The organism is Streptomyces bikiniensis, assembly GCF_000716625.1.
GTDB classification, from domain to species: domain Bacteria; phylum Actinomycetota; class Actinomycetes; order Streptomycetales; family Streptomycetaceae; genus Streptomyces; species Streptomyces bikiniensis.
Window position 1 is genome coordinate 114575 of record NZ_JNXJ01000003.1, and the last position, 115343, is coordinate 229917.

Here is a 115343-nt window from a genome sequence, read left to right on the forward strand (position 1 = left end):
CGGTGGGGATCCGGTCCTTGAAGCGCTTGCACCGCTTCTGTCAGCGTCCATGGAGCAGTTCCAATTCGGCATGGCGTTCGTGATCACGGACTCGACGGCTGGGCCGACGCCGGATTATGCGTCGGTGCCGCAGGCTTCCTTGAGGATGTCGAGGCTCGCTTGGTCCTTTGGCTCGGAACGCCGGAACTGGGGGTGGCCAAGGTCCATCTGCAGTGCGGCGTGAAGTGGCGCGGGGTAGCGGGTCCGGTCGGACCACGAGAGTGCCTGGTGGCTGAGCCGGGCTGCGGCGACGGCGAGGGCCTCGCGCTCGTACCCGTTGCGTGTGTGCATCGGAGTGATTTCGCGCGTGGTCATGCTGTACCAGGGGGAGTTGAGCTCGTTCTCCTTGCGCTCGTCAGCGTTCTTTGACGCCTTGCCCGGGTCCGCGCGCCAGCGGGTCTTCCACTGTCCGTGGCGCTTCTTACCGTAGTTGCGGGGCTCGGTGAACAGGAACCACGGATGCCCCTCAGGCCGCTCTTCAGGGTAGTAGAGGTCGCTGGAGGTCTTAAGCGGCTTGGTGGTGCCGTTCTTCAGCTTCTCGGTGACGGATACGAGTCGCGGCATCTCGGCCTGCGCGCAATTCATGCGGATGATGCTGACGGGGTTCCAGGAAGCGGGCAGGCCGCTCCCCGGAAGCCACAGGCGCGGGTCGTTCGGGTCCGGGGGGAGGCCCTGCTTGTTGTTATGCAGGCCCGGCCACACGCGGCGGCTGGCATGGCCGTCGATCATCAGGGCGTACGGGAGCCCATCGAGCTCGTCGCTGAGCTCTTGGAGGGCGGTACGGACGTCCTCGCCGGCCTGTGCCCAACGCTGCATTTCGCCTTGGCCGTCCTGCGTGTGCAGAGGGTAGTTGGAGGCGTGGAAATTGCTCTGCGCCCGCGCATAGTGCTCCCACTGCGGGTGGATGTTGCTCCAACCGAGCATGCGCCAGGTCTCGCCGGCCTTGCGGGACGGGATCACCGCGGTGGCGGTGATGATTCTCTTGGGCTGTCCCTTGTACTTGCGATCGGTGGCCTGCTTGCGGATATGGATGCCCACGAAGGCCATGCGAGGCAACGGATAGGGGTCGTCTTCAGGGTAGAGAGCACGTTCGAACCGATCGTCGATCACGCCGCACGATCGGTACAAGTCCAGCTGGCCCATGTAGACGCGGTGGTCTTCGAACGCCGCAGCGGGCCTCTTGACGGTACTGAACGACTTGGTGAATGGGTCGTAGGTGCGGCCGACCAAGAACTGAGACGGCACTCCGGCCTTTGCGAGCTCCCGTACTACCTGGTGTTTGGCGTCATTCTCGGCGAGGGCGGACTTCACCTCGGCGGGCTTCATTCCTTCATGCTCCTCCCCGCGGACGGGGAGCTCCGTCTCGCACCAGGCCGCGAGGAGCACGCCCGGTTCCGCGAACTGGCTGATGAGGGCCTCGGCGTCCGAGGCCCTCTCCTTTCCAGGACCGTGCTTCAGCAGAGCCTCGGCGTTGCAGAAGACTGCCTCGATGCCCTCCGCGAGAGGCGTGGTGTCCCTTCCGTTGGGGTTCGGGTCGATGTGTTTCGGATCGAGGCTATAGGGGTGGGCGAGGCCATGGATCATGCGCGTAAGGGTCTCGTCTCGGTACCAGAGGCACAGGATCCGGAGCTTGGTGTAGCCGGCTGCTTCGATGGACCGCCGGATGCTATCGGGCGAGGGATTACCGATGAGGTCGATGTAATCCCCGTCGCTCTTTCGCTTCTTCTTTTCCTTCCCCTGCGCCGAGGTGGCGGGTTCGTGGAGCCGTTTGCCGAACACGTTCCCCTTCGACTTCAGCTCGAGCAGAGAGACGGTGTCGCCGAAGGCGCGCCGGATCTGGTCCTGGAGAAGAGAGAGCTGGTAGATGCCGGCGCCGGTACCGACAGCGAAGGAGTCCGTTTTGGGCATGGTCGGCCGGATGGTGCCCGGCGCGGGCGTGAGGATGTCTACCCTCTTACCGTCTTCGTCCCTCAGGTTCAGGCGGTGGCGTTCGTCGGCAACGCGCTCTTCCAAGGCTGTGAGCGCTGTCCGGTCGGCGTCGAGTTTCGCCAGGATCTCCAGCGCGTGTTTGTTCACCTGGCGCAGGCCCCACCCGTCCAGAGAGAGGGAAAGCAGTGGGCGCTGCGTCCCTTGATCAAGCAAGGCAGTGCGCGCGTGGACCACGGTGTTGTTGACACGGCGGATGTGTGCGTCCAGGTTCAGGACGGGGTTGGGCTCGGCAGTGTAGGTGGCCATTTTCACCGACACGCGGGACATGGCGTACTGGACTTGCGTCCGCGTGGGGTCCTTGGGACGGGCGGTGGCAGCCTCACTGAGGTTGACAGGATGGGCCAGGGAGGCGAACAGCGGGCCGATGGGGTGGTCCCATGCGATCAGGTCGCCGTCGCTGTCGGGTCGGTAATACACGGCCGCGGTGTTGGTGGACGGCTGCCAGTCGACGATGCGTTCCTTCGTCTCGCCGTCCTTCGTCTCGTACGGCTCGCGGACCGGTTCCACTTCCGTGTCCAAGAGCGGTTTAGCGGCCAGCTTCTTCGCGATATGCCACTTCACCGCCTGATAGGCCCAGCTGTCAGGGCTGGCCGGCCTGTCGTCCTTTTTGGCGAGGATGTTCTCGGCGAGGCTGAGAGACTGCGGGGTGACGTCGGCCACGAGTTTCGCCAAGGCGGGCTCGTCCATGAACGGGATCTCGTCGAGAGGGATCTTGCGGACGATCCCTTCCAGGTAGGTGAAGACGTTCTTGAGGACGGCGGGTTCGACGGGGCTGAGCGTCACCATGAACGCCAGGTCTCTGTCCAGGTACACATACCCGTCAGTGATCTGCTGGAGGACGGTGACCGCGATGGAGTACGGAATCAGGAAGGGGTCGGAGTCCTGTACGCCTGCGATCCGCTTGCTGTTGCGGTTGGCCATGCTGCCCAGGTCACGCCAGGCTCTGCGCGTCGGCGAGTGGTAGTCACCGAAGCCCCAGACCAGGGCGGTCATGCCGTCCAGGAGCTGTGGGGTGCACTTGATCGATGTGGTGTGTGCGGTGAGATCCCGCTGCGTGCTGCGACGCCCCATGGACGGTCTTACCTCTTCTCTCGGCTTTTCTCCCTGACAGGGAGACCAGCCCCCGCCTGCACCAAGGGAGGGCGGGGGCAGATGTAGCTCGTTCAGAGCATCTCGCGATCGAGTCCTGCGTAGGTGAGGAATGCCTGAAGCGCTTGACCGTAGAGCTCGTTCATGATCGCGCGCTGCTCGGGGTTCCAGTCGGCATAGATCTGCTTGATGATCGTGGCCAGGTCGGAGCTGAACTTCTGGTCGTGGATGGCGTGGTCCACGATGTGCAGGGTCATGTCGGTTTCGCCGCGGCGGGCTCGGCCGGCGAGCTGGATGAGCAGGACGAGCATTCCTGCGACGAGTTCTTTGCGCAGGTCGTGGTCCATGTTGGAGAACCGGGCCGGGGAGCGGAGGATCTTGGAGAGTTGCTTCCAGGAGGCTTCCCCGGCTCTGCGCAAGTCGGCCAGCGGGGTGTCGCTGCCGCCGACGGGGAGGGTGTTGACGCCGGCGGCGTTGACGCTCGCGTGCAGCCAGTCGGTGTCCTCGATGCTGAGGACGGGCCGGACACAGAGGTAGATGTCGCGGACAGCGGAGCGTGTGCCCACGACGATGTTCAGACCTCGTCCGATGACAGCGAGGGGGGCGATCAGGATTTCCCCGCGTTCGGGGAAGTCCTTCAGCTCCTCGCGGACCATCCTGTCCACATGAGGAGGCAGGTGCTCCTCGTAGTTCTGCTTCTCTGCCTTCTTCACGAGCAGGCAGACTCGGTGGTTAAGACCGTCGGCCTGTGCCACTCCGGAAGCGAGGTGGGCGGCCTGCTCGTAAGAGTTGACCGTGAGAATGACACGGGCTCGCTCCGGCTCCCGTTTCTCCAGGTGGGCCAGGCGTCGGGCGAGCTGCTGCTCGTAAAGACCCCGCCCGAGATCTCGCAGGGCGTTGGGTTTCAGTTCCGGTGGCAGACCACCGATACGCATCGCGTCGCCGGCGCCACTGCGTACAGGGGTTGCGAGAGTGACGATGGATTCGGGGCGCGTATCGGGCAGCCACCATCGCACCGGGGCGTGGATGTGCTCTTGCACGGCCTGCGGCAGGTAGGCGGTGGCCGACAGCCCCATGACGGGACGCTGCACGCCGGCGGTCAAAAGCGCTGTGAGGCCGCCGAGTTCGGAAACGAACGTATGCGGATCGCCTCCGAACGACCGGGACAGGAGCTCGGCTTCCTTCTCCTTGTTGTCCATGCCTTTGACCTGGTAGCCGTGGATGGAGCGGCCCAGCATCGCCAAGGGGTACAGGGTGGCCACCGTGCTGCTGCGCATGGTCTCAAGGATCTTGCGGACCGACCCCAGGTCCAGGTAACGCAGGGTCTGTGCCTGCGCGCGCAGTTCGTCGAGTGCGCCATCGAGTTCGCGCAGCACCGTCCGGGTGACCAGCAGGTTGATCACAGCAGCCTGCCGGTGCGCGTCGGGCACGAGCCCGAGGAGAAGCTTGCGCATCTCGTCGCGGGTGTCCGTGAGATGGTCCTGGCCGCGCTGCGCTGTGAGCGTCATCAGGGCGGTCTGAACGGCGTTCCAATCCGCGCCTTCGGGGAGGTCGAACTCCTCCTCATCCGGCTCGGAGCCGTACCAGCGGGCGGGCATGATTTCGTTGAGGAAGGCGAACAGCTCGGGCGGGATGTCCTCGGCCGCAGTCGCTTCGGGGAAGAGGACCTGGAGGATCTCGCGGTCCCGTGAGTGGGCCAGACGCCAGCCGGTGTTGTCGCGGCCGGCGCCGTCGGGGCCGTCCATTTCGTTGCCGGGATTCAGCTTCAGCCCACGTCCGGAGCAGAGCCACAGCAGCAGCATCTCGGCCATGAGGCGGGCATGGCTGACCGGTGAGACGAGCCCCATCTCGTGGACAACAGGAAGGTTCTTCGCGTCGGAGTCGATCTCCCGCAGTGCGGTCGTCCTCTTCCGGGAGGCGAGGGTGATTTCCGAAGTGCAGCGGCTGATCGCTGCTGTCTGGAAGGCGTCGATCTCGTCGATCACCAGGGCATCGCAGGCGCGCAGGGTCATCTCCAGGACGCTCATGCCCCGGGTGCCGCGCGCCTGACCGCGGAACTCCTGCCCGTCCAGCACGACACCGATTCGAGTGCGTCCTTCGAGCAGGTTTGCGTGGTTGGTGACGATGACGGCCGCGTTGGTGGCCCGGTAGAACTGCTGAAACTTGCCGCACGTCGGTGCGAACGGACAGGCCAGCCGGTTGGAGCCAGTGGCCTCAGAGGTCAGCGAGGTGCAGTTCTCTTCCCCGTAGGGGTACAGGGTGGGCGGGTCCATCAGCGCCCGCTGCGCGCATCCGGTCGACAGAAGGCCGATGTCCGTCCTGGCGCGACGGTCCCACTCGTCGATCTGGGTGGAGGTGCCCAGGGCTGCATAGTCCATGGCGCGCCGGTGCATGCTTGACGGGGACATCAACGGCGTGCAGTGAGTGGGCTCGATGAGCCGCTTGATCTTGTGGAGATAGGCCAGGTCGTTATTGATGTCCCAGGCCATCTCCAAGGTGGCCCGGACGTCTGTGACGGCGAGAGCGATGCGCCGGTCGTTCAGAGCAGCCCATGAGGCCAGAACCCTCACCAGGACGGTTTTGCCGCTTCCCGTGGGAGCGTTGAGCAGCTGCAGATCGCCGGCAGTCAGGTCGAGTTCGGTCAGCGCGCCCGTCGTCGTCTTCATGCTCTTGAAGAACCGCTTGAGCACCTTGTGCAGGTAACGGACGCTCTTGTCCTGCCCGCTGAGGGTCTTGGCGACCTCCAACAGCTGCTCCACGGTCGGTGCGACCCGGTCACGCGGCGGCCGAGTGTGCACCTGAGGCAGGAACTCATGCCCGGGTGCTTCCCGAAAGTCGGGCGTGGCCGGGATGACGATCTCCCTGCTGGTCGTGCCGTGCTCCGGGCCCAGGTAGGCAGTCCTCGTCTTCAGCTTTCCCGGGCCGGCGAATGCCTGGGCCTTGGGGCGCTTGCCGAAGGTGAAGAAGGGGCCGGTGACGCGTTGCACGTAGCCGAGAAAGTCACCTCCCATACGCGGGATCGCTGCGTCCGCAAGGTGTGGATCTCCAGGTGGCAAACGCAGCGAACCTCCGGAGCGATCGGCGATGTCCGGCTCTGATGACAGGACTCCGAGCATGGCGAGCACCGAGGTCCGGAGCTTCTTCGGATCCGTCCACTCCTGAGCCATCAAGGTCATGACCTGACGGATGAGGTTTCGCTCAGTAGTGGGCAGGTTCGCCCACTCGGACCAGGCTTGCGGCTTTCGGTGCGCGAAGAACGTGGCTTCCTCGAAGCCGGCCAGAACGTGCCCCTCGTCGTCCTTGCGTGGGAAGTAGTGGGCGGCCAGCGCAAGTGCTCCGGCGAGGCCGGCCTCCGTGCCCGTCATGTCGCCGCTCATGCCTGGCCCCCCTTGGCGTGGTTGATGACCATCTCCAGGTATTCCGTCGCGGTCATCGCCGCTTTCATCCCGTGTCTGCGGCACACCGCATTGAGCTGGTCCACTTGCTCCCTGCGATGGTCAGGCACCACCAAATACTCGGCGCCGCCTCGGTCGCCGCCGTCCAGGTTGAGTTTGCTGACCAGATGGTTGGACCAGGTGTAGTCCTTGAAGTCGGCCATGAACCGGGGTTCATCGTTGCCGGCATGGGTCATCCACAGGTCGCACTGATCCCCGTTGGGCCACAGGTGCGACGTCCAGGGTGTGCCCTCGAGACTGGCCGAGACTGCCCGATGCAGGGCCAGCTCGGGAAGTCCGGGTACCACGGTGTATCGCCACACGGGCCGCACCAGCACGACCGTTTCCTCCACCGCTCGGGCCTCCGGCACTAGCGGAACGGCACCGGTCCACAGCGGGGCGAAGCGACCCGACGGCACTCGGCACTCGAACGTCGGGTGCAGCTCGGGGGCCGTTTTCCGGCGAGTGGTCACGACGAACTCGTATGACGCGCCCGTCTCATCGTGCCAGGGGTACAGGCAGCGTACTTGGCCGCGGATACGCCCGGTGGATCGGTCTGTCGTCACCTTCATCGGCCACTGACAGGCCGGACAGGGCCACCACCAGCCGCTGTACTGCGCGTATTGAGCGATGGGGCGGTAGAAGTCGTTCGCCCGGGAAGGCAGGTTGAGGGTAGCCAGATCCTTCCTCTGGACGGTCGGGTTCTCGACCAGCGTCCTGCGGTGCCTCTCATAGAAGGGGCCCTTGATCGCGCTGAAGACGGCTTCTTGGCTGTACTCGTCATCCAGCTTGGGCTTGGTGACCTGGCCGCTGAACTTCCCGACCTTCTCCGCGACGCGCATGACACGCTGCGCCTCGTGCCGGAAGTCGAAGCCGTCCTCGGTTGCGACGCCGTCGCTCTCCAAGAGCCGTACGCCGGCGAGCTCATCAGCGTTGATCCACTCGGGCAGCAACCTCTCGAGGGACCCCGCCCGTTCACCGGTGAGTCTGTCCATCAATTCGTCGAAGGGGATGTGGTGTCCGGGGCCACATGCCGCCATCAGAATCCCGTGCGCTTCCATGAGGCGGTCTAGGCGCCGGGGACCGGTCAGCTCTCCGGCAGCCACCGCGTGTTCACACACCGCGAATGCCTTGACGATTTCCAGCAGGACATGGGTCTGCTGGACCGTGGTCGTGTCTCCGTGTCGAGTCATCGGTGGGGAGGCTACGACACCCCACTGACAATGGGCCTCGGTGTCACTCCATCGAGTGATCAGGTGAACGTATTCTCGATCGAATCAACGTCGACGGTTGGATACAAAGACCGGTAGGTATCGATGTGGTCCTTGATATGGCATCGGCCGGAATCGGTGAGGAACCAGCGGTAGGGTCCGTGGTCCGCTCCGTCAGGGAGACGCAGAACGATGAAGCCGCGGCTGGGCGTGCGCCCGTCGGGGCTCTGACCCACGGCAAGGTAGTGCGGTCCTCGCCCAGCGAGGCTGCCGTCCACGCCTTGCGTCCCTGCCCGCGCGACACGAACCACGATCTTCCACAACCACGGCGAGAGTAGCGCTGCAGGCGGTGCTGGAGCGGGAGTAACCCCGAGCGCTGCGCGCGCGACCGCTCTGCCGTGCCGAGTCATCTCTACGCGCGTACGCGGAACATCCCCCAGTCCATCGACGTACAGGCGATCCCGGTAAACGATGATCAGGCCCCGCCTGTCCAGTGCGCTCACGGAGGACCCCGTCCCCGGATCGTGAATGCCGGCCTCCCGGAGCCGCTCCTGGATGCGGGTGAAGCCGACAAGGTCGGCTGGCGCACTGAGTGCCAAGGTCAGTCGTCGCCACGCTGCAGCGGGCGGTTGGGCCTCCCCTGCATAGCGGCTCTGGCGCTGTTCCTCTTCTGCTTCCTGATCCTGATGGAAGATGCACGCCAGGTAGCTGCGCTGCCGCTCGTTGAGCTCACGCCAGGTTGTCAATGCGCTCTCGGACGCGTTGCGAGGTCGACGAGCTGGAAGCGCGGGGGCCGCGTCGTTCGGGCGCGTGCGGCGCCAGGCATCAATGACTACGCGGTCAGGAATTCCGTAGACCTGGGCCAGCATCCGTGCCACTCGGCCTTGGGTTTCGGGCGACAGCCAAGTCCGCCCGTGCACCGGGCGGCCACGCTCAAGGTCACGTATCTTCTCAGCGCTGATGTGCAGACCTTGCGATGCTCGTTTACGGCGAAGCAGCGAAGCGACCTCGGCGGCACTCATACCCGCCCGACGACGCAGATCCTGCAGCGTCTCGGTCCCCCGTTCGCGCGCAGTCAAGTCTTGCGCATCGCAGCGCAGCACCTTCAGTAGGCGCCCGAAGGCTCGGTCGCTTACCGCTTGTGTTCCGGCCTCCCAGCGGCGTACGGACGCAGGTGAGACGCCAGTGGCTTCGGCCAGCTCCTTCACGCTCATACCTCGGAACTCACGCTGCTGTTTCAGAGCCTGAGGAGTGAGGGACTGTGCCATGCCTCCCAGCAAAACGCAGTCGACGGGCCGGAGCAACCACCATCCAGTGGAACGACGCCGCCTCACTGGTGTCACTCGGTGCGGTAAACGGCTTGGGGCAGGGGGACCGCCGACGTCGGAGCGGTGGAAGGAGACGTACGAGTAGGGGGAACGGCCGTGGCCAGCCTCGACCGGGACGCGTGGACGTTGAGTGCCTGCCAGTAAGGCTCAACGCGTCACTCGACTGCAGATGGCACAGGTATTGGGCCCCTGATCGACCCTGAAGGAACCTCCCTGGCGCTCAGTTCTATCTGCTGGTTTCTGCAATCGCCGGACAGCTGGATCAACAGACCTGGCTCAATGGACCCATGGAGATGGGTGAGCATTGGGCCTACCGAGCGAGGCCGAAAGAGCTGGGCGGCCCGGTTCGTCGGGTCGAGGTCGTACGGGTAGGCGGTCGTGGCCGGGCTGACTGGCTCCACGTGCGGTTCCTCGACGATGACGACGCCGGACTGCAAGAGTGGGTCGACGCGACGTCTCTCGTGGCGCGCTGGGAGGACGTCGAGGCGTTCCGCGCGGACGACGCGAGCGAGCTCGCTTTGGCCGAGGCGTCGCGGCACGTGCGGGGGAGCGCCGACTTCGAGGCCGCACGGTTGATCATCGGGTTCGTCCGACCGAAGAGCAAGCTGCGGCTGCGGCGCGGTGTCGCGGACGCAGGGATCCTGGAGATGGGCAGTCTCGACGGCAGCGCTCCCCTTGTCGACATGGATCCCACGGAGCTGCGAGGCGATCCGATGGTCTATGAGAACCGCCACGGCATGTGTCTGGCAGGGTGGCCGGTCACCGAGCGCATCGCGCGCCTCGTGGCCAGCCGTCTCGCCGAGAACATCCTTCCGGAGGTGGACCGCAGGCAGCAGGCCATCGATCAGGAGCGCACGCAGTCCTCCTGGTACTCCTACAGCCGCCGGGACGACCGCAGACTGGACACGGAAGCGGCCGTCCTGCGGACCGTCCGTGAGTGGTGTGGTCAGGACAAGGCCGAGCGTTACGACGAGCTGGTCGCCCTGCGCGAGGAGGTCGTCCGGCTCGGGAAGCTTGTGGAGAAGTCGGTGAAGGCCCTACGTGACCGCGGGCACGGCGTCATCGCCTCCACCATTGAGCGCGACCTTGGGGTCCATATCTCCAGCCTTGGTCCAGACGTTCGTCGGTGAACCCGCGCCACCGCTCCGGCTCCGGCTTGGGCGGTTCGGCTTCCGCCTTAGGTTCTTTTTTGTTCGGTGCCTTTTCCTTCTCCGGCCGCTGCGGATGCCATCCTTCGAGGAAGGGCCGTAGCTGGTCGCCTGTGGGATCCGCGTGGAGGCTGTGGGCGGTCAGGCTCCTGCCGGCCACGGCCGGGTCGAGCCGGTCAGCCTCTGCCTTCCCCCACGTAGACCACTCGCGAAGCCACACGGCTTCGTGGGCATCGTCCGAGGCGGAGGCAGCCTCATCGAGCGCTGCGCAGAAAGCCCGCATCTCCCCCGCGGCCCGCCATTGCGCCAGGGCGGTGCCGAACCGGTCGACCCGTACCGCGTCCACCGCCTTGATCGTCGCGACGCTGACCGCCGCTTCCCACTCCTGCCGCGTACGCTTCTTCTTCTCAGCTTCCCGCCGGCGGTGCTCCTCTTCTTCCTGGGCCTCTCGGAGGCGGCGTTCCTCCTCCTGCCGTTCCCGCTCCTCCCGCTGACGCCGCTGTTCCGCCTCCCACGCCAGCCGGGCCCGTTCCACTTGCTCCGCGTGGGCCTTCAGGGCTCGGAGGACGGCGTCGATCTGGTCCTCCAACGGCTTCTTTGCGCTGTCGGCCCATTCCTTCTTCCAGCCGTACCCCGAGCCTTGGCTCACGTGCAGCTCCAGCTCGCCGGATGGCTCGAACCGGTGCGCGGGGGTGACCCGCTGCCAGTCATACGTCCGCCGGCCCGGCTGCGCGGGCACGTACCGGACCTGCTTCTGCCGCTCCTTGAAGCTGATCTCGTACGTCCTGCCGTGGACCTTGAGCAGCGGCCTCGGCTGCCTGCGCTTCTTCGACACCGCGATGTCGCCGTGTATTGCCCGTGCCTGCTCGGCGAGGAGCCGAACGAGGGAGAGCACTCGTGGGAGTACTTCGTCCGAGATCTCGAAGGCGCTGTGGTCTGCGGTGACCGCCGTGATCACGTCCTCGATGTCGGTGATCACTCGGCTGCGAGCCAGGCGGATCCGGTTCCACTCGGTGTCGTCCTCGCCTGTCACCCGCAGCAGGCCGAGGAAGAAGTCCCCCTTCGCCCGCCCGCTGTACTTCAGGTGGAAGCCGTCCGGGGCACACTGCCGTGCCGCGTCGAACGCCCGGCGGTAGCGGGCCCGCTCTTCCTCGCTCGGGTCCGGGATCCGAAGGAACCGGCCGGCCTTCTGCACCTCCGCGATCAAGGCCGCGCCGATTTCCGCCGGCGACTGACGTGGCGGCTTCACAGGGCGCGCTGGCGCCGGTTTCGCCTCAGGCGAGGGCGTCGCCCGCTGACGGGGCGGTGCCGCAGCTTCCGGCTTCTGCTCGGCGGCTGCCGGTCGTTGCCTGCGCGGGGTTGGTTCAGGCCGGTCCGGGTGGTGGCCGTGTTCCAGGTAGAAGCGACCGTCACCGGTGATCTCCGCCTGCCACTTCCCACCATGCTTGGGCATGGTGATGAGGCCGCGGCTCTTGAGGGCACGGGCGGTTATGGCGAGTTCCGGGTTCGCGGAGGTGACAGGATCCTTTCCCTCTCCGATGCGAGTGAGCAAGGCCAGCTGTCGATCGTTGAGCGGCGACCATCGGTACATGGTGACCGTGGTACCGGTCCCGCCGAGCGCCTACAACCAGAATGGTGATGTTCCCGCATTCTCCTGTCCGAGCGTCTCCAGGGCCGGACGGGCCGGCCCGGCGCTCCGGTGCTCGCGGCCACGATGCCGGGGCGTGCCCGTGCCTCCCGCGTCAGCTCAGTCGGCAGAGCACATCGAAGTGTGCTGAGAAGCTCGATCGCAGGCTTTCCAGGACGGCCTTCCCCTTCTCCGCGGTGGCGAGCGAGGGGAAGCCGATCACCCCGGACCGCGTGTACTGGGCCATTCCCTGGACCAGGAGGAAGGGCCGCTGCCGGCTGTCGTGGTCCGACTCGTCGTAACCCTCGCGGACGAGTTCGGGAGCGGCGTGGAGCAGGATCGACGTCTCGATCTCGCCGGCGTGCATGTCCGCGTGCCTGTCGGATTCGAGGCCGCCGTACTCGCGGGCACGGTCCCAGTCGGGGCCGAGAGGGAAGAGGGAGACCGCAGGGCCGTCGACGTTGGCTTCCTGGACCACGTTCGACAGGACGTAGTTCCCACCGTGGCCATTGACGATCACCAGCTTGTGGATGCCCGACCGGGCGAGTGAGGCGCGGATGTCGTCGATCACGGCGTACAGGGTCCTGGCGCTGATGCTGACGGTACCGGGGAACGCCGAGTGCTCGTGGCTGCACGAGACGGTGATGGGCGGGAGGAGGTGGACAGGATAGGCGGCGGCGATCTCCTGGGCGATGATGCACGCGATCGCCGTGTCGGTGATCAATGGGAGGTACGTGCCGTGCTGCTCGAAGGAGCCGACTGGGAGCACGGCGACGCGGGGCTGGAGCTCCTGGACATCAGTGCTCGTGGCGGTCGGCAGCAGGCTCATGGTCCTCCCCCTTGGCGGCCCGGTACGCGTACGACCTGATTGTGTCCTGCCCCTGCCGGTCGGGAGCCCAGATAACGAGACCAGCCATTGGCCGAACTGCGCCCTTCTCGGACGCCTCACCCTTCCCGAGACTGCTGCACTGGACAAAGGAGGGGCTCCATGGCAGCGGCACGGAAGCGGCGAGGAACAGCGGCTCGGAAGCGTCGAGAGAAGCGACTCCGGGGCGGCGCCATCGTTGGGGTCGTGGGCGTCGTCGTGCTGGTGGCCTTCTGGAGCGTGATCTGGCCCTATCTCGTGGGTGCGGTTGTTCTGGGAGGTGTTGTCGGCGGTGGGTGGTGGTTGTGGCGCACCGATCGGTTCATCAGGGGCGGTGATCGGCAGTGGCGGCATGACGAGGCCGTGAGAGCTGGGCAGCGGACGCTTGCCGAAGTCGACGTGATGACGGGGACGGAGTTCGAGGACTTTGTCGTGGACCTGTGCCGGCGCGACGGGTGCACCGACGTGCGGAGGGTTGGTGGCTCGCACGACAACGGAGCCGACGTTCTGGGGATCCTTCCCGACGGGCGGAGCATGGTGATCCAGTGCAAGCGGTACACGCCCAAGAGCAAGATCCCCAGCAGGGAGATCCGGGACCTGCTTGGCGCGAAGGTTCACTTCAAGGTCGACGTGGCGATCTTCGTGGCCACGACGTACTTCAGCGGACCGGCTGAGAGGTTCGCCACGGAGAACGACATTCTCGCCGTCCATCGTGATCACCTCGGGCTGTGGAACAACGGGGCCTCGCTGCTGTCGCTCGGCGCGGTGAACGGGCTGGGGCAAGGGGACCGGCGGCACCGGGAGCGGTGGAAGGAGACGTACGGGTAGAAGGCGAGGACGGCCGGAAAACGATGGTGCGAGGGTAGGCGGAGTGGTCCGGGGCTGGTGTCCAGCGTCGGTACTCTGGGGCGCATGTCTACTGCCCCGGTTCGCGTTCGTTTCGCCCCGTCCCCGACCGGCATGTTCCATGTCGGTGGTGCACGGTCCGCTCTCTACAACTGGGCCGTGGCACGACAGTCCGGCGGCACGTTCGTCCTGCGGATCGAGGACACCGACGCGGCCCGGAACAAGCCGGAGTGGATCGACGGGATCATCAACGCGCTCGCGGCGATCGGCATCCACGGCGAGGACGCGGCCTTCGAAGGACCGTACTTCCAGTCGCACAACGCCGACCGGCACCGCGAGGCGGCCCAGCAGCTCTTCAGGGCCGGCCGGGCGTACTACTGCGACTGCACCCGGGAGCAGCTCAAGGAGCGCACCGGGTCGGATCACCTCGGGTACGACGGGTTCTGCCGGGAGCGGGGGCTGGCCTTCGAGGAGGGCCGGGCGTTGCGCTTCCGGACGCCGGACGAGGGCGAGACCGTCGTGGTCGACCTGATCCGTGGGGAGCCGGCGTTCCCGAACAGCGCGATCGAGGACTTCGTGATCGCCCGTGGTGACGGGTCCCCGGTCTTCCTGATCGCCAACGTGGTCGACGACCTGGACGAGGGCATCACACAGGTCATCCGTGGCGAGGAGCACCTGTCGAACACGCCGAAGCAGCAGCTGCTGTGGGAGGCGCTCGGTGCCAAGCCGCCGGTGTGGGCGCACCTGCCGGTGATCGTGAACGAGAAGCGGCAGAAGCTGTCCAAGCGCCGTGACAAGGTCGCGCTGGAGGACTACCTGGCCGAGGGCTTCCTGCCCGAGGCGATGGTGAACTACCTCATGCTCCTGGGCTGGGGTCCTGGTGACGACCGGGAGATCATGCCGTACGAGGAGCTGGAGCAGCTCTTCCGGATCGAGGACGTCAACACCGCGCCGGCGTTCTTCGACGTGAAGAAGCTGACGGCGTTCAACGGCGACTACATCCGCGCGCTCTCGCCGGAGCAGTTCGCCAACGCCTGCGCGCCGTGGCTCGTCGCTCCGTACGTACCGTGGGCGTCGGAGGCGTTCGACAAGGACCTCTTCGAGGTGGCGGCCCCGTTGGCCCAGACCCGACTGGCCCTGCTGTCGGAGATCACCAGCTACGTGGACTTCCTGTTCCTCGACGAGCCGGTCGAGGACGAGGCGTCGTGGAACAAGGCGATGAAGGCCGGCGCCGGCGACATCCTGTCCGACGCCCGTGCCGAGCTGGCCACTGTCGCGGATTGGAAGGCGGACGACCTGAAGGCCGTGCTTCTCGCCGTCGGCGAGAAGCACGGCCTCAAGCTGGGCAAGGCCCAGGCGCCCATCCGGGTCGCGGTCACCGGCCGCACGATCGGACTCCCGCTGTTCGAGTCCATGGAGATGCTCGGCCGGGACCGCGTGCTGGCCCGTCTGGACGCGGCGACCAAGAAGCTGGCCGCCGCGCAGGCGTAGCCGCCGGTCAGGCGACCTTCGCGAGAAGGTCGCCCCAGGCGTTGCCGAAGTAGTTCAGATCGAACCGGGCCAGGGCCTCGTACGCGGCCTTGGCCTCCGTCTGGCGCGCCGCAGCGCGTTCCTGGACCTGCGCCGGCAGGCGGCCGAGGTCCGGGGCGGGCTGCCCGGTCAGCGCGGCGAGGTCGCCCAGGCCGGCCACCGGGCGGATCAGGCAGGGCAGGCCCAGCAGCAGGGCCTCGGCCGCGCAGCGGCTCCAGCCCTCCCTCATCTGCGGGAGGAAGACGCCGACGTCGCACGCGCACAGCAGCCGCAGGTACCGCTCGCGCTCCACGTCGTAGTGGGCACCGTCGAAGCCGATGGTGTTGCTGCCACTGGTGATGACCCGCAGCCCAGGGGCGCCAGCCAGGGCCGCCGCGACCTCCTCGGTCCCCTTCCAGTGCACGGCCTTGCCCGCGTACACGCCGATCACGTTCGGCGGCAGACCAAATTCGGCGCGGCACTCGGTCCGGTCGAAGCCGCGGGCCCGCTCGACCTCCGTCATGTCGAAGGCGTTGTAAATCACCCGGACGTTGCGGACGCCTCGGGCCCGGAGAAACTCGGCCCAGTATGGGGCGACGCAGACCACGGCGGCGCACTGGGGCAGTATGCGGAACAGGTGCTCCCAGAGCATGGCCTCGACGGGAGCGGAGTCGTGCTGCAGCGGCTCGTAGTGGTGCAGGAGGAACACCGTGCGGGCCCGCATCTCCGGGGTGAAGAGCAGCAGGCTCAGGTCGTCCCACACGAAGGTGCCGCTGGCGCCGTCCAGCGCCCGGACCGTCGGGGCCAGGCGGGCGAGGTGGCGGAGCTTGCGCCAGCGGCGGACGCGGTAGGTGCGTTTGTGATCCGGGACCGTGCGCCACTCCACGTCGTCGGCCGTCGCCTCGTGGAGCATCCGCAGGTAGACCCGGCCGCCCGTCCGGCCGACCGGCTCCATCGAGTAGACGACCTGCTTCACGGACGTACCTCCTGTTGGTGTCGGACGTACTCGGTGTGGAGCAGCGCGTGTATGGCCTCCAGGTGGGAGCTGAGGCCACGGGCGGCGTCTGCGAGCGGGAGATAGAAGTCCTCCATGCTCCGGAGGAACCGCCGACGCCTGTCGACGTTGGGCGAGGCGGCGAGATCGCGCAGGTTGTGGAGGCGGTCGGCCAGCCGGACGAGGAGGTCCTCGGGCGGGAGCGCGGCCTGCTTGAAGCGCCAGCGGGTTTCGTCGCCAGCGGCCTTGGGACGCTGTTCGAGGCGGTGGTCGGCCGTCATCGCCCGCAGACGGGCGGTGAATCGGCCGCCCAGGTGCTGGACGAGCAGCGCCTCCGATTCGGGGGCCACCTCCAAGGCGTCGTGGAGGAGGGCAAGGAGAAGGGTCTCGACCTGGCTGACCCTGATCTCGGTGGCGAGCAGAGTGATGATGGCGAGCGGGTGTTCCAGGTAGGGCGTGCCCTGGTCGCGGGTGTGGCCGTCGTACACCGTGAGCGCGAGGGCGCCGGCCACGCGGGCGCGGGACTGCTCGTCCGTGTTCCACGCGGCGGCGCCGAGCACGGTGAGGACGTGGTCCAGGTCGATGGGGTTCATCCGCCTCACCTCGTACGGAGGGTCGTGGCACGGGGGTTGGGCACATGGTCGGCGAGGAGCAGGGTGTCGCCGACTGCCAGGGCGTCGAGGCCGAGGTCTGCTGCCGCTGCCGCGGCCTGCTCGGCGGTCCGCAGGATCGGAGTGCCCTTGCGGTTGAAGGAGGTGTTCAGCAGCAGCGGCAGTCCGGTGCGCTGGTGGAACTGCTCCAGGAGTTTGTGCAGGCCCTGGTGCTCGGGGGCGACGGACTGCACGCGGGCGGTGCCGTCGTAGTGGGTGACCGCGGCGATGCGTTCCACTCGGCATCGGCGGACGCGGGCGACACGGTTCATGAACGGGTCGCCCGCCGACATGAACCACTCCGTGGCGTGCTCGGCGAGGACCGCCGGGGCGAAGGGGCGGTATGTAGCTCGCTTCTTGATCGCGTTGAGCCGGTCGCGCGTGGCGGCGTGGCCGGGGTGGGCGAGGATCGAGCGATGGCCGAGGGCTCGTGGCCCGAATTCGAGCTGTCCCTGTACCCAGCCGACGACGTGGTGTTCCGCGAGGAGTGCGGTCACTGTGGGCGTCAGCGCCGGGCCCAGGTCGGTCAGCGCGCGGTACCCAGTCGGCACCGCAGTGGCTGGCAGGGCGCCCGAGTCCGGGCCCCATGCGGCGTCGGTCGGCACCGGGAGGCGCTCTTGGCCGAGCTGGTAGTGCCAGCCGTAGAGCGCGGCGCCGACGGCGGTGCCCGCGTCGTGTGGGGCCGGTGCCACGAAGAGGGTGTCGAAGCCGCTGTCGGCGGCCAGCTGGCCGTTAAGGTGGGAGTTCAGGGCGCACCCGCCCGAGAACACCAACGTCGATGCCCTGGTGAGTCGTCGCAGGTGACGGACGACATGGACGACGGACTCAGCGAAGACCTCCTGGACGGCGGCGGCCAGGTCTGCCCGCTCGTGGTCCTGGTGCTCCGTGACGTTGTCGGCGGTCCAGGCCCGGCCGCCGAGCAGCAGCGGTGTGCTGCTGTCCGCTGAGCCCCAGGGGTGGTCGATGCGGACCTCGCCGTCGTCGCCAAGCTGGATCAGCTCGCGGATCTGTGCTCCGTAGCGCTGGGGATCGCCGAAGGCCGCGAGAGCCATCATGCTGCCTTCGGGCTCGTCGCCGGGCGGGATCACCCGCCGCGCGAGGTTCCGGTAGAAGTGGCCGAGGGAGGAGTGCACGCGCCGGGGGCCGGCCGGGCTAGGCACGAGGGTCGGCATGCCCTGGTGGAGGCGGTCGATGCGATCGGGTCGCAGGTCGTACCCGGTGATGCGCTCGCGGCCCGGGCCGAAGTCGGAGCCGAGGGAGGAGCCGCCGGCGTCGATGACGAGGCCGGCCGCGTGGTCGTGGCCGGAGAGCAGGTAGCCGGAGAGCACGTGGGCCGTGTGGTGGGAGAGCAGGCGGAGGTGTTCGCCGAGCGGGGCGGGCAGGAGGGCGGCGAGTTCGTCTCGCTCCTCGGCCAGCCACCAGCCGGCGGCGGGGTTGGGGCGCATGGAGGCGGCCCAGACGGCGTCGATGTCCTGCGGGTCGAGGCCGGCGGCCTCCAGGCACCACTGGAGCGCGCGGGTCGGGGCGGTGAGCGTGCCCTTGCGGGTGGGGTGGTTGTGCTTGACGCCGCTCCAGCGTTCCTCCTCGGCCGCGTAGAGGCGGCCGTCGACGATTAAGGCGGCGCTGGTGTCGTGGTGGAAGTTCAGTCCGAGGACTGCGGGCATGGTCGTGTACCTCCGGTCTGGGTCAGACGGTGAGGGCCGAGGTGGGGAGCATGGCGGCGCCGGAGTCGGTGTACTCGTGGCAGCGCAGGCAGAACCGGAAGTGGTGGCCTCGGGGCGCGAACACCTTGGCCGCGAAGTCCTCGTCCCAGATGCTGAATTCGCTGTCGTCCTTCGCCATGGCGTTGAAGCAGCGGTAGCAGGACCCGTCCATCTCGATCATCAGGTGCTGGTCGAGGTAGCGGTCGCAGATGCCGCGCAGCTCGTTGGCCGGCTGGCCGACGTCGACGTGGTGCACGTGGTTGGTGACGTGGATGGCGCCGTACGTGTCGCACAGCCTCGCGAGCTGTGTGAGGCGGGTGGAACTGATCCCTTCCAGGACGCTGTTGATGACCACGGTCTTGCCGGCCTCACGGAGACGGGGAACGACGGCGTGGACCTCGTCGTAGTTTTCGTGCTCGTCGTCGCAGCCGATGAGGACCTGGTCGTACGAGCGGAGGGTGGCCTCCATGATCCGCTTGTTGCGGGCCAGGGTGATGGCGTTCGTGCCCAGGACCATGACCTTGTCCGGCAGGCGGGTGCGGGCCGCGTCGCTGAGGGCGGGGAAGTCGCGGTGCACGGTGGGTTCGCCGCCGTTGATGTGAAGCTGCTGGAAGGGGATGGTCTCCAGTCTGGCCAGGATGGTGGAGAACAGTTCCAGGGACATGTTCTCGCCCTGGGCGCCGTCGGCGAAGATGCAGAAGTCGCAGGACCGGTTGCACTTCGTCGTGATCTTGATCTTGGCCGTCTTCAGGATGCGGGGCAGGGGCGCACGCGCGGGCATGGCGGGGACTCCTTGGGTTAGGGGTGGACGTCACCGGGGGTGAGACTGAGGAAGTCCTGCGCAGTGGACTTCTGCCGGTGCCAGAGCGCGAGGGTCGCGCGCAGGGTGCTGGCGGTGGTCGGCTCGGTGGGGATCAACGCCGCCATCCGGGCGGCCAGCCGCTGGGTGGGAGTGGCCTCGTCGGCCGCGAGCGCGTTCAGGGTGTGCGCGGCGGCTCGGAGTTCACTCGCCTCGCGCCGGATCAGGTAGTCGGTCGCCACGCTGGGCGGCGGGTCGAGGTAGTACAGCCAGCGGGCGACACGGACGCGGAGCATCCCGGCGGCCATCACCCAGTCGGTACGGGTGTGCTCCTCGCCCTGGCCGGCGGGCCCCGCGGCGGGAACGCGGCGCATCGCAGCCTCGAGGGCGACGTGGGCCGTGCGGAGCAGGTGACGCGGACTCCGCGGACGGGCATCGGGTCGATCCTCGGCGTGCCCGAGGAACAGCTCGGCGTACCCGTCCAGCCCGTCCGGCTGCCACTGTGTGAGGGCGGCCGTCTTGCCGGGGCAGCGCGTCCGTGTCGCGAGCGCGGCGGCGGCGAACCAGCAGGGGGCCAGGTAGTGCCATGCCACGCAGTGGCGCCGGTACGCGACGATGTCCTCCACCACGTTGTCGGTGCTGTCCGCCGCCAGCTGGTACCGGCCGCCCAGTCGCCCGTGGAGGATGCCCCGATAGAACCGCTCGTCGACCTCGCACCACGGCGCCATCTGCGCTCGGGACTTCCAGCGCTGGAAGTCCCGCGAGCTCCCGCTGATCAGCGACCAGGTCGCGAGTTCAGGTGCGGAGACGAGCCGCCCGTCTGCCTCGGCCACGGTGAACGCGAAGCCGGGCGGATGCTCCAAGAGACGCCGGTGGGAGTTCTCCCTGCCGACCGCGGCGGTGTGCGCGGCGGCCAGGCGGTGGTTCCACTCCTCCCAGTCCGTCGGGGCCTGGGAAAGGAGAACCCGTACGTCGATGTCGGAGTGGGGAGCCAGCAGGTCGGCCGGCTGCCACTTGTGGGTGAGCATCACTGCGCCGATGCCGTGGGCGTCCAGCTCGCGTTCGTACAGGGCTCCGAGTCCCATGTAGAGGGACGGCGCTTCGATCGCCGCCATCACCGTTCCCCCGTGGAGGCGCGGGCGCAGGCGGACCGGGCCGCGTCCGTGGTGAGGAGAGGCAGCACGGGCAGGACGGGGGTGCCTTCGGGGCGCTCCATCCGGTCCCAGCGCAGGTCGTAGTCGACGTAGTGGAAGCCCTGCCAGGCGTCGTTGGTGTTGCGGTCGAGCATGGACTGGAAGAGGTGGGCGAAGGCGTCGTCGAGGGTGCCCTCGACGAGGTGGGACTTCAGAGGGATGTCGCGGTTGTGGAGGATGCAGGGGCGGGCCACACCGGTGGGTGTGATCTTGATGCGGTTGGCGTCGGAGCAGGTGGCGCAGCTGGAGTTGGAGATGAAGCCGATCGAGCCCGCCCAGCCGTCCGGGCGGAGGTACTGCCCGGGGCTGCGGACCCCGAGCTCGTCCCTGCGGACCTCTCCTGCGTCCGCGAACCACTCGTGGAGTCGGTCTCGGACCTCGGCCTCGTTGATGAACTCGGTGTCGAAGAGTGCCTGGGCGGGGCCGATGTTCTGGAGTTCGATCAGCCGGACGGCGATGGGCAGGTCGCGGGCGAGTTCGGCGACGGCGAAGGCGTCGTCCAGGTAGGTGCGCTGGAGAACGCAGTTGATCTTCACACGCAGGCCGAGGGAGAGGGCGGTGTCGAGGGTGCGCCGGGTGGCGCGCGGGTCGCCGCCGCCCATGATCTCGGCGGACCGGGTGGGGTCGAGGCTGTGGAGGCTGAGGTTGAGGTACGTCAGCCCGGCACCGTGAAGCTTCTCGACGCTCAGGCCGCGGCGCAGGTTGCCGTGGCTGGTCATGCCGATCGCTGCGTCGGCCCCGAGGCCGGTGGCGAGGCCCGCGATCACGTCGAGGATGTCCGCCCGGAGGGTCGGCTCACCGCCGGAGCAGTGCGCCTTCTTGATCTTCCAGGCGCCGGCCTCGGCAGCGATGGCCGCGTAGTCGGAGGCGGTCAGAGGACGGTCCTTGTGCCCGTAGTCCGGCATGCAGCGGGGCTTGCAGAACACGCAATCCAGGTTGCAGAGCGAGTTCAGGGTGAAGGCCAGGTAGGGGTGGTTGCGGCCGGTCGCGGCGAAGGCGGCGGCCAAATCGCGGTGTCGTGTGGCGGGCATTGGTCAGCCTCCTACGAGGGGAAAGCGGGCAGCGGGCACCTCGGCCAGGCCGTTGAGCGGCTGGTCCGTGAGGTAGCGGCGCAGGTTGTCGGCGAAGAACGCGACCGCCTCGTTCATGTACGTGCGGCTGAGCGTGGAGCTCTTCGGCGTGAGGACGACCCGGGGGTGCAGCCGCAGCGGATGGCGGGCGGGCAGCGGTTTCGGGTCGAAGACGTCCAGGGCGGCGCCGCGAAGGCGGCCGGCGTTGAGGGCGGCCAGGAGAGCCGCCTGGTCGACCGTCGCCGCGCGGCCGAGGTTGAGGAAGACGGACTTCGACTTGAACGCCGTGAAGAGGTCGTGGTCGAAGAACCGGTCCGTGGCCCGGGCGGCGGGCAGCAGATCGACCACCACGTCGGCGACGGCGACAGCCTGGTGCACCGCTGACGTGTGCATCCACGTGACCCCGCCCCCGGCGGCCACCGGCGGCGTCCGCCGTACGCCGATGACGCCCATCCCGAAGGAGCGGGCCGCACGCGCGAGGTGCCCGCCGATACTGCCGCAGCCGACGATGGTCATCGTCGCCCCCGCCAGGTCGAAGAACTCCTCGGCCAAGTCGTCCTTCCACCAGGTTCGGTTCCGCTGGGCGAGCTGGCTCATGAACAGCCCGCGTGAGAAGCCCAGGACCATTCCCATGGCGTGCTCGGCCATGGGCCGGCCGTGGAACCCGTACGAGCGCGTCAGAGCCACCCCGACGGAGTGGGCCTCGGCGACGGGCAGATGGTCGGTGCCGGCGGCCGGGGAGGCGATCCACCTCAGATGAGGCGCGCCGAACAGCCACGACGGCTCGAACCTCCAGCCGAAGTAGACGTGCGCCTCGGCCAGCTGGTGCGGCACGGCCTCCTTGGTCGCCGTACGGAACTCGACACCGGGGAAGGCGGCCGACAGCGCCCGCTCGTGCTCGGCGGACATCCGCCAGAAGGAGTGCGGGGAGTCAAGACTGATCAACACCACCGGCCGGTTCATCGCGCTCGGCCCACCGCACTCGACGCCGGCACCAGAGCCCAAGGGGCGATGCGCTCGATGACGGAACCGATGCTGGCCTCGTAGTCGTGGCGCGAGCGCACCAGGGCCGCCCCGGCGCTCCGGAGCCGGTCACGTTCGCGGGGCAGGGCGGTCAGGGCGCGGTGGAGCGCGGAGGCCAGGGACCGGGCGTCACGTGGTGCGGCGGTGAAGCCGGTCTCGCCCTCGACGACGGTCTGGGCCAGCCCGCCGGCCGTGGTTGCAACCACCGGGCCCGCTCCGGCTGCGAACGCCTCCAGAGGGATGCGACCGAAGGGCTCCTCCCGAGAGGGAACGACGACCGCGCGTAGGGCCGGGTTGTGCAGCCAGGCGCGGATCGCGGGGGTGAAGCGCGTGATCAGAGTCGCGTCCAGGCCGTACACGCGGATGCGCGCCGCCAGGTCCTCCTGGTATGAGGTCGGGCGCCCGTGTTCGTCCGAGGTCACCGCCGCCAGGATCAGGTGCGGGGCGCGGAAACCGCGCTCCTTGAGGATGCGCAGCGCTTCCAGGAGGTCGTCGAAGCCCTTCGTCGGCACGGCACGGCCCATGGCGAGAAGGAACCCGGCGCGGGCCTTGAAGGGCAAGGGCGGCGCGCTCGTAGGCGGGGCCATCTCCTCCCGGATCAGCCCGTTCGGGACGCTCACGATGCTTCCCCGAGGGACGGCGTAACTGACGACGAGGTGGCCGCGCATGTGGGAGGAGATGGCGCCGATCCGCCCGCCTCGGACGGTCGCCGCCCGCAGGGCGTCCCGCTCCCAGCGGACGCGGGACATGTCCCTGGGCCTTGTCAGCGCGGTCGTGGAGCGGGGCACGAGCAGCAGATCCGTGGTCGGCGATGTGTAGGAGGCCAGACCGAGGAATGGGATGTCGAGGCCGATGAGGAGGCACCGGCTCGCCCGATCAGCGATGCGTACGGCTGCTTCGCCTGCCAGGTCGCACAGCTGCATGGAGCCGTGGATCGAGTCCGGCGGTGCCTGCACCTCCGGGATCGTGATGACTTCGGCCTTGGCCTGTCGCAGCATCTGCTGGACCTCGCTGGTCCACCGCCTGTCATGCGCTCCCACTTTGTCCGACACATGCGGCGTGATCACGGCAAGGCGGCCAGGTGGCAGCAGGCGGGCGAGGGCCGTGAGGAAGGCGCGGTTGCTGAAGCCGGTGCCCGACGCCGCGCCGTAGAAGCCCTCGTGGAGGGCGACGATGACGCGGGGCTGGCGGATCAGCTCCGGTACAGCCGTGGGTGGGGGTGGCGGAGTCGCATGGTCGATGCGCACCGTGTGGTGCCTCCTTCGAAGACGGGGGATCGCGGGCGGGAGCGTCAGGCGCTGGCAGTCGAAGGGCAGACCCCGCGGGTGAGTCGGCACCAGGCGCGGGTGCCATGGGCGGCGGTCGTCAGCGACCAGGCGTCGGCCAGGGCCTCGACGATGACCAGTCCTCGTCCCGATTCGGCCTCCTCCTCGGGAATCGGAGGGGAGGACGGCACGGAGTGAGAGCAACCTCCGTCGGTGACGGTGATCTCGACTTCCAGGCCGCCGGTGGTCGGGTTTGTGCGGTCGACGCACAGGACCAGGGGCGGGCTGCCCGAGGCGAACGCGTTCGTTGCGAGCTCCGACGTGATCAGCCGGACGTCATCGAGGAGGTCCGCCTCGGCGCCGTGGAGCGCGACCGCCACTGCCTCCCGGGCGACCTCGGCCGCCTTCGGCCCGTACGGCAGATCCGTGATCAGCGTGGTCGCGCGGGCGGCGCCGGCGTCGGCCTGCCCGGAGATGGGGGCCGGTCGTCCGACGCTGCGCTCCAGCACGCTGCTCGTACGGGCGCGGGAGGTGCTCGTGCGTTGTTTCAAGGCCCACCCCTTTTCTCCGTCGGCGCCGAACGCGGCGCCTTCCGCCGGGATCCAAGAACACCGGAGGAGGCCGGTCGCGCAGGACCTGATCAACGGGTCAACTCGGTCAACTTCCTTGAGAAGGAGGTGAGTCAGCCGTCCGAGCGCGTCACCATGAGGGAGCGCGAGAAGTGATGGACGAACCACTGGGGCAAGAGGTGGTCACACGTGGCACCGCAGGCAAGGGAACCCAACGCCGTACTGGCGGGGTGCCTCGACGAACTCGGGTGGAGCCCGAAGGCGCTCGCTCGCAAGCTCAACAGGGTGTTCGGAGCGGGGACGGTGGCCGAGTCGGCGCCGTACCACTGGCGGGACGCTGGCTCGCTGCCGCGCTCGCCGTTACCGATGATGGCCGCCTACGTGCTCTCCCAGGAACTGGGTAGACCTGTCTCGGTGGCCGAACTCTGGCAGGACCGCGTGGGCGACTCCTCGGCGCTCGTGCCGGCCGACACGGATCTCGCACGGCCCTGGACCGTGCAGGGCATGGAGGCGATCGTGGAGGACTGGGTGATGGGAGGGCTCGTCGACCGACGCCGGTTCCTCGCGATCTCGGGCGCGGGGCTCCTCGCGATCGTCGCCCAGTACCTCGACGGCACCGCGGGGCGCGGCCAGTACGCGCCCCGGATCACGCCGTCCGCAGGTGCCGATCCGCTCGTTGACCAAGTCGAACAGCACCTGCCCATGCTCTCCGCGCTCGACGACGAACATGGTGGAGCACGTCATCTCCCTTACGTGGGTGCCCAGTTCCGTGCGATCGGGCTGCTGATCCGCGAAGGCGGTCATGCTCCCGCCGTCGCCAGCCGCCTCATCCGCGCGCTCGCGGAGATCGGCCAGCTGGCAGGCTGGATGGCCTTCGACGCCGCCGACCACGGCCTGGCACAGCGCTACTTCGCCACCGCTTTGCGGGCAGCACACCAGGTCAACGACCTGCCCCTCTGCGCCCACATCCTCGGCGACCTCTCCTTCCAGGCCGCGAGCCGAGGCCACCCAGCGGACGCCATCGCCCTCGGCGAGGCCGCTCGCCGGGCCAGCGACGCCGCTCCACCAGCCGTACGGGCATCCGTCCTGTCCCGGCTCGCGTACGCGTACGCCGCCGCCGGCCGCGACAACGACTTCGCGCACACCTGCGGGGCCGCTCGCGAACTGATCGCCAGCCGGGACGGCAGCCAAGAGGAACCCCGCTGGATGTACTTCCTCACCGACAACCACCTGGAGTGCCAGGCCGGTTATGGCCTCATCCAGATGGGCCGCGCCCAGCAGAAAGCGGACGGCGGCCCGAAGGCACGGCGCTTTATCGCCCAGGGGGCAGAGATGCTCCGGTCCGGGGCGTACGACGTTCCACGCGGAGACCCCAGCCAGCGCAGGGCCATGTTCGAAGGAGCCTGGCTGGCCCTGGGCCACAGCGCCCATGGTGACCTGGAGGCCGCCTGCGAGGTCGGCCAGATCGTCGCCGACCGCCTCGACGTCGTGCGCTCGCCTCGCAGCGCGGCCCTGCTCCACCAGCTCGCCGCAGACCTGCGCCGCCGACAGCGCAACGCCCACGTGCGCAGCTTCCTGCCAACCCTGGAGCACGCCCTCGCCGAACACGCCCCGTCGACGCCACCTGGCCGTTAGGGTCAGGATCATGACCGCAGGGGAGCGCGTTGTCGTTGTCGGGGCAGGGGTGGCGGGACTCACCACCGCCGTCGTTCTCGCCGAGGCCGGAACTTCGGTGCACGTGATCGCTGAGCAGGTGCCGGGCGTCACCTCCCTGGCGGCCGGGGCTATGTGGGGGCCGTACCTGGTAGAGCCAAAGGACAAGGTCGACCACTGGGGACAACGGTCCCTAAAGGTCTTCCGCGAGCTGGCCGAGGACCCGTCGACGGGCGTCCGGCTCACCAGCGGCATTGAGGCGTCTCGCACAGCCGAGGCGCCGCCAGACTGGGCCACCACCCTGCCCGGCTTCCGGCCGTGCGAGCCGACTGAACTGCCGGCCGGGTTCTCGGTTGGCTACCGGTTCACGGCGCCACTGATCGATATGCCCACCTACCTCGACTACCTCCTGCGTCGGCTTGATGCCGCTGGGGGAACGGTCGAGCGGCGACGCCTGGCCTCGCTCGCGGACGCCGGTCCTGCTCCAGTGATCGTCAACTGCACGGGCTTGGGTGCTCAGGAACTGGTCCCGGACCATGCCCTTCGGCCTATCCGCGGCCAGCACGTGGTCGTCACCAACCCGGGGCTGACCGAGTTCTTTTCCGAGGACACCGGCCTCTCGCCGGACCTGCTGTGCTTCTACCCTCACGGCGACACCGTCGTCCTCGGCGGCACCGCCATCGACGGCGAAAGTGACCTCGGCCCCGACGACAAGGCGGCGGCCGGCATCCTGGCCCGCTGCGCCGAGGTCGAACCCCGTCTGGCCGAGGCCCGCGTCCTGGAGCACCGGATCGGCGCCCGGCCGACCCGGGACACGGTCCGCGTAGAGGCGGAGCGGGCGGAGGACGGCACCCTGATCCTGCATAACTACGGCCACGGAGGCGCTGGCGTCACGCTGTCCTGGGGCTGTGCTGATGAGGCACAACGCCTGGTGGGAGAACGGTGAGAACGGCCGACAGCGGGAGGCGCCCGCGAGGCGTTGCGGCACTCGCTGGTGCCTCCGAGCGAGCGCGGCTGAGGCAGGCGGTCGCGCGGTCTGACTTGAGCGGGGCCGTCTGACCGGACGACGGAGCCCGGCCGGTGGTCAGGGAGGGCTCCCCGACCACCGGCCGACGGTTCCCGTATGAGGCTGTGCCTGTGTCCTCAGTCCTTGCGCGGGCGGAACTGGTTGGCGCCCGCAGCGACGATGGTCTCCAGCCGGCCGTACTCGAGCATGTCCTCGTGGGTCATGAAGGGGATGAGGGCTTCGCGGTGCGGGATGACGTACTTAAACAGGAGCTCGGCCATGTCGTGCGCGGCTGATTGGGCCTCGGCTCCGGCCTCGGGGTTGTGGACGTGGACGCCAGCGGCCTGGAGCTCTTCGAGGGTGGCGTCATCGGCGAGGGCCTGTTCCTCGTCGGTGAAGGGGCGTCCGTCGAGATGGCGGAAGATGCGGGTACCCGGGGGGCGGTTGAAGTTCGTGTCGAACAGCAGAGCCATCACGTGGGGGCGGGGGGTGGGTGCGGACAAAGGGGTTCTCCGTAGCGGGGCGGGGGTGTTGATGTACCCATGGTCTGGAGAATCCCCGGTTAGCCTAACCGGGGATCGTCGGCTATGTTGTGCGCTCTTTTCGCGGTTCAGGGTCGCCGCGCGGAACTTTTTATGGTCCTGGTTTCGGTTTGCGCTGTCCGTTCCGGCGAGGCGACCACGTGTTTGCCGGTGGCTCGCCGGCCCTGGGCGTTTTGAGGATCCGCGGGGAGCCCGGCCATCAGTCGCAGCCGCCACACGAGTACGTCGCTCACGTGTTCCGCCGTGTCCAGTTCCCTGCGGGCCGCTGCCTGGGTGAGCAGGGTGGTGGGGTTGCGACCGGCGGTCTGGGCCTCGGCGAGGGTGGCTGCGAGGGCGGGCCAGCCGGGCTCGGCCAGGATTCGGTCGGCCAGCTCGGGCAGTGCCTGGCGCACAGCGGTGGCGTGGTGGCGCTGCCAGGCTGGGGCCAGGCGAGCACCCCGCTGGTGGAGCAGCGCCATGGGGTGTTCGGCGGCGGCCTGGTAGGCGGCGCGGAGGTGTTCGGCGGCCCGGTGGGCGGCTTCGGCCTGCTGGGCGTGCTGCTTCTTGGCGTGCCAGGTCGCGGCGGCGATGGCGAGGAAGATCAGCATGTCGATCGCCATAGCCGCGGTGGCGCCGTCCTCTCCGCGGCCGAGGGCCGGGCCGCTGTGGACGAGGTTGCGGGCGGCCTGGCGAAGGGCGCGGTCGTGGCCGCGTGCGGCGCGGACGTGGGAGCGGGAGGCGCGTTCGAACGCGGCGGCGGCGGCCCGGAGTTCTTGGCGGGTGTGGGCGGCGGATGTCTGGGCGAGGGCGTCGAGAACTTCGCCGGTGGCGGCGATCTGCGCGGCGATCATGCCATCGTTGGCGTGGTCGATGACGAGCAGTGCCTGCCAGGCGGCGGCGGTGGCGCGCCGGCGTGCGGACGCGGGTTCGGTCACCGGCGGCAGGGCCGGCTGCTGGGTGACGTCGTCGGAGGTCTGGGCCCAGCGTTCGCGGATGCGGGGCAGGGACAGGTCCGGGGCGAGCTTGGAGCCGGAGTAGAAGACGGGTTCGCCCTTGGCGTTGCGGTCGCCGGGGAGGGCGACGGTGTAGCCGAGGGTGTCGCCTGACGGTGCGATGCCGCGCCGGATGAGCAGGCCGGCTGAGGCGAGGCGTTCGAAGAACTCCTCTTCGCTCGCCGCGCCGGCCACCGAGCGGCGGACCGTCTCGCGCAGCTCCTCGCGCGAGGTGCGCTGCTGGCCCCGGCGTTCGGCTTTGTGACGTTCGGCGCTGGTGGGGCGTTTTGCAGCGGTGCCATCGCCCGGCGTGACCCGGCGCAACCCGTAGTCCGCTTCGATGAGGCGGGCCTCCGCCTGGGCGCGGCGAGCCTCGTTGTGCAGGCGGGGCCTTCGGCCGTCGTCGCGGACCAGGGTGGCGATGATGTGGATGTGGTCGTCGGCATGCCGGACGGCCGCCCACCGGCATGCCTGGTCGTCGCCGTCGAGGGCGATGCCGGTGGCGGAGACCATGCGGCGGGCGATGGCCGCCCAGTCGTCGTCGGACAGGATCGGGTCTTCTGGGCTGGCGCGCACAGACAGGTGCCACACGTGCTTCTTGGGGCGCCGGCCGGCGGGCAGGGCGTTGACGGGCTGGTCGAGCAGGCGCTCCAGCTGCTTGTAGGTGGCGCTGGGGTTGCGGCCGGGGTCAGGGGTGAGCGGGTCGAAGGCGGCCACCAGGTGCGGGTCGACGTGTTCTTCGTGGGTGCCGGGGCCGTAGAGATATCGGATCAGGCCGATCGTCTCGCTGCCTCGCTTGTGGATGCGGGGGATCACGCCGGGGCACCACCGTCGCGGTGGGCGAGCAGGGCGTCGGCGGCGTCCTCCATACGACGGGCCGCGCCCAGGACGGCCTGAGCGGTGGCGTCGAGATGGGGTGCGTCGGCGCCGGAGTTGAGGGCCTTGGCGATCTGGTTGAAGAGGCCGTGGATGCGGCCCAGATGCCGGCGGGCGGCGAAGATCTCGTCGAGGACTTCGCGTTCGGTGGCGATCTCGGCGGCGGTGCGAGTCAGGTCGCGGGCCGCCTTGTCCACGGCGTAGGCGAGGAAGGCGGCGTTGCTCATCTGGCATTGAGCGGCTGCGTCGGTGAAGCGTTTGTACTCGGCGTCGTTCATGCGGCAGCTGGGCTGACGCAGGCGCTTGCGGGGCTTCGGCTGACGGGCGCGCTGGCGCCGCCGTGAAAGGGACTCGGCCTGCCGTCCCCCTCCAGGCTGCGGTCCGCCCTCGGCCGCTGCCTGCCGTCCCGGTGCCCCCTGGCGCCGGGACTCTCCCGCCACCTCCGGGGCGGGAACTCCGGGAGCATTGCTCCCGGGACAACTTGCTCCGCCGTGGTCTGGGGTTGTGGACGGCTGCTGCTGGGACATGGCGAGTTCGTGGTGCGGGTCGTGCATGGGTCTCCGTGTCGGGTTGTGAGGTGAGTGGCTGGGCGAGGTGGCCGTCAGCCGTGGCGTGAGGCATTCAGTTCGGCCTTGACCTCGCGAACGATGACGCCGGCGTCATCGCTGGCGACGGTGTATCCGTCGCCGCGTACGACCTCTTCCAGGTAGTCGCGGGACAGGCGGCCGTGCTCGTCGTGGAGACGGTGGGCGTAGTCGCGAAGGACTTCGTCCGTGGCTCGGGGCTTGCGGCCCGGCCGCTTCGGCTTTGGAGTAGCGCGCTTGCCCGGCGGGGTTCGCGAGCCGCTGCCCGTGGGAGGCAGAGCCGCCTCTTGCGGGCGGGCCGTCGATTCCGGGCCGGAGTGGGCGGTGGGATTCGGGCGGGCGGATCGCAGGCGGGCGCCCGGGTGGGATTCCTCATCGCCCGGGTCTGATGGGTGCGGGCGGGCGCGATCATTTGCCCGCCCGTCGCCGTCCGCCCGGCAGTGGTCGGGCTGTCCTGCGGGCGGGCTGGCGGGCTGCCCGGCGGGCGGATCCCAGCGCCCGGGCAGGTCGATGGTGGCCAGGGCGGCTGCCTGGCGGCGGGTGGCGAGCTGGCGCAGCAGCTGCTCGTTGCGGCGCGGGTCGGCGTCGATACCGGAGCGGGCGAGGGCCTTGGACAGGCGGCGAACGGTGCGCCGACCCGCCCATCCGGCCCGCTGCTCAGGTGTCATCTCGGCGAGGCGGGCGGCCAGAGCGACGGCTCGGTGTGTGGCCCGGTCGCGGACGATCTGCGCGGCGCCCTGGTCCTGCTCGACGATCCCCAGGCGGGCGAGCAGCCGCTCGCGGGCCTGTCGCGTGAGAACGGCGGCGAGCCCGCGGGATGCGGCGTCGGGGGTCCGCTGGCGGAGCTCGATGCCCATGGCCAAGTGCCACAGCACAGCAGCCATCACCGGGCCGGTGAAGGCGCGCACGGTGCCGCCGACCGGGCCGGCCTCGGCGAAGGCGGGGATGGTCTGCATGGCGGTGATCACCCAGACCAGAACTCCGGGCAGGCCGGCCGCCTGCTTCGGCCCGTGCAGGTTCTGGCGGGCCATCAGCGCCATCGAAAACAGGGCGAGCTCGGCGGCGGCGAACATCGCGGTGCGCTCGGCGGTGTTGCGCATGTCGAGGTAGTGGGCGGCGAACCGCCAGCTCGTGTCCGCGCTGTAGGCGGTGCACACGAGTGCCGCCACGGTCGCTGTGACGACGGCGGCCGAGGGGCGCCGCTTCCGATCGCGGGTGTGATGTTGGCTGCGTCGCGTCTTCAGGCCCCCGAGCAGTGCGCCGGCGGCGACGGCCAGGACGGCCACGGGCACGAGCGGATCATCGGTGAACGGGAGCGAAGCGGTGGCGAGCGTGTCGGTTATGGCAGGGGGCATGTACGGGGCTACTCCGGGGAGATTGAGGAGGCGATCACGGCGTTCACGGAGGGGGCGTACACGCGGGGCCCCCTTCTAAAGGGGGCCCGCGCGTGATCGCTTGGGTGCGTGTACGGCGTGGACGGTCGCGTGATCGCTCTACCTGCGGTTTTGCGGTGAGCGTGTGCGCTGTGAGGGGTTCACGGCGGTCTGCGGGCGCGAGGGCCGCGTGTACGGTCGCGTGAACGCTTTCGGGTGTCGGTGCGGGGTTCAGCCGACGGCGGTGAGGTGGCGGGCGGAGGCGTAATAGCGGGCCTGCTGGCCGCCTCCGGCCCCTCCGGCGGTGCCGTCGGCCTTGGTGGCCAGGCCGCTGTCGACGAGGCGGCTGAGGTGGCGTCGCGCCTTCTCGATGTCGGCTCGTTCGGGGTCACCGCCGCCGATGAGGATGATCGCCAGGTCGCGTGCGGTCAGCCCGTTGGGGGCGTTGCGCAGCAGGGCGGCGGGGTCCTTGGTGGGGTCGACGGTGGTGGTGCCGCGCACGTGGTCGTGGGTGACGTCCAGGGGGCCGACTTCACCGGTGGAGGTCTTGAGGTGGTGGAGGGTGACCGCGGGGTCGCCTGCTCGGCCGGTGACGAACAGGACGCTGCCCGCGCCGGAGGTGTACCAGGTGGAGCCGTAGACCTGGTCCAGGCTGGGGCGCTGGCCGCGCGGCGCGTCGGCGGTGGCCTTGCGCTGGTGGTGCAGCTCCATGATCTCCACGCCGTTGCGAATGGCGCGCATACGGGCGTTGTGGAAGGCGACCGCGAGGCTGTCGTCGACCATCGTGCTGACCGCGTCCTTGAGGCTGTCGATCACGATGGTGTCGGCCTGGTGGGCGGCGGCGAGGTCGGCGAGGAGGTCGGGCTCCTTGTCGAGGGTGGCGGGCAGCGGACCTTCCCAGACCACGAGCCGTTCGCGCAGGATCTTCTCGTCGGTGGGGAAGACGCGGCGCGCCATGGCCTTGGCGATCTGCTTGGGGCGGTCCATCGCCAGGTAGAGCACGCGCCTGCTGGGGGCGACGGGCATCTCCAGGACGGTCTCCTGCAGGCCGATGCGAGCGAAGATCACCTGATGGGCCAGGGTGGTCTTGCCGACGCCTGGAGCTCCGACGATCATCAAGCTCTCGCCGGATGCCCAGACGGTCTTCTCTCGGGTGCCCCACAGGGGCTCGGTGTCCGCGCCGCTCTCCTTGACGAACGACCACCCGTCGGTGATGAACCGCGAGAGTCGTCCCTGCCCCGAGGCCAGGGCGCGCTCGCGCTCGGCCCGGACCTCGGTCTCGACCTCGCTGCGGATGACGTCGGGGTCCGCTCCGGGCTCCATGGCCCGCTGCACCGTGCGCAGGCCCGAGGCGCGCAGGCGCCGCAGGTCGGACATCCGGCGCACGATCCCCGCATAGTGGGTGGCGCCGCTGACCGAGGGGGCGGCGGAAGCGAGCCGGTGCACGTATGCGGCGCCGCCGACACGCTCCAGCTCGTCCTGCTCGCGCAGCCGGTCGCAGAGCATGATCGGGTCAGTGGGCTTGTCCTCGCCGCGCAGGGAGAGGACCGTCCGCCAGACCGTCTCGTGCGCCGGCCGGTAGAAGTCCGGCCCGTCGAGCAGGTTCCGTACGGCGTCGACCACTGCGGAGTCGTGCATGCACGCGCCCAGCACGGCGGCTTCGGCGTCCGCGTCGTGCGGTGGCACGGCGGTGAAGTCGTCGAAGGAGCGGGAGGGCCCGTGGGTGTCGTGGTGTGGCGCGGCAGGACGCGATTCGTCCATACTGGGCACTGAGCTCCTCACTTGCGAGCCGTATGGGACGGCGAATCCCAGGTCACGCAGGTCAATCGTTCAGGGATGGGCGGTTTCGAGGGTTCGAGCTTGGCCCCCGGTGTTCGTAGCACCGGGGGCTTTTTGCGTTCACCCCCGTGCGGGGGCGGACGACCCACACTACCTGACGTTTTCGGCAACGCAATGGTTGCGTTCGGCTCCGCAATGGTGTTTCCTTGGATCATCGCCCCGGGTGTCCCCTGGGCCTGACCGAGGAGGTGGAGACATGAGCGGCGATGAAGGGGCGGCCCGCGCCGGCCCGGACCGGCCCTTGCCCGAGGACTACGTCGCCCAGCGGATCAAGCTCGAACGCGAAGCGCGCGGGTGGAGTACGGTCACGCTGTCCGAGCGGATGGCCGAGGCCGGCCACCCCGTCAACCAGGCCGCCATCTGGCGCATCGAGAGCGGCAAACCAAGACGCCGTGTCAACCTCGACGAGGCCATCGGCTTCTGCAAGGTCTTCGACCTGGACATGGACGAGCTGACCAGCCCGCCCGGTCAGATCGCCAACGCTCACGTCCGCAGGCTCATCGCCGAGTACGTGGGCAACTACAAGCAGCACCTCGCGGCCCGCAAGGAGATGCGCCGGATCCAAGGGCAGCTGCAGGAGTACACCGACGCCAACCCGAACCAGGAAGACCTGGTCAAGGGATTCCTGGCGCACGAACTCGCGGTTGCCTCCAACGGCGAGTTCCACCGTCACTTCCCGCCGTCGAAGCTGATCAGCTACCTCGGCGAACACGTCAAGGACATCACCCCGAAGGACTGACCGGCCCGCCGTCCCCCGCTGCTACGAACAGCAGGGGCTGGCCCTCGCCGCGTACGTCCCACCGCACACCGCCCATCCCTGAACAATCGCGGCCAGCACGGGATTCGCCGTCCCACGCTCGGCCAGAGAAGGACTTCCCCTTGCCCGAAAACGGTCTTCCGCTTGCCCAGATAGCCCGCCTCCTGGACGTCCCCGAGGACGCCCTGCGCACCCTCGTGGCCCAGCGTCGACCCGCCAGCGGTGACGCCACACTCGTCGCGCTCACGGTCGAGGAGGCCGCCCGCCGCCTGGGCATCGGCCGCACCAAGCTGTACGAATACGTCTCCGCCGGAGAGATCGCCTCGGTCAAGATCGGCAGTCTCCGGCGCATCCCAGCAGAGGCGGTGAACGACTTCCTCACCCGCCAGCTCGGCGCGTCGGACTTCGGGACAGCCGCGTGACCGACTCCCGTACCGCCAAGTCTCGTCAGCCCAACGGCGCTTCGACCATCTACCTCGGCAAGGATGCCCGTTGGCACGGCCGCGTCACCGTCGGCGTCAAGGACGACGGCACCCCGGACCGGCGCCACGTCAGCCGCAAGACCCGCGCCGAGGTCACCAAGGTCGTCCGCGACCTGGAGCGCCAGCGCGACAAGGGCGCCGTCCGCAAGGCCGGACAGTCGTGGACCGTGAAGACGTGGCTCATCCACTGGGTCGAGAGCATCGCCGCAGCGCACGTCTCGGAGAACACGATCGATGGCTACCGGGTGGCCGTCTACCACCACCTCATCCCCGGCCTCGGCGCCCACCGCCTGGAGAGGCTCGACCCCGAGCACCTGGAGCGCTTCTACAAGAAGATGCAGGACAACGGCAGTGCCGCCGGCACAGCCCACCAGGCCCACCGGACGGTCCGCGCGGCCCTCAACGAGGCCGTGCGCCGCCAGCACCTCACCTCGAACCCGGCCTCCATCGCCAAGCCCCCCAAGGTCGAAGAGGAAGAGGTCGAGCCGTACACGGTCGAGGAGGTCCAGCGCCTCCTCGCCGAAGCGGGCAAGCACCGCAACACCGCCCGCTGGGTTATCGCGCTCGCCCTCGGCCTGCGCCAGGGCGAGGTCCTCGGCATGCAGTGGGACGACGTCGACTTCGAGCTCGGCGTCATCCGCGTACGCCGTGGCCGCCTGCGGCCCCGCTACAAGCACGGCTGCGGCGACCGCTGCGGACGCAAGCCCGGCTTCTGCCCCCAGAAGATCAACACCCGCCGCGAGACGAAGAACGCCAAGTCCCGCGCCGGCCAGCGCCCCATCGGTGCCCCCGACGAACTCCTCCAGCTCCTCCGGCAGCACCGCGAGGAGCAGGCCCGCGAGCGATCCCGAGCCCGCGACCTGTGGACGGAGAAGGGGTACGTATTCACCTCGCCCACTGGCGAGCCCCTGAACCCGAACACCGACTACCACAAGTGGAAGGAGCTACTGCGGGCCGCCGGCGTTCGCGACGCCCGCCTCCACGACGCGCGCCACACCGCGGCGACGGTCCTGCTCATCCTCGGCGTCTCCGATGCGGTCGTCGACGCCATCATGGGTTGGGAGCCCGGCAAGTCCGCCCGGATGCGCCGCCGGTATCAGCACCTGACCAGCCGCGTCCTCAAGGACACCGCGGCCAAGGTCGGCGGCCTCCTGTGGGGCACGGACCAGACTGCGGGTAGCGCTGAGCCGGAGGCCGGTCAGAGCCCCGTTCCCGCCGAGCTGGTGGTCCACGTCGCCCGCCTCGGCGAGCGGCGCGTGCCCTTCCTCCACCGCGAGCACGCCGACGAGGTCGTCGCCCGATGGGGCGAGGACTGGCCCGACCACACCGCCGAGGTCGAGGAATGGGACCGCTGGCGCTGGGAACACGAGGGCCCTGGCGGCGCGAGTGCCATCCGCGACCGTGTACCGGAGCGGGCCGTGGTCTTCCACGCCCGAGCCCTGTTCCTCCCCGGTGGGGAACGCGCGGCGACCGGGGTCCCGGAGCAGTGGTCGGTGTCGGCCTGGGACTTCGAGACCGACCGCTACACCGACCGCTCCTCGGCCTGGCGCACATCTCGCCGCCCTGGCACAGGCCAGGAGGTCGAGGTCCAGGTGCGAGGCACGGACAAGGCCGCCGTAGAGGCTGCCTTCGCCGAAGCGTCTGCACAGGCTGTGGACCGTGCCCGAAACCCGGGGAAGTACGGCGACACCGACGAGTGGTAGCGAGAAAGCGATCAGACGAGCCCTGACCCGTTTTGGACAGGGCTCGTCTCTGCGGCCGTCACGCCGGCGGCGACAGATCCACGTCCAAGTCTGCCGCGAGCTGCTCAAGTTCGAGCAACGCACCGCGTAGGTCAGCGGACAGCGCGAGGGTCAGCTCCGTCAGGGACTTCGCCTCCGTCGCGTCCTTATCGTCCGGCTCGATCAGGCCGATGTCGAGATTGACGTCCTTCGTGGCTGCGAGCTCGGCACCGTCGAACACCTGCAGGCGGCCCGATGGCTTCCGGCGGGCGATCGCCTCGGCGGTCTCCTCGCACTCGCCGACTCCGAAGACCCGCTTTTCGAAGTCCTCCAGATGCCCGGGGAGCAGCGGGTTTTGCTTCAGTGTGAAGCGGTTGCCCGTCCTCAGGTCGTACACCCAGAGCTGCTGCGTGTGCGGGGGCTCATCATCGCTGCGACGCGGCGGGGCGGCGTCGAAGAAGAGGACGTTGGCCTTGACGCCACCCGCGTAGAAGATCCCGGCGGGCAGACGCAGCATGGTGTGCAGGTTGAACCGCTTGAGCAGCTCACGGCGGATAGTCGCTCCTCGGCCGCCCTCGAAGAGGACGTTGTCGGGGAGGATCACCGCAGCGCTGCCGTTGTCGGTGAGCAGGCTCGCGATGTGCTGGACGAAGTTGAACTGCTTGTTGGTCGTGGTCTCCCAGAAGTCCTGGCGGTGGTACGACATGTCCTCGCGGCTCACCGTGCCGTCGACATGGGTGATCACGATCGAGGACTTCTTACCGAAGGGCGGATTGGCCAGCACCTTCGAAGCCTTCTTGGCTGGTGGTTTGGCCAGCGCGTCCTCGACATGGATCAGGGGCTTGCCATCGGGCCTGCCGATGCCGTGGAGGAGCAGGTTCATCGCGGCGAGGCGTGCGGTCGCCGGCACCAGCTCGGTGCCCCAGATCGCGCCCTCGTCGAATCGGGCGGACTCCTTGACGGACATCTCGTCGCCATACGTGTTCACGATGTAGTCGTGCGCGGCGAGCAGGAAGCCACCGGTTCCGCAGGCCGGGTCGGTGATGGTGTCCTCCGGGGTAGGCCGCATGCACCGCACGATGGACTCGATGAGCACCCGTGGGGTGAAGTACTGCCCCGCACCAGCCTTGGTATCTTCCGCACTACGGGCGATCAACGCCTCGTAGGCGTCGCCCTTGATGTCCTTGCTGGACCCCAGCCAGGGTTCCTTGTCGATCAGGTCGACGATGAGGCGGCGGAGGTTGGTCGCGTTCTGGATTCGGTTACGGGCGCGGTGGAAGATCAGGCCAAGAGCGCTATTCCGCCCCTCGTCCTGCTTGCCGAGGTCTGTGAGGAGCTGGGTGTACGTCTCCTCCAGCTGCTCGCCGGAGAGATCGAGCAGTTGCGTCCAGCCGCGCCCCTCCCACTCTTCGGAGTCGGGGAGTACATGGCGGCGCTGAGATGCAGGGAGATCCTTGTTGGCCTCCTCCTTCTCGGCGGCCATCTTGAGGAACACCAGGAAGCTGAGCTGCTCCAGGTATTCGAGGCTCGATACGCCGTCGTCGCGCAGGACATTGCAGTAGTTCCAGAGACGATCGACGAGACGACGTGCTTCCGGCTTCACTCGGTGAACTCCAGGGGGAGGGTGGTCTGTTCGCCCTCGGAGAGGGGGGTACGGGATGTGGGGGCCGGCGGGGGCGAGGCTTTGGAAGCAGGCTGCTCGGCTGCGCTCTGGCTTTTCCGCCTGGCCTGGGCAGCGGCCCGCCGAGCCGCTTTCCGCTCGGCTTCGGCGGTCTCGCGCTCGACCCGGATGCGCTTGAGAAGGTGCTCGGCGGGCTCGTCGTGAGGATCCTGGGGGACGAGCCGGCCAGCGAAGGCTTCGGCGAGGAGGGTGCGGCGGAGGGCGTTGGCGTGGGCTTCCATCTTGTCCAGGAGCAGGTCCAACGCGTCGACACGGGCCAGCCGCCCCTTGGTCTCAGCGATGAGCCGCCGTTGCTCGTCGAGCGTGGGTACCGGGAATTCCACAGCTTTCAGCCGAGACGCGCTCAGGTGTGCAATGTTGGTCGTGATGCGCACCTCACGCATGAACCGGCCTGCATGCAGGTGACGGCGGAAGACGAGAAGCGCCCAGCCGGGGAGCACCTCGTCCCCAGCCCGGAACCGCAACAGGCTGTTCGTGAAGGCCACGCCCTCGGGGATGCCCTTGTACATCGCCGGCCGCCCGACGAGATGAGGGCTCTGCCCTTCGTTGAGGAGGATGTCTCCAGGCAGGAGACGGTATTTGCCGAACCCTTCGGAGAAGTCCATCTCCATGAGGCTCGTGGTGTCGATGCGGTCCTCGAAGACGTTGGCAACGCGCAGGTACGGGCGCATCTTGGGGCCGTCGTGCCAGTCAGGGTGGCGCGCTCTGCCGAGGTCGACGATCCCGGCTTGGCCTGCTGTCATCGCCTGCCAGCCCTCGGGCCAGGCGGCCGACTCCGGGATGGCGTCGAGAAGAACCTTCTTGCGGAGGGTGGTGACGTAGGACCGGGCATGGGCGATGAGCTGGGTGATCTCGCCCAGCCGTGCGAGCCGCTCGTCCAGGGCGTCGGCGATCCGCCGCTGTTCGGCAGCTGGCGGGACGGGGACGGGCAGCGACCGGATGCCGTTCAGCCCCAGGCGGGCCCGCCCGATGCCTCTCAGACTGGCAGCCGCATGCTGCTTGGTCGCCGGGGCGATCAATGCCTGAAGCAGCCACTCGGTGGAGACCTCCGGATGCGCTCGGAACCGGATGCAGTCGGCCTTGACGATGGCCGGCCCCACGTACTCCGGGACAATGCAAGCTCGTGGCAGGTCGTCGCCGAGCGACGCGATGACAAGGTCGCCTTCCCGCGCCTCATGCGCGGCCAGACGCTCGAAGTGACTCTTCGAGATGTGCGTCCGAACATCACGGAACTCTCCGTCGCCAATGTTTTGCAGGCGGAGTACGCGCGGCCCTGAGTCGGTGTAGTGCCGTGTCGCAAGATTCGACCCGAAAGGACCGTCCGTGACAGGACGCTCGTCCGCGGATCGAAGGTCGTCGAGTTCGGCCCAGCACCAGCTGGCCGGAAGCTCTACCGCTGCTATCTCCGGCGCCCCCACTGCCCCGTCATCGCTCTCCACGCTCACGCACCCAGTTCCCGATCCAGTTCATTGATCAGCTCGTCCGGTGTTCGCGTTCCTTCCGCGAACACCGCTCTGAACCTGCTCCAGCCGCCTGCAGCCCGGCACAGCGCATGCTGCTCCAGGGCGTCCACGGAGACGGTCGCTGAGGTGGCGACCACGTTCGCGATGCGCTTCAGCCAGGCGAGCTGCTCTTCCGTGAATGTCGCTCCCGCCGTCTCCTGACGCGCGAGCCATTCTTGGAAGCGAAGGTCCACGGTATCCCGGTATGGCCGGAAGTCGCCTCCGTCGAGTCTCAGCTCGTACCGGAGAACCGAGAGCAACTCGGGCAGCCCGGCGTTTCGCCGCCGCTTGCCCCGTGCGATGCCGAGGTCGACGTATGCCTTCCAAAGCTGTTGCCCGGTCCATCGCTGGTGGGGAGGACTGACCCTGCTGAGAAGCCCGTCGATCCGTGCCTCGACCTCGCTCAGCGACCGCCGTTCCTTGAAGGCGATGCGCAGGGCGGCGAACCGGTCCTGCTGGTCTGCCATGTACTGGCGCCAGTCCTTCACGGTGCGTTCGGCTCGCATGAGGTCCGTCACACCTTCGGCGATCACACCGCCGTCTTGGCTGAGGTGGTCGATCTTGATCCAGCGGCGTCGTGCCGCTTTGATGAGCGCCTCACGCAGCGCCTCACGCTCGACGAACGGCCGTAGAGCCTGGGCCAGCACAGCGTTCAAGACCGCCTCGTCGGTGGCCGTGGGGGCGATCCCCTCCGCTGACGGCGCCTCGTTCCCCACCGTCTCCTTCTCACCAGCAGCCCTCGCCCGCTCCTTCGCCAGCCGGTCCGGATCGGTGGCATGGACCAGGTCGGTCACCAGCTCGGTCAGCTTGCGGCCGCCCGCACAGCCCTCGATCCGGGCCAGCTGCTGCTCGTCGAGCCGCTGCCCGAGCCGACTCAGGCGGCCGGCCAGGGTGGAGGCATCGTCGACGGTCAGCGGAACCCCTTGCGCACACGCCCGGAGCAGACGCTCCAGGCTGGGCAGCTCCTGCAGGTCGTCCCGTACGAGTGGTCGTGCGTCTACCATGGCGTGCTCGGTCACGCCCACAGCGTCGACGATCACGAACCGGTCCTTGCACAGCGCATCCTCTGTGACCCTGCGCAGGTCCTCCGGCTTGATGATCCGGGCACCGCGACCCTTCATCTGCTCGAAGTACGACCACGTCCGTACGTCCCGCATGAAGACCAGGCACTCCAGGGCGGGGATGTCGGTGCCCGTGGCGATCATGTCAACGGTGACGGCGATTCGGGTCTCCGGTGCGTTGCGGAACTCTTTGATCGCCTTGGAGGGCTGTGCGGTCTCACTGTTGATCTTCAGGCAGAACTTGTCACCTGCGTTCCACGCCTTGCGGATCTCTGCAACGATAGCGTCTGCGTGCCGGTTCGTCTCCGCGAAGACCAGGGTCTTCGGGACGATGCTCCGCTGGTGCACGATCTCACCAGTCTCGGCATCGATGTCGGGCGGGAAGATCTCCGTGAACAGCCGGTCCCTGAAGGTCTCGATGACGGTCCGGATCTGGCTCGTGGACTCGACCCGGGTGTTGAGCTCGGCAGCCGTGTACTCGTCGTCCTCGTCCTGCTGGTGCCAGTGCTGCTCACGCGTGACACGGTCCACATGGGCCAGGACGGTGTTGATCTTCTCGACGGTGCCGTCAGGGGCCTGGGCCTCGGTCACGGCCGGGATCTTCGATCCGTCCCGGGTGATCCGGGTCGAGATCCGGTAGACGTCGTAGTCGACGTTGACCTCGTCGGCGACCGCTTCCTCGTAGGTGTACTGGCTGACCAGGTTGTTCTCGAAGAAGGCGAACGTCGGTCCGATCGGGGTCGCGGTCAGGCCCACGATGTGTGCGTCGAAGTACTCGAGCACGGGCCGCCAGGAGCCGTAGATCGAGCGGTGGCACTCGTCGATGACGATGAAGTCGAAGTAGTCGGGCGGAAGCGCAGCTGAGTAGCGCACCTTAGGCGGTCGCTTGCCGAGCCCCGCCGTCCCACCGCCCTCGAAGCTGCGTGCCTCATCGCTGTCGGGTGCGGGTGGCGTCTGCCCGGTCAGCATGCACCACAGTCGCTGGACCGTAGTGATCACGATCTTGTCGGAGTCCGTTAGGCCCGATGCCCCGCCCGACAGGTGCTTGAGGGGGAAGTCCTCGTGTAGCGGCTTCTTCGATTCCGCCGGCTGGAAGCCGCGGTACTCCAGGAACGCCTGCTCACCCAGGTTGTAGCGATCCACGAGGAACAGCACGCGATGCGCGCCCGCGTGCTTGAGCAGCCGATGGCTCGCTTGGACGACGGTGTACGTCTTGCCGGCTCCGGTGGCCATCTGGATGAGGGCCCGTGGACGGTCGTCGGCGAGAGAGTTCTCCAGGCCCTCGATGGCCCGGCGCTGAGCGTCGTACAGCTGCCGCTGCGGATCCAGGTGGACGCCGGGCAGCCTGCGCAGCCGGGCTCTCAGAGAGGGCGTCTCAGGGTGGTGCACGGCATTGCGCTTCCAGCGGGCGAGGGTGGCCGGCTGGGCCGGGGCGAAGACGTAACGGCTGCGGGCCCCGCCCTGGGGAGCGTCGGCGGCGGGTGTGCCGTCGAGGTGTTCGGCGTCGAGGGCGTTGAGGAAGACCCAGGCATGGCCGTTGGTTCCGTAGCGGAACGGGAGGGGGCGCTCCCGCCAGGTGCGCCGCTGGTGCTGCGCGGCGATCGGAGCGGCGAGCCGGTCGGCCTCCGCGAGCATTTGGTGGGGGTCGTCCGAGTCGATCCCCGCTACGACGAGGCCGCTGAGGTCCCGGTCGACATGCAGGAGGTAGACCCGCAGACCTTCGAGCTCCGGGTGCGCCGTCCGGACCGCCGCCGGATCAGGGGTCAGGTCGCGCTCGTGCGGGGCGCACACCCTCCATCCGGCGTCACGCAGAGCCTGCTCGACCTTGTCACTGTTTCCCTGCGCGCCAGAAGCGCTCACGGTCCCTCCCCGTACCCTCGCGGCCTTCAGTGCTCTGTGCCTGCCCCGCGCCCTGAAACAGCCCGCCAGCCCCACCCATTACACCAGTTGACGTACACACGTCCTCGGCTTCCGCCAGCGCGTGGACGATGACCGTCCGGATCTGGCCATGGGCTCCGGCGCGTCACGGTCAGTGCGCGTCCGTACAGTGGGCGGTAAGTTGCGTCGGGCCAAGTAGGCCCGGTCCGTAGGGGAAGGGCCAGGGAAGACCAGGAAGGACGCTCGGGTGTATGTGACGAGGCTCCGGCTCGACGGCGTGCGTGGTTTCCACGGCGCTCGGGCCTGCGACCTCGATTTCACGCGCCCGGATGGAAGTTATGCCGGCTGGACCGTCCTCGCCGGGCGAAACGGCGCGGGAAAGACGACCTTGCTGAGGTCGATCGCCCTAGCCCTGGCTGGCCCGGAACGGGCCAGCAGGCTGGATGGCGAGGTCGAGGACTACCGCACCTACGGGCAGTTCCGGGGAAGGCTGGAGCTGTCCCTGCGCGCGGACCGGGATGCCGACCTCGGGGCCCCCTCTCCGTCCGATTCGCGTACGGTCTCCATGGTGTGGGAGCCGGGCCGCGAGCCGCTCAGCGCGGAGGACGCACCCCCGACCCGTGTCCGGTTCCTCACCGACCCAGGCGCCAAGATCGCCAACCATTTGTGGGACTTTTCCCCGCCACCGGGCTGGTTCCACGCCGCCTACGGCCCCTTCCGCCGCCTCAGCGGCACCGGCCTCTTCGAGCGCGACCGGCAGAATCCGGACCGTGCTGAGGCCCTGCGCACTCTTTTCGAGGAGCAGTCGGCCCTCACTGAGTCGGTGGTGTGGCTCGTCTCCGTCCACACGCGCCGACTGGAAGGCGAAGCCGGCGCAGAGGAGCTGCTGGAATCGGTGCTCGCGCTTCTCAACGACGATCTGCTGCCGGGCGACTTCCGCGTCGAGGAGGTCACCTCGCGCGGTCTGTGGCTGCGGCGGGCCGACGGCGTGGGGCCACTCATCGCCCAGTGGCGGATGAGTGATGGCCTGCGCACCGTCACGGCGCTGGTCCTGGACGTTGTACGCCAGATGCACGCCGCCTACGGAGGGCTGGCACTGCATTGGGATGACGGCGGCCGACCGTACCTGCCGTACCCGGGCGTCGTCCTCATCGACGAGGTGGACGCGCACCTCCACGTCTCCTGGCAGCAGCGCATCGGCGAGTGGTTCAAGGCCCACTTCCCCGCCGTCCAGTTCATCGTCACCACCCACAGCCCCTACATCTGCCAGGCTGCGGACCCTGGCGGTCTCATCCGACTGCCGGGGCCGGACGAGCAGACCCCGCCAGAGGTCGTGGACCAGAAGGAATACGGCACGATCGTCTACGGCACCGGTGACGACGCGGTGCTCTCGGACTTCTTCGGCCTCCGGTCCCCGTTCTCCCGTCGCGCCGAGAAGCTGCGCGAAGAGCTCGCCGATCTGGAGTATGAGGTCGCGTCGGGCGACGCCGATTCAGAGACGGTGCGACGGTTCCGTACTCTACGCCGGACCTTGGCCAGCTCCCAGGCGACCTACGTTGAGGACTCCAGCCTGCGAGCCAGGAGGCGGGAGACCGGCGGCTCGTGATCAGGATTGTACGACCGCGGCTCCCTTTCGGACTGGAATCCTCCCTGCTGGCCCTGACCCAGGAGCTGGCTGGCACGCCGGTGCCCGAGCGTGGTGAGCACGCCGAGCGGATGTGGGAGCGCAAGACCGTGCGCCGGGACGTGTACCGGCCGGTGCGCGAGGCTTTGGAAGACATGGCGCCCGGTGTGGACTGCTGCATGTACTGCGGCAATCACCTGGCCGACACGGTGGATCACTTCGTCCCCAAATCCCGATGCGCTCTGCGGACCTTCTACTGGCCGAACCTCCTGCTGGCCTGCTCCACCTGCAACACACGCTTCAAGGGCAACAAGCACCGCGGCGACGGCTTCGTCGGTTCCCTTCTCATCGACCCGACCTGCGAGGACCCCTTCGAGCATCTGGACCTTGGGCTCGCCAGCGGCCTCTACCGGCCGGTCGAGGGTTCGCCGAAGGGCGAGTGGACTATCAAGGTCTGCGGCCTGAACGAGGGGAAGCGTCCACGGGTCCGTGCCGAAGCCTGGCTGAACCTGGCCGACGACCTGCGGGGCTGGGCCCAGGCCCGGGCCGTGGGCGATGTCAGGAACATGCGCCGCAAGATCTACCGCATGCGGACCCAGCCGTTTGCCGATGTCTGTTACGCGGCGCTGCACAAGGCCGTGTCCGAGGAGGCGCCCCGGGTCTTCGCGGCCGAGGAGCCGGGCGTCTTGGACCTCCTGCGGGACGACGAGCTGCGGGCCGCTTTCCAGACGTGAGCGGCCCAGCTGAGCCGCCGCCGCGATAGGCACTCGTGCCGACTGAGACTAAAACTGAGACCACGCAACAACGAAGGGTCCGACCGCTCGGCGGTCGGACCCTTCGTTTGCCCAGGTGGGCGGCGGCGGAGGATACGAGATTCGAACTCGTGAGGGGTTGCCCCCAACACGCTTTCCAAGCGTGCGCCCTAGGCCTCTAGGCGAATCCTCCGCCGGGAACATTACATGACCGAGGGGGGTGCTCGCGAACTCGATCCCGGGTGGGGTCGGAGGGGGTTTCCAGGTGGGAGGTGCGGGCTCCCGGTGCCCTCGGCATCGGGTAGTCTGGGCGGAGCCCCTCACGCGGCGCTATCTGACTGAACTCCCCCAGGGCCGGAAGGCAGCAAGGGTAGGTCGGCTCTGGCGGGTGCGTGGGGGGCGCTTGCGTTCCCGGGGGCGGGTGGCACGGCACAGGCGGTCGGCCGGGTGTGGCCCTCGCCGAAAGCCGGGGCCGGGGCCGGGGCCTGGACCTGGGTCGGGTCAGGGCCGGGCGTGGCCGGTCCCCGTCGGGCAGGAGCCGTCGGTGCCGAGAGGGGCGGTCGGGCGAGAGGTCCCGGTCCCGGTGGTTTTCCCGGGTTGTCGGTGCGCGCCTATAACCTCGTACACGTGTCGTCTCTCGCGCTCTACCGCCGCTATCGCCCCGAGTCCTTCGCCGAGGTCATCGGGCAGGAGCATGTCACCGACCCGCTGCAGCAGGCCCTGCGGAACAACCGGGTCAATCACGCGTACCTGTTCAGCGGACCCCGCGGCTGCGGCAAGACGACCAGTGCGCGGATCCTCGCCCGCTGCCTGAACTGCGAGCAGGGCCCGACGCCCACGCCCTGCGGGGAGTGCCAGTCCTGCCGGGACCTCGCGCGGAACGGGCCCGGGTCGATCGACGTCATCGAGATCGACGCCGCCTCCCACGGTGGCGTGGACGACGCCCGTGACCTGCGGGAGAAGGCCTTCTTCGGGCCCGCCTCCAGCCGGTACAAGATCTACATCATCGACGAGGCCCACATGGTCACCTCGGCGGGTTTCAACGCCCTCCTGAAGGTGGTCGAGGAGCCCCCTGAGCACCTGAAGTTCATCTTCGCCACCACCGAGCCCGAGAAGGTCATCGGGACCATCCGGTCGCGGACCCACCACTACCCCTTCCGGCTCGTGCCCCCCGGCACCCTCCGGGACTACCTCGGCGAGGTCTGCGGGCGCGAGGGCATCCCCGTCGAGGACGGCGTGCTGCCCCTCGTCGTGCGCTCCGGCGCCGGGTCCGTGCGTGACTCGATGTCCGTCATGGACCAGCTCCTGGCCGGCGCCGCCGAGGACGGTGTGACCTATGCCATGGCGACCTCCCTGCTCGGCTACACGGACGGTTCGCTGCTCGACTCCGTCGTGGACGCCTTCGCCGCCGGTGACGGCGCCGCCGCCTTCGAGGTCGTCGACCGGGTCATCGAGGGCGGCAACGACCCCCGCCGCTTCGTCGCCGACCTCCTGGAGCGGCTGCGCGACCTGGTGATCCTGGCCGCCGTGCCGGACGCCGCCGAGAAGGGGCTCATCGACGCCCCGGCCGACGTGGTCGAGCGCATGCAGGCGCAGGCCTCCGTCTTCGGGGCCGCCGAGCTCAGCCGGGCGGCCGACCTCGTGAACGCCGGCCTCACCGAGATGCGTGGCGCCACCTCTCCCCGCCTCCAGCTGGAGCTGATCTGCGCGCGCGTCCTGCTGCCCGCCGCGTACGACGACGAGCGCTCCGTCCAGGCCCGCCTGGACCGGCTGGAGCGCGGTGTCACGACCGCCGCGCCTGCCCCCGCGCCCGTCTTCACCCCGGGCCCCCCCGCCCCCTCCGCGCCCCCCATGGGGTACGTCCCCGGGCCCGACGCCCACACCCCCGTGGCACCGCCCCCGCCCCCACCCGTACAAGCGCCGTCGCAGCCGCAGGCCCACGCGCCGTCGCAGCCGCAGGCCTCCGCGCCCGCCGGGTCCCGGCCCGGCGCCTGGCCCGGGGCGGCCGCCCCGGGCGGCGGCAGCGCCCCCGGCGCCTGGCCCGGTGCCTCCGCGCCCGCCCCCGCTCCCGTACAAGCTCCGCAGGCCCCCGCGCACACCCCCGCTCCCGCCCCCTCCGCGTCCCTCGGCGGTGACACCACCCAGGTGCGGAACCTCTGGCCCCAGATCCTCGAAGCCGTCAAGAACCGGCGCCGTTTCACGTGGATCCTGCTCAGTCAGAACGCGCAGGTCGCCGGGTTCGACGGCACCACCCTCCAGCTCGGCTTCCTCAACGCCGGCGCCCGGGACAACTTCGCGAGCAGCGGCAGCGAGGACGTCCTGAAGCAGGCCCTCGCCGAGCAGTTCAACGTCCACTGGAAGATCGAGGCGATCGTCGACCCCTCGGGCGGTGCCGCGCCGCCGCCCGCCTCCGCCGCCCCCTTCGGCGGCCGCCCGGCGGCCCCGGCCTCGGCCCCCGCCCCCGCCCCGGCGCCCTCCTTCCAGCAGGCCCCGACGCCCCCGCCCCCCGCGCAGGCGGCCCCCGCCTCCGTACAGCCACAGTCCACGCCCCCGGCGCAGGCGTCGCCCGCGCCCGCGCCCGCGTACACCCCGCCCGCACCGCAGCCCGTGGCGCCGGAGGACGACGTTCCGGAGGAGGACGACCCCGACCTGGTCGACTCGGCCCTCTCCGGACACGACCTGATCGTGCGCGAACTCGGCGCCACGGTCGTGGAGGAGTACACGAACGAGTAGGGCCGTGGAGGAAGGCGCGAACGGGCAGGGCCGTGGAGGAACGTACGAACGAGTAAGGGGGTCTCGCTCGGTGGCCCGTACGAAGGGCACCCCCTCCCGCGGGCTACCCTGGCTGGCGTGAAGGTCCTCGTCATCGGCGGCGGCGCCCGCGAACACGCCCTGTGCCGCTCTCTCTCCCTCGATCCCGACGTCACCGCTCTGCACTGCGCGCCCGGCAACGCCGGAATCGCGGAGGTCGCCGAGCTGCACGCCGTCGACCAGCTGGACGGCGACGCCGTCGCGCGCCTCGCCACCGAGCTCGGCGCCGGCCTCGTCGTCGTCGGCCCGGAGGCCCCGCTCGTCGCGGGCGTCGCCGACGCCGTCCGCGCGGCCGGCATCCCCGTCTTCGGCCCCTCGCGGGAGGCGGCGGAGCTGGAGGGCTCCAAGGCCTTCGCCAAGGACGTCATGGCCGGCGCCGGCGTGCCCACCGCCCGCAGCTACGTCTGCACCACCCCCGAGGAGATCGACGAGGCCCTCGACGCCTTCGGCGCCCCGTACGTGGTGAAGGACGACGGCCTCGCCGCGGGCAAGGGCGTCGTCGTCACCGACGACCTCGACAAGGCCCGCGCCCACGCGCTCGCGTGCGACCGCGTCGTCATCGAGGAGTACCTGGACGGCCCCGAGGTCTCCCTCTTCGCCATCACCGACGGCACCACCGTCCTCCCGCTCCAGCCCGCGCAGGACTTCAAGCGCGCTCTCGACGGCGACGAGGGCCCCAACACCGGCGGCATGGGCGCCTACTCCCCGCTGCCCTGGGCCGACCCGAAGCTCGTCGACGAGGTCCTGGAGACCGTCCTCCAGCCGACCGTGGACGAGCTGCGCCGCCGTGGCACCCCCTTCTCCGGCCTCCTTTACGCCGGTCTGGCGATCACGAGCCGCGGCGTCCGGGTCATCGAGTTCAACGCCCGCTTCGGCGACCCCGAGACCCAGGTCGTCCTGGCCCGGCTCGCGACCCCGCTCGCCGGCGTCCTGCTGAACGCCGCCAACGGCACCCTCGCCGACCAGGCCCCGCTCCGCTGGCGGGACGACGCCGCCGTCACCGTGGTCGTCGCCTCCCACAACTACCCGGACACCCCGCGCACCGGCGACCGGATCACGGGCCTGGAGGAGGTCGCGGAGCTGGACGCCCCGCACGCGTACGTGCTGCACGCCGGTACGAAGCGGGACGGCGACGCCGTGGTGAGCGCGGGCGGCCGCGTCCTCTCGGTCACCGCCACCGGAACGGACCTGGCGCGGGCCCGTGAGCGCGCCTACGCGGCGGTCGGCCGCATCTGGCTCGACGGCTCCCAGCACCGCACGGACATCGCACGGAAGGCCGCCGAGGCCTGAGCCCGCTTTTTCCGCGTCTTCTCCGTTTCCTTCCTGACCGTTTCGTGCGGCCGTGCGACACACCGCACGGCCGCACGAGCGCCATCACCTTTACCCAAAGCCATTCCATCGAGTGACGGATGGGCCATCCGGATGACGCCCGCCACCACCCCAACTAGGGTGCGGCGCAGGCGTTCCGGCACTTGGCCCACCGGCATTGCGATGTCAGTGGCGGGTGCCACAGTGGGGGAGTGACCAACACCGCCACAGGCAGTCCCGACCAGGGCAGGAGGGGATGATGAGCGGCGTGTCCGGCACCGGTTCCGCCGTCGGCGAGGAGTGGGGTGCGCGCGCCGCGCGCTCCCGGGCCCTCGCCGTCCTCCGCGTCCGCGGCAGGGCACTGGGCCTCGCGGTGCTCCCCGCCGCGGTGGCCGTCGTGCTGTACGCGGGCGAGGTCACCGGCCACTTCTCGGGTACGGGATGGGGCACGGCCCGCTGGGTCGTGACCGTCCTCGCGGTCGTCGTCCTCCTCGCCGCCACGGCCGTCGCCCTCGTCGTCGCCCGGGCCCGCCCGGCCGCCACGCCGACGGTGGCGCTGGCCGAGACCGCGGCCCCCGACCTGTACCGGCTGGTGCGGGACCTGGCCGACCGGCTCGGCGTCCCGGCGCCCGCCGCGATAGCCCTGACCCCGGACTGCGACAGCTGGCTGGAGGACCGTACGCACCGCGCCCACCGCGGGGCCGGTGACGAGGGCGGCGGCGCGCCCGTCCTGGTCATAGGCTCGCCGTTCCTCTGGTGGATGCGCGTCGGCGAACTGCGGGCGGTCCTCGCCCCCGTCGTCGCCGGTACGGGACCGGCCGCCCACCCCGACATAGCCGCCGCCCGGCGCTTCGTCCGCGGCCTGGACGCCGCGATCGCCGTGCCCCGGACGCCCGGCCTCGACCCGGTCCGCCGCCTCGGCGCCCACGGCGTCGGGCAGGTCGCCCGCGTCCTGCTGCGCGCCTGTCGCGGGCACGCCGCCGAGATGGAGCGCGGGGTCGCCGCCGCGGGCTCGGAGCGCGCCCAGGAGGTCGACTACGGCGTACGGATCGTGGCGCAGGAGCAGGTCGGCCTGGCCTACGCGGGCTGGGACCGCCTCCTGACCCGGGTCGCGCTGCCCGCCCGGCGCATGGGCCGCTGGCCCGCCAAGCTCGACGCGGGCGTGGTCTCCGCCCTGACCGAGCTGTCCCGCCGAGACCGGCTCGCGGACGGCTTCTCCTCGCGGCTCGGCGAGCGCCCGGCCTGCGACCTCCTGGAGGAGCCCGGCGCGGTGGACGAGGCCGCCTCGCTGCTCGCCGCCCGCCTCTTCCACGGCGGTCCGGCCGCGCCCGGCCCCGACTGGTCGCCGGTGGAGTGGAGCCAGTACCCGGAAGAGGTCGTGGACCGTAAGTGGCGTACGGACGCGGCCCGGCTCCACCAGGTCCTCGACGGCATCGACGCGGCCGCCGCCGGTCCCGGCGCCCCGCCCCCGACGGACGGCCCGACCCTGACCCGCGTGATCGACCGCTTGACGGCGACGGGTCCGGTCGTCGGGGCCCCCGCCGAGGCCGCCGTCGACCAGGACGGCTATGCCGACCAGGACGGCCATGCCGACCAGAACGGCCACACCGGTCTCACCGACTCCGCCGCTCCCCCGGACTCCGCCGGCCTCACCGACTCCGCCGTCCCCCCGGACTCCACGCATTCCACCGGCCTCCCCGATCCCACCGCCCCCGCCGACTTCGACCCTCTGGACGGCCTCGGCGACCTCGGCGACCTCGACGACGACCCCCCGGTCAACCCCGCCGCCGACGCGCTCGCCGGTGCCCTCAGTGCCCTGCTCGCCCGGGAGGAGGCCGCGCGGGAGGCCCGGGTCGCCGCCGAGAGCGCCCGGGGCCGGACGGCGGCCACCGACGCCCCGGCGGCGGACCGGACCACCGCGTACGAGGGCGTCGGCGCGTACGAGGGCGTCAGCGGCCCCGACGGCCCCCTGCCGCTCTTCCCGCTCCAGCCGCCCCGCAGCGGCCGCGACCTGCTCGCGGACCACGTCACCGCGATGGTCTGCTGCGCGGCCGTGGACACCGCCGAGGCGGTCCCGGGGCTCGACTGGCTCGACGGCCCCGCCCTGCTCCTCGGCGGCGAGCGGGCGACGGACCTCGGCCCCCGGGTCCTCTCCCTCGTGGAGGACGGCGACCCCGAGCCCCTGCGGGACTGGCTCGCGCGCACCGGCGTACGCCCCGAGAAGCCCGTACGGCTCGTCTGACCCGCTCGCACCACCGGAACACGCCCCCGGGCGTACACCCCTGGCATAGACCACCGGCACATTCGGAATCTCGTCTTCCACTCTCGTCAATTCACGACGAACGGTGACGGAGTGCGTGCGTTATGTGATGTGCTGGAGGTCATCACTGACAGAAGCACGAATCCACGGGCACTGACCGGCCGACCGGGGGAGTCGAGGGAGGGGCGCAACATGGGGGCGGATCAGATCAGGCGGTGGGAGTCGGGCGCGCTCGCGCACGCCGTCTCCGATCCCTTCGGCCAGGGCCCGCTGCCCTGGCTGCGCGGCTCGGACAACTACTTCGACGACACCGGCCAGATGGTTCCCTGGTACGCGGACGAGGTCCTGGCCCGGGGCGGCAGCGGCGGCCCCCGCACGGCCGACGACGTCCGGCGCCAGATCAAGGGCTTCGCGTCCGGCGGCGCCGTCGCACCCGGCGACTCGATCGACTTCCACATCACCGTGGACCCGCCGCAGCAGTTCTCGGTCGACATCTATCGGATCGGCCACTACGGCGGTCACGGCGCCGCGAAGATCACCACCAGCCCGCGCCTCTCCGGGATCGTCCAGCCCGCCCCGCTCATCGTCGACCGCACGGTCTCCTGCCACCACTGGTGGCAGTCCTGGCGCCTCCAGGTCCCCAGTTACTGGGCGATCGGCGCGTACGTCGCCGTCCTCACCACCGTCGACGGGCACCGCTCCCACATCCCCTTCACGGTCCGCGACGACCACCCGGCGGACCTGCTCCTCGTCCTCCCGGACGTGACCTGGCAGGCGTACAACCTCTACCCGGAGGACGGACGGACCGGCGCCAGCCTCTACCACGCCTGGGACGAGGACGGCCGACTGCTCGGCGAGGAGGACGCGGCCGTCACCGTCTCCTTCGACCGCCCCTACGCGGGCGCGGGGCTGCCGCTGCACGTCGGGCACGCCTACGACTTCATCCGCTGGGCCGAGCGCTACGGCTACGACCTGGCGTACGCCGAGACCCGCGACCTGCACGCGGGCCGCGTCGACCCGGGCCGCTACCGGGGCCTGGTCTTCCCCGGCCACGACGAGTACTGGTCGGCGCCGATGCGCCGGGCCGCCGAACGCGCCCGCGACCAGGGCACCTCGCTCGTCTTCCTCTCCGCCAACACCATGTACTGGCAGGTGGAGCTCGGCCCCTCGGCCTCCGGCGTGTCCGACCGCCTCCTCACCTGCCGCAAGCGCCAGGGCCCCGGCCGGCCCGCGCTCTGGCGCGAGGTCGACCGGCCCGAGCAGCAGCTCCTCGGCATCCAGTACGCGGGCCGGGTGCCCGAGCCGCACCCGATGGTCGTGCGGAACGCCGAGCACTGGCTCTGGGAGGCCACCGGCGCCGGTGACGGCGACGAGATCCCGGGCCTGGTCGCGGGCGAGGCCGACCGGTACTTCCCGCGCACCGCGCTCCCCGAGCACGAGAGCCGCATCCTGCTCGCCCACTCGCCCTACCGGGACGGCGACGGGGTGCTGCGCCACCAGGAGACCTCGCTCTACCGGGCCCCGTCCGGCGCCTGGGTCTTCGCCTCCGGCACCTTCGCCTGGTCGCCCGCCCTCGACCGGCCCGGCCACGTCGACTCCCGCATCCAGCGCGCCACCGCGAACCTCCTCGACCGCATCTGCAAGAGGGACTGACCGGGTACGGGGAAGAGTGCGGGGGCGGTACGGAGAGGCCGCCCGCCGGTGATCCGCGCAGGTGCGAGAGAATCGAAGCGCTCCTGGATCAACCTACGCGGAGGAACCGTGTCCGGATTCGTAGAAAAGCCCGAGCCCGTCCAGGTCCCGGGCCTCACCCATCTCCACACGGGCAAGGTGCGCGACCTGTACCGGAACGAGGCCGGTGACCTCGTGATGGTGGCGAGCGACCGCATGTCCGCGTACGACTGGGTCCTGCCCACCGAGATCCCCGACAAGGGCCGGGTCCTCACCCGGCTCTCCCTGTGGTGGTTCGACCGCCTCTCCGACCTGGTTCCGCACCACGTCCTCTCCACCGAGCTGCCGGCCGGCGCCCCCGCCGACTGGGCGGGCCGCACGCTGGTCTGCACGTCGCTGAACATGGTCCCGGTCGAGTGCGTCGCCCGCGGCTACCTCACCGGCTCCGGCCTCGTCGAGTACGACGCGTCCCGCACGGTCTGCGGCCTCGCGCTCCCCGAGGGCCTGAGCGACGGCTCCGAGCTGCCCGCCCCGATCTTCACCCCGGCCACCAAGGCCGCCGTGGGCGACCACGACGAGAACGTGTCGTACGAGGAGGTCGCCCGCCAGGTCGGCGCCGAGACGGCCGCGCTGCTGCGCCAGACGACCCTCGCCGTGTACTCCCGCGCCCGGGACATCGCCCGCGAGCGCGGGATCATCCTGGCCGACACCAAGTTCGAGTTCGGCTTCGAGAGCACCCCGGGCGGCGACCGGCTCGTCATCGCCGACGAGGTCCTCACCCCGGACTCCTCGCGCTTCTGGCCGGCCGACCAGTGGCAGCCGGGCCGCGCGCAGCCCTCGTACGACAAGCAGTTCGTGCGCGACTGGCTGACCTCCCCGGCCTCCGGCTGGGACCGCAAGGGCGAGCAGCCCCCGCCGGCGCTCCCGCAGGAGGTCGTGGACGCGACCCGCGCCAAGTACATCGAGGCGTACGAGCTCCTCACCGGCAACACCTGGAGCTAGGACGGCAACGAGAAAGCCCCCGGTCGATCCGACCGGGGGCTTCTTCGTGGAGCGGACGACGAGATTCGAACTCGCGACCCTCACCTTGGCAAGGTGATGCTCTACCAACTGAGCTACGTCCGCATGCGCCGTAGCGCGGAGACCACTATACCCAACCTTTCTCCCGCGCGAGGCGCACCGCCGCGTGACGGTTCTCCGCACCGACCTTCGCGGCGGCCGAGGAGAGGTAGTTCCGGACGGTCCCGGGGGAGAGCGAGGCGCGCCGGGCGATCTCCGCGACGGGGGCTCCGTCGGCGGCGAGTTCGAGCACCTCGGCCTCCCGCACGGTCAGCGGCGAGTCCCCGGACGCTATGGCGTCGGCAGCCAACTCCGGGTCCACATAACGGTTTCCCGCGTACACGGTACGGATGAGCTCGGCGAGCCGCTGGGCGCTGACGGTCTTCGGCGCGAAACCGCGGACGCCCGCTGCGAGGGCCCGCTTCAGGTGCCCGGGACGCCCGTGACTCGTCACGATCATGGCCCGGCAGTCGGGGAGTTCGTCCCGCAGGGCAGTGGCGACCGTCACACCGTCCATGCCCGGCATCTGCAGATCCAGCACGGCGACGTCGGGGCGGTGGGCGCGGGCCATGGCGAGCGCCTCGGGTCCGGTCGCGGCCTCGGCGACGACCACGAGATCGTCCTCCAGGGCGAGCAGGGCGGCGAGCGCTCCCCGGATCAGGTGCTCGTCGTCGGCCAGCAGTACGCGTACGGTCACGCGACCGTCTCCTCCTTCTCGTACGACCCCCGTCTTTCTCGTCTTCCGGACCCTCCGAGACCCTCGTGCTTTCCAGGTACGGGGCGTGCCGGGGGCGCCGGCTTCCGCGGGGCCCCGACCCGGCCCGAGCGGGGCAGCGGGACGCGGGCGGTCACGCGGAACGAGTGCGGTGCCGACGGCCCCGCGTCCAGGGTGCCGTCCACCGCGCCGAGCCGCTCCCGCAGCCCGGCGAGTCCGGACCCGGCCCCGCGCCCGCCCGTGACGCCGGCCGCCCCCGTCCCGTCCCGCTCACCGGCCGCGCCCACCGCCCCGTCGTTCTCGACGGTGAGCAGCACCGCCCCCGGCTCGCTCCGGAGCACGATCGCGCACCGGCGCGCGTCCCCGTGGCGCAGGACGTTCGTCGTGGTCTCCCGGACCACCCAGCCCAGGGCCGACTGCACCTCGGGCGGCAGGTCCAGCGCCGGGGCGTCCACGGCGCAGGCGATCCCGGCGGCCCCGAGCACCCCGCGTGCGCCCTCCAGCTCCACCCGCAGGTCGGCCTCGCGGTAGCCGCGTACGACCTCGCGCACCTCCCGCTGCGACTCCTGCGCGATCCGCTGCACCTCGACCATCTGGTCCACCGCCTCCGGGCGTCCACGCCGGGAGAGCTGCACCGCGAGCTCGCTCTTGAGCGCGATCACCGACAGGTTCCGCCCCATGACGTCGTGCAGGTCCCGTCCGAAGCGGAGCCGCTCCTCGGCGACGGCCAGCCGGGCCTTGAGGTCCCGGGACCGCTCCAGCTCCTGCACGATCCGGAGCAGCCAGGAGGAGAGGCCGCTGGTGAAGGAGATGAAGACGCCGCCGATGAGTATGCCGACCACCGAACCGGCCGCCATGTCCAGCCCGTTGCCGACCGCCGCCATCGGGGCGCCGGTGGCGAGAGCGGTGGCGAGCACCGCGTACGCCATGTGCCGTACCGGGCCGAGGCAGAGGACGAGCGCGCAGAGCGTGAAGATCGAGGTCCCCGTGAGGATGCCCACGTTCACCCCCGGCTCGGGCAGCACTCCGCCCGCCCACAGGAGGTTCAGGAGCAGGTCGACGCAGAAGGTGGTGCCGACCACCGCGACCGCGAGCCGCACCGGCCGCTCCCGCTTCCCGGTCGTGTGGTCCAGGGCGCGGGAGGCGAGGACCGCGCAGAGCACGGCGTGGACACCGATCCAGAGGAGGAGGCCGACCGAGGCCTCCGTGGAGGGGGGACCGTGCTCGCCGCGGCTGAAGGGGATGCCGCCGAGCACGAACAGCTCGATCGGCACGAAGCTGTGGAAGGTCCACCGTGTGTACAGCTCGACCTTGCCGGCGCTGCTGCGCCCGGACCACCATCCCGTCAGCCTGGACATCAGACCTCCCCCTCCCGAGCTCTAGCGCCGTGGTTCCCAGCGGAACCACTGGCGGACCGCCCACCCCGTCAGGACGCCCCAGGCCACTGTATTGAGCCCGGCGCCCAGCAGGCTCTCCGCGTGCGCGGTGCCGAGCCAGCCCGCCCGTACGAACTCCATCACCCCGCTGAGCGGCAGCAGCCCGCAGAGGTCGGCGGCGAGCGGGGGCAGGGCGTCGCGGGGCACGAAGAGGCCCGAGCCGAAGCAGGAGACGAGGAAGAGCGGCAGGGTCGTCAGGCCGGCGCTCTCGACGGTGCGGGTGATCACGGTGGTGAGTGCGGCGAGTCCGGCGAGCAGGACGATCGCGGCGGCGATGCCGAGCAGCAGCAGGTCGGGACGGGCGGGGACGGGCACGTCGAGGACGGCGATTCCGCCGGCCGTCAGCACGGCGCACTGCGCGAGCGTGATGGCGGTCGCGGGCAGGGCGCAGCCGGTGAGTATCTCCGCGTCGCTCGCCTCGCCGGTCCGCAGCCGCTTGAGGACGAGCTCCTCGCGGCGGGCGACGAGCGCGGAGACGAGGCCCATGTAGGTGACGAGGAGCAGGACCATGCCGGTGCCGCCGATGAGGGTGGCCGCCCCGGCACCGATCGGCAGGGTCTCCGCGTCGAGCTGGCTGAGCGAGGAGCGCAGCAGGAAGACCATCAGCACCGGCATGAGCAGGGCGACGAAGAGGTTGTTTCGGTTGCGCGTGAGGAGGGTCAGCTCGGCCCGGCCGAGAGCGGTGAGCCGGCCGCGGACGGTGGAGGCGGGCCCGGAGGCCGGGGGCGTGGTCGTGGCGGTGCTCATCGGGTGTCGGCCTCCTGCCGGTCGGTGCGGGCCTCGGTACGGGCTGTGGTGTCGCGGGACGAGTCGTCGCGCGAGGCGATGTCGAGGAACGCCTCTTCGAGGGAGGCGGAGCGGGCGTCGAGTCCGCCGAGCCGTATGCCGTCCTCCCCGGCCCAGGCGAGGAGGACGGAGAGGTCCTCCTGGAGGTCGTGGGTGCGGATCTCCACGCGGCCGCCGGTCTCGGCGGCCCGCAGGCGCAGCGGGAGCCGCGCGGCCGGAACGCCCTCGGGCAGGGTGAAGCTGATCCGGGCGGGGCGGGCGGCGGTGACCTCGGCGGGCGTGCCGGAGAGCACGATCTCGCCCCGGTGCATGATCGCGAGGCGGTCGGCGAGGGCTTCGACCTCCTCCAGGTAGTGCGTGGTGAGGAGCACGGTGGTGCCGCCGTCCCGCAGCTGCCGGACGAGGTCCCAGGTGTCGCGGCGGCCCTCGGCGTCGAGACCGGTGGTGGGCTCGTCCAGGAAGAGCACCTCGGGGCGGCCGAGCAGCGCGAGCGCCAGGTCGAGCCTGCGCCGCTCGCCGCCGGAGAGCTGCTTGATCCGGACGCGCTCGCGCCCGGCGAGGCCGGTGGCGGCGAGCGCCTCCCCGACGGGACGGGCACCGCTGGTGCAGCCTGCCCACATCCGTATGGTCTCGGCCACGGTGAGGTCGGAGGGGAAGCCGCCCTCCTGGAGCATGATGCCGATCCGGGGGCGGACGGCGGACCGCTCGCGGTAAGGGTCGTGGCCGAGGACGCGGGCGGTGCCGGCGCTGGGGGCGGCGAGGCCCTCCAGGAGTTCGACGGTGGAGGTCTTGCCGGCTCCGTTGGTCCCGAGGAGGGCGAAGATCTCGCCCCGGGGAACGGCGAAGGAGATCCCGCGCACGGCCTCGAAGCCGCGGGACCCCCGGCCGGTTCCCCGGCCGGATCCCTCGACGTACGTACGGCGCAGGTCGGTCGCCTCGATCGCAGGTGTCATGCGTCCAGACTCCCGTCGGCCACCGATCCCCGGCAGTGCGCGGTGTCATGATCCCTACTGACAAATGTCATGGGGACGGCGGCGGGGGAGAGGGAAGCACGACGAAGGCCCCGGTTCTTGAGAACCGGGGCCTTCATACCCTGAGCGGACGACGAGATTCGAACTCGCGACCCTCACCTTGGCAAGGTGATGCTCTACCAACTGAGCCACGTCCGCATTGCTCCCGACCGGCTTTCACCGGGCGGTGCGAGCACCACTGTACCTGATCCACAAGAGTGGTCGGTAATGCGATGCAGAGCGGGTGACAGGAATTGCACACTGCGCCTTCCCCCTGGAAGGGGGCTGTTCTGCTACTGAACTACACCCGCACGCTGCTTGGAGTGGGGCCTTTCGGCCTCGCCCCTCGGCGTGATCCAGACTCTAGCCGATCACCCGGGGTGCAATGCAAATCGGTTCGGCCTGCGGCGGCGGCGGCGGACGGGCCGGGCCGGTCCGGCCCGGGGCGGACCCGGACGCCCCACGCCTTCGCACCCCGCTCGGCTCGCTCAACCCAGCTCGCCCGGCTCGGCTCGGCTCGTTCCGCTCGGCTCGTCCCGCTCAGCTCAGCTCGGCTCGTTCCGCTCAGCCCAGCTCGCCCCCGCCGCTCAGCTCGCCTCGCGGAAGGCCTCGTAGACCCGCTTGGGGATCCGGCCCCGGGCGGGCACGTCCATCTTGTTGGACTGGGCCCAGGCGCGGACCGCCGCCGGATCGGGGGCGAGGTCGGTGTGCGTGTACGCCGCGGCCGGGCCCCGGCCCCGACCACCGCCGGCACCGCTGCCGCCGCCGGAACCGGCGCCCGCTCCCGCGCCGATCCGCACGGGGATCTTGCGGGCTGCCGCGAGGTAGGGCGCGAGGGCCTTGCGGAGTTTCTCTGCATTGGCAGCATTCAGGTCGATCTCGTACGTCTTCCCGTCGAGGCCGAACGCGACCGTTTCAGCTGCTGCTCCGCCCTCGATGTCATCGGAGAGGGTGACCACTACGCGCTGAGCCACGGATATCGGTCCTTTCCTGCGGCCGCCGAGGTCGTAGGAGGCGCTTGTGGCACCCCTGACGTGCGGCGATGCCGACCGTTCGGCTGTGCCGGAACAATGCTGCTTTCTTCTGGAAACCTTTCTACAGCGGCAGGTGTCGCATTGTGAAGCCCTGCCAATTGTTTCAGCGTGTCCCGGTGCAATGCGGTCCGCAATATTTCACGTGAATTTTGCCGTGGAGGTCGGTCGCGGTGCGGTGGGGCCGACCGTCGAGAACCTGCCTTTTGTAGGATCCTTCAGATCTCTACCCGCGTAGAATTTGGAGGCAGGTACGCTGAAGGAACCGCCCACGCAACACACCACCGGGAGTGCCAGTGGCACGCGTCGTAGTCGACGTCATGCTCAAGCCGGAGATCCTCGACCCCCAGGGGCAGGCGGTGCAGCGTGCACTGCCCCGCCTGGGATTCGCCGGAATCGCCGACGTCCGTCAGGGGAAGCGCTTCGAGCTGGAGGTGGAGGGGCCGGTCGACGACGCCGCCCTCGCCCGCATCCATGAGATGGCCGAAACCTTCCTCGCCAACACCGTGATCGAGGACTTCACCGTGAAGGTGGAGTCCACGGAGACCGCCGGGGCCTCGTCGTGACCGCACGCATCGGCGTCGTCACGTTCCCCGGAACGCTCGACGACCAGGACGCGCTGCGCGCCGCCCGCCTGGCGGGCGCCGAGCCCGTCTCGCTCTGGCACCGCGACAAGGACCTCAAGCAGGTCGACGCCGTGGTCCTGGCCGGCGGCTTCTCCTACGGCGACTACCTGCGGGCCGGAGCCATCTCCCGCTTCTCGCCGGTGATGGAGACGATCATCGAGCAGGCGAAGGCGGGCATGCCCGTCCTCGGCATCTGCAACGGCTTCCAGATCCTCACCGAGGCCCATCTGCTGCCGGGCGCGATGCTGCGCAACAACCACCTCCACTTCATCTGCCGCGACCAGAAGCTGCGGGTGGAGAACGCGGAGACCGCCTGGACCTCGGACTACACCGCGGGCCAGGAGATCGAGGTCCCGCTCAAGAACATGGACGGCCGGTACGTCGCCGACGAGCGCGTGCTCGACGAGCTGGAGGCCGAGGGCCGGGTGGCCTTCCGCTACCTGGACGTCAACCCCAACGGCTCGCTCCGCGACATCGCGGGCATCACCAACGCCGCCGGCAACGTGGTCGGCCTCATGCCGCACCCCGAGCACGCCGTCGAGCCGCTGATCGGCACCGGCAAGACGGACGGTCTCGGTTTCTTCACCTCGATCCTCAAGAAGCTGGTCAACGCCTGATGCTGCCTTCTTCCGGGGGGCGACCCCCGTACCCCCGAGCTTTCGACACCGTCAAGCACGCGAGCGAGACGCCGGACAGCGAGCAGCCCTGGAAGGAGCTCGGCCTCAAGGAGGACGAGTACGCGCGCATCCGCGAGATCCTCGGCCGCCGTCCCACCGGCGCCGAGCTCGCCATGTACTCCGTCATGTGGTCGGAGCACTGCTCGTACAAGAGCAGCAAGGTCCACCTGAAGCAGTTCGGCGAGAAGGTCCCCGCCAACGACGCCATGCTCGTCGGCATCGGCGAGAACGCGGGCGTCGTGGACGTAGGCCAGGGGTACGCGGTCACCTTCAAGGTCGAGTCGCACAACCACCCCTCGTACATCGAGCCCTACCAGGGCGCGGCCACCGGCGTCGGCGGCATCGTCCGCGACATCCTCGCCATGGGCGCCCGTCCGGTCGCGGTCGTCGACCCGCTGCGGTTCGGCGCGGCCGACCACCCCGACACCAAGCGCGTGCTGCCCGGTGTCGTCGCCGGCATCGGCGGCTACGGCAACTGCCTGGGCCTGCCCAACATCGGCGGCGAGGTCGTCTTCGACTCCTGCTACCAGGGCAACCCGCTGGTCAACGCCGGCTGCATCGGCGTGATGAAGCACGAGGACATCCACCTCGCCAAGGCCTCCGGCGCCGGCAACAAGGTGATCCTGTACGGCGCCCGCACGGGCGGCGACGGCATCGGCGGCGTCTCGGTCCTCGCGTCCGAGACCTTCGACGCTGAAGGCAACAGCGCCTCCGGCACGGGCAAGCCGGCCAAGCGCCCGGCCGTCCAGGTCGGCGACCCGTTCCAGGAGAAGCTCCTCATCGAGTGCACCCTGGAGATCTTCGCGGAGAAGCTGGTCGCGGGCATCCAGGACCTCGGCGGCGCCGGGCTCTCCTGCGCCACCTCCGAGCTGGCCTCCGCCGGTTCCGGCGGCATGCGGGTCGACCTCGACCTGGTGCACCTGCGCGACGCGACGCTCTCGCCCGAGGAGATCCTCATGAGCGAGTCGCAGGAGCGCATGTGCGCGATCGTTGAGCCCGACAAGGTCGACCGCTTCCTGGAGATCTGCGAGAAGTGGGACGTCATCGCCACCGTCATCGGTGAGGTGACCGAGGGCGAGCGCCTGGAGATCTTCTGGCACGGCGAGCAGATCGTGGACGTGCCGCCGCGCACGGTCGCCCACGAGGGCCCGGTCTACCAGCGTCCGTTCGCCCGTCCGGAGTGGCAGGACGCGCTCCAGGCCGACGACGCCGGCAAGCTGCCCCGGCCGCAGAACGGCGAGGAGCTGAAGGACCAGGTCCTCAAGCTCGTCTCCTCCCCGAACCAGGCCTCGAAGTCCTGGATCACGGACCAGTACGACCGGTTCGTGCAGGGCAACACGGTCCTGGCGCAGCCCGAGGACGCGGGCATGGTCCGCATCGACGAGGAGACCAACCTCGGCGTGGCCATGGCGACCGACGGCAACGGCCGGTACGCGAAGCTCGACCCGTACGCGGGCGCGCAGCTCGCGCTCGCGGAGTCGTACCGCAACGTCGCCGCCTCCGGTGCCAAGCCGCTGGCGATCTCCAACTGCCTGAACTTCGGCTCCCCCGAGGACCCGGACGTGATGTGGCAGTTCGCCGAGGCGACCCGCGGCCTCGCGGACGGCTGCTTCCAGCTCGGCACCCCGGTGACCGGCGGCAACGTCTCGCTCTACAACCAGACCGGTGACGTGGCGATCCACCCGACGCCCGTCGTGGCCGTCCTCGGCGTGATCGACGACGTCAACCGCCGCACCCCGATCGCCTTCGCGGAAGAGGGCCAGCTCCTCTACCTGCTCGGCGACACCAAGGAGGAGTTCGGCGGTTCGGCCTGGTCCGAGGTGATCCACCAGCACCTCGGCGGTCTGCCGCCGGCCGTGGACCTCGACCGGGAGAAGCTGCTCGGCGAGATCCTGATCTCGGCCTCCCGCGACGGCATGATCGACGCGGCGCACGACCTGTCCGACGGCGGTCTCGTGCAGGCGGTCGTCGAGTCCTGCCTGCGCGGCGGCAAGGGCGCGCGCCTGGTCGTCCCGGAGGGCCTGGACGCCTTCACCTTCCTCTTCAGCGAGTCGGCGGGCCGCGCGGTCGTCGCCGTCCCGCGCAGCGAGGAGCTCCGCTTCACCGACATGTGCGGCGCGCGGGGCCTGCCGGCGACCCGGATCGGTGTCGTCGACGGGGACGCGGTCGACGTGCAGGGCGAGTTCGCGCTCTCCCTGGAGGAGCTGCGCACGGCCCACGAGGCGACGATCCCGGGCCTGCTGGCCTGATCGCCCCCTCGGAGCAGGGGTAGGAGCAGTACGCACGGGAGCCCCCGTCCGGACCTTCGGGTCCGGGCGGGGGCTCCTTCGGTTCCCTCCCGATGCACTCTTGCACGGAGTTACGTAGTTCCATAATTTGTACGCATGGAGCTGGAAGAGCGGTTCACCGAGCTGGAACGGCGCATCGCGGCGCTGGAGGGGTTCAAGACCGAACTGTCCGAGGCGGGTCCGCGGGGCGCCGACGGCGGGGTGCTGTTCACGGGCACGACCGGCCAGATCTACCACCATCTGCGCCAACTGACCGGCGCGGGCCGGCTCCACACGTCCGGACGCGGCCGCTACGAGGTTCCGGCGGCCCGGGTCGTTCCGCTCCTGATGGCCCTCACGGCGGCCCGCCCATAGCCTTTCGGCCACGGCTCTTGACCACAGCCCTCGATCACAGCCCTCGACCGAAGCCGTCGACCACGATCGTTCAGGGGGAACGCTCATGTTCACGCGCAAGACCGCGGTGGTGCTCCACCGCACGCTCTGGCTGCTGTTCTTCGTCCAGCTCGTCGTCTCGTTCACCGTCGGACTGCCCTATCCGTACGCCGTGAGCTGGCTGCCGCTGATCGCCGCCATGGCGGTCGGGATCGGGCTCGCCCGGCACACCGGCAAGCAGGTCGAGGCGGCGGCGCGGCCCCCGGTCGAAGTGGACCCGCCGGTCATCGGCCGCTGGACGGCGCTCAACAGTCCGGCCGACCGGACGCCCAGCCACGGCACCCACCAGTACGGCCAGACGTACGCCATCGACATCCTGGCGGAGGCGGAGGACGGGGAGCGGTCCCGGCCCTCCTTCGCGTGGCTGTGGCCGGTGGCCCGCCGGAGCGAGGACTTCCCGGCCTTCGGCGCCCCGCTGTTCGCGGTCGCCGACGCGACCGTCGTGCACGCCGAGGACGCCCAGCGCGACCACCTCAGCCGCAACTCGCTGCCCGCCGCCCTCTATCTGCTGCTTTTCGAGGGCATCGCCCGCGTCCTCGCGGGAGCCCGGCGGATCGTCGGGAACCACCTGATACTCGACCTCGGAGACGGCACCTACGCGGTGTACGCCCACCTCCGGCGGGGTTCGCTCACCGTCCGGGCGGGTGACCGGGTCACGGCCGGCCAGGAGCTCGCCCGGTGCGGAAACTCCGGCAACTCCACCGAACCGCACCTGCACTTCCACCTCATGAACGGACCCGACCTGGACACGGCCAGGGGTGTGCCCTTCACCTGGCGCGGTGTGGGCGTGCCCAAGAACAAGGAGACGTTCGAGGCGACACCGGGCGCGCCCCGTCCGGCCTGAGCCTCGTATCCGTCCGTGACGCCGTCACCGCCGACTACCCTCGCCCCATGCCACCGGCCAAGAAGCGCACCCGCAGCTACGACCCGGCCAAGACCCGGGCCGCCGTCCTCGCCCAGTTCCGGCACGTACGGGAGGCCGTCGAGGCGTTCACGCCCGTACAGCTCGACGGGCCGACCCGGCTCGGGGAGTGGACCGTACGGGACCTGGCCGCGCACGTCGCGTGGATGCTCGACTCCGTGCCGCGGCTGCTCGCCGCGTCCGCGCCGGCCGCGCGGGAACTGGCCCTGCTCGACTGGCCGTCCAGGACCGCGTCGGCGGCCGAGCGGATCGACGCGCACACGCGTGGGATCGACGCCTCCGACCTGCCCGGGCTCTACGCGCGCGTACAGGACGACTACGAGGAGGCGGTGGCGGGCACGGCCGACGACCGGCTCCTGCCGGTGAGCCTCGGCGCCATGACCCTCGGGGACTTCCTGGTCACCCGGACCGTCGAACTCGTCGTCCACACCGACGACCTGAACGAGGCGACCGGTGCCGGCATCCCGTACGACCGGCAGGCCCTCGCCGCCTGCACCCGCCTCCTCGCGGACGTGCTCGCGGTGAAGGCGCCGGGCGGAGCGGTCGAGGTGCGGGTCCCGTCGTACGCCGTCGTCCAGTGCGTGGAGGGTCCCCGGCACACCCGGGGCACCCCGCCCAACGTGGTCGAGACGGACCCCCTGACCTGGATCCGGCTCGCGACCGGGCGCAGGGGGTGGGCGGCGGAGCTGGACGCGGCCCGGGTGAGCGCGAGCGGCGAGCGCGCCGACCTGACGGACCTGCTGCCCCTGATGGCCTGACGGCCGATCACCGCGGACCGTGCAGGCAGGTCCGTGCAGGCAGGTCCGTACAGGCACGCCCGTGCAGGCAGGTCCATACAGGCGGGTCCGTACGCGCAGGTCCGTACACGCAGGTCCGTGCAGGTGGGCAGGTCCGTGGAACCGACTCGTCCGGTCGTCCGTCCCATTTCCATGTCGAAGCCACGAGCACTCGTCGTCCTGGTCCCGCTCCTCCCGGCCCTCCTGCTCACCGCCTGCGGTACGGAGGGAGGCCAAGGCTCCGGATCCGGGGCCGGCACCGTCTCTCCGGACCTCCCGCTCACCGGCACGCACTGGACCGTCGACGAGGTCACCGTCGACGGGAGCGCGTCCGACGCCCCGGGCGACGCCCGCGTCGCGTTCGGGAAGGACGGCCGCGTCACGGGGAGCGGCGGCTGCAACACCTTCAACGCCACCGTCACCGTGAAGGGCGACACCGTCACGGCCTCCCCGGGGCAGATGACCGAGATCGCCTGTTCCGACGACCGGATGCGGTTCGAGAAGCAGCTGGTCGAGGCCTTCTCCGGGGAGCTCAAGGGCACGCTGAAGAACGACACCCTCACCCTGACCTCGCCCGACGGGCGGAACGTCCTCGCGCTCACCGCCGAGCGGCCCGCCCCGCTGCGCGGCACCGCGTGGAAGGTCGACGGCCTGCGCTCCGGGCAGACGGCATCCTCCCTGCCCGCCGGCAGCGAGGGCAAGGCGCGGATCGTCCTGGGCGAGGACGGCAGGGTCACCGGAAACCTGGGCTGCAACAACTTCTCCGCGACGGCCAGGACCGACGGCACGACCCTCACCGTCGAGGGCCCGGCGGCCACCACCCGGATGATGTGCACGGGCCCGCAGATGCAGCTGGAGACCAAGCTGTACGCGCTCCTCGACGGGCCGCTCACCTACCGGGTCGACCACCGGACCCTGACGCTCACCGACGCCTCGGGCGAGGGCCTCACCGCCACCGCCGAGCCGGCCGGACGCGCGTAGCGTCCGGGGCCGCGGTCCCCGCCGATTGCGAACTCCGTCACATCGCGAACCGGCTCCGGAGCCGGTATGAGCGTCCGCTTTTCGCGGCTCCGGAGCCGGAATCCCTTCCCCTGCCTGGTTTGTAGCCCCCTCCAAGCACGGGATGATCATTTCGTGCGATCGTACGAGAGCGGCCGACCCCGGATTTCCTCAATTCGGACCAGTGGTCGAGCCCGTCTACACTCGGAAACGTGCCACGTGGTGACGGTCGACTCAATCACGATCTGCTTCCCGGCGAGAAGGGCCCCCAGGACGCTTGCGGCGTCTTCGGTGTCTGGGCTCCGGGTGAAGAGGTCGCAAAGCTCACGTACTTCGGGCTCTACGCCCTCCAGCATCGGGGCCAGGAATCCGCGGGAATCGCGGTCAGCAACGGCTCCCAGATCCTCGTCTTCAAGGACATGGGCCTCGTGTCCCAGGTCTTCGACGAGACCTCTCTCGGTTCCCTCCAAGGTCACATCGCGGTCGGTCACGCCCGCTACTCGACCACCGGGGCCTCCGTGTGGGAGAACGCGCAGCCGACGTTCCGGGCGACCGCCCGCGGCTCGATCGCGCTCGGCCACAACGGCAACCTGGTGAACACGGCGCAGCTCGCCGAGATGGTCGCGGACCTGCCCAAGAAGGAAGGGCGCGCGACCCGGGTCGCCGCCACCAACGACACCGACCTGGTCACCGCGCTCCTCGCGGGCCAGGTGGACGAGGACGGCAACCCGCTCACCGTCGAGCAGGCCGCCGCGAAGGTCCTCCCCGAGGTCCGGGGCGCCTTCTCCCTCGTCTTCATGGACGAGCACACGCTCTACGCGGCCCGTGACCCGCAGGGCATCCGCCCGCTGGTCCTCGGCCGCCTGGAGCGCGGCTGGGTGGTCGCCTCCGAGTCCGCCGCCCTCGACATCTGCGGCGCCAGCTACGTCCGCGAGGTCGAGCCGGGCGAGCTGATCGCGATCGACGAGAACGGCATCCGTACCTCTCGATTCGCGGAAGCGAAGCCCAAGGGCTGTGTCTTCGAGTACGTGTACCTGGCCCGCCCGGACACCGACATCGCCGGCCGGAACGTGTACCTCTCCCGCGTGGAGATGGGCCGCCGCCTCGCGAAGGAGGCGCCCGTCGAGGCCGACCTGGTGATAGCGACCCCGGAGTCCGGCACCCCGGCCGCCATCGGCTACGCCGAGGCCTCGGGCATCCCCTTCGGTGCCGGCCTGGTGAAGAACGCCTACGTCGGGCGCACCTTCATCCAGCCCTCCCAGACCATCCGCCAGCTGGGCATCCGGCTGAAGCTGAACCCCCTCAGGGAAGTCATCAAGGGGAAGAAGCTCGTGGTCGTCGACGACTCGATCGTCCGCGGCAACACCCAGCGGGCCCTGGTCCGGATGCTCCGCGAGGCCGGTGCGGCCGAGGTCCACATCCGGATCTCCTCCCCGCCGGTCAAGTGGCCCTGCTTCTTCGGCATCGACTTCGCGACCCGCGCGGAGCTGATCGCCAACGGCATGTCGGTCGAGGAGATCGGCAAGTCCCTGGGCGCGGACTCGCTCTCGTACATCTCCCTGGAGGGGATGGTCGAGGCGACCACGATCCAGAAGCCGAACCTCTGCCGCGCCTGCTTCGACGGCGAGTACCCGATGGAGCTGCCGGACCCCGAGCTGCTCGGCAAGCAGCTCCTGGAGACCGAGCTGGCCGCCGGCCCGGCCGCCACCGCGGCCTCCGACGCGCTCCGTCGTCCGTAGAACCGCCCGTAGAACCGTCTGCAAGACCCCGTAAGACCCCGTCGCAACCGCTGCAACCGCAGTACGACACGAAAGTTCCCAGCATGTCTGAGTCCCTCAGTGCCGAAGGCGGCGCCAGCTACGCGTCCGCGGGCGTCGACATCGAGGCGGGCGACCGCGCGGTCGAGCTGATGAAGGAGTGGGTGAAGAAGACGAAGCGCCCCGAGGTCCTCGGCGGCCTCGGCGGCTTCGCCGGCCTCTTCGACGCCTCCGCCCTCAAGCGCTACGAGCGCCCGCTGCTCGCCTCCGCCACCGACGGCGTCGGCACGAAGGTCGACATCGCCCGCCAGATGGGTGTCTACGACACGATCGGCCACGACCTGGTCGCAATGGTCATGGACGACATCGTCGTCTGCGGCGCCGAGCCGCTCTTCATGACCGACTACATCTGCGTGGGCAAGGTCCACCCGGAGCGGGTCGCGGCGATCGTCAAGGGCATCGCCGAGGGCTGCGTCCTGGCCGGCTGCGCCCTGGTCGGCGGCGAGACCGCGGAGCACCCGGGCCTCCTCGGCCCGGACGACTTCGACGTCGCCGGCGCGGGCACGGGCGTGGTGGAGTACGACCGGCTGCTCGGCGCGGACCGCATCCGTACGGGTGACGCGGTCATCGCCATGGCCTCGTCCGGCCTTCACTCCAACGGGTACTCGCTCGTGCGGCACGTGGTCTTCGACCGTGCCGGCATGTCCCTCGACCAGCGGGTCGAGGAGCTCGGCCGGACGCTGGGCGAGGAGCTTCTGGAGCCCACGAAGATCTACTCGCTCGACTGCCTGGCCCTCACCCGGACCACGGACGTCCACGCCTTCAGCCACATCACGGGCGGCGGCCTGGCGGCCAACCTGGCCCGGGTGATCCCGGACGGCCTGCACGCCACCGTCGACCGGTCGACCTGGGCTCCGGGCGCGATCTTCGACCTGGTCGGCAAGGCCGGGCAGGTGGAGCGCCTGGAGCTGGAGAAGACCCTGAACATGGGCGTCGGCATGATGGCCGTCGTGCCGGCCGACTCCGTGGACGTGGCCCTGGCCACCCTGGCGGACCGCGGGGTCGAGTCCTGGGTCGCGGGCGAGATCACCGAGCGCGGCGACCACGCCACCGGCGCCGAGCTGGTCGGGGACTACGCGAGCTGACCGGCCGGAGGGCGTACGTCATCGGGGGTGCCTCCAGGGGCGCCCCCGATCGCCGTCTCCGCCCGCCGCCCCCTGACCGTACGCGAACAGGCATGCGATTCAGCCACGCGGACAGCACAGAAACCCGGCCGGGTGTACCGGACCGGGTTTCAGTGGTTCAGAAGGTCAAGCGCGACGCGGGGAGGACGAAGAGGGACCGGACTGGTCGTCCTCGTCCTCGTCGTCCGTGTTGTAGAGATCCGCGTACTGGGCGTACGGGTCGTCTTCCTCGTCGTCGTCCTCGAACGGCTCGCCATTCGGCGGCTGACTCGAAGTCGAAGCGCCCAGCTCATTGGCCAGACGCGTCAGGTCCGTCCCGCCGCTGCTGTACTTCAGCTGGCGGGCGACCTTGGTCTGCTTGGCCTTTGCCCGGCCGCGCCCCATGGCTCGACCCCCTCGGTGACGGGGCTCGATGGCCCCAGAGTCTTGACACGCGTTCATGATTCGGAGCGGGCTCTCGAAGGAGAGACCGGCCCGTAGGGCTTCAACGGTACCTGTTTCCGTGGGTCTACGGTACGCCGTGCGCATCACATACCCCGGTACAGAACCTTCGAGGTGCCCTTTCCTCGCTGGTCAGTCGCGATTTTAACCTCTTCTGGGGGTACGACCCGCCGACAAGGGTGAGGGAAGTCTCTCCGGCACCCTCACGGAGGCGGGCCGCCCCCGGGCCCGGCTCAGCCGCGCCGCGCCTCCGCCATGCGCTGCTCGGCGATCCGGTCGGCCGCGGCGGCCGGCGGAATCCCGTCTTCCTTCGCACGTGCGAAGATCGCGAGCGTGGTGTCGAAGATCTTCGTGGCCTTCGCCTTGCACCGGTCGAAGTCGAAGCCGTGCAGCTCGTCCGCGACCTGGATCACGCCGCCGGCGTTGACCACGTAGTCGGGCGCGTAGAGGATCCCGCGCTCCTCCAGGTCCTTCTCGACGCCGAGGTGGGCGAGCTGGTTGTTGGCCGCGCCGCAGACGATCTTGGCGGTGAGGACCGGGACGGTGTCGTCGTTCAGGGCGCCGCCGAGCGCGCAGGGCGCGTAGACGTCCAGGCCCTCGACGCGGATCAGCGCGTCGGTGTCCGCGACCACCTTCACCTGGGGGTGCCTGTCGGTGATCCGGCGCACCGACTCCTCGCGCACGTCGGTGACGTACACCTCGGCGCCGTCCTCCAGGAGGTGCTCGACGAGGTAGTGGCCGACCTTGCCGACACCCGCGACGCCGACCTTGCGGCCGCGCAGCGTGGGGTCGCCCCACAGGGTCTGCGCGGAGGCGCGCATGCCCTGGAAGACGCCGAAGGCGGTGAGGACGGAGGAGTCGCCGGCGCCGCCGTTCTCGGGGGAGCGGCCGGTGGTCCACTCGTTCGCGCGGGCGACGACGTCCATGTCCGCGACGTAGGTGCCGACGTCGCAGGCCGTGACGTACCGGCCGCCGAGGGAGGCGACGAAGCGCCCGTAGGCGAGGAGGAGTTCCTCCGTCTTGATCTGCTCGGGGTCCCCGATGATGACGGCCTTGCCGCCGCCGTGGTCGAGGCCGGCCAGGGCGTTCTTGTACGACATGCCGCGCGCCAGGTTGAGCGCGTCGGCGATCGCCTCGGCCTCGGTGGCGTACGGGTAGAAGCGGGTGCCGCCGAGGGCGGGGCCCAGGGCGGTGGAGTGGAGGGCGATGACGGCCTTGAGGCCGGTCGCGCGGTCCTGGCAGAGCACGACTTGCTCGTGGCCACCCTGTTCCGAACGGAAGAGGGTGTGCAGCACGTCTGCGGGATCGACAGGAACGCCGGTCACATCGGTCACGGTGGTGACTCCCAAGTACGAAGCGGCGGTTTCGGCCCTCCCTGCGGGTGGGGGAGGGACCAGTTCGGCAAGAGGGTAAGCGCTACCTGGGCGTAGATCAGCCGCAGTGCGCAGGATCACCCCCTCGGGGAGTACCTCCGTGGAAGGATCGCGACATGTCGGTCGCCTCCTCGGTCCTCGTCCCCTACGCGTCCTACCTGCGGGTGTACGAGCCGCTGGCCGCGTTCCCCGAGCCGGAGCGGTCCCACTGGGCCCGGTACGCGCGGCGGCCCCGCACCCCGGGGGCGCAGGAGGAGCTGCGCCGGTCGCTCGCGGACCTGCTGCCGACGCCCCCGGTCCCGGTGCCGGTCCACGAGAGCGGCGAGGCCTTCGTCGCGCACCTGGACGGGGCGGTGGTGATCTGCCCGTGGCGGACCCGGCTGCGCGGCTGGCTGGCCCTGGAGGAGCTGGTGGCGGAGGGGTATCCGGGGCCGGTGCTCGACGCGATGCTGCCGCCGGTGGTGCGCGCCCAGGTGGCGGCGGACCACGAGCGCTGGCTGGCGCGGAACCCGGACGCGCGCCCGTGGATCCGTACGGCGGTCTGGCAGGTGCCGGTGCGCTGGTTCGCCCTCTTCGGTGACGAGGACCGGCAGTACGAGCCGGGCGCCCCGGAGGAGGGGGCCGGGGCGGGCCGGGCGCCGGTGCTGCGGTACCGGACGACGATGGCCCAGGCGCGGCGCCGGCTCGCGCGGACCCTGCGGGCGCTGCGGGAGTCGATCGACGACGGTCCCATGACGGAGGGTCTGGTCGAGGTGGGGCGCTGGCTGGAGGAGTTCCATCCGCGGGCCCTGGTGGAGCTGGACTTCGGCGGTCTGGTGCACGTGGTGCCGGAGGAGTGGCTGGCGGAGGAGCGGTCGGCGGCCCAGCTCGCGGAGGGGATCGCGGCGCTGCGGGCGGGGGACGGCGAGGCGGCGAACGACGCGTACGGGCGCCTGGCCGAGCGCTGGCGGGCGATCAGGGACCTGCGGTTCGCGAACTGACGACGGCTCGGAGGAGCACGGCCTCTTGAAGCGGAGGGACACGGCTCCTGGAATCGGAGGGGTACGGCCCTCTGGAAGGGGTACGGGCGTCGGGAACCGGCGCTCGTGGCCGGAAGCCGCTGTGCGCGAACTGACACCAGTCGGGCATCTTCGTCAGGTCGGTATCGACAAGACATGTCCGACCGGTGTAAATGATCTTCGAGGTCTCCGGAGCCGCCGGCCCCGGGGACTCCTCCGCGTCCCCTTCCTCCGGTCCACGGGTCCTTCGGCTCCCGTCCGGCGGGGACGTTGGTCCCGATCCGGGCCTTTGGCTCAAGCGTGACGGACAGCACTTAACGCACCCTTGCGCCGATCACCCATCCTCGTGCCAAAATAGGACAAGGAGTCCGGGGAGGGTTCCTTCCGCCCAACTTTGGGCGGAACGCTCAGCATTGCACTCTATGGGGGGTCTGAGGACTCCTGATCGCCCTGTGACTGATCGTCACAGACGCGTGACTGTCCGTTATGGCATGGTCCATCGACTTCCGCCGCTGATGAACACCTGCGAGGGCAATTCCATCGGTTTGGCCGACGTGGCTGGACGGATGGTGTAGTTGTAGTGCCGAGGACAAGCCGTTCGTCCTATAACCGACTCGGCCCGCTTCTGCCATTTCGGGCAACGCGGGTCAAGGTGCAGAATTTAGAGGAAAGAACCGAGATTGGTTCGGTTCTCCCGAGGAGGCCGCTCATGACCGCTCGCACCCCTGATGCCGAGCCGCTGCTGACCCCTGCCGAGGTCGCCACGATGTTCCGTGTGGACCCGAAGACGGTGACCCGTTGGGCCAAGGCGGGCAAGCTCACGTCCATCCGCACCCTGGGTGGGCACCGCCGGTACCGCGAGGCCGAGGTCCGCGCGCTGCTGGCGGGCATTCCGCAGCAGCGCAGCGAGGCCTGAGGTCGCGTGACACCTCGCAGTACCCCGTAACACCGGGCCCTTCCGGATCCCCCAATCCGGTGGCCCACCCCTAGCTCTGCCGGCGATCGCCTGCCCCAACAGGCCTTCGTCAGACGATCGCGCTGGACTCCGCCGGGTCCAGCGCGATCTTTTTGTGCCCGGTGCCACGCGGTGGACAGCGGTGCAATTGCACCGATTAAATCGGACCGGTGTAGGGAGGGTGTAAGTGAAGGTGTTTCTGAAAGACTTTCAGTGACACCCGTCACACGGACGAGCCCTTGCCAGGGTCAAGGCTGTCACTTCGGGGCGGGGGAGCGGCCCGCCGTTGGTCACGGGTCGGCGGGACCTTCGTCCTCAGCGGCCGGCGCCCGCTCCTCGGCGGCGCACGCCTCCGGTGGCTCCGCCGCTTCCGGTACTTCCATGGCGAGTCTCAGCAGGCGGTGGCAGACCACGCAGTGGCGCGTCAGGTGCCCGTACCGCGACGCGGCCGCCAGATGGGCGCGCAGCAGTGCTCGTGTGTCGTGCCGTGCTGCGGACGCCGCGGCCATGCGCGACCACCTCCAGTCGGGGCCCCCGATTCCCTGAAGTCCGGAGTACCGGCGGGCGCGGGCCCCCGTCAAGACACGGGAACGCAACGAAGGCCCGCATCTCACGATGCGGGCCTTCGTCTTCGAGGCGATCCTGACGGGACTTGAACCCGCGACCTCCACCTTGACAGGGTGGCGAGCTAACCAACTGCTCCACAGGACCTTGCTCGCAGCCTTCTTTCAAGCGGCTGCGAGAGAGACTGTACAGCAGGTCAGCGGGTCCGGTCGAACTCACCGACCGCGAGGACCCGGCTACCGGTCCGCGCGGGTCCGGGGCCCGGCGCCGCACCGCTCCCGGGCTACGGGACGGCCGCGTCGATCGCCTTCACGATCCGCTTGTCCGAGACCGGGTACGCCGTCCCCAGGGCGTGCGCGAAGTAGCTCACCCGCAGCTCCTCGATCATCCAGCGGATGTCGGTGACCTCGGCCGGCACCGGCCGCCCCTTCGGGAGCTGTTCGAGCAGCCAGGCGTACTCGTCCTGCATCTCCTGGACCTTCTCCATCCGGGTGGTGTCCCGCTGGACCCCGGTCGGCATCTGCTGGAGCCGCCGGTCCACCGCCACCAGGTAGCGCATCAGGTCCGGGAGCCGCTTCAGCCCCGTACGGGTGACGAAGCCGGCGGGAACCAGCCAGTTCAGCTGCGCCCGCACGTCCTGGAGGTTCGGGAGGAGCGCCGGGCTGCTCGTGGCCTTCAGGCGCCGCTCGCAGGCCTGCCAGGCCGCCAGGACCTGCTGGACCTGGCCCACCGTCCGCACCGTCGTGTCCACCAGGTCCGCGCGGACCTTGTCGTACAGCTTCCGGAAGGACTCCTCGTCCCAGGCCGGGCCGCCGTGGTCCGCGATCAGCTTGTCGGCGGCGGCGGTCGCGCAGTCGTCGAAGAGGGCCTGGATCGAGCCGTGCGGGTTCGAGGACAGGGCCAGCTTCTGCTGGTTGGTCAGCTTGTCCGAGGCGAACTTCGCCGGGTTCACCGGGATGTTCAGCATGATCAGCTTCCGGGTGCCCCGCCACATCGCGAGCGCCTGCTCGGCCTCCGTGTCGAAGAGCCGCACGGCCACGGTGTCGCCCTCGTCCACGAGCGCCGGGTACGCCTTGACCGGCTGGCCCGCCCGCCGGGTCTCGAAGACCTTCGTCAGCGTGCCGATCGTCCAGTCCTTCAGACCCGAGCGCTCCAGGGAGGGCCCGGAGCCGTCCGGGCCGCCCGTGGCCGCCGCGGCGGCCTTGGAGAGGGCCTGGCGGGCCTTCGGACGCAGTTTGAGCCGCAGCGTCTCCAGGTCCTTGGCCTCGGCCAGCTTCCGGCGCCGCTCGTCCACGATCCGGAACGTCACCTTGAGGTGCTCGGGCACCTTCGACCAGTCGAAGTCCTCGGCCGTCAGCGGCACTCCGACCATCCGCTGGAGCTCGCGCGCCAGCGCCGTCGTCAGCGGCTCCTGCACGGGCACGACCGCGTCGAGGAAGCGGCCCGCGAAGTTGGGCGCCGGGACGTAGTGGCGGCGGATCGGCTTCGGCAGGGAGCGGATCAGCTCCGTGACGACCTCCGCCCGCAGACCCGGGATCTGCCACTCGAAGCCCTCGTCCGTCACCTGGTTGAGCACCTGGAGCGGTATGTGGACGGTCACGCCGTCCGCGTCCGCGCCCGGCTCGAACTGGTACGTCACCCGGAACTTGAGCGGGCCCTGCCGCCACGAGTCCGGGTAGTCGTCCTTGGTGACCGCCCCGGCCTTCTCGTTGATGAGCATCTCGCGCTCGAAGTCGAGGAACTCCGGCTCCTCGCGGCGCTTGTGCTTCCACCAGGAGTCGAAGTAGGCGCCGGAGACGACGTGCTCGGGGACCCGCTTGTCGTAGAAGTCGAAGAGCGTCTCGTCGTCCACGAGGATGTCCCGGCGCCGGGCCCGGTGCTCCAGCTCCTCGACCTCGGTGAGCAGCTTGCGGTTGTCGGCGAAGAACTTGTGGTGGGTGCGCCAGTCGCCCTCGACCAGCGCGTTCCGGATGAACAGGTCCCGGGAGACCTCCGGGTCGATCCGCCCGTAGTTCACCTTCCGGTCGGCGACGATCGGGACGCCGTACAGCGTCACCTTCTCGAACGCCATCACGGCCGCCCGGTCCTTCTCCCAGTGCGGCTCGCTGTACGTCTTCTTCACCAGGTGCTGGGCGAGCGGCTCGATCCACTCGGGCTCGATCCGGGCGTTCACCCGGGCCCAGAGGCGCGAGGTCTCTACCAGTTCGGCGGACATGACGAAGCGCGGGGGCTTCTTGAAGAGCGCGGAGCCGGGGAAGATCGCGAACTTGGCGCTGCGGGCGCCGAGGTAGTCGTTCTTCGCCCCGTCCTTCACGTCCTTGAGGCCGATGTGGGAGAGGAGCCCCGCGAGCAGGGACACGTGCACGGACTGCTCCGGAGCGTCCTCCTCGTTCAGGTGGATGCCCATCTGCTTCGCGACCGTCCGCAGCTGGGCGTAGATGTCCTGCCACTCGCGGATCCGCAGGAAGTTCAGGTACTCCTGCTTGCACATGCGGCGGAAGGAGCTGGAGCCCCGCTCCTTCTGCTGCTCGCGGACGTACCGCCACAGGTTCAGGTACGCGAGGAAGTCGCTCGTCTCGTCCTTGAACCGGGCGTGCTGCTGGTCGGCCTGCGCCTGCTTCTCCGCCGGCCGCTCGCGCGGGTCCTGGATGGAGAGCGCCGCCGCGATCACCATGACCTCCCGGACGCAGCCGTTCCGGTCCGCCTCCAGGACCATCCGGGCGAGCCGGGGGTCCACGGGCAGCTGGGACAGCTTCCGGCCCTGCGGGGTGAGCCGCTTCTTCGGGTCCTTCTCGGCCGGGTCGATCGCGCCCAGCTCCTGGAGGAGCTGCACGCCGTCCCGGATGTTGCGGTGGTCCGGCGGGTCGATGAAGGGGAACTTCTCGATGTCCCCGAGCCCGGCGGCGGTCATCTGGAGGATGACGGAGGCCAGGTTCGTGCGGAGGATCTCGGCGTCCGTGAACTCGGGACGGGACAGGAAGTCGTCCTCCGAGTACAGCCGGATGCAGATGCCGTCGGACGTGCGGCCGCAGCGGCCCTTGCGCTGGTTGGCGCTGGCCTGGCTGACGGGCTCGATCGGCAGCCGCTGCACCTTCGTCCGGTGCGAGTAGCGCGAGATGCGGGCGGTGCCCGGGTCGATCACGTACTTGATGCCGGGGACGGTCAGGGACGTCTCGGCGACGTTCGTGGCGAGGACGATCCGGCGGCCGGGGTGGGCCTGGAAGACGCGGTGCTGCTCGGCGTGCGACAGGCGCGCGTAGAGGGGGAGGACCTCGGTGTTGCGCAGCTTCCGCTTGAGCAGGGCGTCCGCCGTGTCGCGGATCTCGCGCTCGCCGGAGAGGAAGACCAGGATGTCGCCCGGCCCCTCGCCCTGGAGCTCGTCGACGGCGTCGCAGATCGCGGTGATCTGGTCCCGGTCGGACTCCTCCGAGTCCTCTTCGAGGAGCGGCCGGTAGCGCACCTCCACGGGGTACGTGCGGCCGCTGACCTCCACGATCGGGGCGTCCCCGAAGTGGCGGGAGAAGCGCTCCGGGTCGATGGTCGCGGAGGTGATCACGACCTTGAGGTCGGGGCGCCTGGGGAGCAGCTGGGCCAGGTAGCCGAGCAGGAAGTCGATGTTGAGGGACCGCTCGTGGGCCTCGTCGATGATGATCGTGTCGTACGCGCGCAGCTCGCGGTCCGTCTGGATCTCGGCGAGCAGGATGCCGTCCGTCATCAGCTTCACGAAGGTCGCCTCGGGGTTCACCTGGTCGGTGAACCGGACCTTCCAGCCGACGGCCTCCCCGAGGGGGGTCCTCAGTTCCTCGGCGACCCGCTCGGCGACCGTACGGGCGGCGATCCGGCGGGGCTGGGTGTGCCCGATCATGCCCCGGACGCCCCGGCCCAGCTCCAGACAGATCTTCGGGATCTGGGTGGTCTTCCCGGAGCCCGTCTCACCGGCGACGATCACGACCTGGTGGTCGCGTATCGCCTCCAGGATCTCGTCCTTCTTCTGCGAGACGGGGAGCTGTTCGGGGTACGTGACGGCGGGCACGCGCGCGGCGCGCGCGTCGACGCGTTCCTTGGCCTCGGCCGCCTCTGCGGCGATCTCGTCCAGGACGGCCGCGCGGGCCTCGGGCTTGCGGATGCGGCGGACGCCTTCGAGACGGCGGCCGAGCCGGTGGGAGTCCCGCAGCGAGACCCCGGCCAGGACGGACTGGAGGGCGGCGAAGGAAGTAGACATACGGAATCCAGGATCGCACCTGCGGACGAGAAGCGGCGAACCGATTTACGAGCGGTGTCCCCGGGGCGGTCGCGCGGGAGCGGTGTCCCCGGGGCGGTCGCGCGGGGTGCGTACTATTTCGGGCACGCCGACCGGACCGGAGAGGTTTCGCATGTTCCGCACCACCCGCGCGCCGGCGGCGTTCGCCGCGCTCCTGGGGGTGGTCCTTGGACTGCTGGTGTGGGGGGTGCCGGGGGAGCGGACCGCCGCTTCCGCCGTTCCCACGGCTTCCGTGGTCTCCGCGACCCCCGTGACCCCTGCGGTCTCCGTGACCCCTGCGGTCTCCGCGACCCCTGTGACCTCCGCGGTCTCCGTGACCCCTGTGACCTCTGTGGTCTCCGCTCCCGGGGCCGTCGTGCCCGGCTGCGATCCGGGGCGCCCCGCCGAGGCGGGGGACGGCGCCCCCGTCGTACCGCCGCGTGCGCACGGCTTCGCCGAGCTGCTGCCCGTCCTCGCCGCCGACCGGACGCCGGGCGGGGTCCGGGCCGTGGTCGCGGCCGGTGCCCGGTCGGCGGCGCCGGGACGGGAGCCGCCCGACCTCGTACCGCCGTCGCCGGTGGAGCTGTCGGTCCTGAGGGTGTAGACGGACGGTCTCCTTCCGCCGCCCTCTTCTTTCCCTCTGTTCCAGGAGTGCTTCCGCATGTCCACCTCCACCTCCCCCAAGGGCTCCGCCAAGGCCAAGCCGGTCGCGATCGTCGCCGGAGTGGCGGCCGCCGCCGTGCTGCTCGGCGTCGTCTCGTACACCGCCACCAAGCCCGCGTCCCCCGGCGCCGCCGGCTCGTCCTCCGTCGCGGAGGTCTCCGCCGACCCGGCCGCCGGCGTCCACCCCGAGCTGGAGGCGTACGCCCGCCGCGACGCCTCCGACGGGCTCGCCCTGGGCCGGGCCGACGCGCCGGTGGTGCTCATCGAGTACGCCGACTTCAAGTGCGGCTACTGCGGGAAGTTCGCCCGGGACACCGAGCCGGTCCTGGTGGAGAAGTACGTGAAGAACGGGACCCTGCGCATCGAGTGGCGGAACTTCCCGATCTTCGGCGAGGAGTCCGAGGCCGTCGCCCGCGCCTCCTGGGCGGCCGGACAGCAGGGCCGGTTCTGGGAGTTCCACCGGGCCGCCTACGCGGAGGGCGCCAAGGAGAAGGGCTTCGGGAAGGACCGGCTCGCCGCCCTCGCGAAGGAGGCGGGCGTGCCCGACGCGGCCCGGTTCGCGAAGGACTCCGAGGGGGCGGCGGCCCGCGCGGCCGTCGGCAGGGACCAGGAGCAGGGGTACGCGCTCGGCGCCACCTCGACCCCGTCCTTCCTCGTCAACGGGCGCCCGATCGCGGGCGCGCAGCCCCTGGAGACCTTCACGGAGGCGATCGAGGCGGCGGCGAAGACGGCGAAGAGCGCGAAGAAGCAGCATCCCGCGAAGCCCTCCGCGTCCACGACCCCGTCCACGACCCCGTCCCCGTCCCCGTCCGGGGCCGGGCGGTGACCTCCGGCATCGGCTACTTCGCCGCCTTCCTCGGCGGACTGCTCGCCCTGCTCAGCCCGTGCAGCGCCCTGCTCCTGCCGGCCTTCTTCGCGTACTCCATCGACACGCGCGCGAAGCTGGTCGCCAGGACCGGCATCCTCTACGCGGGCCTGGCGACCACCCTCGTCCCGCTCGGCGCGGCCGGCTCCTTCGCGGGCCGGTTCTTCTACGGCCACCGGGACCTGCTCGTCGCGGTCGGCGGCTGGCTGATCGTCGGGCTCGGCGTCCTCCAGATCCTCGGCCTGGGCTTCACCTCCCGCCGGATCGCGGAGGCGAGCGGCCGCATCCGGCCCACGTCGGCGCTCTCCGTCTACGCGCTCGGCCTGGTCTACGGCCTCGCGGGCTTCTGCGCGGGTCCGATCCTCGGCAGCGTCCTGACGGTGGCGGCGCTGAGCGGCAGCCCGGCGTACGGGGGCCTGCTCCTCGCGGTGTACGCGCTCGGGATGGCGGTGCCGCTGTTCGTCCTGGCGCTGCTCTGGGAGCGGTACGACCTGGGGCGGCGGCGCTGGCTGCGCGGGCGGCCCCTGCGGGTCGGCCGGCTCGCGCTCCACTCGACCTCGGTCCTGTCGGGCCTCTTCTTCGTGGCCCTGGGCACGCTGTTCCTGGTCTTCGACGGGACGACCGCGCTGCCGGGCCTGCTGTCGGTGGACGACTCGTTCGCCGTGGAGGAGCGGGTGGCCTCCCTCGGCCGGGCGGTGCCGGACTGGGCGCTGCTCGCCGCGGTCGTGGCCGCGGTGGCGGCGGCGCTCGCGGTGCGGGGCCGGCGGGGGAGCCGTACGGGCGGTACGGACCGTACGGAGGAGCGCGAGGAGGCGTGACGCGTACGGGGGAGGGGCGCGGGCTCCTTCCCCGTACCACCGCCGCTCTCGTTTGCAAAAGGCTTCCCGGACACGACGAAGGCCCCGCTCTTTCGAACGGGGCCTTCTGCCTGTGGCTGGGGCCGGGGTCGAACCGGCGACCTATCGCTTTTCAGGCGATCGCTCGTACCAACTGAGCTACCCAGCCACGAGACCGTTTCCGGTCTCGGCGATCCTGACGGGACTTGAACCCGCGACCTCCACCTTGACAGGGTGGCGAGCTAACCAACTGCTCCACAGGACCTTGCTTCGTGACGAGAACAAGTCTCGCACACGTTTGAAACGTGCCCCCAACGGGATTCGAACCCGTGCTACCGCCTTGAAAGGGCGGCGTCCTGGGCCACTAGACGATGAGGGCTAGGGGCTCACCTGGGCGCTTCGTCAGCGCGTCGGGGACGTGAGAAGCATATGGGATGCCGGCCGCTATCGCCAAAACGGTTTCCGCCCGAGGGAGAATGGGCGCGTGCTGGAGATGACGCGCGAGGAGTTCGAGGAGCTTGTCGCCGAAGCCCTGGACCGGATCCCGCCGGAGCTGACGCGGCTGATGGACAACGTCGCCGTGTTCGTGGAGGACGAGCCGCCCGCCGACGATCCCGAGCTGCTCGGGCTCTACGAGGGGACGCCGCTGACCGAGCGGGGCGAGTGGTACGCCGGGGTCCTCCCGGACCGGATCACGATCTACAGGGGGCCGACGCTCCGGATGTGCGAGTCGCGCGAGGACGTGGTCGCGGAGACCGAGATCACGGTGGTGCACGAGATCGCCCACCACTTCGGCATCGACGACGAACGACTGCACGCGCTGGGCTACGGCTGACGGGTTGCGCGTGCGGGGGCGCGGGTTCCGTTTCCCTTGCGCGGGGGCCCGTGTCCCTTGCGGGGCCGGGGGAGTTGGGCAGTGCGACGCGTTCCGTTCCTGCCTGTTGTGTCCTGGAGGTGCCCCCGTGCGCCATTTGCCCACCCCGGTGAGATGGGTCGCCACCGCGCTGACCGTCGCGGCCTGCGCCGGCCTGAGCGGCTGTATGAGTGTGAGCGACGACGGGGCGAAGCCGGGGCCCGGCGCGTCCGGGGGGAAGCGGGGCGTGGCGGCCGAGTCCGACGGCGGCGCGGGCCTCCCGGACGGGGGCGGCGGCTCCTGGAACGGCCGGCCGGACGGGGGAGGGCCGGACGTGGCGGGGGCCGGCAAGGGGTCCCCGGTGCCGAGCGGCTCGCCGTCCGGCAGCGCGCGGCCCACGGAGGGCGCGGCCCCGTCGGGCGTCACCCCTTCCGGCGGTACGGCGAAGCCGCAGCAGCCGTCCGGCGGCGGCCACGAGGAGCCGGGCGGCGGCGCGGGCGGCAGCGGCGGGGACGGCGGAGGCGGGAACGGGGGCGGGAGCGCGGGCGGCGGGACCGGCGGCACCGACGGGGGAACGGGAGGACCGGGCGGCGGGGACACGCCCACCCAGGAGCCGACGCAGCCGCCCGTCGAGCCCACGCCGGAGCCGCCGGTCCCGACCCCGGAACCGACGCCCGAGCCGACCTCGGCCCCCACCGATCCGCCGGCGCCGGGCCCCGAGGCCCAGATGGGCGCCGTGTGGGCCGCCGAGGAGGAGGGCGCGGGCGCGTCCTCGGAACCGGTGGCGTCTCCGCAGGTGGGGCCGGTGTGAGGGAGTCCGATTTGCCATAGGTGGGGGAGGGTGCGTATGGTGGTAGATCGTTTGATCCCATTGCCCGGCGCCGACACAGAAGAGCGCCGTGTGGCGCGTACTCTCCCTAGCCGTGGCTGGACCGCATTGAGGCGGTCGATTTGCGAAAACACGGAGTTGACGGGCGCGTGCCGAGACTCCGGAAGGTTTCGCATTTCGCATGTCCATTTTCAGTTCTGACCACGCCGTCATGCCCGAGAACGACGAGATCGTCGAGGCCGCAGAGGCCACCGAGACCGTCGCGATCGAGGCCGAGGCCCAGGCCCTGATCGAGGCCGACACCCTCGCCGAGGCCGAGACCGAGTTCCAGGCCGACGACTCCGCCGAGGAGCCCGACTCCGCCGAGCCCACGATCACCTTCGCGGACCTCGGTCTGCCGGAGGGCGTCGTGCGCAAGCTCGCGCAGAACGGCGTGACCACCCCCTTCCCGATCCAGGCGGCGACCATCCCGGACGCCCTGGCCGGCAAGGACATCCTCGGCCGCGGTCGCACCGGCTCCGGCAAGACCCTCTCGTTCGGTCTGCCGCTCCTCGCCACCCTGGCGGGCGGCCACACCGAGAAGAAGAAGCCCCGCGGCGTCATCCTCACCCCGACCCGTGAGCTCGCGATGCAGGTCGCGGACGCCCTCCAGCCCTACGGCGACGTGCTCGGCCTGAAGATGAAGGTCGTCTGCGGCGGCACGTCCATGGGCAACCAGATCTACGCCCTGGAGCGCGGCGTCGACATCCTCGTCGCCACCCCGGGCCGTCTCCGCGACATCATCAACCGCGGCGCCTGCTCCCTCGAGGCCGTCCAGATCGCCGTCCTCGACGAGGCCGACCAGATGGCCGACCTGGGCTTCCTGCCCGAGGTCACCGAACTGCTCGACCAGGTTCCGACCGGCGGCCAGCGCCTCCTCTTCTCCGCCACCCTGGAGAACGAGATCGACAGCCTGGTCAAGCGCTACCTGGTGGACCCCGTCACGCACGAGGTCGACCCGTCCGCCGGCGCCGTCACGACCATGACCCACCACGTCCTCGTCGTGAAGCCGAAGGACAAGGCCCCGGTCACCGCCGCGATCGCCGCCCGCAAGGGCCGCACGATCATCTTCGTCCGCACCCAGCTCGGTGCCGACCGCATCGCCGAGCAGCTCCGCGAGTCCGGCGTGAAGGCCGACGCGCTGCACGGCGGCATGACGCAGGGCGCCCGTACGCGGACCCTGGCCGACTTCAAGGACGGTTACGTCAACGCGCTCGTCGCGACCGACGTCGCCGCCCGCGGCATCCACGTCGACGGCATCGACCTGGTCCTGAACGTGGACCCGGCCGGCGACCACAAGGACTACCTGCACCGCTCGGGCCGCACCGCCCGTGCCGGCCGCTCCGGCGTCGTGGTCTCCCTGGCCCTGCCGCACCAGCGCCGCCAGATCTTCCGCCTGATGGAGGACGCGGGCGTCGACGCCTCGCGCCACATCGTCGGCGGGGCCGGCGCCTTCGACCCGGAGGTCGCCGAGATCACCGGCGCCCGTTCGCTGACCGAGGTCCAGGCCGACTCCGCGAACAACTCCGCCAAGCAGGCCGAGCGCGAGGTCGTCGACCTCACCAAGCAGCTGGAGCGCCTCCAGCGCCGGGCCGTCGAACTCCGCGAGGAGGCCGACCGCCTGGTGGCCCGCGCCGCCCGCGAGCGCGGCGAGGACCCGGAGGCGGCCGTGGCCGAGGTGACCGAGGCCGCCGAGGCCGAGGTCGCGGCGGCGGCCGTCGAGGCCGAGCGCGCCGCGAAGGCCGAGGAGCAGCAGCGCCGCGAGGAGCGCCCGTCCTTCCGCGACGAGCGGGGCAACTTCGAGCGCCGCGACCGTGGCGGTGACCGGGGTGGCTTCCGCGGCGGTGACCGTGGCGGCCGTTCCTTCGAGCGTCGTGACAACGACCGTCCGTCCGGTGGCTTCCGTCGCGACGACCGTCCCTCGGGTGGCTTCAACCGTGACGACCGTGGCGGCCGTTCCTTCGAGCGTCGTGACAACGACCGTCCGTCCGGCGGTTTCCGTCGCGACGACCGTCCCTCGGGCGGTTTCAACCGTGACGACCGCGGCGGTGACCGTGGCGGCTTCCGCCGTGACGACCGTCCGTCCGGTGGCTTCCGTCGTGACGAGCGTCCGTCGGGCGGTTTCAACCGTGACGACCGTGGCGGCCGTTCCTTCGAGCGTCGTGACAACGACCGTCCGTCCGGTGGCTTCCGTCGTGACGACCGTCCGTCGGGCGGTTTCAACCGTGACGACCGCGGCGGCCGTTCCTTCGACCGCCGTGACGACCGCCCCTCCGGCGGCCACCGCGGCAGCGACCGCCCGTTCAACCGCGACCGTCGCGACGACCGCCCCTCCGGCGGCTTCCGCTCGGGCGGCGACCGCCCGTACGGCCGCCGTGACGACCACCGCGGCTCCGGCCCGGCCGGCGGCTCCTTCCGCCGCGACGACAAGCCGCGCTGGAAGCGCAACGGCTGACACCACGACGGCCACTGGCCGCTAGCACCCTGAACCAGGGCCCGTACGAGCACTCCGGTGCCGCACGGGCCCTGCTTCGTACAGACGGCCCCGGCACCCGCCACCCCGTCCCCTTCGACCGCCTCCAGCGCGCCCGGTGTGGGATACCCGATCGGTTCCTGGGATCTCTCGGGCTATGCTGCACGGGTGTGTCCGTCCACGGGCCGTTAGCTCAATTGGTCAGAGCAGCGGACTTTTAATCCGTTGGTTGTGGGTTCGAGTCCCACACGGCCTACCGAAGGCGGGGAGGGTTCTCTCCGGTCCGCCGAGAAGCGCCCCGTCGGTTCCGACCGGCGGGGCGCTTCGGCGTTTCCGGGGGAGGGCTTTTTGGTCAGCGGGTCTCCGGGCGGTGGCAGACGCAGACGTTCACGTCGTGGGGCTGGTGGTGGAGGCCGGTTCGAGGGTGCGGAGGGCGCCGTCCGCGGGGAAGAGCGGCCTTCCGCCGCCGAGGAGCAACGGCACGACGACCGGGCGGAGTTCGTCGGCCAGGTCCTCGGCCAGGAGCGTGCGGACGAGGGCGGGGCTGTCCAGGACGAGGAGGTCGCGGCCGGGGCCCGTGGAGTTCGCGGAGGCCGTCCACAGCTTGTCGCCGTGGACGAGCCGGGTGTTGTGCCGGCCGGGGTCGGCCTCGTCGAGGGCGTGGGAGACGATGTACTTCGGGAGCGCGTCCATCCGGTCGGCGAAGGGGCCGCCGGCCCGCTCCGGCCAGGCGTTCGCCCTCGCCCGCCAGGTGCGGCGGCCGAGGAGCAGGCCGTCCGCCCGCTCCGTGGCCTCGGTGAACGCGCCGTCCACCACCTCCGGGGGGTGAGGCGCCCGGGTCCTCCGGGTGCCCCTGGGTCTTCCCTGATCCGCCGGGCTTTCCGGGTGCCCTTCCCGCCTCGGGGTAGGAAAGCCGCGGGGCACGAGGGGAGAGACGGACCGGCGGTCGGGAAGGCACCGCTCCCGGGAGGTCCCTCCCGCGCGGGCCCCTGCGCCGAACGGCTTCGTCCGGGGCGCGGGGCGCAGAGGGGTGGGGAAAGGTGGAGACGGAACGTGGAGGTGGGGACGGTGACGGCGAGCGGAACCGGTGATCCGGCGAAGACGGCCCGGCGGCTGGCGCGCTGCGCGCTGCTCGCGGCGGTGGCCGCGGTCGTGGTGCTGCTGACGGCGCTGGGCGGCGGCGGGGTGCTGATCCTGGTGAGCGGGCTCGCGGGACTCGCTCTGTCGGCCGTGGGCATCTGGTGGTTCCTCGCCCACCGGGGACCGCTGCGGGCGCTCGGTGCGCTGCTCGCGGTGGCCGCGCCCGCCGCGGTCCTCACCCTGTACGTCGTCGGCGGCGTCTGGCTGAACGCCCTCGGGGCGCTCGCGCTCTGGGGCGTGGCGTTGCTCTGCGCCCGGTCCGCCCTGCGCCGGCCGGAGGAGGACGGGGACGGGGTGATGCGGGGCGTGCCGGCGGCCCGGCCCGAGAAGGCCGTCCTGATCATGAACCCGAAGTCCGGCGGCGGAAAGGTCGAGCAGTTCGGGCTCGTCCGGCGGGCCGAGGAGCTGGGCGCCCGGGTGGTCCTCCTCGACCCGTCCGCCGACACCGACGTCACCGCACTCGCCCGGCAGGCCGTGGCCGGGGGCGCCGACCTGCTCGGCGTGGCCGGCGGCGACGGCACGCAGGCGCTGGTCGCCGCCGTGGCCGCCGAGCACGACCTGCCGTTCCTCGTCATCTCGGCCGGCACCCGCAACCACTTCGCCATGGACCTCGGCCTCGACCGCACCGACCCGTCGACCTGCCTGAACGCCCTGACCGACGGCGAGGAGCTCCGGGTCGACCTCGGCTCGGTCTCCGGCCGCGCCTTCGTCAACACCGTCTCCTTCGGGGTGTACGCGGACGTGGTCCACCACCCCGAGTACCGCGACGCCAAGGCCGGCACCGCCCTCGACGCCCTGCCCGACCTGCTCCAGGGCGGCGAGGGCGGCCGCGTCGACGCGGTCGTCGACGGCACCCTGGTCGACGCCCAGCAGGCGCTCCTGGTCAGCAACAACCCGTACGCCACCCCCGATCCGCTCAGCGCCGACCCGGCACGGAGACCCCGTCTCGACGGGGGCGAGCTCGGCGTGATCGGCGTCCGGGTGGAAGGGGCGATGCAGGCCGCCGAGCTGGCGGTACGGGGCACCCAGGCGGCCGCCCTGAACGTCCTGACGGCCCGCAGGGTCGAGGTCACCTGCGACGACGGTGACGGCGCCCTCTCCGTCGCCGTCGACGGCGAGGCGCTGGTCCTGCCCGCCCCGGTCGTCTGCACCCTCCGCCCGCGCGCCCTGCGGGTGCTCGTGCCCCGGGACCGGCCGGGCATCACGCCTCCACCGCCGCCCATGGACTGGCGGCGCATCACCGAGCTCGCCTTCCACACCCACCACCCCCATCGATCCCCGAGGAACGGCGCATGACCCACGACACGCCCACCGAGACCGTCCAAGCCGTCCTGCACGATCTCCGGGCCGTCGACGGCGCCGTGTACGCCGCCGTGGCGGCCACCCCCACGCCCACCCTGGACACGGCCCTGCGCCGGCTCTCCAGGACGGCCGACCACTCCAAGATCTCCTTCTCCGTCGCGGCCGTGCTCGGCCTCTTCCCGGGCCGTCCGCGCCGGGCCGCGCTCGCCGGGGTCGGGGCGATCGCGGTGGCCTCGGCCACGGCGAACCTGCTGGGCAAGCGGCTCGTCCGCAGGGCGCGGCCGGACCGGGAGGCGGCCCGGGTGGTGGCGGGCCGGCACGTTCCCATGCCGGACTCGGCCTCGTTCCCCTCGGGGCACACCGCGTCGGCGGTCGCCTTCGCCACCGCCGTGGGGGTGGTGCTGCCCGCCGCCGCCGTGCCCCTCGGGATCCTGGCGTCGACGGTGGGGTACTCCCGCGTCCACACCGGCGTGCACTATCCGGGCGACGTCGCCGCGGGCGCCGTCCTCGGCGTCGCCAGCGCCGCCGTCTCGCTGACGGTCGGAGCCTCCCTGGCCCGCCGGCGGGGGTAGCGGCCGGGAGGTTCACCGGAAGGCTCGACACGCCCCCCAGGGCCTGTCCGGCGGATCATGGCCGGGGCCGCGACGCCCGGCACGGCACCTCGCCGCGTTGCCGAAACGCCCCGACAGCTCCGCCATCGGCCCGCTCCGGCGCCGTGCGGGCCACCGCGCCGGACGCCGCGGCCCACCCGACCCCGATCCGCCGGACAGGCCCTGGGCCGGGTCACTCCGCCCGTGCCAGTTCCTCCTCCGTGAGGCCGAGCGTCGCGAGCCGTTCCGGGTCCGCCAGGATGTGGAGCTCGACAATCCGGTCACCGGCGACCGTGAACACCATGAGCGCGGCCGGGCGTCCGTCGACGACCGACAGGACCGCGGGGTCACCGTTGGCCACGACCCGCAGTGACGCCCTGCGGAACCGGGAGTACGCCAGGGCCTGCGCGACGACGGTCTCGGCGCCCCGCACCAGCTTGGAGGCGCCGGCCATGAGCCGGCCGCCGTCCGCGCGCAGCACCACGTCCGGGTCGAGGACCGCGAGCAGGCCCTCGAAGTCGCCGCCGTTCGCGGCGGTGAGGAAGGCGTCCGCGAGCTCCCGCCGGCGCCGTGCGTCCGGGGCGGGGCCCGGGGAGGCGTCCCGCACCCGGCGGCGGGCGCGGCTGGCGAGCTGGCGGGTCGCGGCCGGGCTGCGGTCCACGACCTCCGCTATCTCGTCGAAGGAGACGGCGAACATGTCGTGCAGGACGAACGCGAGCCGCTCGGCCGGCGACAGGGTCTCCAGGACGACGAGGAGCGCGAGACCGACGGACTCGCCGAGCTCGGCCGCGCGCTCCGGGTCGGTGGCGGCCGCGGCGTCGGCGCCCCCACCGACCCGGACCACCGGGTCGGGGACGTAGTACTCCAGCGGGGACTCGCGGCGCGAGCCGCGCGAGCGCAGCATGTCCAGGCAGACGCGGCCGACGACCGTGGTCAGCCAGCCGCTGAGGTTCCGCACCTCGCCGATGTCGGCGCGGCTCAGCTTGAGCCAGGCCTCCTGGACGGCGTCCTCGGCCTCGCTCAGCGAGCCCAGCATCCGGTACGCCACCGCCCGCAGGTGCCCCCGGTCGGCGTCGAAGCGCCGGGCCAGGAGTTCCTCGTCGCCGTGCGGGTTCATGTTCATGTCCACCAGATCCACCGTGCCCATCAGATCCACCGCGTCCATCAGATCCACCGCGCTCATCATGTCCACCGTGCCCAACAGATCCACCGTGCCCGCGTCCACGCTCGCGCCCGTCATGTCTCCATGACGGATCGGACCCCGCCCATGTGACAGGGAGAGGGGGTCGGACGTTTCGGTGCGTGAGATTCCCGCCGTTCCGGCGTGAGCGCCCGGGATTCCCCGGTCCGAGCCGTCGACCGCCGTGGTTTCCCACTTCAGCGGCGTGCCCGCCGGTCCTAGTTTGATCGTCATGACGACGACACCGCAGGTCAACCCCGTCCTCCGTACCCCGCCGGCCCCGCCCGCCGCCGCTGCCGCGTACTTCTCCGCGAGCCTCGCCTTCCACGCCGACGTCTCCGACGTGGCCTCCGCCCTCGCCGCCGCAGTGGCCGAGGGCACCGACCCCGGCTTCGTCCTGGTCGACACCCGGTCCACCGCCTCCTGGGACCAGGGGCACGTCCCCGGCGCCGTCCACCTGCCGACCGCGCTCGTCCCCGAGCAGGCCGAGGAACTGCTCGACCGGTCCGTGCCGGTCGTCACGTACTGCTGGGGCCCCGGCTGCAACGGCGCCACCCGCGCCGCGCTCGCCCTCGCGGAGCGGGGCTTCCAGGTCAAGGAGATGCTCGGCGGCTTCGAGTACTGGGTGCGGGAGGGGTTCGCGTACGAGACGTGGGAAGGGCCCGCGGAGAGGGCCGCCGACCCCCTGACGGCCCCGGTCGGCACCGACGACTGCGGCTGCTGAGACAGGGGCCGGGAAGAACCGATTTCAGGATCGCCCCGGTCATGCCGTAGAGTCGTGTTCACCGACGCGGGGTGGAGCAGCTCGGTAGCTCGCTGGGCTCATAACCCAGAGGTCGCAGGTTCAAATCCTGTCCCCGCTACTCAGTAGTGACGAAGGCCCGGATCCAAGAGGATCCGGGCCTTCGTCGTTTCCCCGGGCGTTTCCGGTTGACCTTGACGCAACGTCAAGATCTAGCGTTCCCGTCATGGAGTGGTCGATCCAGGAGATCGCCAAGAAGGCCGGCACCACCAGCCGCACCCTCCGGCACTACGGAGAGCGCGGACTGCTGGAGCCGAGCCGGATCGGCGCGAACGGTTACCGGTACTACGACCAGGCGGCGCTCGTGCGGCTGCAGCGGATCCTGCTGCTGCGCGAGCTGGGGCTCTCGCTGCCCGCCATCGCCGAGGTCCTCGCGGGCCAACGGGACACCTCCGCGGCCCTGCGCACCCACCTCGCCCTCCTGGAGCAGGAGCGCGAGCGCATCGGACGCCAGATCGCGTCGGTGCGGACCACCCTCCACAAGACCGAGAACGGAGAAGAGCTCATGGCGGACGAAGTGTTCGACGGTTTCGACCACACGCGGTACGAGGAGGAGGTCACCCACCGCTGGGGCCGCGAGGCCTACGAGCAGGGCGACCGGTGGTGGCGCTCGCTGGACGAGGAGCGGAAGCGGGCGTTCATCGAGGAGCAGGCCGGCATCGCCCGCGACTTCGGGAAGGCGGCGCGGGACGGCCTGGCCGCCGACAGCGACGAGGTGCAGGCCGTCGCGCGGCGCCACGTCGCGTGGCTGTCGACCACCACGGAGCCGACCAAGGAGTACGTGATCGGCCTCGGCCGGATGTACGTCGACGACCCTCGGTTCACCAAGAACTACGACAAGTACGGCGAGGGCACCGCGGTCCTCGTCCGGGACGCGCTGGCGGTCTACGCCGAGCGGAACATGTAGTCCCCGGACGGCCCCCGCCGGCTTCCCGGGCGGCCCCCGTCGACTTTCCGGCGGCCCCCCGCCGGCACCCCGGCTTCCTGGGCAGCCCCCGCCGGCTTCCCGGGATCCCGGCATCCCCGCCGGCATCCCGGACCGTCCCGTACGCCGGTCGGCCGTGCGGAGTCGCCGTCCGCCGGGGCGGCGGCCACCCTGGAAAGGGCGCGGTACGGGGCCGCGGCCGGGCGGACCGGGCAGGAGAGAACGGTGGGGCACCCCCTAGGAGCGGCGGGCGGCGGGCGGCGGGGCGGTGGGGGCCGTCCCGCGTACCGGGGCACCCGGCGGTTCATCCGCGCGCTGCCGCCGCTGATCATCGCCGGCGGTGTCCTCTTCGACGTGTCGACCCCCGCTCCGTACACCGCCTCCCCCATGCTCGCCGCCGCCCCGCTGGTCGCCGCGCCCTTCTTCTCCCTGCTCACCACCCTCCTCACCGGGATCGTCGCCGTCCTCGCCTCGGTCGGCCTCTCCCTCTTCAGCGACGACGGCACCCGTGCTCCGGCCGTCGCCGAGATCCTGACCGTGCTCACCGTCTCCGGGCTCGCCCTCCTCATCAACCGGGTGGTGCGCCGCAGCGGCGAGCGGCTCGCCTCGGCGCGGGTCATCGCGGAGACCGCACAGAAGGCGGTGCTGCCGACGCCCGCCGAGCGGATCGGCGGGCTGCGGTGCGCGGCCCGCTACGAGGCGGCGCAGGCGGACGCGTTCATCGGCGGCGACCTCTTCGCCGTGCAGGACACCCCGCACGGGGTGCGGCTCGTGGTCGGGGACGTGCGGGGCAAGGGCCTCGACGCGGTCGAGGCCGTCGCCGTCGTCATCGGGGCCTTCCGGGAGGCGGCCGAGCAGGAGCGGACCCTGGAGGGCGTGGCGCAGCGGCTCGAACGCGCACTGGACCGGGAGGGCACCCGCCGGGACAGTCTCGACGCCGTCGAGGGGTTCACCACCGCCGTCCTGGCCGAGGTCCCGCGCTCCGACGGCAGCGGCACCTTCGACGGGTTCGTACGGGTCGTCAACCGGGGGCACCCGTCCCCGCTGATGCTGTACGGCGACGGGCGGGTCGAACCGGTCGACCCGAGCCGGCCCGCGCTGCCCCTCGGCATGGGGGACCTCGCGTCGTGGCCGGACCGGGCCGAGGCCCGGCCGTACCCGCCGGGCACGACGCTGCTCTTCTACACGGACGGCCTCTCGGAGGCGCGGAACGCGCAGGGCGTCTTCTACGACCCGGCGGAGCGGCTGGCCGGGCGGGTCTTCCCCGGGCCCGAGGAGATGCTCGACGCGCTCGTGGACGACGTACGGCTCCACACGGGCGGCGGGGCGACGGACGACATGGCGCTGCTCGCGCTCAACCGCCCGACGGCGGGGCAGCCGGAGCGGCGCCGCACGATGTCGGTGGTGCCGCCCGGCGGGCCCGGGTCCCGGCGCTGACCGGCCCCTCGCCTCTCCCCGACCGCCCGGCGGGCCCCGTCACCAGGGGTAGTCGAGAGGTCTCCCTGCGATAACAATTGATGCACCGTCAGGAATCGGGGGTTTCGCCGTTTCCGGATCCGTCCTTGCTGAAGGGGGGTCAAGTCTGACCATTCCCTCTCAATTCAATGAACGATCAAGAGGAGCGGCTTGGAATCGGGACCCCCTGTCTATTAACGTTCGATAACGCAGCGCGGTCGTCCCAGCCGTCGCAAGAGACGGCACCGTGCGCACGCGCCGAATCCCGAAAGGGAACCGGGGAACCACCATTTGGGGTGAATCGAGCCCTTCGCACTCGTGCGTCCGGGCCCGTAGGAGACCTTCCTGCTCCGAACCCGTCAGCTAACCCGGTAGGCGAGAAGGAAGGAAAGGAGCGCGCCTCCGTGGCGTCCAACACCCCTGCCCCCGAAGCTCCCTTCGATGCCTTCGGCGGCGGTGCGGCCCCCTCCGCCCCGGGTACCGAGTGGAACCCCACCGAGGATTCCCTCCGCGCCCAGAACCGCTCCGGCGGCCGGCACCGGGTCGTCAAGCAGCGCTCCAACTTCGCCCGCTCCTCCACCGTCCTCGGCGTCGGCGTCATCGCCGCCGTCGGCGCGGGCGGCCTCGCCACCGCGCAGGAGAAGCCCCCGGTCGCCATATCGCTCCCGGACCTCCCCGACCTGAACCTGCCCGACGCCCACGACCTCCCCGGCGTCGGCGCCCTCCTCCCCGAGGAGGAGCCGGAGGCGGTCCCCGCGGACCGCGCCAACCCGAACCCGCTGACCTCCGCCACGTACACCACCGAGGCCGACGAGCGGGCCGCGCGCACCGGTCAGGTCACGCAGGCGAGCCTGACGACGGCGGACGCCCCGAGCACCGCCGACGCGGGCGAGGCCCTGCGCGCCCGCATCCTCCAGCAGGCCGAGCAGCAGCAGGCCTCCGCCGACGCCGCCGAGAAGGCCGCGGCGGAGAAGGCGGCCGCCGAGAAGGCCGCCGCCGAGGCCCGGGCCAAGGCCGACGCCGCCGAGAAGGCCGCCGCCGAGGCGAAGGCGAAGGCCGAGGCGGAGGCCAAGGCCAAGGCGGAGGCGGAAGCCAGGGCGAAGGCCGAGGCCGAGCGCCTCGCCAAGCTCGCCGCCAGCTACTCGATGCCCCTCTCCTCGTACTCCCTCACCGCCACCTACATGCAGTCCGGCTCGATGTGGTCCTCCGGCCACCACACGGGCCTCGACTTCGCCGCCCCCACCGGCACCCCGCTCAAGGCGGTCCACGGCGCGACGGTCAAGTCGGCGGGCTGGTCCGGCTCCTACGGCTACCGGATCGTCCTGGAGCTGGAGGACGGCACCGAGGTCTGGTACTGCCACCTCTCCTCCATGACGGTCTCCGCCGGCCAGACCGTGGGCACCGGCGAGACGATCGGCCGCGTCGGCGCCACCGGCAACGTCTCCGGCGCCCACCTCCACCTGGAGGTCCACCCCGGCGGCGGCGACGGCGTCGACCCGGCGGCCTGGCTGCGCTCCAAGGGCCTGACGGTCTGACCCCTCCCCGGACTCCCGGGAACCCCCTTCCCGGATTCCCGGAAGCACGCGGAATAGGCCCGGCGACGGGGACCGTTGACCACCCCATGACCTCTCTCCGTATGCTGGGCACGTCCGACCTGCACGTCTTCCCGCTCGCCCTCGGCGGCAACGTCTTCGGCTGGACCGCCGACGAGGCGCAGTCCTTCGCCGTCCTCGACGCCTACGCCGCCGCCGGCGGCAACTTCGTCGACTCCGCCGACGTCTACTCGGCCTGGGCCGAGGGCAACGAGGGCGGCGAGTCCGAGACCGTCATCGGCCGCTGGCTCGCCTCCCGGGGCAACCGCGACGACGTCGTCGTCGCCACCAAGGCCGGCGCCCACCCCCGGTTCAAGGGGCTCTCCGCCCCCACCGTCAAGGCCGCCGCAGAGGAGTCCCTGCGCCGCCTCGGCACCGACCGCATCGACCTGTACTACACCCACTTCGACGACGAGTCCGTCCCCGTCGAAGAGATCGTCACCGCCCTCGACCAGCTGGTGCGGGACGGCAAGGTACGGGCCGTCGCCGCCTCCAACATCTCCCCGGAGCGGCTCCGCGCCTCCCTCGACTTCGCCGAGGCCGAAGGACTCGCCCGCTACGTCGCCCTCCAGCCGCACTACAACCTGGTCTCCCGCGAGACCTACGAGGGCCCGCTCCTGGAGACCGCCGAGCAGGCGGGCCTCGCCGCCGTCCCGTACTACGGCCTCGCCTCCGGCTTCCTCACCGGCAAGTACCGCCCCGGCACCGCCGTCGACAGCGCCCGCGCCGCCGGGGCCGGCAAGCACCTCGACACCGAACGGGGCCGGGCGGTGCTCTCCGCGCTCGACGCGGTCGCCGGGGCGCACGGCGCCGAGCCCGCCTCCGTGGCCCTCGCCTGGCTCGCCTCCCGGCCGACGGTCGTCGCGCCGATCGCCTCGGCCCGTACGGTCGAACAGCTCCCGGCCCTGGTCGCCTCCGCCGGCCTGGAGCTCACCGAGGAGGAACTGACCCTCCTGACCGAGGCGTCCGAGGTGCCCGAAGCGGCCGGGGCCTCCGGGGACCGGGGCTAACTGCGGTACGGGTTGTAGCCGCCGTAGTCCAGGTACTGCGGCGGCGCCCACGCCCGGCCCGTCGCCCGCGCCGCGTACGTGAGCGCGGGCGAGGCGACCGCCCGGCGCTGCCACAGGTGGTGGAGGAGTTCCTGCTCGCGGGCCGCGAAGTCGGGCCCGGCGGTGCCGCGCCGGGCCCGGTCCCGCAGGAACGCGAGGGTCGTCGCGAAGGACTCGTACTCGGCGACGGCCCGCGCCCCCTCCTTGCCGTACGTCCGGGCGGCGTAGGAGCGGGCGAGCTGCCGGGCCCGCATCGAGGAGAGCGCGAGCGGCTCGGCGGGGGAGAGCCAGCCGGCCGCCGCGTACGCCGGGAGCTCCCCGGAGACCGTGCGCAGCTCCCGCTGCCGGCTCCACACCGCGAGCCAGGTCAGCAGGCCGAAGGCCGGCATCATGAGCGCCCCGTACACCGCGTAGAAGATCCAGGGGCCGCCGAAGGTGGCCGAGCCGTTCCAGGCGGCGTGCATGCCCATGGAGAGCAGCAGCCCGGCGAGCGGCAGCAGCACCTTCCGCAGCCGCTTCCCGCGCGGGGCGAGCGCGGCGAAGCCGAAGCCGAGGCCGGTGAGCACGGTGAACAGCGGGTGCGCGAACGGCGACATCACGACCCGTACGAAGAAGGTCCCGGCGGTCACCATGCCGATGCCGGTGGCGCCGACCTCCTGGTCCTCGCCGAAGGCGTTGCCGAGGTAGAGGATGTTCTCGGTGAAGGCGAAGCCGGTCGCGGTGAAACCGGCGATCACCACCCCGTCGACGAGCCCGCCGAAGTTCCGGCGCCGGAAGAGGAAGAGCAGCAGGATCGCGGCGGCCTTGGCGCTCTCCTCCACCACCGGGGCGACGACGGTGGCGCCGAGGTGGTCGGCGGAGGCCGGGTCGGCGGTGGCCGTGGCGATCCAGCGGATCGCGAAGGAGTTCGCCAGGATCGCGACGAGCGCGGCGGCGAAGGCGCCCCACGCGAAGGCGAAGAGCAGGTTCTTCCACGGCCCCGGCTCCACCCGGTCCAGCCAGCGGAACGCCGCCATCAGCAGCGGTACGGGGAGCACGGCGAGGCCCAGGCCGACGAGGAAGCCCTGTGTGCCCGTCTGCTCGCGGACCATCGCCAGGATGACCAGGGCGCAGATCGCGAGCACGGTGACCAGGGATATCGCCCGGACCAGCCGGCTGCGCCAGAAGGCCCGGCGCGGCCGGTAGCGCCACTGGGAGCGGTCGGCTGCGGCGGGGAAGGCCGGTTCCTCGGCGTCCCGTCGGGGGACGGGGGCGGCTTCGGGGCCGGAGCCGGGGCCGTGTTCGGGTGGGGATCCGTGACCGGGTCCGGCTTCGGCGGGGGCGGGGTTCGACACGTGAGCGACCCTAACGACCCGCACGGACAGCGGCGACGTACTTACGGCGTGCGGGCGTGCGGGCTTGCGGGCGTGCGGGCTTGCGGGTCGTCCCCCGCTCCTCGTCACTTCCTCCTGAAGAGGAGGTCGTGGACGACGTGCCCCTTGTCGAGGCCCTGGCCCTCGAAGCGGGTGAGGGGGCGGAAGCCGGGGCGGGGCGCGTAACCGCCGTCGGCCTGCGTGTTCTCGAAGTCCGGGTGCGCGGTGAGCACGTCCAGCATCTGCTCGGCGTACTCCTCCCAGTCGGTGGCGCAGTGCAGCACGGCACCGGGCTTCAGCCGGGTCGCGAGGAGGCTGAGGAACTCGGGCTGGATCAGCCGCCGCTTGTGGTGGCGGGCCTTGGGCCACGGGTCCGGGAAGTACACCCGGCAGCCGTCGAGCGAGTCGCCGGTGAGCATCTCGCGGAGCAGGATGATCGCGTCGCCGTTGGCGACCCGGACGTTGGTGAGGCCGTTGCGGTCGGCGAGCCCGAGCAGATTGCCCTGGCCGGGGGTGTGCACGTCCACGGCGAGGATGCCGGTGCCGGGGTCGGCGGCCGCCATCTGCGCCGTCGCCTCGCCCATCCCGAAGCCGATCTCCAGGACGACCGGGAGCCCGCCGAACATCTCGTCCAGGTCCAGGACCCGCTTGCCGTCGATGTCGAGGCCCCAGTCGGGCCACCGCTTCAGCATGGCCTCGGCCTGCCCGGCGGTCACCCGGCTGCGCCGGGGCTGGAAGCTCCGGATCCGCCGCTCGTGGTGCGAACCGGCGGGGTCGGGCAGGGGGCCCTCCCCGGGGGCGAACATCCGGCTGCCCCGCCGCGCGACGGGCTGGGACCGGGGCTCGGGGGCGGCGACGGGACGCGGGCTGTTCTCAGGCTGCTCAGACACAATGCGGCCGATTCTACGGGTGGGAGCGGCCACACGCGGGCGTGCACGGGCGGACGGCGTACGGGCAGAGCGGACGGTGTACGGGCAGAGCGGACGTGTACGTGTACGGGCGGTGCGTGTACGGGCGGTGCATGTACGGGCACGCGAGCCCGGCATGATCGACAAGGCACCCCCTAGAGCAGCGCCAGCGCCCGCCCCGCCACCTCCCGCCCGATCGGCAGCGAGGCCGTCGCCGCCGGCGAGGGCGCGTTCAGGACGTGGACCGTGCGTGCCGCCTCCCGGATCAGGAAGTCGTCGACGAGCGTCCCGTCCCGCAGCACCGCCTGCGCCCGCACCCCCGGCGCGGCCCGGCGCAGGTCGGACTCCTCCACCACCGGGAGCAGCCGCCGCACCGCCTCCGTGAAGGCCCGCTTCGAGAGCGAGCGGTGCAGCTCGCCCGCCCCGTACCGCCAGTGCTCCCGGGCGATGGCCCACGAGCCGGGCCACGCCAGGGTGGCGCCCAGCTCGCGCGGGCGGACGACGGACCAGCCGTACCCCTCGCGGGCGAGCGCCGGCACCGCGTTCGGCCCGATGTGGACCCCGCCGTCGATGCCCCGCGTCAGGTGCACCCCGAGGAACGGGAACGCCGGGTCCGGCACCGGATAGACCAGGCCCCGCACCAGCGACGGATCGGCCAGCTCGTAGTACTCCCCCCGGAAGGGGACGATCCGCATGCCCGGGTCGTCGCCCGCGAGCCGCGCGATCCGGTCGCAGTACAGCCCCGCGCAGTTGACCAGGACCCGCGCCCGGACCACCCGCCCGTCCGCCGTCCGCACGGCGACGCCCCAGGGCCGCCGGTCGATCACGGCGGCCTCCGCGCCGTATAGGATCCGCGCCCCGGACGCCTCGGCGAGCCGCTCCGCCACCGCCCCGTAGTCACAGATCCCGGTCGTGCCGACGTGGATCGCGGCGAGCCCCCGCACCCGCGGCTCGTACTCGCTGATCTGCGCCGGGCCCAGCTCCCGCACCGGGATGCCGTTCTCCCGGCCGCGCTGCACGAGCGCGTGCAGCCGGGGCAGCTCCTCGCGCGCGGTGGCGACGACGAGCTTCCCCGTCACCTCGTACGGAATGCCCCACTCCGCGCAGAACTTGACCATCTCGGCCGCGCCCTCGACCGCGAACCGGGCCTTGAGGGACCCCGGCCGGTAGTAGATGCCGCTGTGGATCACCCCGCTGTTGCGCCCGGTCTGGTGGCGCGCGAGGGCGTGCTCCTTCTCCAGGACCGTGACCCGGGTGCCGGGGGCGGCACGCGTCAGCGCGTACGCCGTCGACAGACCGACGATCCCGCCGCCGATCACCAGCACGTCACAGTCGAACACCGGCCCCACCTCCCACCCCCGATACTGCACTGGCCCACTGACAATCCCGTGAAACCCCGCGCGGCCTCATGAGACGCGGTTCACCCGGGGACGGGTGTTCATGCGGGGCCGGGGGCCCGTCCGGGACCCGCGCGGCGCGGCCGTCACGCCGGGGCGACGAGCAGCGGCCTGGCCCGCTCCCGCAGCTCCATGACGCGCGGCTCGTCCCCGTACGGTTCGAGCCGGTGCAGCAGGTCCCGCACGTACTCCGTCGTCCGCGCCGACGAGATCCGCCCCGCCACCTCCACCGCGCGCGTACCGGCCGCGCAGGCCGCGTCCAGGTTGCCGGACTCCAGTTCGGCGACGGCGGACACGACGAGCCGGAGCCCGTGCGAGCGGACGAACTCCTCCGTCGGCCGGGACAGCGCCTGCTCGGTGAAGCGGCGCACCTCGCGCGGCATCCGCAGGTCGCGGTAGCACTCGGCCGCGTCGGCGCAGAACCGGTCGTACGAGTAGAAGCCCAGCCAGGTCGGGTCGGAGTCGCCCGCCCGCGACCGCTCCAGCCACCCCTCGGCGGACTTGAGCGCGGCCGCGGCGGCGGCCCCGTCCCCGGCCTTCGCGTGCGCGCGTGCCTCGACGAGACGGAAGAAGGACATGGTGCGGGCGGTGGCGAGCCCCCGGTTGCGCTCCAGGGCGGCCTGGGCGAGGTCCACGCCCTCGTCGGCGAAGCCCCGGTAGGTGGCCTGGAGGGACATCGACGCCAGGACGTACCCGCCGAGGGGCACGTCGGCGGCGGCCCGGGCGAGCCGCAGGGCCTGGATGTAGTAGCGCTGGGCGGCCTCCTGCTGCCCGGTGTCGAAGGCCATCCAGCCGGCGAGCCGGGTGAGTTCGGCGGTCGCGCCGAACAGGGCCCGGCCGACCTCGTCCGAGTACGAGCCGAGCAGCAGCGGGGCCGCGTCCACCCGTAAGCACTCGGGGACCATGGACGAGCGCCAGTCCCCGCCGCCGTACTTGGAGTCCCAGCGGCGCGCGTCCTCGGCGGCCTCGCGGAGTTTGGCGACGTCGCTGTGGCCCACGCGCGCGTGCTCCGGCGCGGGCGCCGCCGGGGGGCCGACCGCCGGGCGCGGGACCTCCCGCTCCACCGACGGGTCGGCCGGGGTTATCAGCCAGCGGGACGTGGGCGTGGCGTACGCGCTCACCGCGAACGACCCGGCGAGCGACTGCCAGATGCCGCCCCCGCCGGCCCGCCGCCCGGCGAGGTCGAGCCGGTACAGGTCGGTGGCCGAGCGGACCGCCTCGCCCACGTCGCGAGGGAAGGCGAGCCCCACCTCGGGCGCCGGGTCGGCGTCGGCGAGCCCGATCTCGTGCAGCGGCACGGGACGGCCGAGCTTCTGCCCGATCGCGGCGGCGATCAGGTGCGGGGCGGCGCCCTGCGGCACCATGCCCTTGGACACCCAGCGGGCGACCGAGGTCTTGTCGTAGCGGAGCGTCAGCCCCCGTTGCGCGCCGAGGTCGTTGACGCGCCGGGCGAGCCCGGCGTTGCTGATTCCCGCGAGGGCGAGAACCGTGCCGAGCTTTTCGTTCGGCCCGCGTTGCTCCCTGGACATGACGCCACCCCTCGACAGCACAGACGGCCGCCACGACGCCGGGCATAGGCGTGCGGCATTCGTAAGCACAGCGTAGTTCGCCGGATCCCTACCGTTAAGGGGCGCTGTTCCGTATGGCGAGATTGTTGTGTGACCAATCGGCGGGGAGGGTCGTCCGGGTGACGCGTGCTCCGGCCGTGTGGCCGTGCGCCCGGCCGTGCGCTCTCGTCCGGGCGGCGGGGGAGCGCTTCGATCGGTACCGCGTGGGTCGGCCCATTCGGCCGGGGTCGGAGTCCCGGACCAGTGGGCTGGGGGACACCGCCGCCCCATTCCCCGCGGGCGGCGGACGGCGCCGGGAGGCGGAAACGCCTCCCGGTCAGCCGGCGGCCGGTGGAGAACGGGCCGTTCCTGTTCGTGCCCGATCGGCTCCCAAACCTTTCGGCACGGTCGATATTCGGCCGAATGTCGGCCCTGCCCAACTGGCCCATGCCAGGGGCGCATTCGGCTTTCGCGCGCGTGCACCCGGACCCCGCCCCGTGCGCCGTTGTCATGGCAGCATGTCTCCCACCGAAACGGACGTGGAGGCGCCGATGCGATGGCTGGTGGGCTGGAGCAGTGTCGCCGCGAGCTTCGCAACGACCGGGGGAGCGCGGGCGGGAGCGGCGAACGGCCCGTACGGCACGGGTCCGGCGGTCCACGACGCGTACGACCCCTACGGTACGGACCGGGCGACGGCGGCCGAGGGGCGCACGGTGCAACCGGTGGGCGCACAGCTCCTGTGGGGCGGCCCCGACCCGCTCTGGGCGGTCGGCGACTGGCGCCCCGACGAAGTCCGGGTCGTGTCCGTCGACGACCACACCCGCATCGCCGTCCTCGGCTGCTGCGCCGCCGGCGACGACGAACTGCGCAGGGGACTGCTCACCGCGCGCGGGGGCGCCCTGCGCCACCTCACGGCCTGGCCGGGAAGCTACACCGCCGTCGTCAGGGCCGGCCGCCGCGTCACCGTCACGGGCGACCTCGCCGGGGCCCGGCCGGTCTTCCACACCCCGTGGCAGGGCGGCACCGCGTACGCCACCGCCGCCCTGCCGCTCGCCGACCTCGTCGAGGCCCAGCTCGACATCGGCCACCTGGCCGCCCTGCTCGCCTGCCCCGAGACCCCGGAGGCGCTGCGCGACTCCACCCCCTACGAGGGCGTCCGCAGGGTGCCGCCCGGCCACGCGCTGATCCTGCGGGAGGGCTCGCGCGAGATCACCGGGTACGAGCAGGTCGCCTCGCTCGCGGTCGCGACGCCCGAGTCCGACCCCCGGCAGGCCGTCGAAGGGGTCAGGGACGCCCTGGTCGAGGCCGTACGGGCCCGGCTCACCGCCCCCCGGCACGCGCCCGAGATGCCGCTGCCCGACCCGGGCCCGGTCCCCGGCATGGGGCCCGCCGACCGGCGCGCGGCCCGGGGCGCGCGCCCGGCGCCCGGCATCGGCGCCGACCTGTCCGGCGGCAGCGCCTCCGGCACGCTCGCCCTCCTGGCGGCCGGGCTCCCGGGCGTGCCCGGCACGATCACGGGCCACGGCACGGGCGCGGGGGAGCGGCTGCTCGCCGTCACCTTCAACGACCTGGCCACGCGCGCGGGTTCGGACCGCGAGGACGAGCTCGAGCGGGCCCGGGAGCTGGCCGCCGACCCGCGCCTGCACCACGTGGTCGTCGCCGCCGGCGAGGAGGCCCTGCCGTACGCCTCCCTGGACGGGCCGCTCACCGACGAGCCGGGACCCGCGCTCGTCACGGCCGAACGCCACCGGCGGCGGCTCGCGGGCGGCAGCGCCGACCACTTCACCGGCATGGGCGCCAAGCAGGTCCTGGACGCGCACCCGGCGCGCCTCGCCGACCTCCTGATGGACCGCAGACGCCGCTCCCTGGTGCGTCCCGTCACCGCGCTCGCCAAGGCCTCGGGCCCTTCGGCGGGCGCGCTCCTGGTGCCGTTGACCGTGTACCGGGCGGCCCGCAAGCTGGCCCGCACCCCGTACCGCACGGGCCTGGAGACGGCGGCCCGCCGGGTCCTGGAGGCCAACCGCACCGCCCACGACGGCTTCGGGCCCCTGGAGGCCTCCCTCTCCGCCCTCGCCTGGTCGCGCCCGGGCCCGGCGGCACGCTGGCTGACGGGGGAGGCGCTGGCCGAAGTATCGGTTCGCCTGAACCGGGCGGCGACCCTCCCGTCCTCCGTCCAGCGCCCCGGCGAGGCACGCGCGCGTGCGGCCCTCGCCCGCGCCGCCGCCGACCACCGGGTCCTGGAGCAGGCCGCCGAGATCCGCGGCCAGCGGCTGCACGCCCCCTTCCTCGACAACCAGGTCGTACGGGCCTGCCGCGCCCTCCCCGAATCGCTCCGGGTCCAGCCGGACGCCCGCGCCGGCGTCCTGCGCACGGTCCTGACCGGCGCCGGCGTCCACGACCTGCCGCCGGGCTGGGGCGCCCCGCACCCGGCCGTCCCGGCCGCCGCCGCTCGCGCGGGCCTGCGCGCCGCGCTCCCCCGGCTCCTGGCCCTCTTCGACGCGCCGCTCCTCGCGGACGCGGGCCTGATCGAGGCCCGCACCGTCCGCGACGCCCTGCGCGCCGCCGCCGACGGCGCGCCCGTCCCCCTCGACGGCCTCGCCGACCTCGTCTCCACCGAACTCTGGCTCGGCCGCCTCCTCGCCCGCCGCGGCTCCTGCTGGACCAGCACCACGGAGCCCCGCGCCCACCGCGCGGTCCAGGGGCCCCTGATCCCGGCGTCGAGGTCGCTTCCGGCGTGAGGCTCCGCGGGGCGCCTTCCGGTCGCAGGTGCGCGGCACGCTCGTTCGAGCGAACGCACTCCGGACCCCGCCGCGACGCCCGTTCTAAGCTGAGAGCGTCGCACCGAGCGAAGGAGGTCCGGCATGGCGCTGCCGCTGCCGATTCCGGAAGACGCGTTCTCCGAGGGCACGCCCGACCGCGAGGGTGCGAGTGTGCAGGAGACCTTCGAGCTGTTCAGTGCGCTGGCCCCCAAGGGCTGGCGCGTGGAGCTGATCGAAGAGGAGATCCACGTGGTGCCTCCGGCCGATGGCGAGCACGAGGAGATCGTTTCGGAGGTGAACGGCCAGGTCCGAGATCACGACAAGGGTGTCGGGCGTTACACGGGCATCGGCCTCAGCCTGCCGGGTACAGCCGACACGGCGCGGGTCATCCCCGACCTCGTCATCGCCCCCAAGGGCAGCTTCGCCGACCAGCAGGAGTGGCACGCCCCCGACCCCGTCCTCCTCGTCGCCGAGGTCACCTCCTCCTCCACCGCGAGCCGCGACCGCGTCCAGAAGATCCGGGCCTACGCGCGCGCGGGCATCCCCCTCTACCTCCTGATCGACCGCGAGGCCGGCGAAGCCGTCGTGTGTTCCGGGCCGGCGGGAGACGACTACGACCACAAGTCCGTCCACAAGCTGGGGACGCCCGTCCCGATCCCGGCGCCCCTGGGCTTCACCCTGGACACGGCCGAGTTCTGACGTCCGCCCGTCTCCGGGGCGAGCCCGGGTAAACCCCGAGGCGTCCGCGCGGGCCCGCGGCCACAATGAACCGGTGCGGTATCTCATCCTCGGCACCACCGAGGCCCTTCGTCCCGACGGCACCCCCCTCCCCCTCGGCGGTGTCCGGCTGCGCGCGCTCCTCGCCGCGCTCGCACTGCGTGGCGGACGGCCCGTCTCCGTCGGCGAGCTCGCCGACGACGTGTACGGGGACGCCCCGCCGCAGGACGCGCCCGCCGCCCTCCAGGCCCTGGTCGGCCGCCTCCGCCGGGTCCTCGGCAGGGAGGCCGTCGCCTCCACCCCCGGCCCCGGCTACCGGCTCGCCGCCGGACCCGACGACATCGACCTGTACGTCTTCGAGCGCCGGGCCGCCGAAGCGGGCGCCCGGCTCGACGCCGGTGACCCCGGCACCGCCGCCGCCCTCCTCCGGGAAGCCCTCGGCCTCTTCCGCGGCCCCGCCCTCGCCGACCTGCCCGGCCCGGCGGGCGTCCGTCCCGAGGCCCAGCGGCTCGCCGCCCTGCGCCGCCGCGTCGAGGCGGACCTGCGCCGGGGCGCCGCCGACGGCCTCGTACCGGAACTGACCGAGCTCACCGCCACGTACCCGTACGACGAGGCCTTCCGCGCCCACCTCGTCCGCGCCCTGCGGGCCGAGGGCCGCCACGCCGATGCCCTCGCCGCGTACGAATCGGCCCGCCGCACCCTCGCGGACGCCCTCGGCACCGACCCCGGCCCCGAACTCACCGCCCTCCACCGCGAACTCCTCGCGAGCCCGGCCGCGCCCCCGCCCTCCACCGGGGGACCCGCCGGGAAACCCGCCGGGGGACCCGCCGGAGGACCCGCCGGGGGACCCGCCGGAGGACCCACTGGGAGACCCACCGGGGGCCACACCGAGAAACCCGCCGAAGGACCCTCCGAGAAGTTCTCCGAGAAGCCCTCCGGGGGCCCCGCCGGCAACATCCGCCCCCGCCTCACCTCCTTCGTCGGCCGCGAGCCCGAGCTCGACGCGCTCCGCGCCGACCTGGCCGGCTCCCGGCTCGTCACGCTCACCGGCCCCGGCGGAAGCGGCAAGACGCGGCTCGCCGAGGAGGCCGCGCTGCGGACCGGCGGCCCCGCCGCCTGGATCGCCGAGCTCGCCCCGCTCGACGACCCCGGGGCCGTCCCCGGCGCCGTCCTCTCCGCGCTCCGCCTCCGCGAGACCAGCCTGATCAGCGCGGGGGCTGAGCCCGGAGAACGAGGCTATCCAAGACGGCTCTGACGCCGTGATCACACCAGTCACATCAAGATCGTTCCATGGGGTGACTGGAGACCGCCCCGCCTCTTAGCTGCCGCTCAGCGGAGATGCCCACGTGGGGTCGTGCCGGGATCTCTTCGTGAGGTGGGCCAGCAGGTGCTCGGCCGTGCTTGAGATGGTGTCTTGAGGCGCGCCGACTACGACCAGGGCAGCGATGAGCCTTGCCAGTGCTGTTTCCGGGACCTCTGGATCGGTGAGGGGGAGCAGCAGCAGGAAGCGGGTGGCTGTGTCCTGAACGCCTTCGGTCGCAGGAGACGGGCTGTCAGCGATCCTGATCAGTTCGTGCCATGTCAGACCGGTGCCCGAGAAGTCTCCGTCCCAGCTGGCGATCTGCTCGACGTGGCTTCTGCCTGGATGGGTGAGGAGGTAGTCGGTGCCGTAGTCGCCATCCAGGTTGCGGTAGATCACCACGGCTCCGGGGCCGTCTTCTGCCGGCAGCCTGAACGCTGGCCAGCGTTCGGGATCGAAGAGGACCTCGGACAAGGCATCGGTATCGGCGCCGTCCTCACCGAACCACTCCGGACCGGGGCGCTCGGCACACCCACCGTCGCTGCACATCGCCAGAAGGTGGTTCGACCAGAAGCCCGGGCGGGCCGGCAGTGACTCGCCCGCCACCAACGGGCCGACGTCGTATCCCTTGATCAGCACCCTTCAATCCTGTGACCAGCCATGACACAGTCCCGTTCCGCGGCACCGCCCAGTTACGGGACAGCCCTTGGGTAGCGGTCAAGAGGAGTGGCACGTGGAGCATTGCCATGGCCGCGTGGGCGTGCCGCCTGGGTCTAGTCCGTCGGGCCACCGCGTTGTGAACCCGAGAGGTGTCCCCCTAATTTCGTCTGTGCCAAGGTCGGCGGCCTGCCGGGCAAGGTGCTCGGCACCCTCTCCGTCCCCGGCCTCCTCCCGCATCTCGGCCAGGCGGAACAGGGCGAGGGTGTCGCCAAGGTCGGCGGCCTGCCGGGCAAGGTGCTCGGCACCCTCCCCGTCCCCGGTCTCCTCCCGCATGAAGGCCAGGCGGGACAGGGCGTAGGGGTTGCCAAGGTCGGCGGCCTGCTGGGCGAGGTGCTCGGCCCCTTCCCGGTCCCCGGCCTCCTCCCTCATCTCGGCCAGGCGGGACAGGGCGTCGGTGTTGCCGAGGTCGGCGGTCTGCTGGGCGAGGTGCTCGGCCCCTTCCCGGTCCCCGGCCTTCTCCCGCATCTCGGCCAGGCGGGACAGGGCGTCGGTGTTGCCGAGGTCGGCGGTCTGCCGGGCGAGGTGCTCGGCCCCTTCCCGGTCCCCGGCCTTCTCCCGCATCTCGGCCAGGCGGGACAGGGCGCGGGTGGTGCCGAGGTCGGCGGCCTGCCGGGCGAGGTGCTCGGCCCCTTCCCGGTCCCCGGTCTCCTCCCGCATGAAGGCCAGGCGGGACAGGGCGTAGGGGTTGCCGAGGTCGGCGGCCTGCCTGTAGAGGCGCTCGGCCCCTTCCCGGTCCCCGGCCTCCTCTCTCATCTCGGCCAGGCGGGACAGGGCGCGGGTGTTGCCAAGGTCGGCGGCCTGCCTGTAGAGGTGCTCGGCCCCTTCCCGGTCCCCGGCCTCCTCCCGCATCTCGGCCAGGCGGGACAGGGCGTAGGTGGTGCCGAGGTCGGCGGCCTGCTGGGCGAGGTGCTCGGCACCCTCCCCGTCCCCGGCCCGCTCCCGCATCTCGACCAGGCGGGACAAAGCGTCGATGTCGCCAAGGTCGGCGGCCTGCCGGGCAAGGTGCTCGGCCCCTTCCCGGTCCCCGGCCTCCTCCCGCATGAAGGCCAGGCGGGACAGGGCGTAGGGGTTGCCGAGGTCGGCGGCCTCCCTGTAGATGCGCTCGGCACCCTCCCGCTCCCCGGCCTTCTCCCGCATCTCGGCCAGGCGGGACAGGGCGCGGGTGTCGCCAAGGTCGGCGGCCTGCCTGTAGAGGCGCTCGGCCCCTTCCCGGTCCCCGGCCCGCTCCCGCATCTCGGCCAGGCGGGACAGGGCGTCGGTGTTGCCGAGGTCGGCGGCCTGCCGGGCGAGGTGCTCGGCACCCTCCCCGTCCCCGGCCCGCTCCCGCATCTCGGCCAGGCGGGACAAAGCGTCGGTGTCGCCGAGGTCGGCGGCCTGCCTGTAGAGGTGCTCGGCACCCTCCCCGTCCCCGGCCCGCTCCCGCATGAAGGTTAGGTAGAACAGGGCGTCGGTGTCGCCGTGGTCGGCGGCGCGGTGTCGGAGGTGGTGGGCCCATTGCAGGCGATGCCGGGACTGGGCCGCCTTGATGAGGTTGTTCAGGTCGTCGGGGTGGGTGAGATGAATAAAGGCGGCGTGCCAGAAGGAAGCGGGCGGACACAGTGGTCTGCGGGTGGTGCGGCCGTGTTGTTCGAGGTAGTCGGCGAGCCGGAACATCGGCCCTGTAGCCGCCGGGTGCGGTATGTCGATAGGAGGGGAGGGCGTGGGTGGCCGCCGTCGGGGCCGGGGGATGGTGTTGCGGAGGGGGGCTTGTTTGCCGTGGACCTGTTCGGCGAGTTCGGCGAAGGCCTGTTCGGCCCAGTCCTCGGTGAGTCGGTCGTAGTCGGTGTCGGTGAGGTAGTCGGCGGCGGCGTCGATGAGGAACGCCTGTGGCAGGTGGAGGCCGACGCCGAGGCGGCGCGCGTCCATCGCCGCCTCCAGCACAGCTCTGGCCGCAGGGGTCGCCCGTTCGTAGCGGTTGAGCAACTCGGGGGCCCCGGCCAGGTCCTGAGTCACTCGCCCGTCGGTGCCGGCGCGGGTGAGGGCATCGGCCAGCAGCCGGTCACCGTCCCGGGCGAGGGTCGCCGCGGCGGCCAGCGCCTGTGCGTCAAACGCGTCGGGGACGGTCAGCGTGCGGCCGGACAGGAGTTCCCGAACCCGGCTGTACGGGTCTTCCCTACCCGGGGAGGACATGGCGGTGTAGCGGGCGGCGTACTCGGGCCAGAGGGTGCCGAGCACCAGCACCGGACCGCGTTCCGGGGTGGTGAGCAGGCCGTGGAGTGCGGCGGCGACGCGCTCGCCGGCCTCGCGGTCGCCGAGGTAGTGCTGGGCTTCGTTCAGCCACACCACAGTTTCAGGAGCGACACGGTGCAGGTCATCGAGAGCGGCCTCGGCGCGGGTGGGATCGAAGGGATGCCAAAGCTTCCACCTCATGTTCGCGAGGGGCTGCACAGCCTCCCAGCATGCCCGTGTCTTGCCCGTCGATGAACCTCCCACCAGGACCACCATCCGGCTGCGGCCGGCCACAGCATCCCGCACAGCTTCCGCCAGCACCAGGTCATGCCCGCGCTTGACGTACCCCGGCAGCTCCCGCGCCCTCGGCACATCGCTGCCGGGAACGATGCTGCTGGGACCCGCCGGGTGGACTTCCAGAGCGTGCGGCTCCCACTGCCCGATCGGACGGCCCGGCGCCGGCCGCTGTCCTCCCCCGGCGTCCGCGTCCCGCTGCAAGGCCAACAACTCCTCGACAGGCAGCTTCAACGCACGGGCCAGTGCCTGCACCGTGTGCGCCGAGGGCACCGGCCCGCCAGTCTGGAAGGCCCCCGACACGGTCGTACGCCCCAGCCCCGACCGGCGGGCGAGTTCCGTCTTGTTGATCCGGTTGCGGGCCAGGCCGTCGCCCAGCCTCCCGCGCAGCTCCGTGAGCGCCGGATTGTCGGCAATGCCGTCCTGCTCGTACTGCACCCGCCCCCCAAAGCCGTGTTCGCCGGTGTTCATCTTCCTCCGGCGAACCCCGGCGAACAGGGTTTCCGCGACTTTCGACCACGACACCCCACCTCGTGAACCGGGAGCCTGCCGTGACCGTCGCCGTTGCCCTCCTCACCATCGCACTCGTGATCGTCATCGCGCTGCTGGCCGCCGCCGGCGCGGCCAAACTCGCGCGGATGGACGGCGCCACCTACCCGGCCGCTCTCACCCGAGCCGCCACCGCCTTCGCCGCGGTCATCACCCTCACCGCTGCGGTAGCAGGAGCACTTGCTGCCCTCTTCGCCTGAACCAGCCCATCGGCCGCAGGTTGACGATCCCAAGCCCCGTACCGACCGCATCCTGGACCCCCGTTCGAGGTCGTCGCGCCTCGCGGAAGGTGTTTCGGTCGAAACAAGGGCGCCCAACCTCGGTTCGTCCGAACCGGAGAGGTCGGCGCGTACACATCACGAACATGCCGTGCGTGCCTGAACGACCCTCAGATACTCGTCAGGCACGTTTGTAAGCCACCACTTACCTCACATGCCTGACACTCAATCCGCACCCAAGATAACGCCCGCCCCTTCCTCGCCTACCTGGGCGCCGCCATCGCCCTCCACCGGGGCGACATCGAGACGGCCCGCGTCCACACGGAGGAGGCGGGCCGCCTGGTCGAGGCCGGGAACCCGCCGCCGCACTCCACGGCCGCGGTCATCGGACTCGCCGCCCGCGTCGAGGCGTACGGGGGCGGGGGCGTCGCGGCCGTCACCTCCGCCGCGACCGCCCTGCGCGCCGCGCGGGACGTCCGGTGCGCGGACCTCATCGCCGCGGCGCTCGGTCAGGGGCTCGCGGTAGCCCTGTCCCGGGCGGGCGAACCGCTCCTCGCCGCCACGGTCCTGGCCGCCGTGGACTCCTGGCGCCGCGAACTGCCCCGCTCGGTCCCGGAGCTGGAGGAGGCCGCGTCGGTCACGGACCGCTCGCTCGCCGTCCTCGGCGGGCCGGGCCTCGCCGCCGCCCGGACGGCGGGCGAGGGACTGGACGTCGACGGGGTCCTGTCCCTCGTGGAGGGCTTCCCGTCGGGCGCTCCGAAGGCCGACGCCCCGACATGCCCACCGGAAAACGTCACGGAGGCCGTTACGGAGGCCGCTCCGGGGGCTGTTCCGGAGGCCGCTCCGGACGGCGTCAGGAGCAGCTGATCCGGGACCCTGCCCAGTCGGCGATCGCCGCTCGCCCCAGCGGCCCGGACTCCTCGACCACGAGCCGGAGCCTGGAGCGTCCGGTGATGTCGACGTGCACCGGGACCGGCGGGTCGCCCGCCTCGATCACGCCGGACCGCCAGAGCCGCTGCCCGTCCCCGTAGACGGAGAAGCGGACGCCGCCGACGCCGAACAGGGCGCTCAGGTCGTCGACGCCGACCACCGCGTCGTAACTCGTGCACTGCCGGTTGAGGTCGATGACCAGCGAGGACGGCGCGTGGACGCTCACCCCGTGCGCGTACCGGGTGCTGCCGACGGAGAGGCCCCTGCGCTGCCACATGAAGCCGCTCTCGGCCATGGACACCTCGGGCTTGGTGCCGTCGCCGAAGATCCCGTAGTCCAGCTCGTCGACCGGGTAGACGACCGGCGGCGCGGGCGGGGGCTTCTCGGGGCTCGGCGTCGGTTTCGGCTTCGGTTTCGGCGTCGGCTTCGGGGCGGGCGCCGGTTCAGGAGCGGGCGTCGTGCTCACCGGCGGCGTGGGCCTCGGCGTCGGCTCCGGGGCCGGCGGGGCGGGAGGCGCGGGCTCCGGCGCTGTCCTCGTCTCCGGCTCCGGCTTCGGAGAGGGTTTCCGGGAGGGCTCCCGAGGGGCGGGCGCGGGCGCCGGGGCGTCGGCCCTCACGGGCGGGGCAGGCGGTACGGGCTCCGCCGGGGGCGCGGGCTCCTGCGGCGCCACCGGGACGACGACCGGCTGCGAGGGCCTGGGCGCGGCCACGGGCTCCGGATCCCCGGCCATGGCCCAGACGAGCCCGGCCGCAGCGGCGACGGCCGCGGCCGCCGCGATCCCCACTTTGGCCGGGGTGCCGAGCCCCTCGGCGGCGGCACCGCCCGGGGCGGCGCCCCCCGAGGACCCGGAGGCGGCCGCCGCCGCACCGGCCCCGGCAGCGGCGGCGGTGCCGCCCGCGACGGCCCCGGCGGCCTTGAGCGAGTACCCGGCGGCGAACCAGCCGATGACGGCGACCGGCAGCAGCGCGGGGATACCGGCGTTCACGTGCGCCAGTTCACCGGCGGCGAGCCGGCACTTGGCGCACTCCTCCAGGTGCTTGCGCAGCCCGCGCTCGGCCCGCATCCGCAGCCCGCCGCGCGCGTAGGCGCCGAGCCGGTCCGCGTAGCGGGCGCAGTCGCCGCCCGCCGTCAGGGACTGGCTGACGTGGGCCTGGAGGTAGGCCTGCTTGAGCCCTTCGCGGGCCCGGCTGGCGAGCACGGCCGTGGCGTTGGCGGTCAGCCCGAAGAGCGGGGCGACCTCGCTCGGCGACTCCTCCTCGACGGTGGTGTGCCACAGCACGGCCTGCCACCGCTCGGGCAGCGAGCGGAAGGCCTGCATGGCGAGCGACCGCTCGGCCTCGTGCATGGCCCGGACGTCCGCGCCGAGGTCCATCGTGTCCTGGTCGGAGACCTCGGAGGAGCGGGCGGCCTCCGCGGCGAACACCGCGAAGTCCTCGACGAGCTGTTCCCGCTTCTGCGTCCTGGCCCAGCTCGCGGCGACCCGCCGGACGGTGGTCATGAGGTAGGCGCGCACCGCCTGCTCGGGCCCGGCCCCGCCCCGTACGGCCTGGAGGGTGCGGGCGAACACCTCGGCGGTGAGGTCGTCGGCGGTGTGCGCGTCGCGGCAGCAGGACTTGGCGTACCGGCGCACGGCCTCGGAGTGGCGGCGGAACAGCTCCTCGTACGCGGAGTCGTCGCCGTCCCGCATGAGCTGGACGAGGTCGGCGTCGGAGGGCGGCAGTTCGAGGGGCGGCGGAAGCACCCCGTCCCCCTCGGCGTCCCCTTCGACCTCCGTGAAGCCGCCCTCCACGAGCCCGCCCTCACCGAATCCGGCCCCGGCCCCGGTGGCCGCCCCCGCGACACCCCCGGACCCGACCCCGACCCCGACCCCGGCACCCGGCCCGGCGGACTTCCCCTCACGCTGCTGCGGCACGCTCGCGCCGAGCATCTCGACCGGAGCGACCGGAGCGACCGGAGCGACCGGATCAAGCGGATCGAACCGATCGTCCGGATCGACGTACCCGGGCGGCGATCCCGCCGCCCCCGGGAGACCCACCGGCCCGCCCTGGCTCGGCACCTGCCGGGCGGGCAGGCCCCCGGCCTCCGCGGTACCGCTGTTCCCCAACGGCTCGTCCCGACCCTCACCGCTCATCGCGGAAGCCCCCGTACGCATGCTCAGAACCGAACACCGGCCAAGCCTGCCACAGAGCGCGGGCACGCCGAAGCGCCCCGTCCACATACCACTCGTCCGGGGCGACTTCCCGTATCCGGGCGTAACCGCTCACGCGTTCGTGTCATGCTCGTAGGTCCGCCCGGACCACCGGCCACGCGCCGGCGAGGAGAAGGAGTGGCCGTCCCTACCGGGAGCGCAGCCCTTCGAGCAGGATGTCCAGGAGCCGCGCCGAAGCCGCCGCCTGCTGCACCGCGTCCGGCAGGGCCGGCGCGGCGGTGGCGATGACGAGGAGGACGTCCGCCACGGTCACGTCCGTCCGCAGCTCACCCGCCTCCCGCGCCCGGTCGACCAGACGCCCGACGACCTCCAGGAGCTCGGCGGCCCCCGCGTCGTCCCGCTCCTCGGCCGGCACGCCGCGCGGTGCGACCACCCGCGTGTCCGCCTGCCCGTCGCCGCCCCGCTGGTACGGCACCCGGGCCGCCTCGTCCGCGTCCTCGGCGGCGCCCGGCAGCACCGAGTCGTCCACGCCCACCCGCAGCACCTGCGGCGGCAGCAGCCGCCCCGCGCCCGAGGCCACCGAGGTCCGCAGGAACCGGGAGAGCGCCGACCACGGCTCCTCCTCCTGCCCCAGCGCGGCCCGCGCCTGCTCGGTCAGCCGCGCGGTCTCCTCCTCGGCTATCCGGCGCACCAGCACGTCCTTGCTGGGGAAGCGCCGGTAGACGGTGCCGACCCCCACGCGCGCGCGACGCGCCACGTCCTCCATCGGAGCCCCGTAGCCGAGCTCGCCGAACACCTCGCGCGCGGCCCGCAGCACGTGCTCCAGATTGCGCTGCGCGTCCACCCGCAGCGGCGCCGACCGGCCGCCCGCCGACAGCGCGCCGCCCCGCTCGGAGCCGCCGACCCGCTCGGAGCCCACGGCTCCCGCGGCCCGCGCGTCGTCGACGGCCACCGCCCCGGCGCCCGGCTGCCAGCGTGAATCCTGCATCTGCATAAGCGTTCCCCCGCTCATGATGTCTCCCCCCGGAGACTCCCCGCCCTGACACGGGGCTTCCGGCCGACGAGCGCTTCGGTCCACGCGCTCCCATCCGACACCCCGACGAAGTACGAACATAGTTGAGTCGGAGTCAATTCAGAAGGGGGTGTTCCGCACGGTGCGCCCCCGATCGGAGCAAGGCCCGGATCACTCCCGTTTCCCACCCCCCTCCGAACCCGCCCCGACCTCCGTGACCAGGGTGGATCCCACCGCATCCGCCTCGCGCGCCACCCCGCGCCTCCGTACCCCTCCGGTCACACAATTTGTCGAGCCTGTGGACAAACAACGGCCGGGGGTGCGTCATGGGACGGTGACCGAACCTGTGCGCATTCTCGTGGTCGGCGGTGGATACGTCGGCATGTACACCGCGCTGCGCCTCCAGCGGCAGCTCAGGGCGGAACTCCGATCCGGCGCCGCCGAGATCGTCGTGGTCACCCCCGAGCCGTACATGACGTACCAGCCGTTCCTGCCCGAGGCCGCCGCCGGCTCCATCTCCCCGCGCCACGTCGTCGTACCGCTGCGCCGCGTCCTCGACCGCTGCCGCATCCTCATCGGGGAAGTCCTCTCCGTCGACCACGCCGAGCGGACCGCGACCCTCTCCACCCTCGCCACCGACGAGGAGGGCACGGCCCCGGTCGAGCTCACCTATACCGAACTGGTCATCGCGCCCGGCTCCGTCTCCCGCACCCTCCCGGTCCCCGGCCTGGCCGAGCACGGCATCGGCTTCAAGACCGTCGAGGAGGCCATCGGCCTGCGCAACCACGTCATCGAGCAGATGGACATCGCCTCCTCCACCCGCGACCCCGCGGTCCGCGACGCCGCCCTCACCTTCGTCTTCGTCGGCGGCGGCTACGCGGGCGTGGAGGCCCTCGCCGAGCTGGAGGACATGGCCCGCTACACCGCCCGGTACTACCACAACATCAAGCCCGGCGACCTGCGCTGGGTCCTCGTCGAGGCCTCCGACCGGATCCTCCCCGAGGTCGGCGGGAAGATGGGCCGGTACGCCGTTCGCGAGCTGCGCGGCCGGAACGTCGACGTGCGCCTGGAGACCCGCCTCGACTCCTGCGAGGACCGGGTCGCCGTCCTCAGCGACGGCACCCGGCTCCCCACCCGCACCGTCGTCTGGACCGCCGGTGTCCGACCCGCCCCCCTCCTCGCCGCCACCGACCTGCCGCTGAACGAACGCGGCCGGATCCGCTGCACCGCCCGGCTCTCCGTCGAGGGCGTCGACCACGCCTGGGCCGCCGGCGACGCCGCCGCCGTCCCCGACGTCACCTCCGGCGCACCCGGCGGGGAGTGCGCGCCCAACGCCCAGCACGCCGTCCGCCAGGCCCGCGTCCTCGCCGGGAACATCACCGCCTCCCTGCGCGGACAGCCGCTCAAGGAGTACGCGCACGCGTACGCGGGCTCCGTCGCCTCCCTCGGCCTCCACAAGGGCGTCGCCCACGTCTACGGACGCAGACTCAAGGGCTACCCGGCGTGGTTCATGCACCGGGCCTACCATCTGAGCCGGGTCCCCACCTTCAACCGGAAGGCCCGGGTCCTGGCCGAATGGACCCTGTCCGGCCTGTTCAAACGGGAGATCGTCTCCCTCGGCTCCCTGGAACACCCCCGCGCCGAATTCGAGCTCGCGGCCTCCCCGCCACCCGGCGACGACGACAAGCCGTCGTCCTGACATCACTGTCAGTGCACTCGTCCACACTGGGCGTGTGACCATAGGTGGGCTCATACCTGCACAGCGTGACTCCGCGCGGCACCGACACCACGAGGCATACAGATCCGTGAACTTCACCCGTTGGAGCGCCCGGCTCCCCGGCACACAGCGCCGCACGGCGCGGGGGACCGAAGGCTCCGTGCCCGCCGCCCGCGGTGAGCACGGGCAGCAGCCGGAGCGGCCGGCCGACGTCGCCGAGGACGTCCCCTCCCTGGAGGACTTCTCCGTACGGGAGCTCCTCGGCCGCCTCCCCGGCCTGGTCGCGCTCGTGTACGGCCCGGAGCACCGCATCGCGTACGTGAACGAGGCGTACGCCACCGCCTTCGGCCCCCGCACCCCCGGCGCCACCGTCGCCGCCACCTGCCCGGAGGCCGAGGACCTGGGCCTGCCGCCCCTCATGGACCAGGTGCTGCGCAGCGGCAAGCCCCGCACGGTCAAGGCCCGCCGCGCCCGGGACGGCGGCTCGTACACGGTCACCTGCCTGCCCGTCGACAGCCCCCGCGTCGACGGCGGCGCCGTCCTCGTCCACGCCGCGGACGTCACCGACCACGCCGAGGCCGCCGAGCGGCTGCGCGCCAGCGAGCGCAAGCACCGCGAGACCGCCGTCACCCTCCAGCGCTCCCTGCTCCCGCAGGACCTCGAACAGCCCGACGACCTGCGGATCGCCGCCACCTACCAGCCCGGCGGCACCGACGCGGCCGTCGGCGGCGACTGGTACGACGTGATCACCCTCGGCGCCGGCCGCACCGCACTCGTCATCGGCGACGTCATGGGCCGGGGCGTCCGCGCCGCCGCCGTCATGGGCCAGCTCCGCACCGCCGTCCGGGCGTACGCGCGCCTGGACCTGCCCCCGCACGAAGTCCTCCAGCTCCTCGACGGCCTCGCCGCCGAGATCGACGCCAGCCAGATCGCCACCTGCGTGTACGCGGTCCACGACCCCAACGAGGGCAGGCTGGTGTACGCCTCCGCCGGCCACCTCCCGATCCTCGTACGGGACGAGGACGGCACCGTCCGCCAGGCCGACGACCCCACGGGCCCGCCGCTCGGCACCGGCGGCTGGCTCCACACCTCGGGCTCCATCGCCCTGCCGCCCGGCTCCACCGCCGTCCTCTACACCGACGGCCTGGTCGAGCGGCGCCGCGAGGACATCGACGAGGGCGTCGCCGCCCTGGCCCGCGCACTCTCCGGCGCCAGCGGCACCCCGCAGGTGGTCTGCGACCGGCTCCTGCGCTCCCTGGGGGTGACCGCCGACCACGACGACGACGTCGCCGTCCTGGTCGTCCAGCACCCCTCCCGCGAGGGCACGGACGCGGAGCTGTTCCACAACGCCGCCCTGGAACTCCTCGGCGGGATCGAGGCGGCCCCCCGCGCGCGTGCCTTCGCCTCCGGGGTCCTCTCCAGCTGGCGCTTCCCGGTCGAACTGCGCGACCTGGGCGTCCTCGCCACCAGCGAGCTGGTGGGGAACTCCCTCCAGCACGGCACCCCGCCCATGCGCCTGCGGCTGCGCCGCACCGACCGGCGCCTGATCATCGAGGTGACCGACGGGGACGACCACCTGCCGCGCCGCCGCAGGGCGGAAACGGAGGACGAGGCGGGTCGCGGGATCTCGATCATCGCGACGATCGCCTCGTCCTGGGGGAGCCGCCGCACCCCGGGCGGCGGCAAAGCGGTCTGGTGTGAGTTCGCCCTGAAGGACTAGGACGCCCTGACCGGCACGTCCTGCCGGATCGGCTCGTCCGGCTCGACCGGCTCGTGCCGGACGACGACCTTCGACGGCCGGAGGGCCAGGGACGGCTGGTTCTGCTCGGGGGTGAGCTGCTTGCCGAGCCGGACGGCGAGGAACGTGATCCCGAGCGAGAAGAGCACGAAGGTCACGATGTACGGACCGTGCAGCGCGGCCCCCATGGGCCCGCCCACGGCCGGACCGACGGCCAGCGCGAGCTGCTTCACCAGGGCGAAGGCCGAGTTGTACGAGCCGAC

General features: G+C 71.4%; 88 protein-coding genes, 10 tRNA genes, 1 other RNA gene, 1 pseudogene and 1 riboswitch (1 of these 101 cut by a window edge). Of the genes and pseudogenes, 49 read left to right on the forward strand and 51 right to left on the reverse strand.

The window, feature by feature from the left end; translation table 11 throughout:
- Positions 1-114 precede the first annotated feature (114 nt).
- The 4 genes from OO47_RS02850 to OO47_RS34610 form a co-directional block, all read right to left on the reverse strand.
- The gene (locus tag OO47_RS02850) at positions 115-3099 is read right to left on the reverse strand and encodes an RNaseH domain-containing protein (RefSeq protein WP_030209483.1); all 2985 of its coding nucleotides are present in this window, start codon (positions 3097-3099) and stop codon (positions 115-117) included.
- A 92-nt stretch (positions 3100-3191) separates the two neighbouring features.
- On the reverse strand, positions 3192-6494 hold the full coding sequence (locus tag OO47_RS02855; RefSeq protein WP_030209486.1) for a hypothetical protein: 3303 nt from the start codon (positions 6492-6494) through the stop codon (positions 3192-3194).
- Complete coding sequence (locus OO47_RS02860) at positions 6491-7744, reverse strand: restriction endonuclease-related protein (protein WP_051715608.1); 1254 nt, start codon at positions 7742-7744, stop codon at positions 6491-6493. The genes OO47_RS02855 and OO47_RS02860 overlap by 4 nt, the downstream gene beginning before the upstream one ends.
- A gap of 59 nt (positions 7745-7803) precedes the next feature.
- Positions 7804-9030: a helix-turn-helix domain-containing protein gene (locus tag OO47_RS34610; RefSeq protein WP_030209491.1), complete on the reverse strand. Its 1227-nt coding sequence runs from the start codon at positions 9028-9030 to the stop codon at positions 7804-7806.
- A gap of 347 nt (positions 9031-9377) precedes the next feature.
- Between OO47_RS34610 and OO47_RS02870 the strand changes: the two genes are divergently transcribed.
- Positions 9378-10220: a hypothetical protein gene (locus OO47_RS02870; protein WP_030209494.1), complete on the forward strand. Its 843-nt coding sequence runs from the start codon at positions 9378-9380 to the stop codon at positions 10218-10220.
- Here the strand turns inward: OO47_RS02870 and OO47_RS02875 are convergent.
- Both OO47_RS02875 and OO47_RS02880 read right to left on the reverse strand, forming a co-directional pair.
- Entirely contained in the window at positions 10150-11829 is a 1680-nt protein-coding gene (locus OO47_RS02875; RefSeq protein ID WP_030209497.1) for a hypothetical protein, read from the reverse strand. The two genes, OO47_RS02870 and OO47_RS02875, sit on opposite strands and share 71 nt — an antisense overlap.
- 151 nt (positions 11830-11980) lie before the next feature.
- On the reverse strand, positions 11981-12694 hold the full coding sequence (locus OO47_RS02880) for a creatininase family protein (protein WP_030209502.1): 714 nt from the start codon (positions 12692-12694) through the stop codon (positions 11981-11983).
- A 243-nt stretch (positions 12695-12937) separates the two neighbouring features.
- Between OO47_RS02880 and OO47_RS02885 the strand changes: the two genes are divergently transcribed.
- Both OO47_RS02885 and gltX read left to right on the forward strand, forming a co-directional pair.
- Complete coding sequence (locus OO47_RS02885) at positions 12938-13558, forward strand: restriction endonuclease (RefSeq protein WP_030209505.1); 621 nt, start codon at positions 12938-12940, stop codon at positions 13556-13558.
- Between the two features lie 132 nt (positions 13559-13690).
- On the forward strand, positions 13691-15067 hold the full coding sequence (gltX, locus tag OO47_RS02890; RefSeq protein ID WP_030209508.1) for a glutamate--tRNA ligase: 1377 nt from the start codon (positions 13691-13693) through the stop codon (positions 15065-15067).
- 7 nt (positions 15068-15074) lie between these two features.
- Here the strand turns inward: gltX and OO47_RS02895 are convergent, their stop codons facing one another.
- From OO47_RS02895 to OO47_RS02935, 9 genes are read right to left on the reverse strand one after another with little or no spacing between them, the layout of a single operon-like run.
- Positions 15075-16061 carry a glycosyltransferase gene (locus OO47_RS02895; RefSeq protein ID WP_030209511.1) on the reverse strand — a complete coding sequence of 329 codons (987 nt, stop codon included), beginning with the start codon at positions 16059-16061 and terminating at the stop codon, positions 15075-15077.
- Positions 16058-16672, reverse strand: a complete 615-nt coding sequence (locus OO47_RS02900) for an HD domain-containing protein (protein WP_030209514.1) — start codon at positions 16670-16672, stop codon at positions 16058-16060. Before OO47_RS02900 ends, OO47_RS02895 begins: the two co-directional genes overlap by 4 nt.
- A gap of 5 nt (positions 16673-16677) precedes the next feature.
- Positions 16678-18393: a carbamoyltransferase C-terminal domain-containing protein gene (locus tag OO47_RS02905; RefSeq protein ID WP_030209517.1), complete on the reverse strand. Its 1716-nt coding sequence runs from the start codon at positions 18391-18393 to the stop codon at positions 16678-16680.
- A gap of 22 nt (positions 18394-18415) precedes the next feature.
- Complete coding sequence (locus OO47_RS02910; RefSeq protein WP_030209521.1) at positions 18416-19213, reverse strand: radical SAM protein; 798 nt, start codon at positions 19211-19213, stop codon at positions 18416-18418.
- Positions 19214-19230: 17 nt separating this feature from the next.
- A complete protein-coding gene (locus OO47_RS02915) occupies positions 19231-20346 on the reverse strand; it encodes a hypothetical protein (protein WP_030209524.1) in 1116 nt (371 codons plus the stop codon).
- Positions 20346-21455 carry a radical SAM protein gene (locus tag OO47_RS02920; protein ID WP_030209527.1) on the reverse strand — a complete coding sequence of 370 codons (1110 nt, stop codon included), beginning with the start codon at positions 21453-21455 and terminating at the stop codon, positions 20346-20348. Before OO47_RS02920 ends, OO47_RS02915 begins: the two co-directional genes overlap by 1 nt.
- 3 nt (positions 21456-21458) lie before the next feature.
- Positions 21459-22457, reverse strand: coding sequence for a D-2-hydroxyacid dehydrogenase (locus tag OO47_RS02925; protein WP_030209534.1), 999 nt, complete (start codon positions 22455-22457; stop codon positions 21459-21461).
- Complete coding sequence (locus tag OO47_RS02930) at positions 22454-23764, reverse strand: glycosyltransferase family 4 protein (RefSeq protein WP_030209538.1); 1311 nt, start codon at positions 23762-23764, stop codon at positions 22454-22456. Before OO47_RS02930 ends, OO47_RS02925 begins: the two co-directional genes overlap by 4 nt.
- 44 nt (positions 23765-23808) lie before the next feature.
- Complete coding sequence (locus OO47_RS02935; protein ID WP_234323062.1) at positions 23809-24333, reverse strand: ATP-binding protein; 525 nt, start codon at positions 24331-24333, stop codon at positions 23809-23811.
- A 207-nt stretch (positions 24334-24540) separates the two neighbouring features.
- On the opposite strand from OO47_RS02935, the gene OO47_RS02940 reads away from it, so the two are divergent.
- Together OO47_RS02940 and OO47_RS02945 are read left to right on the forward strand one after the other, a co-directional pair.
- On the forward strand, positions 24541-25986 hold the full coding sequence (locus tag OO47_RS02940; protein ID WP_030209543.1) for a carph-isopro domain-containing protein: 1446 nt from the start codon (positions 24541-24543) through the stop codon (positions 25984-25986).
- A 10-nt stretch (positions 25987-25996) separates the two neighbouring features.
- A complete protein-coding gene (locus tag OO47_RS02945; protein ID WP_030209546.1) occupies positions 25997-26950 on the forward strand; it encodes an FAD-dependent oxidoreductase in 954 nt (317 codons plus the stop codon).
- A 197-nt stretch (positions 26951-27147) separates the two neighbouring features.
- Here OO47_RS02945 and OO47_RS02950 read toward each other — a convergent pair whose 3' ends face one another.
- The 5 genes from OO47_RS02950 to OO47_RS02970 all read right to left on the reverse strand — a co-directional run bounded on the left by OO47_RS02950 (position 27148) and on the right by OO47_RS02970 (position 32994).
- Positions 27148-27513, reverse strand: coding sequence for a hypothetical protein (locus tag OO47_RS02950; protein WP_158708624.1), 366 nt, complete (start codon positions 27511-27513; stop codon positions 27148-27150).
- A gap of 107 nt (positions 27514-27620) precedes the next feature.
- Positions 27621-29339, reverse strand: coding sequence for a relaxase family protein (locus OO47_RS02955; RefSeq protein ID WP_030209552.1), 1719 nt, complete (start codon positions 29337-29339; stop codon positions 27621-27623).
- Entirely contained in the window at positions 29336-29677 is a 342-nt protein-coding gene (locus tag OO47_RS02960; protein ID WP_030209554.1) for a hypothetical protein, read from the reverse strand. The genes OO47_RS02955 and OO47_RS02960 overlap by 4 nt, the downstream gene beginning before the upstream one ends.
- Before the next feature lie 323 nt (positions 29678-30000).
- A complete protein-coding gene (locus OO47_RS02965; RefSeq protein WP_030209556.1) occupies positions 30001-31338 on the reverse strand; it encodes a hypothetical protein in 1338 nt (445 codons plus the stop codon).
- A 249-nt stretch (positions 31339-31587) separates the two neighbouring features.
- Positions 31588-32994 carry a DnaB-like helicase N-terminal domain-containing protein gene (locus OO47_RS02970; RefSeq protein ID WP_407696269.1) on the reverse strand — a complete coding sequence of 469 codons (1407 nt, stop codon included), beginning with the start codon at positions 32992-32994 and terminating at the stop codon, positions 31588-31590.
- Between the two features lie 397 nt (positions 32995-33391).
- Here OO47_RS02970 and OO47_RS02975 point away from each other — a divergent pair, with 397 nt between their 5' ends.
- The 3 genes from OO47_RS02975 to OO47_RS02985 all read left to right on the forward strand — a co-directional run bounded on the left by OO47_RS02975 (position 33392) and on the right by OO47_RS02985 (position 36137).
- The gene (locus tag OO47_RS02975; RefSeq protein WP_030209561.1) at positions 33392-33934 is read left to right on the forward strand and encodes a helix-turn-helix domain-containing protein; all 543 of its coding nucleotides are present in this window, start codon (positions 33392-33394) and stop codon (positions 33932-33934) included.
- 140 nt (positions 33935-34074) lie between these two features.
- Positions 34075-34374, forward strand: a complete 300-nt coding sequence (locus OO47_RS02980; protein ID WP_030209564.1) for a helix-turn-helix domain-containing protein — start codon at positions 34075-34077, stop codon at positions 34372-34374.
- The gene (locus tag OO47_RS02985) at positions 34371-36137 is read left to right on the forward strand and encodes a tyrosine-type recombinase/integrase (protein ID WP_030209567.1); all 1767 of its coding nucleotides are present in this window, start codon (positions 34371-34373) and stop codon (positions 36135-36137) included. The genes OO47_RS02980 and OO47_RS02985 overlap by 4 nt, the downstream gene beginning before the upstream one ends.
- Before the next feature lie 58 nt (positions 36138-36195).
- Here the strand turns inward: OO47_RS02985 and OO47_RS02990 are convergent, their stop codons facing one another.
- Genes OO47_RS02990 through OO47_RS03000 form a run of 3 tightly spaced genes read right to left on the reverse strand, consistent with a single transcriptional unit; the run spans position 36196 to position 42259 of the window.
- Positions 36196-37758: a class I SAM-dependent DNA methyltransferase gene (locus tag OO47_RS02990; RefSeq protein WP_030209570.1), complete on the reverse strand. Its 1563-nt coding sequence runs from the start codon at positions 37756-37758 to the stop codon at positions 36196-36198.
- Positions 37755-39281, reverse strand: a complete 1527-nt coding sequence (locus OO47_RS02995; protein WP_051715615.1) for a restriction endonuclease subunit S — start codon at positions 39279-39281, stop codon at positions 37755-37757. The genes OO47_RS02990 and OO47_RS02995 overlap by 4 nt, the downstream gene beginning before the upstream one ends.
- Positions 39278-42259 carry a DEAD/DEAH box helicase family protein gene (locus OO47_RS03000; RefSeq protein WP_030209577.1) on the reverse strand — a complete coding sequence of 994 codons (2982 nt, stop codon included), beginning with the start codon at positions 42257-42259 and terminating at the stop codon, positions 39278-39280. Before OO47_RS03000 ends, OO47_RS02995 begins: the two co-directional genes overlap by 4 nt.
- A 265-nt stretch (positions 42260-42524) precedes the next feature.
- On the opposite strand from OO47_RS03000, the gene OO47_RS03005 reads away from it, so the two are divergent.
- Both OO47_RS03005 and OO47_RS03010 read left to right on the forward strand, forming a co-directional pair.
- Positions 42525-43883 (forward strand): AAA family ATPase, encoded by a 1359-nt coding sequence (locus OO47_RS03005; protein ID WP_030209578.1) that lies wholly within the window; start codon positions 42525-42527, stop codon positions 43881-43883.
- Positions 43880-44635, forward strand: coding sequence for an HNH endonuclease (locus OO47_RS03010; protein WP_033207883.1), 756 nt, complete (start codon positions 43880-43882; stop codon positions 44633-44635). Before OO47_RS03005 ends, OO47_RS03010 begins: the two co-directional genes overlap by 4 nt.
- Positions 44636-44761: 126 nt before the next feature.
- On the opposite strand, the gene OO47_RS03015 is transcribed toward OO47_RS03010, so the two are convergent.
- Positions 44762-44846 (reverse strand) — tRNA-Ser (locus tag OO47_RS03015).
- Between the two features lie 118 nt (positions 44847-44964).
- Between OO47_RS03015 and ffs the strand changes: the two genes are divergently transcribed.
- The 6 genes from ffs to OO47_RS03040 all read left to right on the forward strand — a co-directional run bounded on the left by ffs (position 44965) and on the right by OO47_RS03040 (position 53705).
- Positions 44965-45063, forward strand: an RNA gene (ffs, locus tag OO47_RS34380) — signal recognition particle sRNA small type.
- Positions 45064-45280: 217 nt separating this feature from the next.
- Positions 45281-47386, forward strand: coding sequence for a DNA polymerase III subunit gamma and tau (locus OO47_RS03020; protein ID WP_030209586.1), 2106 nt, complete (start codon positions 45281-45283; stop codon positions 47384-47386).
- Positions 47387-47503: 117 nt separating this feature from the next.
- A complete protein-coding gene (purD, locus tag OO47_RS03025) occupies positions 47504-48754 on the forward strand; it encodes a phosphoribosylamine--glycine ligase (RefSeq protein ID WP_030209588.1) in 1251 nt (416 codons plus the stop codon).
- 277 nt (positions 48755-49031) lie between these two features.
- Positions 49032-51014, forward strand: a complete 1983-nt coding sequence (locus OO47_RS03030; RefSeq protein ID WP_030209594.1) for a M48 family metalloprotease — start codon at positions 49032-49034, stop codon at positions 51012-51014.
- Between the two features lie 210 nt (positions 51015-51224).
- Positions 51225-52685, forward strand: coding sequence for a N,N-dimethylformamidase beta subunit family domain-containing protein (locus OO47_RS03035; RefSeq protein WP_030209598.1), 1461 nt, complete (start codon positions 51225-51227; stop codon positions 52683-52685).
- Between the two features lie 108 nt (positions 52686-52793).
- Positions 52794-53705, forward strand: a complete 912-nt coding sequence (locus tag OO47_RS03040) for a phosphoribosylaminoimidazolesuccinocarboxamide synthase (protein ID WP_030209615.1) — start codon at positions 52794-52796, stop codon at positions 53703-53705.
- 47 nt (positions 53706-53752) lie between these two features.
- Here the strand turns inward: OO47_RS03040 and OO47_RS03045 are convergent.
- The 8 genes from OO47_RS03045 to OO47_RS03080 all read right to left on the reverse strand — a co-directional run bounded on the left by OO47_RS03045 (position 53753) and on the right by OO47_RS03080 (position 58683).
- Positions 53753-53828 (reverse strand) — tRNA-Gly (locus OO47_RS03045).
- A gap of 22 nt (positions 53829-53850) precedes the next feature.
- Positions 53851-54459 (reverse strand): response regulator transcription factor, encoded by a 609-nt coding sequence (locus tag OO47_RS03050; protein WP_030209618.1) that lies wholly within the window; start codon positions 54457-54459, stop codon positions 53851-53853.
- Positions 54456-55835, reverse strand: coding sequence for a sensor histidine kinase (locus tag OO47_RS03055; protein WP_063831872.1), 1380 nt, complete (start codon positions 55833-55835; stop codon positions 54456-54458). Before OO47_RS03055 ends, OO47_RS03050 begins: the two co-directional genes overlap by 4 nt.
- A 21-nt stretch (positions 55836-55856) precedes the next feature.
- Positions 55857-56660, reverse strand: coding sequence for an ABC transporter permease (locus tag OO47_RS03060; RefSeq protein ID WP_030209624.1), 804 nt, complete (start codon positions 56658-56660; stop codon positions 55857-55859).
- A complete protein-coding gene (locus OO47_RS03065; RefSeq protein WP_078489457.1) occupies positions 56657-57652 on the reverse strand; it encodes an ABC transporter ATP-binding protein in 996 nt (331 codons plus the stop codon). Before OO47_RS03065 ends, OO47_RS03060 begins: the two co-directional genes overlap by 4 nt.
- Before the next feature lie 143 nt (positions 57653-57795).
- Positions 57796-57868: transfer RNA gene (locus OO47_RS03070), tRNA-Gly, on the reverse strand.
- Positions 57869-57948: 80 nt separating this feature from the next.
- Positions 57949-58020 (reverse strand) — tRNA-Gly (locus OO47_RS03075).
- Positions 58021-58296: 276 nt separating this feature from the next.
- Entirely contained in the window at positions 58297-58683 is a 387-nt protein-coding gene (locus OO47_RS03080; protein WP_030209630.1) for a histone-like nucleoid-structuring protein Lsr2, read from the reverse strand.
- Positions 58684-59030: 347 nt separating this feature from the next.
- Between OO47_RS03080 and purS the strand changes: the two genes are divergently transcribed.
- From purS to purM, 9 genes are all read left to right on the forward strand, one after another.
- Positions 59031-59306, forward strand: coding sequence for a phosphoribosylformylglycinamidine synthase subunit PurS (purS, locus tag OO47_RS03085; protein ID WP_078489458.1), 276 nt, complete (start codon positions 59031-59033; stop codon positions 59304-59306).
- Positions 59303-59983 (forward strand): phosphoribosylformylglycinamidine synthase subunit PurQ, encoded by a 681-nt coding sequence (gene purQ / locus OO47_RS03090; RefSeq protein WP_030209636.1) that lies wholly within the window; start codon positions 59303-59305, stop codon positions 59981-59983. The genes purS and purQ overlap by 4 nt, the downstream gene beginning before the upstream one ends.
- Complete coding sequence (gene purL, locus OO47_RS03095; RefSeq protein WP_051715618.1) at positions 59983-62292, forward strand: phosphoribosylformylglycinamidine synthase subunit PurL; 2310 nt, start codon at positions 59983-59985, stop codon at positions 62290-62292. Before purQ ends, purL begins: the two co-directional genes overlap by 1 nt.
- Before the next feature lie 135 nt (positions 62293-62427).
- Positions 62428-62685 carry a hypothetical protein gene (locus OO47_RS03100; RefSeq protein WP_051715621.1) on the forward strand — a complete coding sequence of 86 codons (258 nt, stop codon included), beginning with the start codon at positions 62428-62430 and terminating at the stop codon, positions 62683-62685.
- 85 nt (positions 62686-62770) lie between these two features.
- Positions 62771-63607 carry a M23 family metallopeptidase gene (locus OO47_RS03105; RefSeq protein WP_030209643.1) on the forward strand — a complete coding sequence of 279 codons (837 nt, stop codon included), beginning with the start codon at positions 62771-62773 and terminating at the stop codon, positions 63605-63607.
- Positions 63608-63654: 47 nt separating this feature from the next.
- A complete protein-coding gene (locus OO47_RS03110; RefSeq protein WP_030209652.1) occupies positions 63655-64443 on the forward strand; it encodes a maleylpyruvate isomerase family mycothiol-dependent enzyme in 789 nt (262 codons plus the stop codon).
- 171 nt (positions 64444-64614) lie between these two features.
- Complete coding sequence (locus OO47_RS03115) at positions 64615-65442, forward strand: META domain-containing protein (RefSeq protein ID WP_030209655.1); 828 nt, start codon at positions 64615-64617, stop codon at positions 65440-65442.
- A gap of 230 nt (positions 65443-65672) precedes the next feature.
- Positions 65673-67199, forward strand: coding sequence for an amidophosphoribosyltransferase (gene purF / locus OO47_RS03120; protein ID WP_030209657.1), 1527 nt, complete (start codon positions 65673-65675; stop codon positions 67197-67199).
- Positions 67200-67282: 83 nt separating this feature from the next.
- Positions 67283-68362 carry a phosphoribosylformylglycinamidine cyclo-ligase gene (purM, locus tag OO47_RS03125; protein WP_030209659.1) on the forward strand — a complete coding sequence of 360 codons (1080 nt, stop codon included), beginning with the start codon at positions 67283-67285 and terminating at the stop codon, positions 68360-68362.
- Positions 68363-68527: 165 nt separating this feature from the next.
- Here purM and OO47_RS03130 read toward each other — a convergent pair whose 3' ends face one another.
- Entirely contained in the window at positions 68528-68785 is a 258-nt protein-coding gene (locus tag OO47_RS03130) for a DUF3073 domain-containing protein (protein ID WP_030209662.1), read from the reverse strand.
- A gap of 290 nt (positions 68786-69075) precedes the next feature.
- Complete coding sequence (locus tag OO47_RS03135; protein ID WP_030209671.1) at positions 69076-70176, reverse strand: Leu/Phe/Val dehydrogenase; 1101 nt, start codon at positions 70174-70176, stop codon at positions 69076-69078.
- A gap of 155 nt (positions 70177-70331) precedes the next feature.
- Here OO47_RS03135 and OO47_RS03140 point away from each other — a divergent pair, with 155 nt between their 5' ends.
- Together OO47_RS03140 and bldC are read left to right on the forward strand one after the other, a co-directional pair.
- Complete coding sequence (locus tag OO47_RS03140) at positions 70332-71195, forward strand: hypothetical protein (RefSeq protein WP_030209673.1); 864 nt, start codon at positions 70332-70334, stop codon at positions 71193-71195.
- Positions 71196-71922: 727 nt separating this feature from the next.
- Positions 71923-72129: a developmental transcriptional regulator BldC gene (gene bldC / locus OO47_RS03145; protein WP_003949541.1), complete on the forward strand. Its 207-nt coding sequence runs from the start codon at positions 71923-71925 to the stop codon at positions 72127-72129.
- Positions 72130-72458: 329 nt separating this feature from the next.
- On the opposite strand, the gene OO47_RS34615 is transcribed toward bldC, so the two are convergent.
- The 3 genes from OO47_RS34615 to hrpA all read right to left on the reverse strand — a co-directional run bounded on the left by OO47_RS34615 (position 72459) and on the right by hrpA (position 76954).
- Positions 72459-72677, reverse strand: a complete 219-nt coding sequence (locus OO47_RS34615) for a DUF6274 family protein (protein WP_078489459.1) — start codon at positions 72675-72677, stop codon at positions 72459-72461.
- Between the two features lie 128 nt (positions 72678-72805).
- Positions 72806-72879, reverse strand: a tRNA-Asp gene (locus OO47_RS03150).
- 136 nt (positions 72880-73015) lie between these two features.
- On the reverse strand, positions 73016-76954 hold the full coding sequence (gene hrpA, locus OO47_RS03155) for an ATP-dependent RNA helicase HrpA (protein WP_030209675.1): 3939 nt from the start codon (positions 76952-76954) through the stop codon (positions 73016-73018).
- A 151-nt stretch (positions 76955-77105) separates the two neighbouring features.
- Here hrpA and OO47_RS03160 point away from each other — a divergent pair, with 151 nt between their 5' ends.
- The 3 genes from OO47_RS03160 to OO47_RS03170 are packed head-to-tail and all read left to right on the forward strand — an operon-like array spanning position 77106 to position 79318.
- Complete coding sequence (locus tag OO47_RS03160) at positions 77106-77576, forward strand: hypothetical protein (protein WP_051715623.1); 471 nt, start codon at positions 77106-77108, stop codon at positions 77574-77576.
- A gap of 57 nt (positions 77577-77633) precedes the next feature.
- Positions 77634-78461: a DsbA family protein gene (locus OO47_RS03165; RefSeq protein WP_030209679.1), complete on the forward strand. Its 828-nt coding sequence runs from the start codon at positions 77634-77636 to the stop codon at positions 78459-78461.
- Positions 78458-79318, forward strand: a complete 861-nt coding sequence (locus OO47_RS03170) for a cytochrome c biogenesis CcdA family protein (RefSeq protein ID WP_030209690.1) — start codon at positions 78458-78460, stop codon at positions 79316-79318. Before OO47_RS03165 ends, OO47_RS03170 begins: the two co-directional genes overlap by 4 nt.
- 113 nt (positions 79319-79431) lie before the next feature.
- Here OO47_RS03170 and OO47_RS03175 read toward each other — a convergent pair.
- From OO47_RS03175 to OO47_RS03185, 3 genes are all read right to left on the reverse strand, one after another.
- Positions 79432-79505 (reverse strand) — tRNA-Phe (locus OO47_RS03175).
- A gap of 22 nt (positions 79506-79527) precedes the next feature.
- Positions 79528-79601 (reverse strand) — tRNA-Asp (locus OO47_RS03180).
- Positions 79602-79642: 41 nt separating this feature from the next.
- Positions 79643-79715: transfer RNA gene (locus OO47_RS03185), tRNA-Glu, on the reverse strand.
- A gap of 105 nt (positions 79716-79820) precedes the next feature.
- Here OO47_RS03185 and OO47_RS03190 point away from each other — a divergent pair.
- From OO47_RS03190 to OO47_RS03205, 4 genes are all read left to right on the forward strand, one after another.
- Positions 79821-80171, forward strand: a complete 351-nt coding sequence (locus OO47_RS03190; protein ID WP_030209692.1) for a metallopeptidase family protein — start codon at positions 79821-79823, stop codon at positions 80169-80171.
- Positions 80172-80298: 127 nt separating this feature from the next.
- Positions 80299-81000: a hypothetical protein gene (locus OO47_RS03195; RefSeq protein ID WP_158708625.1), complete on the forward strand. Its 702-nt coding sequence runs from the start codon at positions 80299-80301 to the stop codon at positions 80998-81000.
- A gap of 199 nt (positions 81001-81199) precedes the next feature.
- A complete protein-coding gene (locus tag OO47_RS03200) occupies positions 81200-83512 on the forward strand; it encodes a DEAD/DEAH box helicase (RefSeq protein ID WP_030209698.1) in 2313 nt (770 codons plus the stop codon).
- 200 nt (positions 83513-83712) lie between these two features.
- Positions 83713-83786: transfer RNA gene (locus tag OO47_RS03205), tRNA-Lys, on the forward strand.
- Positions 83787-83917: 131 nt separating this feature from the next.
- On the opposite strand, the gene OO47_RS36750 is transcribed toward OO47_RS03205, so the two are convergent.
- Positions 83918-84346, reverse strand: a complete 429-nt coding sequence (locus OO47_RS36750; RefSeq protein ID WP_051736380.1) for a dihydrofolate reductase family protein — start codon at positions 84344-84346, stop codon at positions 83918-83920.
- A 243-nt stretch (positions 84347-84589) separates the two neighbouring features.
- Between OO47_RS36750 and OO47_RS03215 the strand changes: the two genes are divergently transcribed.
- Both OO47_RS03215 and OO47_RS03220 read left to right on the forward strand, forming a co-directional pair.
- Entirely contained in the window at positions 84590-85966 is a 1377-nt protein-coding gene (locus tag OO47_RS03215) for a diacylglycerol/lipid kinase family protein (protein WP_407696270.1), read from the forward strand.
- A complete protein-coding gene (locus OO47_RS03220; RefSeq protein WP_030209706.1) occupies positions 85963-86544 on the forward strand; it encodes a phosphatase PAP2 family protein in 582 nt (193 codons plus the stop codon). The genes OO47_RS03215 and OO47_RS03220 overlap by 4 nt, the downstream gene beginning before the upstream one ends.
- Before the next feature lie 211 nt (positions 86545-86755).
- On the opposite strand, the gene OO47_RS03225 is transcribed toward OO47_RS03220, so the two are convergent.
- Positions 86756-87679 carry a sigma-70 family RNA polymerase sigma factor gene (locus tag OO47_RS03225; RefSeq protein ID WP_033207929.1) on the reverse strand — a complete coding sequence of 308 codons (924 nt, stop codon included), beginning with the start codon at positions 87677-87679 and terminating at the stop codon, positions 86756-86758.
- A gap of 295 nt (positions 87680-87974) precedes the next feature.
- Between OO47_RS03225 and OO47_RS03230 the strand changes: the two genes are divergently transcribed.
- The 6 genes from OO47_RS03230 (at position 87975) to OO47_RS03255 (ending at position 93526) form a co-directional block, all read left to right on the forward strand.
- Positions 87975-88466 (forward strand): rhodanese-like domain-containing protein, encoded by a 492-nt coding sequence (locus OO47_RS03230; protein ID WP_030209717.1) that lies wholly within the window; start codon positions 87975-87977, stop codon positions 88464-88466.
- A gap of 65 nt (positions 88467-88531) precedes the next feature.
- Positions 88532-88605: transfer RNA gene (locus tag OO47_RS03235), tRNA-Met, on the forward strand.
- 105 nt (positions 88606-88710) lie between these two features.
- Positions 88711-89451 carry a MerR family transcriptional regulator gene (locus tag OO47_RS03240; protein ID WP_030209728.1) on the forward strand — a complete coding sequence of 247 codons (741 nt, stop codon included), beginning with the start codon at positions 88711-88713 and terminating at the stop codon, positions 89449-89451.
- Positions 89452-89694: 243 nt separating this feature from the next.
- A complete protein-coding gene (locus OO47_RS03245; protein WP_033207900.1) occupies positions 89695-90906 on the forward strand; it encodes a PP2C family protein-serine/threonine phosphatase in 1212 nt (403 codons plus the stop codon).
- 264 nt (positions 90907-91170) lie between these two features.
- Positions 91171-91317: riboswitch (cyclic di-AMP (ydaO/yuaA leader) on the forward strand.
- Between the two features lie 11 nt (positions 91318-91328).
- Positions 91329-92459: a M23 family metallopeptidase gene (locus OO47_RS03250; RefSeq protein ID WP_030209734.1), complete on the forward strand. Its 1131-nt coding sequence runs from the start codon at positions 91329-91331 to the stop codon at positions 92457-92459.
- A gap of 86 nt (positions 92460-92545) precedes the next feature.
- The gene (locus OO47_RS03255; RefSeq protein WP_051715629.1) at positions 92546-93526 is read left to right on the forward strand and encodes an aldo/keto reductase; all 981 of its coding nucleotides are present in this window, start codon (positions 92546-92548) and stop codon (positions 93524-93526) included.
- On the opposite strand, the gene OO47_RS03260 is transcribed toward OO47_RS03255, so the two are convergent.
- The 4 genes from OO47_RS03260 to OO47_RS03275 form a co-directional block, all read right to left on the reverse strand.
- Positions 93523-94899: a PrsW family intramembrane metalloprotease gene (locus tag OO47_RS03260; protein ID WP_234323063.1), complete on the reverse strand. Its 1377-nt coding sequence runs from the start codon at positions 94897-94899 to the stop codon at positions 93523-93525. The two genes, OO47_RS03255 and OO47_RS03260, sit on opposite strands and share 4 nt — an antisense overlap.
- A 104-nt stretch (positions 94900-95003) precedes the next feature.
- Positions 95004-95723 carry a tRNA (guanosine(46)-N7)-methyltransferase TrmB gene (gene trmB, locus OO47_RS03265; protein ID WP_234323066.1) on the reverse strand — a complete coding sequence of 240 codons (720 nt, stop codon included), beginning with the start codon at positions 95721-95723 and terminating at the stop codon, positions 95004-95006.
- A gap of 257 nt (positions 95724-95980) precedes the next feature.
- Positions 95981-97165 (reverse strand): L-2-hydroxyglutarate oxidase, encoded by a 1185-nt coding sequence (gene lhgO, locus OO47_RS03270; RefSeq protein ID WP_030209743.1) that lies wholly within the window; start codon positions 97163-97165, stop codon positions 95981-95983.
- 143 nt (positions 97166-97308) lie between these two features.
- Positions 97309-98751, reverse strand: a complete 1443-nt coding sequence (locus tag OO47_RS03275) for a hypothetical protein (protein ID WP_030209747.1) — start codon at positions 98749-98751, stop codon at positions 97309-97311.
- A 569-nt stretch (positions 98752-99320) separates the two neighbouring features.
- On the opposite strand from OO47_RS03275, the gene OO47_RS03280 reads away from it, so the two are divergent.
- The 3 genes and pseudogenes from OO47_RS03280 to OO47_RS38365 form a co-directional block, all read left to right on the forward strand.
- Positions 99321-101507 carry an asparagine synthase-related protein gene (locus tag OO47_RS03280; protein ID WP_030209757.1) on the forward strand — a complete coding sequence of 729 codons (2187 nt, stop codon included), beginning with the start codon at positions 99321-99323 and terminating at the stop codon, positions 101505-101507.
- A gap of 123 nt (positions 101508-101630) precedes the next feature.
- Complete coding sequence (locus OO47_RS03285; RefSeq protein ID WP_030209759.1) at positions 101631-102227, forward strand: Uma2 family endonuclease; 597 nt, start codon at positions 101631-101633, stop codon at positions 102225-102227.
- A 73-nt stretch (positions 102228-102300) separates the two neighbouring features.
- Positions 102301-103452 (forward strand): annotated as a pseudogene (locus OO47_RS38365) (BTAD domain-containing putative transcriptional regulator); the annotation flags it as partial.
- 111 nt (positions 103453-103563) lie between these two features.
- On the opposite strand, the gene OO47_RS03295 reads toward OO47_RS38365, so the two are convergent.
- Entirely contained in the window at positions 103564-104184 is a 621-nt protein-coding gene (locus tag OO47_RS03295) for a hypothetical protein (protein WP_030209768.1), read from the reverse strand.
- Between the two features lie 78 nt (positions 104185-104262).
- Positions 104263-107238 carry a helix-turn-helix domain-containing protein gene (locus tag OO47_RS03300; RefSeq protein WP_063831873.1) on the reverse strand — a complete coding sequence of 992 codons (2976 nt, stop codon included), beginning with the start codon at positions 107236-107238 and terminating at the stop codon, positions 104263-104265.
- A gap of 80 nt (positions 107239-107318) precedes the next feature.
- Between OO47_RS03300 and OO47_RS03305 the strand changes: the two genes are divergently transcribed.
- Both OO47_RS03305 and OO47_RS03315 read left to right on the forward strand, forming a co-directional pair.
- Positions 107319-107516, forward strand: a complete 198-nt coding sequence (locus OO47_RS03305) for a hypothetical protein (RefSeq protein ID WP_030209771.1) — start codon at positions 107319-107321, stop codon at positions 107514-107516.
- A 594-nt stretch (positions 107517-108110) separates the two neighbouring features.
- Entirely contained in the window at positions 108111-108401 is a 291-nt protein-coding gene (locus tag OO47_RS03315) for a hypothetical protein (RefSeq protein WP_030209777.1), read from the forward strand.
- On the opposite strand, the gene OO47_RS03320 is transcribed toward OO47_RS03315, so the two are convergent.
- Together OO47_RS03320 and OO47_RS03325 are read right to left on the reverse strand one after the other, a co-directional pair.
- A complete protein-coding gene (locus OO47_RS03320) occupies positions 108388-110595 on the reverse strand; it encodes a sigma-70 family RNA polymerase sigma factor (RefSeq protein WP_030209788.1) in 2208 nt (735 codons plus the stop codon). The two genes, OO47_RS03315 and OO47_RS03320, sit on opposite strands and share 14 nt — an antisense overlap.
- Before the next feature lie 205 nt (positions 110596-110800).
- Positions 110801-111607 (reverse strand): TetR/AcrR family transcriptional regulator, encoded by an 807-nt coding sequence (locus OO47_RS03325; RefSeq protein WP_033207907.1) that lies wholly within the window; start codon positions 111605-111607, stop codon positions 110801-110803.
- 352 nt (positions 111608-111959) lie between these two features.
- On the opposite strand from OO47_RS03325, the gene OO47_RS03330 reads away from it, so the two are divergent.
- Together OO47_RS03330 and OO47_RS03335 are read left to right on the forward strand one after the other, a co-directional pair.
- The gene (locus OO47_RS03330) at positions 111960-113324 is read left to right on the forward strand and encodes an NAD(P)/FAD-dependent oxidoreductase (RefSeq protein WP_030209795.1); all 1365 of its coding nucleotides are present in this window, start codon (positions 111960-111962) and stop codon (positions 113322-113324) included.
- 106 nt (positions 113325-113430) lie between these two features.
- Positions 113431-115062: an ATP-binding SpoIIE family protein phosphatase gene (locus tag OO47_RS03335; RefSeq protein WP_030209798.1), complete on the forward strand. Its 1632-nt coding sequence runs from the start codon at positions 113431-113433 to the stop codon at positions 115060-115062.
- Here OO47_RS03335 and OO47_RS03340 read toward each other — a convergent pair.
- A protein-coding gene (locus OO47_RS03340; RefSeq protein ID WP_199812265.1) for an MFS transporter crosses the window boundary here: on the reverse strand, positions 115059-115343 show its end. It continues 1011 nt past the right edge of the window; the window shows 285 of its 1296 coding nt (coding positions 1012-1296); the start codon falls outside the window, past its right edge — the gene reads right to left on this strand; it ends in the stop codon at positions 115059-115061. The genes OO47_RS03335 and OO47_RS03340 overlap by 4 nt on opposite strands.

Coding starts and splice junctions, on each gene's coding strand:
- OO47_RS02975 (WP_030209561.1), top strand. CDS start 33,392: ATGAGCGGCGATGAAGGGGCGGCCCGCGCCGGCCCGGACCGGCCCTTG.
- OO47_RS02850 (WP_030209483.1), bottom strand. CDS start 3,099: ATGGGGCGTCGCAGCACGCAGCGGGATCTCACCGCACACACCACATCG.
- OO47_RS03130 (WP_030209662.1), bottom strand. CDS start 68,785: ATGGGGCGCGGCCGGGCAAAGGCCAAGCAGACCAAGGTCGCCCGCCAG.
- OO47_RS03320 (WP_030209788.1), bottom strand. CDS start 110,595: ATGAGCGGTGAGGGTCGGGACGAGCCGTTGGGGAACAGCGGTACCGCG.
- OO47_RS03140 (WP_030209673.1), top strand. CDS start 70,332: ATGTCGGTCGCCTCCTCGGTCCTCGTCCCCTACGCGTCCTACCTGCGG.
- OO47_RS02875 (WP_030209497.1), bottom strand. CDS start 11,829: ATGTACCGATGGTCGCCGCTCAACGATCGACAGCTGGCCTTGCTCACT.
- OO47_RS03110 (WP_030209652.1), top strand. CDS start 63,655: ATGCCACCGGCCAAGAAGCGCACCCGCAGCTACGACCCGGCCAAGACC.
- OO47_RS03055 (WP_063831872.1), bottom strand. CDS start 55,835: ATGTCCAGGCTGACGGGATGGTGGTCCGGGCGCAGCAGCGCCGGCAAG.
- OO47_RS03115 (WP_030209655.1), top strand. CDS start 64,615: ATGTCGAAGCCACGAGCACTCGTCGTCCTGGTCCCGCTCCTCCCGGCC.
- OO47_RS03275 (WP_030209747.1), bottom strand. CDS start 98,751: ATGTCCAGGGAGCAACGCGGGCCGAACGAAAAGCTCGGCACGGTTCTC.
- purL (WP_051715618.1), top strand. CDS start 59,983: ATGCTGCCTTCTTCCGGGGGGCGACCCCCGTACCCCCGAGCTTTCGAC.
- OO47_RS03325 (WP_033207907.1), bottom strand. CDS start 111,607: ATGCAGATGCAGGATTCACGCTGGCAGCCGGGCGCCGGGGCGGTGGCC.
- OO47_RS02910 (WP_030209521.1), bottom strand. CDS start 19,213: ATGCCCGCGCGTGCGCCCCTGCCCCGCATCCTGAAGACGGCCAAGATC.
- OO47_RS03030 (WP_030209594.1), top strand. CDS start 49,032: ATGAGCGGCGTGTCCGGCACCGGTTCCGCCGTCGGCGAGGAGTGGGGT.
- trmB (WP_234323066.1), bottom strand. CDS start 95,723: ATGTTCGCCCCCGGGGAGGGCCCCCTGCCCGACCCCGCCGGTTCGCAC.
- OO47_RS02960 (WP_030209554.1), bottom strand. CDS start 29,677: ATGAACGACGCCGAGTACAAACGCTTCACCGACGCAGCCGCTCAATGC.
- OO47_RS02920 (WP_030209527.1), bottom strand. CDS start 21,455: ATGCCCGCCACACGACACCGCGATTTGGCCGCCGCCTTCGCCGCGACC.
- OO47_RS02945 (WP_030209546.1), top strand. CDS start 25,997: ATGACCGCAGGGGAGCGCGTTGTCGTTGTCGGGGCAGGGGTGGCGGGA.
- OO47_RS03200 (WP_030209698.1), top strand. CDS start 81,200: ATGTCCATTTTCAGTTCTGACCACGCCGTCATGCCCGAGAACGACGAG.
- OO47_RS02965 (WP_030209556.1), bottom strand. CDS start 31,338: ATGCCCCCTGCCATAACCGACACGCTCGCCACCGCTTCGCTCCCGTTC.
- gltX (WP_030209508.1), top strand. CDS start 13,691: ATGTTCCATGTCGGTGGTGCACGGTCCGCTCTCTACAACTGGGCCGTG.
- OO47_RS03280 (WP_030209757.1), top strand. CDS start 99,321: ATGCGATGGCTGGTGGGCTGGAGCAGTGTCGCCGCGAGCTTCGCAACG.
- OO47_RS03060 (WP_030209624.1), bottom strand. CDS start 56,660: ATGAGCACCGCCACGACCACGCCCCCGGCCTCCGGGCCCGCCTCCACC.
- OO47_RS02900 (WP_030209514.1), bottom strand. CDS start 16,672: ATGAACCCCATCGACCTGGACCACGTCCTCACCGTGCTCGGCGCCGCC.
- OO47_RS03230 (WP_030209717.1), top strand. CDS start 87,975: ATGACGACGACACCGCAGGTCAACCCCGTCCTCCGTACCCCGCCGGCC.
- OO47_RS34615 (WP_078489459.1), bottom strand. CDS start 72,677: ATGGCCGCGGCGTCCGCAGCACGGCACGACACACGAGCACTGCTGCGC.
- OO47_RS02880 (WP_030209502.1), bottom strand. CDS start 12,694: ATGAGCCTGCTGCCGACCGCCACGAGCACTGATGTCCAGGAGCTCCAG.
- OO47_RS34610 (WP_030209491.1), bottom strand. CDS start 9,030: ATGGCACAGTCCCTCACTCCTCAGGCTCTGAAACAGCAGCGTGAGTTC.
- OO47_RS03240 (WP_030209728.1), top strand. CDS start 88,711: ATGGAGTGGTCGATCCAGGAGATCGCCAAGAAGGCCGGCACCACCAGC.
- OO47_RS03225 (WP_033207929.1), bottom strand. CDS start 87,679: ATGAACCCGCACGGCGACGAGGAACTCCTGGCCCGGCGCTTCGACGCC.
- OO47_RS02860 (WP_051715608.1), bottom strand. CDS start 7,744: ATGACTCGACACGGAGACACGACCACGGTCCAGCAGACCCATGTCCTG.
- OO47_RS02970 (WP_407696269.1), bottom strand. CDS start 32,994: ATGCACGACTCCGCAGTGGTCGACGCCGTACGGAACCTGCTCGACGGG.
- hrpA (WP_030209675.1), bottom strand. CDS start 76,954: ATGTCTACTTCCTTCGCCGCCCTCCAGTCCGTCCTGGCCGGGGTCTCG.
- OO47_RS02855 (WP_030209486.1), bottom strand. CDS start 6,494: ATGAGCGGCGACATGACGGGCACGGAGGCCGGCCTCGCCGGAGCACTT.
- OO47_RS03065 (WP_078489457.1), bottom strand. CDS start 57,652: ATGACACCTGCGATCGAGGCGACCGACCTGCGCCGTACGTACGTCGAG.
- OO47_RS03160 (WP_051715623.1), top strand. CDS start 77,106: ATGTTCCGCACCACCCGCGCGCCGGCGGCGTTCGCCGCGCTCCTGGGG.
- OO47_RS03165 (WP_030209679.1), top strand. CDS start 77,634: ATGTCCACCTCCACCTCCCCCAAGGGCTCCGCCAAGGCCAAGCCGGTC.
- OO47_RS02905 (WP_030209517.1), bottom strand. CDS start 18,393: ATGCCCGCAGTCCTCGGACTGAACTTCCACCACGACACCAGCGCCGCC.
- OO47_RS02925 (WP_030209534.1), bottom strand. CDS start 22,457: ATGAACCGGCCGGTGGTGTTGATCAGTCTTGACTCCCCGCACTCCTTC.
- OO47_RS03220 (WP_030209706.1), top strand. CDS start 85,963: ATGACCCACGACACGCCCACCGAGACCGTCCAAGCCGTCCTGCACGAT.
- OO47_RS02915 (WP_030209524.1), bottom strand. CDS start 20,346: ATGGCGGCGATCGAAGCGCCGTCCCTCTACATGGGACTCGGAGCCCTG.
- OO47_RS03035 (WP_030209598.1), top strand. CDS start 51,225: ATGGGGGCGGATCAGATCAGGCGGTGGGAGTCGGGCGCGCTCGCGCAC.
- OO47_RS03255 (WP_051715629.1), top strand. CDS start 92,546: ATGACCTCTCTCCGTATGCTGGGCACGTCCGACCTGCACGTCTTCCCG.
- purM (WP_030209659.1), top strand. CDS start 67,283: ATGTCTGAGTCCCTCAGTGCCGAAGGCGGCGCCAGCTACGCGTCCGCG.
- OO47_RS03105 (WP_030209643.1), top strand. CDS start 62,771: ATGTTCACGCGCAAGACCGCGGTGGTGCTCCACCGCACGCTCTGGCTG.
- OO47_RS03100 (WP_051715621.1), top strand. CDS start 62,428: ATGGAGCTGGAAGAGCGGTTCACCGAGCTGGAACGGCGCATCGCGGCG.
- OO47_RS02870 (WP_030209494.1), top strand. CDS start 9,378: ATGGAGATGGGTGAGCATTGGGCCTACCGAGCGAGGCCGAAAGAGCTG.
- OO47_RS03285 (WP_030209759.1), top strand. CDS start 101,631: ATGGCGCTGCCGCTGCCGATTCCGGAAGACGCGTTCTCCGAGGGCACG.
- bldC (WP_003949541.1), top strand. CDS start 71,923: ATGACCGCTCGCACCCCTGATGCCGAGCCGCTGCTGACCCCTGCCGAG.
- OO47_RS03300 (WP_063831873.1), bottom strand. CDS start 107,238: ATGAACACCGGCGAACACGGCTTTGGGGGGCGGGTGCAGTACGAGCAG.